Genomic DNA, 103,875 nt, shown 5'->3' with positions numbered 1-103,875 from the left:
CGTCTGAACTGCTCGCTGTTGAATATCAACACGCATGATCGGGTGATGAGGTCTATTCCAACCTCCTCGATGGCTTGGCCGGCAGGCGATTGCGGTGGTTGTGAAGTGGCACGGGGACTGCGAGCGCGCAGCGGAGGAGCCCAAAGCGACGCAGCGGAGTGCGGGAAATAGGTGGATGCGCGCGCGAGGCGAGAGGGGCGCAACAGTTTCGCCACCTCTATAGAGGCGTGTTGCGCTGTTGCGCGGGCCAAAAATGACGCTGTTGCGCGACTGTTGCGCCTTGTTGCATCGGTGTTGCAGCGCTGTTGCGCTTGTTGCGCACCTCGCTGTTGCGCGACTGTTGCAAGGGGATGTTTGCAACAGTCGTTTTTTGCACTGTTGCGGCGCTGTTGCGGCTGTTGCGCGGTGGGTCATATCGGCCATGACCAATCCCCTTCGCAGCCAATCCGGAACGCCGCGACGAGCTCCCGGCGCCATCGCAGGAACAACGTGCGGGCGCTATGGGCCTTCTGCTCGAGATCGACCATTCCGAGCAAGGCAAGTTCGGCCATCCATGCTTCGCGGCCGGCGGAGCGACGGCCACCCGTCGACAAAACCGCTTGGTCGCCGGCAATGACATTGCGGAGCGCGTCGAGGGCCCTGGATGCCTGGGGCGAGATTTTATCGGGGCGCTGGGTTTGGGTGAGTTCATGCTCCCAGCGGTCGTTAACCAGCGCGACCTTGACGTCCTGAAAGTCGAACCGGGTTGCCGGCGTGCGCTCGCGGGCCTTCCTGAACTGCATCGAAAAAGACACGTCGCTGTCGTCGCGTTTAGCCGCGTCGAGGTGGACAACCGTGTCCATCTGCCATTCCCGCGTCTTGTCGCCATAGGAGCGGGTTTCATCGTGGCCGGTGTGATGGACCCAGATTTGCCCGATCTGCCGCTTTGTCAGCGACAAGGCCCATGGAATGGTCTGCTGCCATGGCTCGGAATCCTTCTGATCGCCGGTGGTCAGGCTCATGATGTTGTCGGGGATAACCAGATCCACGCCACCGACCTTTTCGATGAAGGCATTCATCCACGCCTGGCCCTCGATCGTGTTCAGCGGCTTGAAACTCGGGATATCCTCATGACTGAGCGCGAAGAATGCTTCGGGCGTGATGCCTATCCGCTTTTCTTCGTCGAGCACTCTCTCCCTGAGCAGGCGGCGGGACATTTCGCCATCGATGTAGAGCACGCGGGCGGGCCGGTGCGCTCGCCAGTGCAAGAAATCTTCGCCGGCTGCAATCCGCATGCCCAGCGCCAAGCCGAAATTGGTCTTTCCAAGGCCGGTTGCCGCGGTCAACAAAACGCGGCTGGTAGTGGTCAGCCAATGCCCCATGATGAAATCAGGGTCCGGCAAATCGCGATTGCGCCATTCGTCCAACGTGAGCGGCGGCAAGGTTGCTATTTCGATTTTTGGCGGGGTCCCGGCGGTGCCGGCGCCGTTCAACGGCTCGAAAATTGGCTCGCCGTCATTGCTGGGCGGAATCTCGGTGTGCGGCGGAATTTCGTCTTGAAGCGTTTCTTGCGGAATCGGCCTGGTGACGGCCGCAAAGACCGCGCGACCTTCATCACGAGCGAGCATGTTTGGCCTCCCAAAGTTTTTGAAGGGCCACCACGTCGCGCGGATGTTCGGCAAGCCAGCGTTTGAGATAGCCGGGATCGTCAAGGCTGGCGACATACCAAAACGCGTCAATTGTTGCCTGCGGCGTGCGATAGGGTTGCGCCCCGGTGGGTGCCGGTTCAATCGTGCGCGGTCGTTGTTCCCCGGTATAGCGCCAGCAATCGCGGGGGTCAGCGAGCTCCCATTGCTGAACCAAATCACACGCCCGCAGATAGATCAGGCGCTCAATTTCTTCGGCGATTTCCTCGGGGCTGAGAATTTCGCAAATCTCATCGTCATCGTCGAGGACCGCGGAAATATCGGTCATTCGCTGGCCTCGATCAAATCCAGCGCGGCGCCGATCGGACTCGCTGCAATGCCCTGGCCATCGCGTTTCAGCGCGTGCCTGATCGTTTCGAGCGGGCAACCAAATTGCAGGGCGAGGCTGGCAAGTATCGCACCGTCATGCGCCAGCACGTCGAGCAGCGAATTTACGTGTTCGGCGTTTAAGAACACCTCGCCGATGCGGCCATCTGGATAAAGGCCGACCGTCATGTGATATTTTAGATTGTCGCGCTCGAATGCGATGTTCTGCGAGGCTCGCCGGTCCGGAAGGCGGTAGCGCGTAGGCTTGCAAATCGGACTGTTCGGCAGTATGTCCATAGTCGTGATCTCTTTGGTCGGTGATCGCAAATCGGATGCAAAAAGCGCCGCTCGCTCCCTGGCCGGGGAACGGCGGCGTTCTGCTATGCGGCAGTCTCAATCACGCGCGATTCCTGCCAGCGACGGTTCTCGCCGACGGTGACGCCTTTGCGCTTTTCGGAAAGCTGAATAAATCGAGGACCCTTGCCTGCACCAATGATCCGCTGTCCGGTGCTGCGTGAGAACCCGTTAAGCTCGCACCACTCAATAAATGATAACACACGGTCATCGTCGATGCGCCTTCCGTGCAGCGCGGATTGGTCAGTCAAGTCGAGTGGGTAATTCATTTGAAGTCTCCTGCGCTTTCCTTGCGTCAGGAGTATTCGGATCGCACGTCGCAATCACCGTAAAATAACTCGACCTTCTAGCCTTCTAACCAACCTTCCTTGCGGGCACGAACCTTCGCATCTCGGAATAGCTGCCTCACCCGCTCCATTTCATCCCGGCCAATTTTTGGGGGTGCAATCCCGAAATACGTTTCCGCGTACCAACGGTAAAACGCCTCCTTTCCAGCGCCGGAATTATTTTGGAGCCATGATTGTTCGAGAGCGACAAGCTCTGCGCGCGTGAAAAAATCTTCGCGCTTGCGTTCCGGCTTGAGCGCGTTGCCTGGATCGGTGACGAACTTTGACGGCGGGCGCCCCATTAAAACTCACCCACTGCTTGGGTCGCGCTCATAGCTCGACGATCGAGAGAAGATGAACTTCCCACCTTGCCAATGCTTCGGCGATTTCAGGTTCGTAATCATAGTGATCGTAGACGCCGCCGATCCCTGCTTTGTGGCCGGTGTGATTGAGAACCAGTTCCGCGACATGCGGCTTGATCCCAATCTTGCTCAATCCCGTCCGAACCGTCCTACGCAGGTCATGGATGCGCCAAGGCGCCAGCGCGCGACCGCCGTTCGCCGCGGCAACTTGGCAGTTGAACGAGAGTGTGCAGTAGCTCCACGCGCTGAAACCGGCTTTCCCGCCACCGAACACCAGATCACGGCCAGCGCGCCGCGGTGCTGCTTTCAGGATCGATCGAGCACATTCGGGCAATGTCAGCGCCAGCGGACGCCCGGGTTTCGTCCTTTCCTTCGGAAGCAGCAGTTTTCCAGTTTCCAGGTCGAGTTCAGACCAGCGTAAGCCACCGATCTCTTCGCGGCGGCAGGCCGTCAACAGCAACAGACGGATAATTCGGCCGAAGTCGTCGTCCTGGCACTGTTTCCAGATGGCCTTGAGTTCCTCCGGGGCTAAAACACGATCCCGAGGCTGGATGCCCTCGGCAGGATCATTCGTGCCGATCACCGGATTTGTGGCTACAACGCCCTCCCGCATGGCCCAGGCGAACAGGGCGGACAGGTTTCCCCTCGCCCGGGCCGCCGAGGTCCGGCCGTGATCCCGGGTGATGTCGCGAAGCAGTGCGGCGACGGTGGCGCGATCGATGGTATGGACCGCGCGCCGGTGCAGGGGGGCCCAATGCTTATCGAAATACCGTATGGCCGCGTTGTGTGTGCTGGCCCGCTGCTTCCCTTTCCTGGCCGTCAGGTAATCTTCGACGAGTACCTTGAATGTCAGCCCGTCGGCCTTCTGCGACGCCTCAAGCTTGTCGCGTTCGGCTCTCGGATCGATCCCGAGTTCGATCTGTGCAAACCTTATCCTGGCATTCTTGCGGGCCTGTTCCAGGTCGGTTTTGCGGATGTCGCCGAGGCTCTCCCGCCGCTGCTTGCTGCCGATCCGGTACTGCACGACATAGAACGAGCTTCCCGAGCGCAACCTGACGCCGAACCCGGGGAGCTCCGGATCCCACTCGATGTGGTCGGTTTTGCCAGCCGGTAGCGTCAGCTTTTCGACGTTTCCGGCAGTGAAGCGGGCGGTGTCGAGACGGACAATCTGGGGTCTCATGGGAAGCAATCCTCTCTGCCATGGGAAGCGTCTGGGACGCGAAGCAGTGAATTAAGGAGAACATTCGCGACGGAATCCGTCACGTGCCTTTTTCAAAAAGCCCATGAAAACTGTGGATGGTGATGCTTCCTGAATAGTGCTGACGCAAAGCACTACATGCTACCCCGAAATCGACAGCACGTGGCCGAGGCCGGAGATGAACATCGCATCGTTGACCGGCGTCGTGATCGCATCGCGCCGGCCGGTCAGAAGAGCGGTCGCGATGGCGCGCTTGTCGCCGTCCAAGGTCGTCCGAATCCGCGCGTCGATCGCGTCGCGCAGGTCCTGCATGAACGCGGCGTAACGCAGGGATAGGCCGCCTTTGACCGGCGGCTCGACGGTCTTGATCGCGCCCATGACAAAGCCGGAGGCGCCGATGCCCTGAAAGAACATGTCCCGGCCAAAATCGTAGCTGCCCGGCCGCAGCGGGGCGAGTGGCGGCTGCAGCCGCGCCTTCAATTCGACAAAGCTGCCGACCGCGGGCGCCGTACCCTTGCGCACCGACAGCCGGACGCGCTCCAACTCGGTTTTTAGCTCTGTTTTCAGGCGCGGACCATCCATCCGTGTGACGCGCAACACGAACCGGTCGGTGCGTTCGCGAATGTCACGGGTCTCGACAAAGCCCGAAAGCGACACCGAATAGGCCGGCCTCGCCAGCACACCATGCGCGATCCTAGCCGTCTTCCAGGTCGCCGTTGCGAAACCCGCAGCCATGGCCGCGACCATCACCGCGATCGGAAAAATGCTTTGCCGCCGCAGCAAGTACGCCACCGCGCAAAGCCCGGCCGCGGTGACGGCGGCAACTGGCAGGACCGGCTCATGATCGGCCGCGAAATAGAACGCAATGCCGGTACCGAAGGCGATCGGCACCCAGGGCAACAGGCGACCGGCGCCCGCTTCGGCGCTAACCCACTCGCGCAGCCTGTCGAGGAGGCGCGACCACGCGCCAAAGCCGGATGGCGCAAAACCACCGGCCTGCGCCGCGCTCCGCGGCGGCCAGGTTCCCGCAATACCTTGCGTCCGGCCCGGAGCCCTGCCCCGTTCTGCCATCCGGTTCACCCTACGCCTACATACCGGAACACCAAGCTACCCTGACGTGTCACGCGGGCAAAAGCCGAACGGATGCAGAATCCTCGGGAAAACCACCATTCCCGTGCAAACCAAATCAGGTTTGCCACGGGCTGTTTAGCGAAACGCATCGCGCCAACGCACTATTCTGCTAAAAGCCGCATCCCGCGGCGTCGAATCCCTCTTCGTGCCGCAACTTCGACGGCCCCCAAAGACCAGGAACAGCCCCCGTGACAGGCCCGGAACTGAAACAACTTCGCCAGGATCTCGGTGACGCGATCGGCCGGCCTTTGTCGGCCGCCGACATGGCAAAGCTCTGCGGCCTGGCGCCGGGCGATGGCGCCGACACCATCCGCAGATGGGAAGTGACCGGCCCGAGCGGACCGGCGGACAAACTCCTTCACATTCTGGCGATGGCGAGCGACCGCCATCCGATCCTGGAGAATTTCAACATTTTCGACCGGTGGGATGTCGACGAGAAGGAACGACCGGCCCGCAGGGAAGCTTTTCGCGAAAAGATGCGCGACGAAATTCGCGAGCGCCTGGAATGATCCGGAACTCCCGGCGGCGCGAATGGCTCAACCGCCGCGCAGAATGCGGCGCAGCGCACATCGTTGACGCCGCAGCCTTGCATGCCGACGCCTGTTGCGCGACACTCTCCGCCGGTGGATTGAGCGTCGAGGGGCGGCCATGAGTCATTCGGACGCGGGATATAATTTCGATCGCTATCGCCGATTGCTGGCGGAAGCAGACGATGAACCAAAGCGACTGGCATTCATCAACTTGCTGGTCGAAGAGAAGGCCAAGGACAGGCTTGCGGAACAATCGCTACGCGCCCGGCTTTCAGGGCTCGGACTCAAACCCAGTCCCGAGGCTGGCGAGCCAGATCGCTAGCGACATTGCCGGCTGTCTCCGCCGCCGGGCGTCAGGTCTTGCCGACTTCCTTGGCAAAGGTATCGCGCAGGCCGATGGTCCGGTTGAACACCGGCGCATCAGCCGTCGAATCCCTGTCGCGCATAAAATAGCCTTGCCGCTCGAACTGTATGACGTCGCTTGAACCGGCTTCGGCGAGCGCAGGTTCGATCCGGGCGTCCTTGAGAATTTCCAGCGACTGCGGATTGAGATCGGCGACAAAATTGGCGGCGTCCGGATTGGGTTTGGCAAACAGCGGATTGTAAATGCGGACCTCCGCCGGCTTCGACTGTGCCGCCGGCAGCCAATGCATGGTCGCCTTGACCTTGCGGCCGTCAGGCGCGTTACCGCCGCGGGTTGCGGGATCGTAGGTGCAGCGCAGCTCGATCACCTCGCCGGCGGCATTCTTCACCGCCTCGCGGCAGGTAACAAAATAGGCGTATCGCAGCCGCACTTCGGTACCCGGCGAGAGCCGGAAAAACTTCTTCGGCGGATTTTCCATGAAATCATCGCGCTCGATGTAGAGCTCGCGGCCGAACGCGATGCGGCGGGAGCCGGCGCTGGGATCGTCCGGATGGTTGATGGCGTCGAGCTCCTCGACCTGCCCTTCCGGATAATTCTCGATCACCACCTTGAGCGGCCGCAGCACCGCCATGCGGCGCTGTGACGTCCGGTTGAGCTCCTCGCGAATGCAGAATTCCAGCATGCCGACATCGACGACGCTGTTGGCCTTGGCGACGCCGATGCGCTTGACAAACTCCCGGACCGCCGCCGGAGGCACCCCGCGCCGCTTCAATCCGGCGATCGTCGGCATCCGCGGGTCGTCCCAGCCGGCGACATGGCCGTCACGCACCAACTGGGTGAGCACGCGCTTCGAGAGCAGCGTATAGGTGAGATTGAGGCGCGCGAATTCGTACTGATGGGGCTTTGACGGCACCGGCAGCTTGTCGAGGAACCAGTCGTAGAGCGGCCGGTGGTCCTCGAATTCCAGCGTGCAGATCGAATGCGTAATGCCCTCGATCGCATCCGACTGGCCATGGGCGTAATCATAGCTCGGATAGATCGACCATTTGTCGCCGGTGCGCGGATGGGTGGCGTGCAGGATACGGTACAGCACGGGGTCGCGCAGATTGATATTGCCGGACGCCATGTCGATCCTGGCGCGCAGCACCCGCGCGCCGTTCGGAAACTCGCCGGCCTTCATGCGGCGAAACAGATCGAGGTTTTCCTCCACCGGGCGGTCGCGGAACGGGCTGTTGTTCCCGGGCTCGGTCAGCGTGCCACGCGCAAGCCTGATCTCTTCCTGGGTCTGGTCGTCGACATAGGCGAGCCCGGCGCGGATCAGGCCCTCCGCCCAGTCGTAGAGCCGCTCGAAATAATCCGACGCGTAGAACAGATATTTGCCCCAGTCGTAGCCGAGCCAGTGCACGTCGGCCTGGATGGAATCGATATATTCCTGCTCTTCCCTGGTCGGATTGGTGTCGTCGAACCGCAGGTGGCAGCGGCCGCCGAATTCCTGCGCGATGCCGAAATTGAGCGCGATCGACTTGGCGTGCCCGATATGCAGATAGCCGTTCGGCTCCGGCGGAAACCGGGTCACGATCGTGCTGTGCCGCTTGGCGTCCAGGTCGGCCTGGACGATGTCGCGAATGAAATCGCGCCCTGCCTCTGCCGCCACCGTTTCTACTGTCATTATGGGTTCCTGCTCGGGAATCTGCCGACGTTCTGCCAAATCCGCCGGCTCCACGGAAGGCTTTAGTTATTAACGGTTCCTGCTATACACCAGCGCGCTTCCCGCATGCCCCCTTTGTTCGCAACCACTCCTGTAATGACCGATTCCGTCGTCACCCGCTTTGCCCCCTCGCCGACCGGCTTTCTCCATATCGGGGGAGCCCGCACCGCGCTGTTCAACTGGCTCTACGCCAAAAAACGCGGCGGCAAGATGCTGCTGCGTATCGAGGACACCGATCGGGAGCGGTCGACCGAACCGGCCATCGCCGCCATCCTGGACGGACTGCGGTGGCTCGAACTCGATTGGGACGGCGAGGTCATTTACCAGTTCACCCGCGCTGCACGCCACCGCGAGGTTGCGGAAACCTTGCTGGCCAGCGGCAAGGCCTATCGCTGCTACGCCACGCCGGAGGAACTCACGGCGATGCGAGAGAAGGCCCGCGCCGAGGGCCGTACACGCCTCTACGACGGCCTGTGGCGCGACCGCGACCCTTCCGAAGCTCCACCGGGCATGAAGCCCACGATCCGGCTCCGGGCGCTCCAGACCGGCGAGACCGTGATCGAGGACCAGGTTCAGGGTCGCGTGGTCTGGCAGAACGAAAACCTCGACGATCTCGTGCTGCTGCGCGGTGACGGCAATCCGACCTACATGCTTGCGGTGGTGGTCGACGACCACGACATGGGCGTCACGCACGTCATTCGCGGCGACGATCATCTGATCAATGCCGCGCGCCAGAAGCAGATCTACGATGCGCTCGGCTGGGGCATCCCCAGCATGTCCCATATTCCCCTGATCCATGGCCCCGACGGATCGAAACTCAGCAAGCGCCATGGCGCGCTGGGCGTGGATGCCTATCGGGCGATGGGCTATTTGCCGGCGGCGCTGCGCAATTACCTGGTCAGGCTCGGATGGAGCCACGGCGACCAGGAGGTATTTTCCACCGAAGAAATGATCGCCGCGTTCGACCTGTCAGGCATCGGCCGCTCGGCGGCGCGCTTCGATTTCGCCAAGCTGGAAAACCTCAACGGCCACTACATCCGTCACTCCGACGATCAATCCCTTGTGAACATGTTCGAGGGGGTACTTGTCTACGTCCCCAACGGCGCCGATCTCAAGGCCAAGCTCAACGACACCACGCGTTCGCAATTGCTGCAGGCCATGCCGAGCCTGAAGGAGCGCGCCAAAACGCTGATCGAGCTGATCGACAGCGCCTACTTCATTTTTGCCGACAGGCCACTCGAGATCGACCCCAAGGCGGCCGCCTTGCTGACGGCGGAAAACCGCGCGCTGATCGGCCGGCTTCGCGTAGCCCTCGAGGCGGTCATGGTCTGGACCGCGGAGACCACCGAAGCGGCGATGCGTGCATTCGCCGATCAGAACGGCCTCAAGCTTGGCGCGGTCGCCCAGCCGCTTCGTGCCGCCCTGACCGGACGGACCACTTCGCCGGGGATATTTGACGTCCTGGCGGTGCTCGGGCGGCAGGAATGCCTCGCCCGGCTCGGCGATCAGAGCCCTGCGTGAGGCCTCGCCGCCGCCATCTTGCAGCGCACACTGCAATAAGCTACCCATCTAGCCGGTGTCTTTAGAAGAACCCGGCTTCCCTCGCCAACCTGTCGGCATGGCGCACGCGATGGCCGGCTTTCGCAACGATCTCATCGGGGACTTCACGATGGACGCAACATCCCACAGCAAGACCGCAACACTGACGGTAGGCAACAAGACCTACGATTTCCCGATCTTGAGCGGCACCGTTGGGCCAGATGTCATCGACATCGCCAAACTTTACGCGCAGTCCGGGATGTTCACCTATGACCCCGGATTCACCTCCACTGGCAGCTGCCAGTCAAAGATCACCTACATCGATGGCGACGCCGGCATCCTGGAATACCGGGGCTATCCGATCGAACAGCTTGCCGAAAACGGCGACTTCCTGGAAACCTGCTATCTGCTGCTTTACGGCGAACTGCCGACCAAGGCGCAAAAGGCGGATTTCGACCGGCGCGTGATTCTGCACACCATGGTTCACGAGCAGATGGCGCGGTTCTTCCAGGGCTTTCGGCGTGACGCCCATCCGATGGCGGTGATGGTGGCGTCGGTCGGCGCGCTGGCGGCGTTCTACCACGACTCCACCGACATCACCGATCCCCAGCAGCGCATGATCGCGTCGATGCGCATGATCGCGAAGATCCCGACCTTGGCTGCGATGGCGTTCAAATACACCATCGGCCAGCCCTTCATCTATCCGAAGAACTCGCTCTCCTTCGCCGAAAACTTCCTGAACATGTGCTTCGCGGTGCCCTGCGAGGAATACAAGATCAATCCGGTTCTTGCCGATGCACTGGACAAGATCTTCATCCTGCACGCCGACCACGAACAGAATGCATCGACGTCGACGGTGCGCATCGCCGGTTCTTCCGGCGCCAACCCGTTTGCCTGTATCGCTGCCGGCATCGCCTGCCTGTGGGGTCCGGCGCATGGCGGCGCCAACGAGGCCGCGCTGGCGATGCTCGCCGACATCGGCACCGTCGACAAGATCCCCGATTTCATCAAGCGGGTGAAAGACAAGAACAGCGAAGTCCGCCTGATGGGCTTCGGTCACCGCGTGTACAAGAACTACGATCCACGCGCCAAGATCATGCAGAAGATGTGTCACGCGGTGCTGGCGGAGACCGGCCATGGCGACGACCCGATGCTGAAAGTCGCGATGGAACTGGAAAAGATCGCGCTGAGCGATCAATATTTCATCGACCGCAAGCTCTATCCGAACGTCGACTTCTATTCGGGTATCACGCTGAAGGCGATGGGCTTCCCGACCTCGATGTTCACCGTGCTGTTCGCGGTCGCCCGCACCGTCGGCTGGATCAGCCAATGGAGCGAAATGATCGAGGATCCGCAGCAGAAGATCGGCCGTCCGCGGCAGCTCTATACCGGTGTCACGCGTCGCGATTACGTCGCCATCGACAGCCGCAAGTAAGTCGAAGTCTCGAAAGGAGGATGCTATCCGTAGCGTCCTCGCGGTACGAAAGCCCGGGTTGCAGCCGAAAGTCTTGATCTAACGCAATGGACTGGTTCGAACGCGAACTAATCTTTGTGTCGGACGACAGCCTGAGGGCTTATCGGCATGAGCAGCTTTATCAAACGTGACGTGCTCGGCTGGGGCTTCTCGCTGTGGCTTGCGGGCTATCTGCTAGGCTTCGTCTTTTATGCCCTCGTACCCCCGGCTCTCATTGGCTGGTTCGTCATGCCAATCGGTATCGGGCTGACCTGCGTCGTTCTGTGGAAGTGGTGTCGGGTTGATTCGATAGGCAAATCGATACTACTGGGCATCGCATGGAGCGCCATCGCGATCGTATGCGACTATCTTCTCATCGTGAAACTTCTCAGTCCCCCGATGGGTACTACAAATTCGACGTTTACCTGTACTATCTGATTACACTTGTGCTTCCTGTAGCGGCCACTCGACTGCGACGCGGCACGTTTGCGTAGCTGACGTCGGTCCGGCCGCGCACAATGCGGCAGTTCATGGCCTGACTAATTCAGGCTTCGCACTTTTCGCAGCGTCGCCAGAACGATGTCGGCCGCGCGCACGCTCGGCGACACGTTCCCTGTCGACATGATGTCGTCGAGCTTTGCAAAGGCCGCCAGTTGGCGCCGCCGCAGGCTTGAGTCGGTGAGAGTTTCGCTCAGCGCAGGCGCCAGCTTTTCCGGCGTGCAGTTCTGCTGGATGAACTCAGGCACGACATTTTCGCCGATCACGAGATTGGCCAGAATGACCGAGTTCACCTGGAGCAGGCTGCGGACGATCCGCGCTTCGAGGGCGCCGGCCTTGTAGGCCGTCACCATCGGCACGCCCGCGAGCGCAAGCTCGAGCGTCACGGTGCCGGATTTGGCAAGGGCGGCGTGGGCAATCCGGAACGCCGCGCGCTTTTCCTGCTCGCCGATCACGACCCGCGGCACCACTTTCCAGCCCTTCAAGGCTTCGGTCACTGCCTCCTGCAAATGCGGCATGGTGGGCAGGATCGGTTCAAAGGCCACGCCTTCGGCCTGCAGCCGGTCCAAGGTCTCGCCGAACACCGCCATGTGGTGCCTGATCTCGCTGCGGCGACTTCCCGGCAGCACCAGGAGGACCGGCGGCGCTGCATCCCGGCGCTTTTGCTCTTCGGCACCCGGCCGGAGCGTTGAAAGCTGCTCGGTCAAGGGATGGCCGACATAGCTGCAGAGGGGCCCCTGTAGCTTTCGATATTCCTCCGGCTCGAATGGCAGCAAGGCAAGGACGTGATCGACATAGGCGCACATCGCGCGTGCCCTGCCCGGCCGCCAGGCCCAGACCGAGGGCGAGACGTAGTCGATGATCGGGATCGAGGGGTCGCGCGCCCGAACGCGCCTCGCCACCCGATGGGTAAAATCGGGACTGTCGATGATCACGAGAATGTCGGGCTGCGCGCGGATCGCCGCGGCGGCGGTTTCCCGGATGAGGCGCAGCACCTTCGGCAACTGCTTGATGACCGCTGCGAGGCCTATGATCGACAGATCTTCGATCGGAAACAGCGATACCAGTCCCTCGCGGGCCATCGACTGGCCGCCGACGCCCTCGAAACGCACGGCGTCGCCAAGGCGCTGACGCAACACCTTCATCAGATGGGCGCCAAGCCGGTCGCCCGATTCCTCCGTCGCGATCAGGAAGAATTTCCGCGCAACATTGCTCGCCCGCACCGCCATCACGCGGGCAAACCGGTTACGAAAACACCCGCGGCATCCGCAACCTCGATCATGGTCTGTGGCTCGACGACAATGGTATTGCCGGCGACGATCGCAATTCCGGCAAGCGAGGCCGCCGCCGCGCCCTCGACCGTTCGCGGTCCCATCGTCGGCAAGTCGAAACGCAAGTCCTGTCCGCTCTTGGGGGCCTTCACCAAAACGCCGCGCGCGGTCTTGGCGCGAATGCGACCTTCTGCGCGCAAGCGCGCAACGCGCGCCAGCAATCCGTCGGTACCTTCGATGTCCTCTACCCCGACCACGTGGCCGTCGATCACGATGACGGCCTGACCGATGTCGAAGGGGCTGAGCGCGCGCAGCACGTCACGCCCCTTGGCGATGTCAGCCGCAGCGTTTTCGTCCGGCGCCTTCCGGGTGACACACCCCTCCGGCATCAGCAGCTCCGGCGCGACATCCTTGATTCCCACCATCCGGAAGCCGTCCTGTTCGAGAATGCGGCCTATCCCGGACAGCAGATGGTCGTCGCCGCCGCGGAAAGCCGCCCACACACGCCAGAGAGCGCGAAGCGTTCCCCAGTCGAGCCGAATTTCCGACAGCGCGGGCCGCACGAGTGTGCCGATGAAAACCAGATCCCGGCAGTTCTCCGCGCGAAACAGCCTTTCCGCCCTGCCGAGCTGACCGACCGATATCCAGTGATGGCGAAAAGGCTCCGCCGCGAGGGGATCGCAAGCGCCTTTCAGGGCGAATACAACGGAATCGATGCCACGGGCCGTCAGCGAATTGGCGACCGCGAATGGCATGACGCCACCTCCCGCGATCAATCCAACCGGCGACGAAATCCCTGAAGCCGTTGATGTCATGGCTCCGGCGGCCCCGTGATCAATGTTTGTCGCGCTGGCCATCGGGAAGGCACAATGCACGATGCTTGCCGTCGCCGATGAAGGTCAGGATTTCCGCGATCGCAGGATCCGTGCAGGCCAGAGCCTGCACCTCGCTCAGCCTCTCGGCAAACATGCCGGGGCCGTGAAACAGCTTTTGATAGAACGACCGCAGTGTGGCAAGCCGCTCGCGCGTGAATTTGCGGCGTTTCATGCCGACGATATTGAGGCCTTCGAGACGCGCGTACTGACCGTTGACGAGGCCGAACGGAATCACGTCGCCGCGAACGCCGCAGACGCCGCCAACCATCACCTGCGGCCCGATCCGCGTGAACTGGTGCACCGCGGACAACCCGCCTATGAAAACAAAATCGCCGATCTCGCAGTGACCTCCAAGCGTGGCGGAGGTCGCGAAGATCACATCGTTGCCGACCTGGCTATCGTGACCGACATGGCTGCAGTTCATGAAATAGCCGCGGTCGCCGACGCGGGTGATGCCGCCACCGGCCACGGTCCCGGCGTTCATGGTGACCGATTCCCTGATGGTGCAGCCCTCGCCGATCTCAAGCTTGGTAAGTTCGCCGCGGTAACTCAGGGATTGCGGCGGCGTCCCCAGCGAGACGAAGGGGTAGATCGTGCAGCCGGCGCCGATGGTGGTTTGCGCCGTGACATGGACATGCCCGACCAGCTTGCAGTTGGCGCCGACCACGGCGTGGCGGCCGATGATGCAATAGGGACCAATCGACGTGCCCTCGCCGATCACAGCGCCATCCTCAATCCGCGCGGTGGGATCGATCGTACTCATCGAAGGGTCTCGTATCGCTGCTGGGGTCGGGGGTAAATCGTTTGATTTTTCAGTGGTTAGCGCGGGCTGCCGGGACTGTCCAGTGACGTCTGGTTACCTTCCATCCGCGTGCTGCGGTCCCGGACCCAACGCACCGGGCGAGCCTGGTGCGGGAAATGGTTCGGGTCTTGTCACGGCCAAACGGGCCGGTCGGGTTCAAGAAGGCGCTGCCGATGCCCATTGCTTGGGCCTGGCCATGCTCAAACTTCGAGACGCTTGAGCACCAATTGAGCGCGAAAATCGTCGGCAGCGTCCCTACAATCATGCCCAAGAGATTTTATGGGGTAGCGCGATGATGATAGGGCTTACCATCCTTGCCGTGCTCACGTTCATTGCCATCGGCGAAATTCGCAAGACGGTGGGCGCGCCGCTCAAAGGCGAAGACTGAAGGATTGTCCCCGGGCTGCCGATCGCCCCGGCCGGCTGCAAGCCGGTCGACTGGTCTTTTGTCTTGACGCGTTTTCTTTACGCGAACCGGCACCCACCCCCCCGGATCAAGTCCGAGGGCATGCTTCGCTCGAAAACGTTCTAATTCATCGTGCGCTGCACGAACGCAGACCCCTGCGTGACCACGCACATATAGGAATAGGTTTGCGCCTCGCCCAACGCCTCGGTATCCACGTCGATGATGACGGGCCGCGACTGGCCCTTCCAGGACGCCAAAATCGCTGCCGGTACCGGACGGGTTCGCGACTTCTTGACAACGAGCCCGGTGATGCGCGGCAGCGCCTCTGTCGCCGTGGATATGCAGGTCTTGCCGGCTTCCGCGCGGACAGTCAGGGGAACCATGAGCGCCGCCCAAACGGCCACTGTCATCGCGGTACGCATGTGATGCTTCCAAGCCCGATGCGGAAATTAGAACATAGAATTTCCGTCGTGTCGATTGCAGCCGATAGCCGCGCGGCTCCTGGCGCGGGCATCGGGGCGATCGCGCGCAACCGTCACGCTTCGTCAGTCCGTCAGCATCGCACCAACGTCGGCTTCGGCGACGGTCACCCCGTTGACCCTGGCGTCGCCGTGAAACCACCACATCGCCTTGCGGCGGCCGATGCTGCGCATGTGGTATTCGATGGTATCGCCGGGCATCACGGGCTTGCGGAACTTGCACTTGTCGATGGTCAGAAAGTAAACCGCGCGCGGCTTCTGGGTGCCCTCGACCGATTTGATTCCGATGACACCGGCGGTCTGCGCCATGGCTTCGATCATCATCACGCCCGGATAAACCGGACGGTCGGGAAAATGTCCGAGAAACGGCGGCTCGTTGAAGGTGACGTTCTTGATGCCAATGCCGCTGTAATCGCTCCGGATCTTGATCACCCGATCAATCAGCAGCATCGGATAGCGATGCGGAAGCGTCTTGAGGATCTCGTTGATATCCACAAGCTCAAACCTGACCGATGCCTCCTCCATTACTTCCGCCCCTCACCGTTCGGATCGGCTGCGCTATCGCGCACCAGGCGCTCCACCGCAACGATCTCCCGGAACCACTGCTTCGTCGGCTTGGCGAAGTGGCCACCCCAGCGGCCGCCGGCCGGAATATCATCCTTGACGGCACTCATCGCCGTGACCTGGGCTCCGTCGCCGATGTGAAGATGATTGTTGATCCCAACCTTGGCACCCAGCGCCACATAGTCGCCAATCGTCAAACTGCCGGCCAAACCGATCTGGGCCGCCAGCAGACAGTGTCTTCCAATCGTCACATTGTGGCCGATCTGAACCTGGTTGTCGATTTTCGTACCCTCGCCGATCACGGTGTCACGCAGACTGCCGCGGTCGATGGTCGTCCCTGCCCCGATCTCCACGTCGTTCTGGATCAGGACGCGGCCGGTTTGCGGGACCTTCAAATGACCCTCCGGGCCAAAGAAAACGAACCCATAGCCATCCTGCCCGATGCTGCAGCCGGGATGGATGAGAACATTGTTGCCGATCAGGGCACATTGAATGGCGGATCGAGCCCCGACGTTGCAGTCCCTCCCGATCCGGACATTGGCAGCGATCAACGCACCCGCGCCGACGATCGTCCCGGCACCGATGGCCACGTGCGGGCCGATGACGGCGAGTGGATCGACAATCACGCCGTCTTCCAGGTGCGCCGTCGGATCGATGACCGCAGAGGGCGCGATGCGGGTATTGCCGACCCAGGATTGGGGACGCAGCGCCTCGCCGTGGAACTTGCGCGCGACCTTGACGAACTCGCGGAACGGTTGATCCACACGCAAGACCGCGACATCAGGCGGGACCCTGGCTTCGAAGCGTTTACTGACCAGACACGCGCCGGCCTTCGTCGAAGCCAGCTGATCGGCATATTTCAGGTTGTCGAAAAACGTCAGGTGCATCGGGCCGGCTTCGTCGAGCGAGGCCAGCCCCCTGATCTGCAGGCCGCCGCGCGACGCATCGGCCAGATGCGCCTTCGTCAGCGCGGCGATCTCTGCCAGCGTCGACGAAGGAGGTTGTTCAAAAAAAGTCGGCTGCGCCATTCCACCCGTCGCGGTCCGGCCGGTGATCGAATTCAGGGCATGGTTCTGAAGAATCAGGACCAGGCTCTCTCCGTGTCTTGATCCGTTTTCTTCACGCGAACCGGTACCCACTTCGCTCGAAAACGCTTTAGAACGACGTCCCGCCGCCAAACTTGAATTGCTGCACGACGTCGTGAGGACCCTTCGTAATCGGGATCGCATAATCGAAGCGCAGGGGGCCGAACGGCGACTGCCAGATCAAGCCGACACCGACCGAGGTGCGGACGAGATTTTGGGGGTCATACTGCAGTCCCAGACAAGTCCCGGGCGCAGGAGCCAGTTTCGGATTGTTCGTTGGCGGGATACAGCCGGGCACATTGACTTCGCCCGTCGCAGCCCAGGCCGTCGGCCCCTGGTAATCATACAGGCCGCCCGCGTCGGCATAGACGGCGCCCTTCAAACCAATTTCCTTCGGCAGGAACCAGAACGGCATCTGCATTTCCAGAGACGAGCCCCAATATTTGGTGCCGCCGAGCGCATCCTGCGTACCGTAAGGATTGATGTCACGAGGGCCGATGCCGTTCGGAGCAAAGCCGCGGACGAGGTTCGGTCCCATTTGGAACTGATCGAGCATGCGGATACCGTTGCTGCCGACCGGGGTGAGAATGCCACCCTGCAAGTGGATCAGCCCGACGATATCGGCAACCAGCGGCGCGTAGTATTTCGCATCCATCGCGGATTTCAGATAGGTCACGTCGCCGCCAACGCCGGCGAAGTCCTGCCTGAAATCAACAAGCAGACCATCGGTCGGGTTCTTGTTGTTATCCAGCGTGTTGTAATCCAGCGAATAGCCAACCGCCGATGTCAACGTTCTGCCGTTGGCCAGCTCCTTGCGGACCGGCAGCGATGCTTCGCCATCGGCGTAACACCAAAGACCCATGCCGGTGAGGTCGACCGCGCCAAGTGCCGTCGCAGCTGGAGCACCATTTACCGCCACCCAAGCCGGGGACGGATTGAAGGCCAGCAAGCCGTTCGAGGGGTTGTTGTTACAGTTGGCCAGATAGCTCGGCAGCGAGATTTCCTGCTCATAGATCGAATAGCGCAGCTGCAAGCTGAGATCTTCACGCAGCGTCAGTCCGATTCTCGGACTGAAGCCGATGGTCTTGGTGCCATACGAAATGAAACTATTGGGAAGCTGCTCGCGATAGTAGGTGTCAAGGCCCAGCGCTACCCGGTAATCGAGCAGATAGGGTTCGACAAACGACAGCGAGAGGCCGCGGGCGTACTGACCGTAGGTCACCGACGCCTTGCCATAGAGGCCGCGGCCAAGCAAATTACGCTCGGAAATGCTGACCTCGGCGAGCGGGCCGTCCGTGGTCGAATAACCGCCGGATACCGAGAAGTCGCCGGTGGATTTCTCCTCGAGTTCGACATTGAGAACGATACGATCGCTCGCTGATCCCGGTTCGGTGGTGATTTTCACGCTCTTGAAGAAATCGAGATTCTTCAGGCGGCGTTCGGCGCGGTCCACCAGCGCACGGTTGTACGCATCACCCTCGGCAAGATCGAATTCGCGGCGGATCACGTAGTCTCGCGTACGGGTATTGCCGCGCACGTTGATGCGCTCGATGTAGGTCCGCGGACCCTCATCGATAGCGTAGACGATCGAGACGGTATGCGCTTCGAAATTGCGATCACCGCGCGGGCGCACGACCGCAAAGGCGAACCCCCGCCGCGAGGCTTCGATCTGCATTTCCTCGACGGACTTTTCCAGCGCCTCGGCGTTATAGAGCGACCCGACGGAAACACGCGAGAAACGGCTGAGCGCGTTGCCGTCGAGCGCGCCGATGCTGGACTGGAAATTGACCGAGGCGACCCGGTACTGCTGGCCCTCCTCGATCTTGAAGGTCACCAGGAAGCCCTTGCGCTGTGGATCGTACTCCGTCAGCGCGGCTATCACCTGCACATCAGCGAAACCGTGTTTCAAATAATAGCGGCGAATCAGATCGCGATCAGCCTCGATTCGGTCCGGATCATAGACGTCGCTACCGCCCAGGAAGCTCAGTAGATTCGATTCGCGCGTCTTGATGACGTCCTTCAGGCGATACGACGAATAGGTGGTGTTGCCGACGAACTCGATCGAATTGATGCCGGTTTTCACGCCCTCGGTAATCGTGAAGACCAGGTCGACGCGATTGTTCGGCTGCTCGATGATTTCCGGAACCACGGTCACGTCATAACGGCCTGCGTGGCGATAGATTTCGGCGATACGTTGGGCGTCGGACTGAACCACGGGACGCGACAGCGTGCCGCGCGGCTTGGATTGAATTTCCGAGGTCAGCTGTTCGTCCTTGACCTTCTTGTTGCCCTCGAAGGCAACGCGGCCGATCACGGGGTTTTCGACCACCGTCACCACCAGGCGGCCGCCTGCCTGATTGATCCTCACATCCTGGAACAGGCCGGTCTCGATCAGTGCCTTGAGACCGTCATCGATATGACCCTGGTCCAGGCGCCCGCCGGGACCTGCCTTGAAGTAGGAGCGGATGGTCGCGACTTCGACCCGCCGGTTGCCCTCGACCTGAATCGAATCGAGGGTCTGGGCGAGAGCCGACGAGGACGCGAGCCCAGCCGCCAGCATGGCGGCAACCGGCATCGCGAACATAACCAGGGCGGCCAACAGGCCTCCCCGTACCCGCATTCCAACATTCATGCGCCAAGCGCCCTTATCATTCCAATGCTGGCCCGCACCCCCGCGAACCGGCAGAATCCCCACGGTTGACCAGCTTGTAGCCAATTTTGCCAAGCCGGCAAACCTTATGTCGAGGCGCGATTTCATTTTCATTCCAAGACGTTGCCGATCGGCCACGTCATAAAAAAGCCGCGTCACGATGCGGCCAGGTGCAGGATGTCATTGTAGGTGGCAAACACCATCAGCATCAGCACCAACCCCAATCCGATCCGGAACCCCATCTCCTGCGCCCTTTCCGACAAGGGGCGCCCGCGCACGGCTTCGACCGCATAGAACAAAAGATGACCGCCATCGAGCAGTGGTACCGGAAACAGGTTTAGCAATCCTATCGAGATCGAGAGAACCGCGGCCAGCTGCACCAGCGCGGCAAGACCGATGGTGGCGACTTGACCTGAAATCTGGGCGATCCGGAGCGGACCTCCGACCTGATCGGCCGCTTCCCGCCCCGTAAAAACACCGCCGATATACGCCAGCGTCCGGTCAACCACGAACCAGGTTTCCTTGACGCCGAGCCAGAGCGCGGTCGCCGGGTCCACCCGCTCGGTGGTCACGTCACCGGCCGCGGTCTGGCGGGTAATGCCCAGCACGCCAAGCCGATGGGCATTGCCGAACGGGTCTTTCACTTCCTTGCGTTCCGGCGTGCCATGCAACTGCAGAATCGCGTCGCCGCGTTTGATAGTGAACGCAAGTTGCTCACCGGCCCGAACGCTGACGATTCGCTGCATGTCGGAGAAACTTCCGATTGCTTGACCGTCGATGGCCGTGACGATGTCGCCGACCTCAAACCCGGCCGCCGCCGCCGCGCTGCCAGCCTCTACCTTGTCGACTCGCGCTGTCGTGCTCGGCTTGCCGAAAAATGTGAAGAGGAAGGTAAAGATCACGATAGCCAGAAGGAAATTGGCAATCGGACCGGCCGCCACGATCGCTGCGCGCGGCCCAACTTTCTTGTGATGGAAACTGCCCGCGCGTTCTTCCTCGGTCATGTTGTGGAGGGTTTCGGATGACGGCGTCGAAGCCTCGCTGTCGTCGCCGAAGAACTTGACATAACCACCGAGCGGGACTGCCGAAATCTTCCATCGCGTACCGTGCCGGTCGTTGAAACCGACAAGTTCCGGCCCGAAGCCCAGCGAGAAAGTTAACACTTTGACGCCCGCCCAGCGGGCAATCAGGAAGTGGCCAAGCTCGTGGAAGAAGACGACGATGGTAAGCACGAACAAGAAGGGAACGATGTAACCAACCAAGCCATGGCTTAACACATTGAAACTATGTAGAAAAAACTCGGACATCCGATTCCCCTTAACCAGAGCCAACGGCTCTGCCCCCAACCCTCTAGGATGCCTTTAAGGCAATTTGAGGCAATAGGGTGACCGCTTTATTTCGCGCATTATGGTCAACGGCGATGGCATCGTCCGCCGAGGTCAACGGCGCCAGATTGCCGGAACGCATCCAGGCCTCCATCGTGGCTTCGACAAGCCGCGCAATGGCACCAAATCTGATCTTCCCGGCAATAAAGGCCGCCACCGCCACCTCGTTAGCCGCATTATAGACCGTGGTCGTGCCGCGGCCGGCCCGCAGCGCATCATAAGCGAGCCGAAGCGCCGGGAAGCGATCAAAATCCGGCGCCTCGAAGGTCAGCTGCCCGATCTTGGCGAGATCGAGCTTCGCCGCCGGCCCGACGATACGATCGGGCCATCCAAGGCAATGCGCGATCGGCGTGCGCATGTCTGGCGCGCCCAGTTGCGCAACCACAGATCGATCCGAGAACTCGACCATCCCGTGGATGATCGATTGCGGGTGGACCAAAACGTCGATCTCCTCCGGCGCCAGTGCAAACAGGCACGCCGCTTCGATCACTTCGAGTCCCTTGTTCATCATCGATGCGGAGTCGATGGTGATCTTTTGTCCCATGCTCCAGTTCGGGTGTTTCAGGGCCTGCGCCAGCGTCGCCTGCTCGATATCGGCGCTGGCCCAGGTCCGGAACGGTCCGCCCGATGCGGTGATGATGACGCGGACCAGTTCTTCCCGGTTTCCCGAGCCCAGCGCCTGGAACAGCGCGTTATGTTCGGAGTCGGCCGGCAGAATGCATGCCCCGGCCTTGGCGGCGCGCTGCATGAACAAGTCGCCGGCGCAGACAAGGCACTCCTTGTTGGCAAGCGCGACGGTGGCGCCGCGATCAACCGCCGCGAGCGCGGGTTTCAACCCGGCAGCACCGCTGACCGCCGCCATGACCCAATCCGCCGGACGGGCCGCTGCCTCAATGACCGCGCTTTCGCCCGCGCCGCATTCGGTGCGCGTGCCGGCCAGCGCATCCTTCAGCTCGGTGAGACGATCCGGATCTGCCACGGCCGCAAAGCGCGCGCCGAACTCCTTCGCCAGCTTGGCCAGCCCCTGCACATTGGTATTGGCCGTCAATGCTTCGACTTGGTAGCGGTCGCGCGAAGCCCGCAGCAAATCCATCGTGCTGTCGCCGATCGAGCCGGTGGCGCCCAGCACGGTCACGGAGCGGATGGCAGGTGCCGCGGCTTTGTTATTACGCAAGGGAACTGCGCTCATGACCTCACCAAACCATAAGACCGCGGCCGACGCCATCCACGCCGCCCCGCAAAAATCCGAAAATCGCCGCCAGCATGATGGCGGCGACGAAACCGTCGAGACGATCGAGCAACCCGCCATGCCCGGGAATGATGTGGCTGGAGTCCTTGACGCCGAATCGGCGTTTGACGGCCGATTCGAACAGATCGCCGAACTGGGATGCAATCGAGAGAAGGGCTCCCAGCAGCAGAATGGGGCCGGTTTTGCCGAGGCCGAAAGCGGCGAATCCGGCGGCGACCGCGACACTCGCCGCAAAACCGCCGATAGCGCCGGCCCAGGTCTTCTTGGGACTGACCCGGGGCCACAGTTTTGGGCCGCCGATGCCCCGGCCTGCGAAATAGCCGCCGATGTCGGTCACCCAGACAATCAGCAGGACGAACATCAGCGCGGTAAACCCCCATACTGGATCGAAGCGCACCGCGATCGAGGCGACGAGCGCCACGAACGCATAGCAACCGCCAAGCGCAGCCCAGCCGCTGCGATAAGGTGACAGCAACGCAGCACCCACGATGCCGATCGCGACCATGACACAAGTCGCTCCGATCTGCCCGATTTCAAGCGACGCGGCGGCGCCGAAAAGCGTCGCGATGCCGACGGCCATCAGGCGCGGAGTGCGGGCGTCCACGACCGTCAGCCATTCGACATACAGACCGACCGCGGCGAACGTGACGAGGAAACCCCAAAGCCATCCGCCGGCATAGGCGGCGGCGATCGCAAGCGGGGCCAGCACCAGCGCGGCGGCGACGCGCACCAAAAGATTACGCGCACCCTGCTCCGCGGTGGCCGCAGGCGCGGCTTCGCCTTTTGTCACGATCCGGTTTTCGCGGCCAGACCGCCGAAACGGCGTTCCCGCCTGGCGTATTCCGCAATTGCGCCTTCCAGCGCAGCCTTGTCGAAATCCGGCCAGTGGACCGGTACAAATACGAGTTCGCTGTAGGCCGCCTGCCACATCAGGAAATTCGACAGCCGCTGCTCGCCGCTGGTGCGAATGATCAGATCAGGATCGGGAATATCGGGTGCGTCCAGGTATTGACCGAGCGTGTCGGCATCGATCGACGAGGGATCACGTTTTCCATCGGCGACCTCGCGCGCTAGCCGCTGCGCCGCATGCGCGATTTCCTGGCGGGATCCGTAGTTGAAGGCGACCACGAGGTTGAGGCGATTGTTATCCCGCGTCAGGTCTTCGGCCTCTTTCAGAAGCGCGCAGATATCCGGCTCCAATCCCTCGCGTTCGCCGATCACGCGGACCCGGACGCCGTCGCGATGCAGCGTCGCCAGGTCGTTGCGGATGAAACGCCGCAGCAGGCCGAACAGGTCGCCGATTTCGGTCGCCGGGCGCGACCAGTTTTCCGCGCTGAAGGAGAAAATCGTCAGGTAAAGAATGCCGAGTTCGCTTGCGGCGCGAACGACCTTGCGCAGCGCCTCGACGCCGCGGCGATGACCTTCCGCGCGCGGCAAACCGCGGGCGGCCGCCCAGCGTCCGTTCCCGTCCATGATAATCGCCACATGCAACGGATGGTCCGCTCGATCCGGTCCTTCCGTTGCAGGGGCAGCGACGTTCGACATCGATCAATCCTTCAGAGCATGACCCGGAGGGCCGCTTTAGCGCACAGCGCGAACCGGTTTTCCGAACAGATCATGCTCAAACAAAAACATGGCCTAAACGGTGAGGATTTCCTTTTCCTTGGCCGCAAGCAACTGATCGATCTCCGAAATCGACCCGTCGGTCGCCTTCTGCACATCATTGGCCAGGCGCTCCTGATCGTCCTCGGAAATCTCGTGATTCTTCTCAAGCTTCTTGATCGTATCGAGGCCATCGCGCCGGACATGCCTGACCGCGACGCGGGCGGCCTCGGCGTATTTGTGCGCGACTTTGACCAATTCCTTGCGGCGATCCTCATTGAGCTCGGGGATTCTCAAGCGGAGCACCTGCCCTTCGGTGGCAGGGCTCAAGCCGAGGTTGGAATCGACGATCGCCTTCTCCACGGCCTTGACCATCGATTTGTCCCATACCTGCACCGAAATAAGCCGCGGCTCGGGCACGCTGACGGTCGCAAGCTGATTGAGCGGCATATGCGTACCATAGGCATCGACCTGCACCGGCTCCAGCATCGATGCGGCGGCGCGGCCGGTCCGCAAACCGCCCAGTTCGTGCTTGAGAGACTGCGTGGCGCCCTGCATGCGGCGCTTCAATTCGTTGATGTCGAAACTACCCGTGGGCATAACGCTCTCTCCTCTTGAAAACCGCTCGTCGAGGCCGCCAGCCCTCCGCACGCTCGGCGCTTCGCCGGCCCGTCAGCCCGCGACGACGGTGCCGTGGCCGGTGCCGCGCAGAATTGCGCCGATCGAGCCCGGCTCGGCGATCGAAAACACGATGATAGGCAGCGACGTCTCGCGGGCAAGCGCGAATGCGGTGGCATCCATCACCTTGTAGCTGCCTGCGATCGCCTCGGAATGGCTCAGGCGGTCAAATCGCTTGGCGGACGGGTCCTTTTTGGGATCGGCGCTGTAGATGCCGTCGACGTTGGTGGCCTTCAGCACCGCCTGCGCGCCGATTTCGGCTGCCCGCAACACCGCCGTGGTATCGGTGGTGAAGAACGGATTGCCGGTTCCCCCGCCAAGCAGCACGATTCGGCCCTCGGCGAGATATTTGTGCGTCGCACTTCGGGTGAACAGTTCCGAGATTTGAGGCATGACGAACGCCGACAGCGTGCGCGCGGGCGCCCCGCGGCGCTCGATGGCCGCCTCGAGCGCAAGGCAGTTCATCACGGTGGCGAGCATGCCCATGGTGTCGCCGGTCGGGCGGGAGACACCGCGCGAGGATACTTCCACGCCACGAACCAAATTGCCGCCGCCGACGACGACGGCGATTTCGACGCCCAATTGCCTGGCCGCGATCAGGTCGCCGGCGACCCGGTCGATGGTTGGCTGGTCCATGCCGGATGCGTGCGGGCCGGCAAAATATTCGCCGGAAAGCTTGATCACCACGCGACGATAGACCGGCTCAGCCATTGCGCATCGCTTTCCCTAGCCCGCCCGGCAGCTTGCGGCGCAAACAGGCCGCAAGCACTGTTCGGGCGGTTATTTCTGACCGCTAACCGCCGCGACTTCGGCGGCGAAATCGGTTTCCTGCCGCTCGATTCCCTCGCCCAGAGCATAGCGCAAAAATCCGGTCACCTTGATCGGCGCGCCAACCTTACCCTCAGCTTCTTTCAGGGCCTGCGCGACCGACTTGCCACCGTGCTCGGCATGGATCGAGGCCTGCTCGAGCAGGCAAACTTCCTTGTAGTAGGTCTTCAGGCCGGACTCGACGATCTTTTCGATCACGTTCTCGGGCTTGCCCTGCTGACGGTATTTGTCGGCGAGCACGTCCTTCTCGCGCTTGACGGCGGCCGGATCAAGCCCGGCCGGATCCAGCGCCTGCGGGTTGGTGGCCGCGACATGCATCGCAATCTGCTTGCCGAGCGTGGCCAGTTCGTCGGTCTTGCCGGCCGATTCAAGCGCCACGATCACGCCCATCTTGCCGGCGCCTTCGACCACCGCATTGTGCACGTAGCTCGACACCACGCCCTTGCCGACTTCGAGAGAGGCCGCGCGGCGCAGCGTCATATTTTCACCGATGGTAGCGATGGCGTCCGCAATCGCCGTTTCCACGGTCACGTTGCCGATTTTGGCGGCCTTGATCTTTTCGACGTCGGTGCCGACGTCAAGCGCGACCTGCGCGATCATCTTGACCAGTCCCTGGAACTGGCCATTGCGCGCGACGAAGTCGGTTTCGGAATTGACCTCCACGACGACGCCCTTGCCGCCGGCGGTCAGCGCGCCGATCAGGCCCTCCGCCGCGACCCGGCCGGCCTTCTTCGCCGCCTTCGACAGGCCCTTCTTGCGCAGCCAGTCGATCGCCGCCTGCATGTCGCCGTTGGTCTCGGACAGCGCCTGCTTGCAGTCCATCATGCCTACGCCGGTGGTCTCGCGCAGGTCCTTGACCATCGCCGCTGTGATTGTCGCCATCGTTGCACGTCCTCTGCCTGTCAGGGCGGTAGCGGCGCGGCTTTGCCGCCTCGCCGCCGATCCACCATCAGTCATGTCGTAAATTGGAATTTGTTGGCCGGGTTGTTCCGGCCAGCACTTCGCTATTCCGCTTCTGCGGTCATCGCCTTGGCCTGGGCGACCCAGCCATCGGCCCGGCTCGGAAGCCCGACCTCTTCGCCTATCTTGTGCGCGGTGTCGTGGTCGAGTTCGGCCAGCTGCCAATAGTGGAAAATACCGAGATCGTTGAACTTCTTCTCGATCGCACCGGACACGCCGGTGAGCTTCTTGAGATCGTCGGCCGCGCCGCGCGGCCCGGCAAGTCCCTGGAAGCCGGTCGGCTGCGGCGCCGTCGGAATTTCCTCGCGAACGGGATGGGCGGATGCGCCGACATCGATGCCGGAATCACCCTGCGCACGTGAAATGCCATCGATCACCGCGCGGGCGATCAGATCGCAATACAGCGTGATGGCGCGGCCGGCGTCGTCATTGCCGGGCACGACATAGGTAATGCCCTTCGGGTCCGAGTTGGTGTCGACGATCGCGGCGACCGGAATATTGAGCCGCTGGGCTTCCTGGATCGCGATGTCTTCCTTGTTGGTGTCGATCACAAAGATCATGTCGGGCAGACCGCCCATGTCCTTGATGCCGCCGAGCGACCGGTCGAGCTTGTCGCGCTCGCGCTGCAGCGTCAGCCGCTCCTTCTTGGTGTAGGCATTGGCATCGCCGGAATTGAGCACCTCATCGAGATGCCGCAGCCGCTTGATCGATCCGGAAATCGTCTTCCAGTTGGTCAGGGTTCCGCCAAGCCAGCGCGAATTGACGAAATACTGCGCCGAGCGCTTGGCGGCTTCGGCGACGCCGTCCTGCGCCTGCCGCTTGGTGCCGACAAACAGGATACGGCCGCCCTTGGCGACGGTATCGCTGACCGCCTGGAGCGCGCGATGCAACAGCGGCACGGTCTGGGCGAGGTCGATGATGTGGATGTTGTTGCGGGCACCGAAAATGTAATCCGCCATCTTCGGATTCCAGCGGTGCGATTGGTGGCCAAAGTGGACGCCAGCTTCAAGCAGCTGACGCATAGAGAAATCGGGTAGCGCCATAGTTCAGTTCTCCGGTTGGTTCCTCCGGAAACGTGTGAGCAGACGAGCCTTATGGCCCGGCTGCCACCGGACGGCCTTTTGAGCCATGTTTCCGTGTGAGATGGCGCGGTATATAGCTGGATTTTTGCGAGAAGCAAGGAAATTGGGCCGGTTTTGGCGCTTTCGGGCCGGTAGAGCCGAAAACCCGGCCTGAGACCCAAATCCGCGCCTCAGGCGACCATATCGACCCTGCCATCCCCGAGCCGATAGATGCCGCCCGCCACCTTGAGCTTGCCCTGCTCAACCGCCGCGCTCAGAATCGGCGTCGCCGAGTTGAGCCTGGTAACGTTGTCGATCACATTCTGCCGGATGGCGTTGCCGAGCGTGTCACCGCCCTGCTGCGATACCGCATTGACCGCGGGCGCGACGCCGCTGACCAGCGAAGGCATGCGTCCGGGCAAAGTGGTGCCGTCCTTGAGCGATTTGATCGCCGCACTGACCGCGCCGCAACTATCGTGACCCAGGACAACAATCAGAGGCGTCCCCAGCACGGCGACGGCATATTCCATGCTGGCGATCGTTTCAGTGTTGGCGAAGTTGCCTGCCACGCGGCAAACAAAGAGATCGCCGCGGCCGCTATCGAAGGCGTATTCGGGTGCGATGCGCGAATCGGCGCAGCTCAATACGGCGGCATAGGGATTCTGGCCTCCGGCCAGCGCCTCCCGCTCATGTCTGAAATCGTGACGCAGCGACACGCCCTCAACATAGCGCGCATTTCCCTTCAGCAGACGTTCGAGGGACGCCGCCGGCGTCAGTACGTTCTGGGGCTTCGGCGGCGGCTTGATCTCCTTGGCGCCGGCCGCATTCGCCAACAACAGCCCCATCGTCGAGGCCGCGGCAGCAAGCAGGCTGCGCCGCGAAGGCTCGAAGCTTTGAATCGAATTTCGGCGGCACATCTCGCACATCCGAGACTCCTCCCTGCCGTTACAGTGTCTGCACGTCCACCACGCCTGACACCGCCTTGATCGCGCCCGCAATCTGCGGCGAGACCCTGAAGCGGCCCGGCAGCTTCATTTCCACCTCGGTTTCGAGGTCGAGCATCAGGACCAGCGAGACATCGCCGTCGGCTCCCGCCACCGCGGCCGGCTTGGCCTGGGGACCACGGACCGCGGCACTTTGCGGCGCCGGCTCGGGAATCTGCAGCCGTTTGGCGATGGATTCAAGCGGTTTGGTATCGCGGACAAAGATGCGCAGCCCCTTCTGGGTCTTGGCGGCGGCGTCATCGAGCGGCTCGGCGTGCAACACCCTGGCGCGGACATCCTCGCCCTGCAGCTCGGCGCCGAGCTGCAACAGCACGGCTGCACCCGGTTCCAGCACGTCGCGATACTGCGCGAGCCCTTCTGAAAACAGCACGGCCTCGAAATGGCCGGTCGGGTCCGACAGCCCGATGATCCCCATCTTGTTGCCGGTCTTGGTCCGCCGCTCCATGCGCGACACCACGGTGGCGGCAACCTTGCCGGCGGTGGCGCCGGTTTTGACCGCGCGGGAGAATTCCGCCCAGGACTGCACCCTCAGGCGCTTCAGTACGGTCGCATAATCATCGAGCGGATGGCCGGACAGAAAGAAACCGATGGCGTCATATTCTCGCCGCAGCCGATCGGCCGGCAACCAGGGCTCGACCTGCGGCAGCATGATGGTCGGCGCGTCGGCAGCCCCGCCGAACATGTCGTTTTGCCCGACGGTCGCGGCCTCGTGGCCGCGCTGGCAGGCCGCGAGGATCGCCTCCGAGCCCGCAAAGACCCGCGCCCGATTGGAATCGAGCCCGTCGAACGCGCCGGCCGCCGCCAGGCTCTCGATGACGCGTTTGTTGATCGCGCGCGGATTAACGCGGGCAGCGAAATCAGCCAGTGAAGTGAACAGCCCGTCGCGGCGTGCCTCCACGATCAGCTCGACGGCTTGCTGGCCGACGCCCTTCAGCGCGGCCAGCGCGTAGTAGATGGTGCCGTCGGCGACCTCGAACGTGGCGCCGGAACGATTGACCGAGGGCGCCTCGACCTTGATCCCGAGCCGTTGCGCCTCGGCGCGAAACTCGCTGAGCTTGTCGGTATTGTTGAGGTCGAGCGTCATCGACGCCGCCAGGAATTCGACCGGGTAGTGCGCCTTCATATAGGCGGTCTGATACGACACCAGCGCATAGGCCGCGGCGTGGCTCTTGTTGAAACCGTAATCGGCGAATTTTGCCAGCAGCTCGAAAATCGTGTCGGCCTGGCCCTTCGGCACGCCATTCTTGACCGCACCTTCAATGAAGCCCGCGCGCTGCTTCTCCATCTCCGAGCGGATCTTCTTGCCCATCGCGCGCCGCAACAGATCGGCTTCGCCGAGCGAATAACCGGCCATCACCTGCGCGATCTGCATCACCTGTTCCTGGTAGATGATGACGCCGAACGTTTCCTTCAGGATCGGCTCGAGCATCGGATGCAGATATTCCGGCTCCTCATCGCCATGCTTGCGGGCGCAATAGGTCGGAATGTTCGCCATCGGGCCGGGACGATACAGCGCGACCAGCGCAATAATGTCTTCGAAGCGGTCGGGCCGCATGTCGACCAGCGCGCGCCGCATGCCCTGACTTTCAACCTGGAACACGCCGACCACATCGCCGCGCGCGAGCATCTGGTAACTGGCGGCATCGTCGAGCGGCAGAGTCGCGAGATCGACATCGACGCCACGCTGCTTGAGCAGTTTCACGGCGACATCAAGCACCGTCAGCGTCTTGAGGCCGAGGAAGTCGAATTTGACGAGGCCCGCGGGCTCGACCCATTTCATGTTGAACTGGGTGACCGGCATGTCGGACTTCGGATCGCGGTAGAGCGGCACCAGCTCGCTGAGCGGCCGGTCGCCGATCACGATCCCCGCGGCGTGGGTCGAGGCATGGCGGGTCAGGCCCTCCAGGCGCTGCGCGATGTCGAAGGCGCGCGCCACCACCGGGTCCTCGTCGCGAAACGCCTGCAACTTCGGCTCGCTGGCGATCGCGGCCGCCAGCGTCACGGGGGCGGCGGGATTTTGCGGCACGAGCTTGGTCAGCTTGTCGACCTGCCCATAGGGCATCTGCAGCACGCGCCCGACATCGCGCAGCACGCCCCTCGCCTGCAGCGTGCCGAAGGTGATGATCTGCGCGACCTGATCGCGGCCGTAGCGCTGCTGCACGTAGTCGATCACCTCGCCGCGCCGGTCCTGGCAGAAATCGATGTCGAAGTCGGGCATCGACACGCGTTCCGGATTGAGAAAGCGCTCGAACAACAGGCCGAACCGGATCGGATCGAGATCGGTGATGGTCAGCGCGTAGGCGACCAGCGAGCCGGCGCCGGAGCCGCGGCCCGGACCGACCGGAATGCCCTCGGCCTTGGCCCATTTGATGAAGTCCGCCACGATCAGGAAATAGCCCGCATAATTCATGCGGGTGATGACATCGAGCTCGAAGGCGAGCCGGGCGCGATAATCCTCCTCGGAAGTGCCTTGCGAAAGCCCGTGAACGCCGAGCCGGTAGCCAAGGCCCTCCCCGGCCTGGCGGCGCAATTCCGCCGCCTCGTCACTTTCCGCGTCCGCGGCGTTGGTGCCCGCGCCAACCGTGAAGCGCGGCAGGATCGGCTTGCGCGTCACCGGGCGGAACGCGCAGCGCTCGGCAATCTCGACGGTGGAGGCCAGCGCCTCCGGAATATCGGCGAACAGCACGGCCATCTCGGCGCGAGTCTTGAAGCGGTGATCGGGCGTGAGCTGATTGCGATCGGTCTCGGCGATCAGCCGTCCGCCGGCGATACAGAGCAGCGCGTCGTGGGCTTCGTAATCGTCCGATGTCGCGAAGTAGGGCTCATTGGTCGCGACGACGGGAAATCCCTTGGCGTAGGCCAGATCGATCAGCGCGGCCTCGACGCGGCGCTCCTTCTCGATGCCGTGGCGCTGCAACTCGATATAAAGCCGGTCACCGAACAGCTCCGCCAGCCGGTCACACCGCGTTGCCGCCAGCGCCGCCTGATCGGCGCCGATCGCCAGCGAGACCGGCCCGTCGGGGCCGCCGGTCAGCGCGATCAGATCCTCGGCGTCGCCTTGCAGCCACTCGAACTTGATGTGCGGGCTCTGATGGATCGGCGTTTCGAGGAAGGCGCGGGAGTTGAGCCGCATCAGGCTGCGGTAGCCCCGCTCGCGCGCCGCCAGCAGCACAATGCGAGCAGGCGCCGCCGCCAGTGCATTGCGCGCGCTGGGGTCCTGATCGCCAAAATCAACCGCGAGTTCGCAGCCGATGATCGGCTGGATACCGTAGCCGGCCATCTTGTCGGAGAATTCCAGCGCGCCGAACATGTTGTCGGTGTCGGTCAGCGCCAGCGCCGGCTGGCGGTCGGCTTTCGCCAGCTCAGCGAGCTTGGCGATCTTGATCGATCCCTTCAGCAGCGAATAGGCCGAATGGACGTGGAGATGGATAAATCCGGCGTTGGACGGAGGTACCGCGGGCTTTGACAACATCGAGGCGAGCAATCACTGGAGCTTGAGGGAGCGTCAGGCCGCCCTCAAGGGCCGACTCGCGCGCGCCAATGGTGAAGCCTTGGCTGCGATGTGTCCACGCGGAAGGCGCCATCGCCGGCCGCCGTCCCGCTTTTCCCCAAGGCGCTGCCGCCCGATCTGGCTGGCGCCTTCAGAGCTGGGGGATCAATTGCGCCCAGACCGCGATCATCCCGACAAACAGCGCAATCGACGCCAGCGCCGCCGCCTCTTCCACGAAAACCTTCAACATGTCCGCCTCCTGCTATATGAACATAACAGGAACATTGTTCCGTTTTTGTTCTTAGGTCAAGGGCGGGTCGTAGGTCGGTTCTGAAAAACGGCCCCGAAATAAATCGCTTGGTTAACGGGACTCGCTTCCAACGGGAACCGGCAGGTAAGCCTAGGGCGCTTGGAATGGGTCATTGTCCCCCGGTATGCGCTCATAAGCCAGAAGGCTCTTGTTAGACGGGTGGTCCATCAGGACGCCGCATTTTTCACAGTTCACGCAATCCGGGGATACATCGGTCACGGTGACTTTGTATTTTGCTCCGCATTCGCATTTATGCGTTCCGGTGAGCCATTCTACAAATTCTGCCATGTTCGGAATATGCGCCCCGAATCAGTCGGTTTCCAGCCCGGAAGCCGCAATCAAACTGATCCACTACCCAAGGGCGGGGCGTGGGTCGGCTCTGAAAAATGACCCGCGAAAACCTCTTGGCTAATTTCGCGGGATGGGAGGCGCGACTGCGGTCCCTCTTGCGGCTTAATCGATGATCGACCTGGCGAGTGGGTTGGGCTCCCCAGCGGCGGTCCGGGGCCGTCCGTTACTTCTTTTTCCCAAAGACGGGCGGGCTCGCCTTGTCGGTCTTCCAATTGAAGAAATCATAGTCGCCGGACCAGGCGTGGACCTCGACCCCGCAAATCTGGCAGTTGAAGCTGCCGGTATGCTTGTCCGGATGCTCCTCCTTCGTCACGGTGTAGGGCATCCCGCAATTGGGGCAGTCGAAATGTTCGGTCGTCCAAATGCCACTGGCCATCCCTGCAATATGCCCCGCGAGTCGTCCATTTTCCAGCCCGTCCGCCTCCCGCAATCAAACTGACCCACGAGCCGACGCGGGAATTGAGTGAGTTTGGAAAATAATCCGTGAAAAAACCTCTTGGGATCACCTTGGCTGGCTGGCTGATTGGCGGCCACTGGGTTCGGCCCCCACTGGCGGTACGCCTTTGCCGAGAAGCCACGGAGGTCCAAAAAAGCCCCGGCCGAGGCTCGGGGCTTTGACTTCTGCGTGCGCGTTATTTGGAAATCATTCGAACGTCTTTTCGGGCTGAACCGTGAGGCGGATGGCCACCTCGGTTGAGCCGTCGAAAACCTCAAGTACCTGATCGCAGAGCAGGCAGCGGAATTCACCCTTGGTTCCGGGCCTTGAGGCGAGCTCAATCCGGCGGTAGCCGGCGTGGCATTTCGGACAGGTGACGTCGGACTTTTTCATTTTCCGAATATGCGTCAGCGGTCGCCGGTTGGCCAGCCTGGGCGTCGTCACATCCAAATGATCCGCCGCCTCAATTCCACGCCATCGCCGAGATCACCGGCCGGCTGGTTAGCCAGGGCGGTCTGGCTGGTCAGAGGTCGGCCGGATCAACAAGAGCTGGAACAGGGCGCGCTCACCTTTGTACTTGGCGGCCGCGCGGGTCTTTTCCAACCCGCGCAACAGGACGTTGCCGTCATGGTCGTGCAGCTGCCACTCCCACTTGATCGGGCTGTGATTTCTGATCACCACTTCGAACATAGTGGTAAGCTATCGCCACTTCAGAAGAACGCCTTGAGGCGGATCAAAACCGGCCGATTTCGCTGAGCCGGTTCCGGAACCCGGCCCCCCCGCCTGCCTGGTGTGTCGCGCTAATCCAGTTCAACGACCTCGCCGTCCACCAGCGACACCCGCCGGTCCATCCGGCCCGCCAGTTCCATGTTGTGGGTAGCGATCAGCATCGCCACCCGCGTCGCCCTCACCAGTTGCATTAGCGCATTGAACACATGATCGGCGGTATTCGGATCGAGATTGCCGGTCGGCTCATCGGCGAACAACACCCGTGGCGCATTGGCGACCGCGCGCGCGATCGCGACCCGCTGCTGCTCGCCACCCGACAGTTCCGCCGGCCGGTGCTTGATCCGGTCGCCGAGCCCGAGATAGGCCAGGATTTCGGTGGCGCGTTTGACGGTCTCGGACCGCTTGAGGCCACGGATCATCTGCGGCAGCATGACGTTTTCGAGTGCCGTGAACTCCGGCAGCAGCCGGTGTGACTGATAGACGAAGCCGATATCGGTACGGCGGATCTGGGTTCGTTCGACATCAGACAGGCCCGAGGTCGGCGCTCCCCCGACATAGACTTCGCCGTCGTCGGGGCTCTCGAGCAGGCCCGCGATATGCAGCAGCGTCGACTTGCCGGCGCCCGATGGCGCCACCAGCGCCACCGACTGTCCCGCCCACAGCGCCAGCTTGGCGCCGTTGAGGATGGTCAGCGTCGTCTCCCCTTGCGTGTACTGGCGCTTTATCTCGTGGAGATAGACGACCGGTACATCTTCCGCCTCCTGCTCCATCTGCCCCTCACTCGTACCGCAGCGCTTCGACAGGGTCGAGGCGGGCAGCACGCCACGAGGGATAGAGCGTAGCGAGGAAGGACAATGTCAGCGCCATGATCACGACCGCGCTGGTTTCGCCGAAATCGATCTCGGCCGGCAGCTTGGAAAGAAAGTAAAGCTCCGGCGAAAACAGCTCGGTGTTGGTGAGCCATGACAAGAATTGCCGGATCGATTCGATATTCAGGCAGATCAGCATGCCGACCAGAAATCCGGTGAGCGTGCCGACCACGCCGATCGCCGCCCCCGTGATCAGGAACACCCGCATGATCGATCCTTGCGAGGCCCCCATGGTGCGCAGGATCGCGATATCGCTGCCCTTGTCCTTCACCAGCATGATCAGGCCGGAGACGATATTGAGCGCCGCGACCAGCACGATCATGGTGAGGATCAGGAACATCACGTTGCGCTCGACCTGAAGCGCGTTGAAGAAGGTCGAATTGCGCTGCCGCCAGTCGACCAGGAACACCGGCCGGCCCGCCGCCTCAGTCACGCTCTTGCGGAAGGCGTCGATCTTGTCGGGATTGTTGGTGAACACCTCGATCGAGGACACGTCATTGTTGCGGCTGAAAAAACCTTGCGCTTGGGCAAGCGGCATGAACACGAAGCTGGCGTCATATTCCGACATGCCGATCTCGAACACCGCCGACACCTTGTAAGGTTTGATGCGCGGCATGGTGCCCATCGGGGTCGCCGGACCTCGCGGCTGCACCAGCGTGATGTTGTCGCCGGCGTGCAGCGACAGCGTATCGGCGAGCCGGCGGCCGATCGCGACGCCCTCCCCGTCGTCGAAGCCCTCGAGCGTGCCCTGCTTGATGTTCTTGGCGATCGAGGTGAGGTTATTCAGATCGTCGGCACGGATCCCGCGCACCAGGACACCGGAGGCATTGAACGGCGAGGACGCCAGCGCCTGCCCGTCCACCACCGGCGCCGCGAGCCTGATGCCGGCGACTTGGTTGATGCGGTCGGCGACGTCCTTCCAGTCGGTCAGCGGCGATTCCAGCGGCTGCACCAACAGATGGCCGTTGAGGCCGAGAATCTTGTCCAGCAATTCCTTGCGGAAGCCGTTCATGACGGCCATCACGATGATCAGCGTGGCGACGCCGAGCATGATGCCCAGAAACGAGAATCCGGCGATGACGGAAATGAAGCCCTCCTTGCGACGTGCCCGCAAATAGCGTCCCGACAGCAGCCACTCGAAGGGCGCGAAAGGTGGGGTCCGAATTGGCTCGCTCATGGCTTCATCCATAGTCCGATTTTCACACGATTCGGGCTAATTGTAGCCGCGGTGACCGATATCCGGATGCCTGCGGTGGATAATTCGTTCACTCGGTCAGCCGTGCCAGCACGTCCGCCGGGCTCAGATTCTCGCGCGATCCGTCGCTGCGCCGCTTCAGCTCGAGCTTGCCTTCGGCAAGACCCTTGGGGCCGACAAGGATTTGCCAGGGAATGCCGATCAGATCGGCGGCGGCGAATTTGGCGCCGGCGCGCTGGTCGGTGTCGTCGTAAAGCACCTCGACACCCCTGGCCGCGAGATCGCGATAGAGCTGTTCGCACGCCGCGTCGGTGTCTTGCGAGCCCTGTTTCAAGTTCAGGATGACGGCCTTGAACGGGGCGACCGCTTCCGGCCATTTGATGCCGGCGTCGTCATGGCAGGCCTCGATGATGGCGCCGACCAGACGCGAGACGCCGACGCCGTAGGAGCCGCCATGAATGGCAACCTCGGCGCCATCGGCGCCCGCGACCAGGGCCTTCATGGTGTCGGAATATTTGGTGCCGAAATAGAAGATCTGGCCGACTTCAATACCCCGTGTGTGCACCCTCTTCTCGGCCGGCACCTCACGGTCGAAGCGCGCGGCGTCGTGGACGTCCTCGGTGGCGGCATAGACCGAGGTCCACTGCTTGATGATCGGGGTCAGATCGCCCTCGTAGTCGATCTCCTCGCCCGGCACCGGCAGGTTGAGCACGTCGCTGTCGCAATAGACCGCGGACTCGCCGGTCTCCGCCAGCACGATGAACTCGTGGCTGAGATCGCCGCCGATCGGGCCGGTCTCCGCGCGCATCGGGATCGCCTTCAATCCCATCCGCGCGAAGGTGCGCAAATAGGCGACGAACATCCGGTTGTAGGCGCGCCGCGCCGCGGCCTCGTCGATATCGAAGGAATAGGCATCCTTCATCAGGAATTCGCGCCCGCGCATCACGCCGAAACGCGGCCGCTGCTCATCGCGGAACTTCCACTGGATGTGGTAGAGATTGAGCGGCAGGCTCTTGTAGGATTTGACATAGGCGCGGAAAATTTCGGTGATCATTTCCTCATTGGTCGGCCCGTAAAGCAGTTCGCGCTTGTGGCGGTCGGTGATGCGCAGCATCTCGGGGCCGTAGGCGTCGTAACGGCCGCTCTCGCGCCAGAGATCGGCGAGCTGCAGCGTCGGCATCAGAAGCTCCAGGGCGCCGGCGCGGTTTTGCTCCTCGCGGACGATCTGCTCGATCTTCTTCAACACCCGCAAGCCCAGCGGCAGCCAGGCATAGATGCCCGCCGCCTCCTGCCGCATCATGCCCGCGCGCAGCATCAGCCGATGCGAGACGATTTCGGCCTCTTTCGGATTCTCTTTGAGGATGGGCAGAAAGAACCGCGACAATCGCATGGGCACACCAGAAGAATCGGTCAGGCACGGGAAGCCAGCAGTGAAACCGGATCGGGTACGAAAACACAAGGGCGGGGATCGGCAAAAGGCCGCTAGCCAAGCGGATTTCCTGGCCGTTTTGTCGATCGGTTTGACCGCGCGAATAAGGCGCAAAAGCGGTCGCCGCCGGAGCCCGGAGTGACGTTACCGACCTAATGGGCGCGCCGGGGCGTCAAAAGCGTCTTCCAGCGGCATCGGAAGCCCTTCAGGGCATCGGCGCTCATAGGTCAGCGGCGGGCTTTCGAAATCCTCGGCGCTGCAACCTTCGAGTCTCACATCTTCATGCCGGAGTGATCGGGCATCTTCTTCATCTCCATTTTTCCGCCGGAGCCATCCGCAGCTGCGGGTCCTTGCGCGCCGACGCCTTGCACGTCGAGGGAGAGTGTCACCTTGCCGGCCTTTTCGAACTCAAGCGTGACCGGCAGCTTGTCGCCCTGCTTCAGCGGGTTCCTGAGGTCGAACAGCATCAGATGATAGCCGCCGGGCGCAAGCTTGACCGTCTTGCCGGGCTCGATCACGAGACCCTTGTCGAGCGGGCGCATGGTCATCACGCCGTTGTTCATCGCCATTTCGTGGACCTGAATCTTGTCGGCGACGTCCGCCGAGCCGCCGAGCAGCCGATCCGGCGCCGAGCCCTTGTTCTCGATGGTCAGATAGCCGCCGCCGACCTTGGCGCCACCCGGCGTCGCGCGGCTCCAGGCCTGGCTGATCACGAGATCGCCGGCCTTGACCTCCTCGGCGCGCGCCGGGGTGGCGAACAGGACGGCGAGAAGACCTAAGCCAACAAGTCCGCGAATGATTTGTTTCATGGATGATCTTCCTGTCCCGCCGTTCTCGCTCGTAAATCCCATCGAGACCTTCATTCTTGCCGACGTGATGATACGCCGCTCACTGCGTTTAGTTCTCTGGCAGGAAATTGTCGAGCCGGCGCTGCGACCGCGCGGGCCGACCCTCGGTGACCCGACAATGGCGCGCCGCGATCAGGGTTGCCACCCGCACCCGACCAACTATACTGGCAAGCGGGTTAGATGCCGTCAAAAGGCGAAACCCTCGATCTCTACCGATCTATCGACCAAGCGAGTTGCCGGGTCTCTTGTTGCCGCATGGCATGCCGGGAACTTGAATTGAATCTTGATTTGGATGTCAACATAAGCTCGTGAACATGAGAACCGGGCAAAGTCACGCTGGCTTGGGACTGCGGCGATTCTGGCGAAGGCTGGTCGGCGCGGCGGTGATCTATGCGCTGGTGATGCAACCCTTGTTGCTGGCGGTGGTGGGTACACAGCCCGCCAATGCCTCCACCCTTGACGAGCTTTCCTTATCGCAACTCTGCCTGCATGCGACCGACGGCAGCCCGATCGCGCCGGCCGACCAGTCCAAACACCCGGCCGAAGATCATTGTTCACTCTGTTTTGCCGGAGCATTTCACCTTCTGGATGCTCCGCGCCCGGTAGCCGTCGCGCATGTTCACCCGGAAGTCAGCAAGGTTCGGCAATCAGCCAGCCCGCTGCGTCTATCTTCGTTCGCGCGATACTCGGTCGCACGCCCCAGGGGTCCACCGCTCAGCGCGTGATGCAACGCAGCCTGAAAGGGCTGCCCGCAATTTCTCACGCTTTCTGACCGGAGCAATCCTGATGTCGCGACACACGCTGCTTTCCTTTGCGCTGGCGAGTTTCATCGCATTGGCGTTCACTTCTGACGCGCTCGCGCACTGCTTCGTTGGCGCCCGTTTTTTTCCAGCGACGCTAGCCACCGACGATCCCTGCGTCGCCGACGAAATGTCACTGCCAACCGTTTCGTGGTCCAGGACCGGGGACATGCCGCCGGCCACCGAGTGGGATATTTCGGGCGAGATTTCAAAGCGGATCACCGAAAACTTCGGCGTTTCGGTTGGTCAAAACTGGACACAAATTCGCCAGGCCGACGGCACGCTGACGACGGGATTTCAAAATCTCGAAACCGCGTTCCAGTACCAGGTGTTGAAGGACCGGTCGCACGAGTTGGCGTTGCTGGCCGGGCTCATCGTCGATTGGGGCCACACCGGCTCAACCGGCTCCGGGTTGGCCACCACCTATAGCCAGGTTACCCCGACGCTCTATTTCGGCAAAGGTTTCGGCGATTTGCCTGACAGCGTTTCCTGGATACGTCCATTCGCCGTAACCGGACAGGTCGGCTATCAAATTCCGACCAACTCGTTCGACTTCACCCAGAGTGTTTTTATTCCGCAGCAATTGGTCTACGGGGCGTCGTTGCAATACAGCCTGCCCTACCTGAGAACCGAAGTCATTGATCTTCAACTTCCGGATTTCTTCAATCACCTGATTCCGATCGTCGAAGCGAGTTTCACGACGCCGGTCGCGAATAATTTCGGCAATCCCTACACCACGACTGGAACGATCAGCCCCGGCGTGATCTTTATCGGAAGCTATTTCCAGGTCGGCCTGGAGGCGATGATACCGATCAACCGCGCCAGCGGCACCGGGGTCGGCGTTCTCGGCCAATTGCATCTGTATCTCGACGACATGTTCCCGACCACCCTTGGACAGCCCCTGTTCGGCGCCACCTCGACCGCTTCCCGCAAATTGACCTTTTGAGGCAGCAACCATGCGAACCCTGACCTTTGCGATATCGGCCCTGCTCACCATCATGGCGGGCACCGCCGCCAGGGCTCATGCCTTTCTCGAGCATGCTGAACCGCGCGTCGGAGCCACCGTGGCCACCGCGCCGCGGGAGCTCGTGCTTTCCTATAACCAGAATCTGGAGCCGGCATTCAGCTCCGTCGAAGTAAGCGATGCCAGCGGCGCGCGCGTGGATCTGGGCAAGCCGAGGATCAGCGCCAGCGTTATGCGTGTCGGGCTGAAGCAACTGCCGCCGGGGACGTACCGGGTTCACTGGCAGGTTCTGTCGGTCGATACCCACACGAGCGAGGGCAACTTCAGCTTTCATGTCGGACCGTGAAGCCGATGCGGCCGAAGAGGCGCGATGAGGTGCGATGGCCGACCCGCTGCGTTCGGGTTCGGTCATGCCGCAGCATCGAATGTTGCCCGACGTGGAGGACGTTTTGATCAATCCGCTGGCCGCCGTGCGGGATATTCACTTCATTTCGTCGTTGATGGTCGCTGGCATCGTCTTCTTCGATCTGTTGATCGCCTCGCCGGTCTTGCGGATGGGGGATTTGCGGCTGCCGGCGACCAGGTCTTGCTTCAGCGACCGCACCGTCAAACTCTTGTGGATCGGCCTGGCCTTGTCGATCGTATCGGCCCTGGCGTGGTTGTGTTTGTTGTCCGCCCGGATCACCGGCAAACCGTTCGACGAGGTCGTTGCCGATGGCACGATCTGGGTCGTGCTGTCGCGAACCCAGTTTGGCTTCGCCTGGCAGTTGCGACTGTTACTCGGCTTCGCGCTGGCGGTGTGCCTGCTGACGCGACCGGCAGCGGACAACGCCCTACCCATGTGGCAAGGAGCTCTGGCTACTTTGCTGGCAAGCGCCTATCTCGGCTCCCTGGCCTTTGCGGGACACGGCCAGGAAGGTCTGGGGTTCGAAAGAAGCATCCATCTTGCCGCGGACTTCCTGCATTTGATCGCGGCCGGTCTCTGGCTTGGGGGCCTCATTCCGCTTGCGTTGCTGCTCGCCTATCTGCGCCGGTTCCGCGAGGAGAGCTGGGTTACAGCGGCGTGTATCGTTACCGGTCGCTTTTCCAATCTCGGCATCCTGGCTGTCGGCATCTTGCTCGTGAGTGGAACACTCAATGCATCGTTATTGGTTGGCGGGCCAGAAAACCTGATCGACACACGCTACGGCCGATGGCTGCTGCTCAAGATGACGCTGTTCGCAGCGATGGTCGGTCTGGCCGCGATCAACCGCCAATATCTGCTGCCGCGACTTTGCGGCGAGGTTGGAATTGACCGCGGCGCTCGGAACGTTCAGCGGCTCGTTCGCGGCGCGCTGGTCGAAATTGCCCTCGGGCTCGGAGTCATTGTCATCGTCGGGATGATCGGCATCATGACCCCGGCAACCGACATGGCTGCGCATGTTCATTGACTTAAGCCGCGTCACGGCCCTCCAAATTGATGCGTTCCCCGCGTCGGAAGGGAGCCCCCCGGGGTAAAGCCGCTCCCACCCTTTCTCCTGCCCTTCAGACCCTACTCCCATACCCGACGGCGGGAGCCCGTTCGGCTGGTGACCGGTCATGCGGAAATTCCATTCATTTCAGAAGTTGCTCGAATTTTGAACAATCGTTGCTGAAATTGATGACAAGACGAAAATTTTGGTCTACGAATTCGATCTCAGGCTGATCGCAAGGTCGAAGTCTGGTGGTCCAAGTCTCGGGAGGAGCCCTGACGCGCACAAGCAGCGTCGCCCCGTCAATCAAGATCAAATCCAAATTTACGGGAAAATAGGGTCGACACAATTTTTAGAGCAGGGCCAGAAGCCCTGCTCTTTTTTTGCTGCGTCTTGTTCGGGATGTACGGGCGTTTCGGAAGATGCAGGCTTGCGGGTTTCGATCTCCCCTGCGGACGGACGTCATTCCCGCTCGAGGAAATTCGACCCGATGTCGGCTTTCTTCTTGATCGGGTCGAAATCGCAATAGACGCCGTCGGCGAGCAGCGTATAGCTCGAAACGATCCTGTACTTGTCGAGCTTGACGGCGTTCAAGCCGATCACCGCGGTTTTCGTCCCGCCGTTCCATTTGAACGGCGTCGTGCTCGGCGCCATTTCGCAAGCCGCGACCGCTTCCGCAAAGACATAGCCTTCGATGAATGCCTTCATCGTCTGCAGCTGGGCGTTGGTTTTCCAAAGCGCGTAAAAAGACACCGCAAGGCCCGCGATGGTCAGAACCAGCAGCCCGACAATGGTCCGTTGAAACGTCATTTCCCTCTCCCCAACCTCCAAGGCATGCTCTTGCAGGACACGCACCGGTCAAGTCATCAGAACGGCATTCCCATCAGCTTCGACAGCCGCTCGATATTGAGGAAACCCGCGTGATAGGCGATCAAGCCTGCGGCAAAAATGATCGCCGATAGCACGGTCGTCCAGATCAGCTTGCGGCCCATCTTGGTCGCGATCGGCGCGCCGGGATCGGTGCCAGGCGCACCCTCGCCGTCCTCGTGCTGGCTGCGCACGCCGAACGGAAGCGTCACGAACAGCACGACCCACCACAGCACGAAGTAGATCGCAAACCCGGTTGAGATGGTGTACGCCATCGCGGTTCAGGCCTGCTCGATTTCGACCAGCGCACCGGAAAAGTCCTTGGGGTGCAGAAACAGCACCGGCTTTCCGTGGGCGCCGATCCTGGGAACGCCGTCGCCGAGCACCCGCGCGCCCTCCTTGATCAAGGTATCACGCGCCGCGATGATGTCGGGCACATCGTAACAGATGTGATGGATGCCGCCATCGGCATTGCGCTCGAGGAATTTGGCGATCGGCGAGGTTTCGCCGAGCGGCTGGATGAATTCGATCTTGGTGTTGGGCAAGGTCACGAACACGGTCGTGACGCCGTGCTCGGGCAACGGCACCGCTGCGGAGATATCGGCGCCAAACGCCGCGCCATAGATCCTGGCGGCCTTCTCGGCGTCCCTGACCGCGATCGCCACGTGATTGAGCCGCCCCATCATGCCCGTCCTCCGCCTTACCTTTATAGCTTGCGCGTGATCCGATCGCAAAAGCCGGCGTCTGGATCAAGACACCCGCTAGACCGTCAGCACGTGAACGTAGCACAGCGGCTTCTTGCCCCAGTGCTCGCTGATCGTGGCGCGTACCGCCCGGCGCACCGATTCCGCCATGGCGTCCGGATCGCGGCGCCGTGCCCTCGGCAGCCCCTCCACGGTCGACACCACGACATCGAACACGATTTCGTCGATGATCTCGCCTGCGGTATTCTTCTCGGGGATTCCGACCAGATCGACTTCGGGATCGTCGGCCAGTTCGCCTTTGTCGGTCACTGCGACCGCGACGAAGGCGCAGCCGGCGAAGGCCAATTTACGCCGCTCGACCACGGCGCGCGATTTGGAATCCTCCAGAATGGAGCCATCCTTGTAGAGCCGCCCCGACGGTAGTTGCTCGACAATTCCGGGATCGCCCGGTCCCAACCTGACCAGGTCGCCGTTGCGGCAGATCAGAACCTTCGGCACGCCGGCGGCCCGCGCCAGCTTGGCGTGCTCGAACAGATGCAGCGCTTCGCCATGGACGGGGATCAACAGTTGCGGACGCACCCAGGCGATCATGTCGCGCAATTCGTCGCGGCGCGGATGGCCGGAGACATGGACCAGATCGGTGCGGTCGGTAATGACCTCGACGCCCTGTGTGATCAGACCGTTGATGATGGCGCCTACCGCCTTCTCGTTGCCGGGAATGGTGCGCGAGGAGAAGATCACGCAGTCGCCCTTGTTGAGCGTCACCTGCGGGTGATCGTCATTGGCGATCCGCGACAGCGCCGCGCGCGGCTCGCCCTGGCTTCCCGTGCACAGCGCCAGCACCTTGTCCGGGGGGAAATGACCGTAGAGATCAGCGCCGCGGAATTTCTGCACGCCATCGAGATGGCCGGTTTCCCGCGCCACCTGCACCACGCGTTCCATGGCGCGGCCGACCACCACCACCTCGCGCCCGCAGGCGCGCGCAGCATCCGCGACCGCGCGCAGCCGCGCGACGTTGGAAGCAAATGTGGTCACAGCGACCCGGCCTTTCGCCGCCTTCACCAGTTCGGTGATGGTCCTTGCGACTTCGGTTTCCGAGGGCGAGCGCCCTTCCCGCACGGCGTTGGTGGAATCGCCGATCAGCGCCAGCACCCCGGCGTCGCCGAGCTCGCGCAACCGCCGCTCGTCGGTCGGGGGGCCGATGATCGGGGTTGGATCGATCTTCCAGTCGCCGGTATGCAGAACGGTGCCCGCCGATGTATGGATCGCCAGCGCATGCGATTCAGGAATCGAATGCGCCACCGGAATGAACTCGACATTGAACGGCCCGAGATCGATCCGGCCGCCCGACGGCACCACGGTGACCGGGATCTTCGGCGGATTGCGCTCGGAAGCGCATTTAGCCTCGAACAGCGCGGCGCTGAACTTGGTCGCATAAATCGGGCATTTCAGCTTGGGCCAGAGGTCGATGATGGCGCCGAAATGGTCTTCATGCGCGTGCGTCAACACCAGACCAATCAGGTTCTTCCGTTCTTTTTCGAGAAAGCGGATGTCCGGCATGATGGTATCGATGCCGGGCAGATGCTCCTCGTTGCCAAAGGACACGCCGAGATCGACCGCGAGCCAGGAACGCTGATGGCGGTTGCCGACGCCGTAGATCGACAGGTTCATGCCGATCTCGCCGACACCGCCGAGCGGCGCAAAGGTCAGTTCGTCCGGTCGCGCCATCAGGCCGCTCCCACGGAGGCGGTCGAGCCGAAATAGACATCGCCCGCCGAGATCGGAACCCGCTCGCCGCTGAACGTCCTGACCATCATGCAACCGGTGTCATCGATGGTGTCGAAAGTGCCCTCCACCGTCGCACCGCCGGCCTGGACGGCGACCCGCTGTCCCAGCCCGGCCGCGCGCTCCAGCCAGCGCCGCCGGATCTCGCCAAAGCCGTGTCCCTGGTCCCAGATGGCGCGAAATTCCGTCCAGCTATCCGACAAGGTTGCGAACAACTCTTCCGCGCCGATATGGACACCGAGTGCTGCCAGCGAGGTCGCGGGCGTCGGCGTGCCCTCCGGAGCGGCGACGACGTTGGTGCCGATGCCGACCACGACGGCCAGGCCCGCGCCCGGCACGGATTCCGCTTCCAGCAGGATGCCGGCGAGCTTGCGTTGCCCCGCCAGCACGTCGTTGGGCCATTTCAGCGAAAACTTCATATCGTCCGATCCCGCCGATCTTTGCGACGCTTCGATGCTGATTTTTTGCAGCGCGGCTTCCAGTGCAAGCCCCGCGGCGAAGCCGAGCGTCGCCGCGACCGCGGGCGACGCGTCGACCGTTTCGAGGATGCTGCTGGCAAGGTTACCGCGCGGCGCGATCCATGGGCGATGCCTTCGTCCGCGCCCGGCGGTTTGCTCGGAGGTCACAAACCACATCGGCCCGCGCTCGCCATCGCGGGCGCGCGATAAGGCCTCCGCGTTGGTCGACCCGACATGGTCGAAGGCAGCGAGCCTGTAGCCCGCGGATATGGCTCGATGACCGAGCGTGAATGCCATCTAGAGTGCGATCCGTAAGGTTCGGGAAGTTCGATATGCAGTCGTGAAATGGCTCGTGCTTAGCGTCATTACGCGGAGCGTAGCGACGAAGCAATCCAGTTAGTTCTGCGTAAGGCTGATGGATTACCCCGATGCGCTCGCAGCGATGGTCTAAAACAGCGACTTTGCCGCCGCTGTCGCCACGCTGACCAGCGGCCCCGGATAGACGAAGAAGAAGATGTTGAAGAGGCCTGCGACCGCCAGCACCGTACGCAACTCCAGGCGCATCGGATCCAGCTTGGCCAGCGGCTCGTCGAAATACATCACCTTGATGATGGTGAGATAGTAATAGGCGCCGACTACGCTGGCGAGCACGCCGACGACGGCCAGCGTGAACAAGCCGGCCTTGATCGCCGCGACGAACACGTACCATTTGGCGAAGAAGCCCGCCAGCGGCGGAACCCCCGCCAGCGAAAACAGCAGCATCGCGAAGAAGAATGCCAACAGTGGATTGGTGCGCGAAAGCCCCGCGAAATCGCTGATATTCTCGAAATGCTGGCCGTTGCGCTTCATGGTGATGATCACCGCAAAGCTGCCGAGCGTCATCGCCACATAGATCGAGATATAGATCAGCACGCCCTGGGCGCCCTCGGCGGTCCCGGCGGCGAGCCCAACCAGCGCGAAACCCATGTGGCCGATCGACGAATAGGCCATCAGCCGCTTGATGTTCTTTTGCCCGATCGCCGCGAACGCTCCCAGCGCCATCGAGGCGATCGAAACGAACACCACGATCTGCTGCCATTGCGGGACGATGCCGGGGAATGCGGTCAATGCCACGCGGGTGAACACCGCCAGAGCTGCGACCTTGGGCGCCGAGGCAAAGAACGCGGTGACCGGCGTCGGTGCGCCCTCATAGACATCGGGCGTCCACATATGGAACGGCACCGCCGAAATCTTGAAGCAAAGCCCGGCCAGCAGGAACACCAGACCGAATACGATGCCGATGCTGCCGGTTTTCACCGCCGCGGCGATACCCGCGAAGCCGACGGTGCCGGTGAAGCCGTAGATCAGCGAAGCGCCGTAGAGCAACATGCCCGAGGACAACGCACCAAGCACAAAATATTTCAGGCCGGCCTCGGTCGATTTCGCGTTGTCGCGATTGCTTGCCGCGACCACGTAGAGCGCAAGGCTCATCAGTTCCAGCCCGAGATAGAGCATGATCAGGTCGCCGGCCGAGATCAGCACCATCATGCCGAGCGTCGAAAGCAGCACCAGAATCGCGTATTCGAAGATGCGCCGGGATGGATCAGCGAGAAATTCCACCGAAAGTATCAGCGTCGCGGCCGAGCCGACCAGGGCCAGGATTTTCAGAAACCGGGCAAAGTCGTCGACGATGAAACTGCCGCCGAAGGTGGTGAGTTTGCCGGCCGGCAGCAACAATTCCAGCACACCGGTCGCGACCAGCAGGCAGATCGCAAGGCCCGTGACGAGGCCGGTCGTCTGGGTCCCGCGATAGGCGCCCAGCATCAGCAGCACCATGGCGCCCCCGGCCAGCACCAGCTCCGGCAGCACGGGCAGCAACTGATATCCTGCACTCTCAAAGCTCATGGCGTGTTGTCCTGACCTGCTGCGTTCACTGCAGCAGCGCGGCTGCCTTCATGGCAGTCACCGCTTGGCTGTAATTGGTAACGAGTTGCTGCACCGACGCCGCCGACATGTCGAGGACCGGCTTCGGGTAAAATCCGAACAGGATGGTGAGAGCCACCAGCGGCATCAGCGTCAGGCTCTCGCGGAAAGTGAGATCCTTGATGCTTGCCAGCGACGGCTTGACCAGGTCGCCGAATATCACCTTGCGATAGAGCCAGAGGGCGTAGCATGCCGACAGGATGACCCCCAGCGTGGCGACTGTCGCGGTCGGGATCGACACCTTGAAGGTGCCGATCAGCGTCATGAATTCGCCGACGAAGCCGGAGGTGCCGGGCAGACCGACATTGGCCATGGTGAAGACCATGAACACCAGCGCGTAGAGCGGCATGCGGTTGACCAGGCCGCCATAGGCGGCGATCTCGCGGGTATGCAGGCGGTCGTAGACAATGCCGACGCAGAGGAACAGCGCGCCCGCCACGATGCCGTGCGAGATCATCTGGAACACGCCGCCGGCGACGCCTTGCGTGGTTCCGGCGAAAATCCCCATGGTGACGAAGCCCATGTGGGCCACCGACGAATAGGCGATCAGCTTCTTGATGTCTTCCTGCATCAGCGCCACCAGCGAGGTGTAGACGATGGCAATGGTCGAGAGCGAGAAGATCAGCGGCGCGAAATCGTGCGACGCCAGCGGAAACATCGGCAGCGAGAAGCGCAGAAAGCCGTAGCCGCCCATCTTCAGCAGGATCGAGGCCAAGATCACCGAGCCGGCAGTGGGCGCCTCGACATGCGCATCCGGCAGCCAGGTGTGCACCGGCCACATCGGCATCTTCACCGCAAAGGAGGCGAAGAACGCCAGCCAGGCCCAGGTCTGCAAGGACCGCGGCACGGCCGTGTGCATCAGGGCCGGGATGTCGGTGGTGCCGGCGTTCCAGTACAGCGCCATGATGGCGAGCAGCATCAAGACCGAGCCGAGCAGCGTGTAGAGGAAGAACTTGAAGGATGCATAGACCCGGCGCGGTCCGCCCCAGACGCCGATGATCAGGAACATCGGGATCAGGCCGCCCTCGAAGAACAGGTAGAACAGCACGAGGTCGAGCGCGCAGAACGTGCCGACCATCAGCGTTTCCAGCAGCAGGAACGCCATCATGTATTCGCGCACCCGCATTGTCACCGATTTCCAGCTCGCGACGATGCAGAACGGCATCAAGGCGGTGGTCAGGATCACGAACGGCAGCGAAATGCCGTCGACACCCATGTGATAGGTGATGCCGCTGGCGAGCCACGACGCCTTCTCGACGAACTGGAAGTCCGGTTGCCCCGCATCGAAGCGCCAGACCAGGATCAGCGACACGCCGAAGGTGATCAGCGTGGTCCACAGCGCGATCCAGCGCGCATTGCGCCGCGCGGCTTCATCGTCGCCCCGGCTGATATAGATCAGGAACGTGCCGACCACCGGGAGGAAGGTAACGACGGAAAGAATGGGCCAGGTAGTCATCACTGGCCTCCCAAGCCGAACATGAACCAGGTAATCAATCCGGCAACCCCGATCAGCATCGCGAACGCGTAGTGGTAGAGATAGCCGGTCTGCAGCTTCACGACGTTGCGGGTGACGTCGAGCACCCGCGCCGACACGCCGTCCGGGCCGAAGCCGTCGATGATGTAACCGTCGCCGACCTTCCAGAGGAAACGTCCGAGCCATTTGGCCGGGCGAACGAAGATCAGATCGTAGAGCTCGTCGAAATACCACTTGTTGAGCAGGAACTTGTAGAGCAGCGGCTGCTGTCTGGCGAGTTCGACCGGCAGATATGGCCGGCGGATATAGAACAGCCACGACACCACAAAGCCGAGCGCCATCATCACGGTCGGCAGGAACGCGATGGTTTCGGGAATGTGGTGCATGTCCTCGATGATGTGCGGGTTCATTTTCACGGACTCGCGGAAGAACTCTTCCACGGCGTGGCCCGCGAACAACTCCTTGAACGGGAAACCCGCGAAAATCGATCCGACGGCAAGGATACCGATCGGAATCAGCATCGACAGCGGCGCTTCGTGCGCGGCCTCATAGTGCTCCTGATCGTGCGGCTCGCCATGGAAGGTCTTGAAGATCAGGCGCCATGAGTAGAACGAGGTCAGGCCGGCAGCGACCACCGTCATCAGGAAGCCATAGAGCGCGAACGGATTGTGCGAGGCGAACGCGGATTCGATGATGGCGTCCTTGGAGAAGTAGCCCGCGGTGAGCGGAAATCCGGTCAGCGCCAGCGTGCCGATCACCATCACGATATAGGTGAAGGGGATCCGGTCCTTCAAGCCGCCCATGTTGCGGATATCCTGCTCGTGATGCATCGCGTAGATCACCGAGCCCGAGCCCAGGAACAATAGCGCCTTGAAAAAGGCATGCGTGAACAGATGGAACATGCCGACGGAGTAAGCCCCCGCCCCCATCGCCACGAACATGTAGCCGAGCTGCGAGCAGGTCGAATAGGCGACGATGCGCTTGATGTCGTTCTGGACGAGACCCACGGTCGCCGCAAAGAACGCCGTGGTCGCGCCGAAGAACATCACGACGGCTTGCGCATTGGGCGCGAGCTCGAACAGCGGCGACAGCCGTGCCACCATGAACACGCCGGCCGTGACCATGGTCGCGGCGTGGATCAGCGCCGAGACCGGCGTCGGGCCTTCCATGGCGTCGGGCAGCCAGGTGTGCAGCAGGAACTGAGCCGATTTACCCATCGCGCCCATGAACAGCAACAGGCATGTCAGCGTCAGCGCATCGGCGTGCCAGCCGAAGAAATCGATGGTCTTGCCGGTCAGGCCCGGCGCGCCGGCGAAGATCGTCTCGAAGTCGGTAGACCCGATCAGCATGAAGATCGCAAAAATGCCCAGCGCGAAACCAAAATCGCCGACGCGATTGACGACAAAGGCTTTGATCGCCGCGGCGTTCGCCGACGGCTTCTGGTACCAGAATCCGATCAGCAGGTAGCTTGCGAGACCAACGCCCTCCCAGCCGAAGAACAGCTGCACCAGATTGTCGGCCGTCACCAGCATCAGCATCGCGAAGGTGAACAGCGACAGATAGCTGAAGAAGCGCGGCCGGTTCGGGTCCTCATCCATGTAACCGATCGAATAGAGGTGGACGAGCGACGAAACGGTATTGACCACGACCAGCATCACGGCGGTCAGCGTGTCCACCCGCAGCGCCCACGCGACCTGCAGGTCGCCCGAATTGATCCACGGGAACAGCGCGATCCTGACGTCGTGATGCATGAAGCCGACATCGACCAGGGCGAACCAGGACAATCCCGCCGCGACCAGCAACGGCAACGTCGTAATCCATTCGGCCGCGCGCGAACCCGCCGCCGCCGGCTCGACCGCGTGATGGTCGTCGTGACCGTGATCGTCGGCGTGGTCATCCGAGATATGGGCATCCGAGGCATGGGCAGCCGCGCCATCCGCATCGTCATGGTGCTCGACCGTGTCGCCGCTTGGATTGCGTGCGTGTGCGCCGAAGATCGAAATCAGCCCCGCGAGGACCGCGCCGATCAGCGGCAGAAAGACGATTGCCTGAATCATTTGGCGCGTTAACCCTTCATCAGATTGACGTCTTCAACCGCGATCGAGCCGCGGTTGCGGTAGTACACCACCAGCACCGCCAGACCGATCGCCGCCTCGGCGGCCGCAACCGTGAGAACGAGCAGCGCGAAGACCTGGCCGACGATGTCGCCGAGGAATGTCGAAAACGCCACCAGGTTGATATTGACGGCGAGCAGGATCAGCTCGATCGACATCAGGATGACGATGATGTTCTTGCGGTTGAGGAAGATGCCGAGAATCCCCAGCGTGAACAGGATGGCGCCGACCGAGAGATAGTGCCCGAGACCGATCGTCATTGCACCCACTCCGCCGCGTCCGCATCCAGCAGGCCCTGCCCGGACGCCACCTTGCGCACGCTCATGGCCAGTTCCGGCGTCCGCGCGTTCTGCACATTAATATCCTGCCGCTTGACGCTGGCCTTGCGGCGCAGCGTCAGCACGATGGCGCCGATCATCGCGACCAGCAGCACCATCCCGGCGATCTGGAAATAGTGGATGTACTTGGTATAGAGCACGAGGCCGAGCGCCTCGGTGTTGCTGACATTGGCCGGGATCGCGGACGTGATCGATTTGGCGACATTGGGATTGATGATCCAGCCGCCCCCGACCAGCAACAATTCGGCAAGGAATATCGCGCCGATCACCAGGCCAACCGGCAAATATTCCAGAAAGCCCTCGCGCAGTTCGGTGAAATCGACATCGAGCATCATGATCACGAACAGAAACAGCACCGCGACCGCGCCGACATAGACCACGACCAGGATCATCGCCAGGAATTCGGCCCCCATCAGCACGAACAGGCCCGAGGCATTGACGAACGCCAGGATCAGGAACAGCACCGAGTGCACGGGATTGCGCGACACAATCACCATCACCGCCGAGGCAACGCAGATGCCGGCGAACAAATAGAAGAACAGCGCTGGAAGGATCATGCCCTCACCTCACCGGTACGGCGCGTCGAGTTCAATTGACTTCGCAATCTCGCGCTCCCAGCGGTCACCATTGGCGAGAAGTTTCGCCTTGTCATAATAGAGTTCCTCGCGCGTCTCGGTCGCGAACTCGAAGTTCGGGCCCTCGACGATGGCATCGACCGGGCATGCCTCCTGGCACAGGCCGCAATAGATGCATTTCACCATGTCGATGTCGTAGCGCACGGTGCGCCGGGTGCCGTCGTTGCGGCGCGGTCCGGCCTCGATGGTGATCGCCTGGGCCGGGCAAATCGCCTCGCACAGCTTGCAGGCGATGCAGCGTTCCTCGCCATTGGGATAACGGCGTAGCGCGTGCTCGCCGCGAAAGCGCGGCGAGATTGGTCCCTTCTCGAACGGATAGTTCAGCGTCGGCTTCGGCTTGAAGAAATAGCGCATGGCGAGAAAGAATGCCGATACGAATTCGGACAGCAGGAGCGAGCGGGCGGTGGCGTTGATATTCACACTCATAGCGACCTCATTTCGGCGCGATCCCCGCGAACTGCAGCACGCCGGCGACGACGACCACCATCGCCAGCGATAACGGCAGGAATACCTTCCAGCCAAGCCGCATCAATTGATCGTAGCGGTAGCGCGGCACGATTACCTTCGCCATCGCAAACAGGAAGAACATGAAAAACAGCTTGAGCGAGAACCAGATCACGCCGGGCACCCAGGTGAACGGCGGCAGCGCGACCGGCGGCAGCCAGCCGCCCAGAAACAGGATCGTCGCCATAGCACACATCGTGCAGATCGCGACATACTCGCCGAGCATGAACAACAGATACGGGGTCGATCCGTATTCTACCATGAAGCCTGCGACCAGTTCGGATTCGGCCTCGACCAGATCGAACGGCGGACGATTGGTTTCCGCCAGCGCTGAGACATAAAAGATCACGAACATCGGGAACAGCGGCAGGAAATACCAGTTCAACACCGTCAGCCAGGGCAAGCCGATCAGGTTCGCGAGCCCTCGGCTGCCTTGCGCCTCGACCACCGCCGACAAGTTGAGCGATCCCGCGCACAGCAAGACGGTGATAATGACAAAACCGATCGAGACTTCGTAACTCACCATTTGCGCCGCCGAGCGAAGCGCGGCGAGGAAGGGATATTTCGAATTCGACGACCAGCCGGCCATGATGATGCCGTAGATCGACAGCGACGAGATCGCCAGGATGTAGAGGATGCCGACATTGATATCGGCGATCACCCAGCCCAGATTGGTCGGGATCACGGCCCAGGCTGCCAGCGGCAGCACGCAACTCACCAGCGGCGCCAGCAGGAACACGCCCTTGTTGGCGCCGGAGGGAATGATCGGCTCCTTCAGCAGGAATTTCAAAAAGTCCGCGAAGGATTGGAACAGGCCCCAGGGACCAACGACGTTGGGTCCGCGCCGGATATGCACCGCGGCCCAGATCTTGCGGTCGGCAAGCAGGATGTAGGCGATCGCGATCAGCAGCACCACGAGCAATAACAGACTCTCGGCGATCATGATGATCAGCGGCCACAATGTACTGGTCCAGAATTCGGCCATCAGTTCACTCCGCTGCCGTCAGCATCTTGCCGGAGGCCAGGCGGGAGCATTCCGCCATGACCGCAGACGCCCGCGCGATCGGGTTGGTCAGGTAAAAATCGTCAACGGAAGCCTTGAACGGCGCCTTCTCCACCTTGCCACCCTTGCCGCCGAGCGCCTTGATGTCGGCAGCGTTGCCAGCCTCGATCTGGTCGAGCCGCATCAAATGCGGCGTGGCCTTGAAGATCGCCTGCCGCAGCGCGGGAAGCGAATCGTAGGGCAGCTTCTTGCCGAGAACATCCGACAGCGCCCGGATAATCGCCCAGTCCTCACGCGCCTCGCCCGGAGGAAATCCGGCGCGGTTGGCCATCTGCACCCGACCCTCGGTGTTGACGAAAATACCGGATTTCTCGGTATAGGCCGCACCCGGCAGGATGACATCGGCGCGGTGCGCGCCACGATCGCCGTGGGTGCCGATATAGACCACGAAGGTGCCGTCCGGCACCTTGACCTCATCGGCGCCGAGCAGAAACAAAACGTCGAGCGTGCCGAACGTTGTCATCTCCACGGTGCTCAGGCCACCTGCGCCTGCGCTAAAGCCGATATCGAGCCCGCCGACACGCGAGGCCGTATCCTGCAGAACCGCAAAGCCGTTCCAGCCGTCCTTCACCGCACCGACATCCAGCGCCAGCTTGGCCGCCAGCGCCAAAACCGCACGCCCGTCGTGCCGCGCGGCCGCACCGGCGCCGACCAGCACGATCGGGTTCTTCGCGTTCTTCAGCACATCGGCGAAGGAATGCTTGCCGGCGGCGAGATCGCCGAGCGAATCCGTGCCGGCGCCGAGATAGTCGTAAGTATAGGTGAGATCGGCCTTGGCGCCGATCACGCCGATCTTGAGCTGGCCTGAGCGCCAGCGCTTGCGGATGCGCGCGTTGAGAACTGCTGCTTCCTTGCGCGGGTTCGAACCCACGATCAGAAGCGCGTCGGCCTGGTCGATCCCGGCAATGGCCGGATTGAAAATGTAGGAGGCGCGCCCGGCTTTGGGATCAAAGGCGTCGCCGCCCTGTACCGCGAGATTGACGGAGCCGCATTTCGCCAGCAGTTCCTTCAGTGCAAACATCTCCTCCACGGCGGCAAGATCGCCCGCGATCGCTCCGATCCGCTTGCCGTCGATGCGACCCGTCTTGGCCGCGATCGCCGCGAAAGCTTCCGACCAAGACGCCGCGCGGAGCTGGCCGTTCTCCCTGATGTAGGGACGGTCGAGCCGCTGCGTGCGCAGGCCATCGACGATGTGGCGGGTCTTGTCGGAAATCCATTCCTCGTTCACCGCCTCGTTGACGCGCGGCAGAATGCGCATCACCTCGCGGCCGCGGGTGTCGACGCGGATCGCCGAGCCGACGCCGTCCATCACGTCGATCGACTGGGTCTTGCCAAGCTCCCAGGGCCGCGCCGCGAAAGCGTAGGGTTTCGAGGTCAGCGCGCCCACCGGGCAAATGTCGACGAGGTTGCCCTGCAATTCCGAGGTCAGCGCAGTTTCGAGATAGGTGGTGATTTCCATGTCCTCGCCGCGCCCGGTGGCGCCCATCTCGGGGACACCGCAGACTTCAGCGGCGAAGCGGACGCAACGCGTGCACTGGATGCAGCGGTTCATAGAGGTCTTGACCAGTGCGCCCAGATATTTGTCCTCGACCGCGCGCTTGTTCTCGGCGAAGCGCGAGGTGTCGACGCCATAGCCCATCGCCTGATCCTGCAGGTCGCACTCCCCGCCCTGGTCGCAGATCGGGCAATCCAGGGGATGGTTGATCAGCAGGAATTCCATCACGCCTTCGCGGGCCTTCTTCACCATCGGCGAACGGGTCGAGATTTCCGGCGGCTCGCCCTTGGGACCGGGACGGCAATCGCGAACGCCCCAGGCGCAGCTCGCCACCGGCTTCGGGCCGCCCTTGACCTCAACGAGGCACATCCGGCAATTGCCGGCGATCGACAGGCGCTCGTGGTAGCAGAAGCGCGGAATTTCCGCGCCCGCGGCCTCACAGGCCTGCAGCAGCGTGAAATCAGCGGGAACATCGATCTCTTTGCCATCGACGATGAGTTTGGTCATAGCGGTCTCAAGTCTTTCCGAGCTTGCAGTCAGGCGGCGTCACGCTGGCGGTCTTCATGGACGTCTTCACCCATTCCTGGGTCACGCTGCTGTAGGTCGCGAGATAGGCGGGCTCAGCCTTGTTCTTCTCGCACAGAAACGGCAGATGCGGCTTCAGGTCGTAATCGCACGATGCCAGCCACTCGCGCCGGTCGGCAAATGCAGCGGTCGCTTCCTCGCAGGCATAGAGGAAGTAGGAAACAAAGCTTTCGTATTGCGCCAGCGCGTCGCCGCCGCCGGCCTTGATCGTGTCATAATCCGGAACCGAGAATTTCGGATTCTTGAACGCCAGATCGGTGTAGCCCAAAAACGCCTGTCGCGCGCTGGCGGCGCGATTGCTGCTGCGGATTTCGTTGATCTGGAACAGGATCGCAACAAAACCGAGCAGCGCCACGGTCGCCTGCGCCATCTGCGCCAGCGTGCCGTATCTCTGCCACCAGAAAACGCTCGGTTGCGACATCAACATCACTCCGCCGCGACCATGTGCGCGGGATCGAGGATGCCGGCATCGTCGATATCGGCCTTGCGCGAATATTCGTCGATGCGTTCTTCGATCTCGTGGCGGAAATGCGCGATCAGGCCCTGGATCGGCCAGGCGGCGGCGTCACCCAGCGCGCAGATGGTGTGGCCCTCGACCTGCTTGGTCACCTCCAGCAGCATGTCGATTTCGCGCTTGTGGGCGCGGCCTTCGGCCATCCGGGTCAGCACCCGCCACATCCACCCTGTGCCCTCGCGGCAGGGCGTGCACTGGCCGCAGCTCTCGTGCTTGTAGAAATACGAGATGCGCGCGATCGCCCGGATCAGGTCGGTCGACTTGTCCATGACGATGACGGCGGCAGTGCCAAGACCCGAGCGCAATTTGCCGAGGCTGTCGAAATCCATCGGCGTATCGATGATCTGGTCCGCCGGCACCATCCGCACCGAGGAGCCGCCGGGGATCACCGCCTTGAGATTATCCCAGCCGCCGCGGATGCCGCCGCAATGGCGTTCGATCAACTCCCGGAATGGAATCCCCATCGCCTCTTCGACATTGCAGGGACGCTCGACATGGCCGGAGATGCAAAACAGTTTGGTGCCGACATTGTTGGGCCGGCCGATACCGGCGAACCACGCCGCTCCCCGCCGCAAGATATCCGGCGCGACCGCGATCGACTCGACGTTGTTGACGGTCGTCGGGCAGCCATAGAGACCGACGTTGGCCGGGAACGGCGGCTTCAGCCGCGGCATGCCCTTCTTGCCTTCGAGGCTTTCCAGCAGCGCCGTCTCTTCGCCGCAAATATAGGCGCCGGCGCCATGCGTGACATAGAGGTCAAACGGCCAGCCGTTGCTGTTGTCCTTGCCGATCAGCTTCGCGGCATAGGCCTGATCGACCGCGGCCTGCAGGTGCTCGCGCTCGCGGATGAATTCGCCGCGCACGTAGATGTAGCAGGCATGCGCGCCCATCGCGAAGCTCGCGATCAGACAACCCTCGACCAGAAGATGCGGATCGTGCCGCATGATCTCGCGGTCCTTGCAGGTGCCAGGCTCGGACTCGTCGGCATTGACCACGAGATAGCTCGGCCTGCCGTCGGTCGATTCCTTCGGCATGAACGACCATTTCAGGCCGGTCGGAAAACCGGCCCCGCCGCGGCCGCGCAGGCCCGACGCCTTCATCTCGTTGATGATCCAGTCGCGGCCCTTGTCGATGATCGCCTTGGTGCCGTCCCAGGCGCCGCGGCGGCGCGCACCTTCGAGGCCCCAGTCCTGGAAGCCGTAAAGGTTCTTGAAGATGCGGTCCTTATCGTCGAGCATGACTTGAAGCTTCCTAAGAGGTCAGCGATTGGACTGCATGTAGGCGAGGCCGGCTGCGCATCCGCCAAAAGTCAGCGCCCACAACAGGCTTGATTCAAGCGTCGCACTCAGTGCGTAGCGCTGCAGCAGGAAAATAAACGCGGCCGCGGCCGCGGCGTGCAAAGCCATATAGCGCCAGTTTTTCATCGCTCGGACACTCCCTGGCCCGGCCGCCTGCAAGCCATGGTCGCGCTTCATGTGGTTTCCTTCAACGTGGTCGGACCGCCCACCGGAGCAGAGAACTGACGGTTGACCTGCGGCCCCGGCTTCGGCGGCTTGCCGGACGCAAAGCCGTCGAGCACCTTGCCGAAGCTTTCCTTGGTCAGATCCTCATAGGTATCCTTCCAGATCAGCACCATCGGAGCATTCACGCAGGCGCCGAGACACTCGACTTCTTCCCAGCTGAAATCGCCATCCTTGGACAACTGAAAGGGATCATGGTGGATGCGGCTCTGGCACACCTCGATCAGGTCCGCCGCGCCGCGCAGGCGGCACGGCGTCGTGCCGCAGACCTGGACGTGCGCCTTCTTGCCGACCGGCTGCAGCTGGAACATGGTGTAGAACGTCGCGATCTCCAGCGCGCGAATGTAGGGCATGCCGAGCAAATCCGCGACCGCCCGGATCGCCGCTTCCGAAACCCACCCATCATGCTGTTCCTGGACGCGCCACAGGATCGGGATGACTGCGGAGGCCTGGCGGCCTTCAGGATATTTAGCGATCTGCTCCTTCGCCCAAGCGAGATTTTCCGGCGAAAACGTGAAGGTCGCGGGCTGAAGTTCCTTGGGCGCGAGGCGGCGGACGGACATTATGTTCAGTCTCTCATTGCATGCGGCGCGCGGCGTTGGCGTTCAGGGCATTAATTCGATTTTGCCAGAATGCACTTGCGGTGCCGAACACGTTATAGCCGACGTGGGATGAAACCTTGATGCGGTCGAGGATCGAAAGTTCGGTCACCGTTTCCAGCCGATTGGAGCGGGGATCGTAGACAATAAGATTGAGCGGCGTCTGATCAAGGATATAGCGCGATACCGTGTGATCGGGATCGTTGCCGTGCTCTTCGCACATGATCACGCTGTCGGCCTGCAACAGCCGCGTGCCACCCTTGATGGCTTCGATTTCGACGCCCTCGACGTCGAGCTTGATCAGGTATTTTCCGTCAGCAGAAACCTTGCCGTCGTCGATGAGGTTATCGAGCGCAATGACCGGCACCTCCTCGCTGCCGCCACCCGCGTTGCCGGCAATGCTGAATGCCTCGTGCTTGGTTCCCGACAGCCGCGCAGTACCCCGTGCAGCGCCGATCGCGCATTTCATCAGTTCGAAGCGGTTTCCGTTGACCCTGGCGTTGTTGGCAAGCTTGGGAAAATTCTGTGACGACGGCTCGATCGCGATCGCCCTGTGCGAGCCGAATGGCCGGCTCGTCACCAGCACCGACCAGTAGCCATAATTGGCGCCGCAATCGAGCAACGTGTAGTCAATGTCGGCGGAATGGCGAAACAACAATTCCAGCTCGTCTTCGTAACTGTACGAACGGTCGAGCAGTTTGCTCCAGTAGCCATCGCCATAGGGAAATTCAAAGATCGCATCCGCGTTGAGCTTGATCGCAATGTTGCGCTCGGGCAGCGTCTTGCGCAGCAGATTGGCGCAACCGATGTAGCCGCGATGCGAAAAATGCGACGATATTTTCGAGCCTGTCGCCAGTGCCAGCGCGGCCGTCCGTTCCCAAAGGTTGGCTCCCTCCAGAGACCCCGAAGCCCGGTCAAAATGGATGGGCGACTGCACGATCACCGATCGACCTCTCCAAACACGATGTCGAGCGAACCCAAAATCGCCGAGACGTCGGCCAGCAGATGGCCCCTGCAGATGAAATCCATCGCCTGCAAATGCGCGAACCCGGGCGCGCGGATCTTGCACTTGTAGGGCTTGTTGCTGCCGTCGGCGACCAGATAGACGCCGAACTCACCCTTCGGCGCCTCGACCGCGACGTAGACTTCGCCGTCCGGCACGTGAAAGCCCTCGGTATAAAGCTTGAAGTGGTGGATCAGCGCTTCCATCGAGCGCTTCATCTCGCCACGGCGCGGCGGAACAATCTTGTGGTCCTCCACCACGACGGGTCCCTGCCCGTCGGCCGCGCGCAGCTTGGTGATGCACTGCCTCATGATACGGACGGACTGGCGCATTTCTTCCATGCGGATGCAGTAGCGGTCGTAGCAATCGCCGTTCTTGCCGATCGGAATGTCGAAATCCATCTCGGCGTAGCATTCATAAGGCTGCGCCTTGCGCAGGTCCCAGGCGGCTCCGGAGCCACGCACCATCACGCCCGAAAAGCCCCATTCCCAGGCCTGCTGCAGCGAGACCACGCCGATATCGACGTTGCGCTGCTTGAAGATGCGGTTGCCGGTGAGCAGCGTTTCGAGATCATCGACCACGCCGAGGAACGGATCGCACCATGCCTCGATATCGTCGATCAGCTTCGGCGGCAGATCCTGGTGCACGCCGCCAATCCGAAAATAGGCCGCATGCATGCGCGAGCCGGAGGCGCGCTCGTAAAACACCATCAGCTTTTCGCGCTCTTCAAAGCCCCACAGCGGCGGGGTCAGCGCGCCGACGTCCAACGCCTGCGTGGTGACGTTGAGAAGATGCGACAGGATACGGCCGATCTCGCAGTACAAGACCCGGATCAGCTGGCCGCGGCGCGGCACTTCAATTCCAAGCAACTTTTCCGCCGCCAGGCAGAACGCATGCTCCTGATTCATCGGCGCGACATAGTCGAGCCGGTCGAAATACGGGATCGCCTGCAAATAGGTCTTCTGCTCGATCAGCTTTTCGGTGCCGCGATGAAGCAGGCCGATATGCGGATCGACGCGGGCAACGACTTCGCCGTCGAGCTCCAGCACCAGACGCAGCACGCCATGCGCGGCCGGATGCTGCGGGCCGAAATTGATGGTGAAGTTACGCAGTGCTGCTGCTTCGGTCATGATCAGCCTTTCGGCGCCGCCTTCTCATCCCCGGGCAGGACCGGATAATCCGCGCCTTCCCATGGCGAGAGAAAATCGAACTTGCGGAATTCCTGATTGAGGCGGACGGGCTCGTAAAGCACCCTCTTCTCCTGGTCGTCGTAGCGCACCTCGACGAAACCGGTGAGCGGAAAATCCTTGCGCAGCGGATGGCCATCGAAGCCGTAATCGGTCAACAGCCGCCGCATGTCCGGGTGGCCGGTGAAGATCACGCCGTAAAGGTCGTAGCATTCCCGCTCGAACCAGTCGGCTCCGGGAAACACCTCGATGATCGAGGGCACCTGGGTGGTCTCATCGGCTTCGGCGCGCAACCGGATGCGCGCATTCAGCGTTGGAGACAGCAGGTGATAGACCACGTCGAAGCGCTTCTCGCGGCCGGGATAGTCGACCGCGGTAACATCGGTGAAGTTGACGAAGCGGCAGCCGGGATCGTCACGCAGGAATTTTACGACATCAACGATCTTGTCGACCTGTACGGTGACCGTGAGCTGCCCGAACGCGATCGAATGACCGGTCGCCGCACCCGGAAGCGCGCTAACAATCGTCTGTCCCAGGGCGTCGAGCCTGCCGTCGTCCATTCCAAAAACCCTAGCGTTCGATGGTACCGGTGCGCCGGATCTTCTTTTGCAGAAGCATGACGCCGTAAAGCAGCGCTTCCGCCGTCGGCGGGCAGCCTGGCACGTAGATGTCGACGGGCACGATGCGGTCGCAGCCGCGCACCACCGAATAGGAATAGTGATAGTAGCCGCCGCCATTGGCGCATGATCCCATCGAGATCACGTAACGCGGTTCCGGCATCTGGTCGTAGACCTTGCGCAGCGCCGGCGCCATCTTGTTGGTCAGCGTGCCCGCGACGATCATGACGTCGGATTGCCGCGGCGAGCCGCGCGGGGCAAAGCCAAACCGCTCGCAATCATAGCGCGGCATCGACATCTGCATCATCTCGACCGCGCAACATGCCAGGCCGAATGTCATCCACATCAGCGATCCCGTACGCGCCCACACGATCAGGTCGTCGGCGGCGGCGACGAAGAAGCCCTTGTCGGACAGCTCGTGGTTGACCTCGAGAAAATACGGGTCGTTGGCCCCGACCGGCCTGCCGGTGGAAGGATCAATGATTCCGGTTGCGGCGGGAGCGACCGCCGGTCCGAAGCCTGGCGTTGCGAGAGCGGGGCTCAATCCCATTCGAGCGCGCCTTTCTTCCATTCATAGGCAAAGCCGACGGTGAGGACGGCAAGGAAAACGATCATGGACCAGAAGCCGGTCGCCCCTAGCTTGCCGAACGCTACCGCCCAGGGAAACAGGAATGCCACTTCCAGATCGAAGATGATAAAAAGGATCGCCACCAGATAGAACCGGACGTCGAACTTCATGCGGGCGTCGTCAAATGCGTTGAATCCGCACTCGTACGCCGACAGCTTTTCCGGGTCGGGCTGCTGGAAGGCCACGAGGAAGGGTGCAATCAGCAGCGCCAGGCCGATCAGGCTGGCGACCCCGATAAACACCACGAGTGGAAGATAGTTTTGCAAGATGCCGGTCATCGGCGGGGCCTTTTCCTGCGGTCGGTGGACGACGGCAGATTCGTCAACTGAAGTTGTTGCGTGGCTTAGCGCAGCGCAACAGGGGGCGCAAGACAAGCTATCTTGACGGTTTGGCCCGATCCCAAGCGAGACGGGACAACCCGGCGAGGCGGGCAACGAGGCGCCCAGACGCTGGGCAAATGTGAGCCTCTTATGCCCGGAGAGGTGCGGACCGCATTGCCGCGCCGGCCCTCTTCCGGAACAGGCTGCCCGCAGCCTTGCAAGTTGCTTTGCCCGAATTTCATGGCGAGTGACGCCGATGCCCGCCAACCGCGGGATAATCCTCCGGGGGCGGCGACGAAACCATTTTGGGGAACCCGCGAAACCGGCCGGAAACAAATGGGGGGTAAACCACTCACCAATGACGCGGCGGCAAAGACGCCAGGAGGCCTCCATGAACCATTCAATTCACTCGGCGGACCGTGCAACCCACCTGAAGATCGTGGTGGTCGCCCTTGTGGCCGGCATCACGGTAGCTGGCCTAGCCATCTCGGCCCGAACCGGCTCGGATTACGCCCAGACCGCCCACGTGATCAAGGCGGGCAAACCGATGACGGTGACCAGCTCTAATACCTCGATGGTTCGCTAGGTCCCAACACGTTGACGATGCGGAATAAGGCCGCCTGCCGGGGCGGCCTTTGTCATTTTGGGCTGTTAAGCCATTGAAATGATGGCGCGAGAGACGGGACTCGAACCCGCGGCCTCCGCCGTGACAGGGCGGCGCTCTAACCAACTGAGCTACTCCCGCGGATGTCGAAATCAGGGACTGATCCGCACAGGAGTGAGGACTTAAAGGGGCGACCTATCCAAGTCAAGGTTGTTGCGAATCCCGCTGTAAGTCAGGCCTTTTCGCGATGTCGATGCAAAAAATAGGCTATTTACGGGCAAAACAGCGTAGGCATGTTGCTACCGAATCGTTTAAGGCCTGATACGTCTTAGGTTCCTAAGCCATCAACAACGAGGAGGGCCAAATATGGCGAAGAAGGCAGCGACCCCGACCACCGTCACGCTCAAGCATCTCGCGGCGGCAATCGCCGAGGACCAGGAATTGTCCAAGAAGAAGGCAGAAGAGATTCTGAACGACCTGGTCGGCCGCATCACCAAGCACCTGAAGAAGGGCGAGCGCATCCGCATCGTCGGCCTCGGCATCCTGCAGGTGCGCAAGCGCGCCGCCCGCATGGGCCGCAACCCGGCCACCGGTGAAGCGATCCACATCAAGGCCAGCAAGAAGGTCGCCTTCCGCGCGGCCAAGGAGCTGAAGGAAGCCGTCTGACAAGGCACGTTTTCCGCTCACGACCTCCAGACCTCTAATCAAGACTTCACCACAGGATCTGGCGTCATTCCGGCGCGGCATACGCGGCCCCCCGGAATGACGCTTCCACCGTCGTTTTTCCCTGACCCATTCGTGGTTTCACTGTGAGTTCACCCTTTAGGTTCACGCATACCGTGACCGAGCGCTTTTTGCGCTACGTGGCGATCGATACCCAGTCGGACCCGGCCTCGCCGACCTGCCCCTCCACCGAAAAGCAAAAGGATCTGGGCCGCCTGCTCGCGCGCGAGCTGCAGGCGATCGGGCTGTCCGACGCCGATCTCGACCAACATGGCTATGTCTACGCGACGATCCCGGCCAATACCGCCAAACGGGTTCCGGTGATTTGCTTCTGCTCGCATATGGACACCTCGCCCGACTGCACCGGCAGCAACGTCAAGCCGCAGATCGTGAGGAATTACCGCGGCGGCGACATCGTGCTGCCGGCCGACCCCTCGCAGATCATCCGTGCCGCGGACCATCCCGCGCTCGCCGATCAGATCGGCAACGACATCATCACCGCGGACGGCACCACGCTGCTCGGCGCCGACAACAAGGCGGGCATGGCCGAAATCATGGACGCGGCCCAGTTCCTGGTTGCGAACCCGCAGATCAAACACGGCGTGATCAAGATCCTGTTCACCCCCGACGAGGAGATCGGCCGCGGCGTCGACAGAGCGGACCTGAAGAAGCTCGGCGCCGATTTCGCCTACACGATCGACGGCGAAACCGCGGGGAATATCGAGGACGAAACCTTCTCCGCCGATGGCGTCACCATCACCATCGAAGGCGTCAGCACCCATCCCGGCTTTGCCAAGGGCAAGATGGAGCACGCCATCAAGATCGCCGCCGCCATCGTCGACCGCCTGCCCAAAACCACCTGCTCGCCCGAGACCACCGAAGGCCGGCAGGGCTTTCTGCATCCGATCGCTATTTCGGGGGCGCTGGAAAAGACCACGCTCGGCTTCATCGTGCGCGATTTCACCGATGCGGGATTGCGGGAGAAAGAGGCGCTGCTGGAGACCATCGTCCAGGAGGTGATGCGGGACTTTCCGCGATCGAGCTATCGGCTTCAGATCAAGCCGCAATACCGCAACATGAAGCAGGTGATCGATCGTCATCCCGAAATCATCGACAACGCGATGGAGGCGATCCGCCGCGCCGGCCTCAACCCGGTGAAGACCGCGATCCGCGGCGGCACTGATGGTTCGCGGCTGTCGTTCATGGGACTGCCCTGCCCCAACATTTTCGCCGGCGAGCACGCCTTCCATTCGCGGCTGGAATGGGTGAGCGTGCAGGACATGGAGAAAGCCGTACAGACCATCGTCCACCTCGCCGCGATCTGGGAAGAGCGGGCCTGAGGCGTTTGCCGGCAGCGGCGCCGGGTGCAGGTTTCCGATTCGATTTTCAAATGGCGCGCACGCAAAGCGTTTCTCGTCGTCATTGCGAGCGTCAGACCAAGCCGTCATACCCCGCGCATGCGGGGTATCCAGTACGCCGCGGCCTATCGAATCCATCACTGATGCCTCTGGAATACTGGATCGTCCGCTTTCGCGGACGATGACGGCCGGTGGGTATTGACGCAAGCCCGTCATTGCGAGCGAAGCGAAGCAATCCATCTGACCGCATAAAGTCAGACAATGGATTGCTTCGTCGCTTCGCTCCTCGCAATGACGAACGCGGCAATGACGAACGTGCCACCACGATCTCGCGGTGCGACGCACCCGAGCTTTGCGAGAACCATCCGCCCAAAAACAGAGGGCGCAGGGAAAGCCGGGTGCCGATTGCACCCATGGGTCCCGTGCAAAAAAAGCACGGGGGTAGGACCACAGGTTCAACCGGAGTCACTCCGGCTTTCCCCGCGCGGTGGTTTACGGCTTACTTCGCGCTCTCCCTGGTGACCGGGCTGTTTTGCCACCATCATCCCCAAGAAGCTTGCTTCTCGAGAACTTGACGCCAGCGTCGGGGCGTCAGGACCACACGACTTCACCGTCCGCAGCCAACGTCATTCGTCTGTCGACGTTGCCGCGTCCACCGCCTCCCGCCCGACGTTCGTGACGACGCGTACGCCCCTCTGGTGGGCGGGATGGCGCGGATTCTAAAAGTGATTTGGGTCGGACCAAAACAGATTTATTTTCGCGAACAGGACTGGACTGGTGGAATCAAATTGAATTCGCTCAACAATTCGCTTTTTTCGCGCGAGCGCCTTATGAGGCTGACGCGGTCACGATCCAGATCGCGGCGTCCAACGGCACCGACTGGCCCCTGACCAGAGGCGTCAGCGCCTCGCGGATCGACCGGGTGGCGGCGGCGACCACCTCCGGCGGCTGCTCGGCCAGCGCGCGGGCGGCCGGTCCGATCGACAGCGCGCTTTCGATCGCCGCATCGAGGCCCTGCCCGATCGCGACATCGAGCGCGAGATCGCACGGCTCCATCGCGATCGCCTTGAATCCGGCCTCGCCGAGGATGCGATGGACGCGCGCTTCGGATGCGAACGAGAACGGGCCGGGATCTTCCGGCCCCTGCGGCGGCAGTTTTGGCACGTGTTGGTACACCGCCTGCAGCGCCACCATGAAGAACGGATTTTGGCGCGGCTCGCGCCAGCAGGCGAAAGCCAGCCGGCCCGACGGCTTCAACGCCCTGTGCAGATTGCCGAAGGAAAGTGCTGGATCGGCAAAGAACATCACGCCGAAGCGCGAGACCAGAAGATCAAGACTCGCAGGCTCGAACGGATAGACGGTGGCATCCGCCAGCACGAAATCGACCGGCAGTCCCGCCGACGCGGTTTGACGGGCGCGGGCCAGCATCGGCCCGGAAATGTCGATCCCCATCACATGTCCACCCGGGCCGACCTGTTTCGCCAGCGCGATGGCGACGGCACCGCTGCCGCAACCGACGTCGATGATGCGCTCGCCGGCTCTGGCTTGCGCGCGCTCGATCAGGAGGTCCGCGACCGGCTGGAGCAGGACGTCCTGCGACTGCTGCCGATCCGCCCAGCGCTGGCCGCCCGGTCCGTTCCAGTACGCGATCTGGTCGGCGTTTTGATCGTGGCCTGTGGGTGCGTCCATGGGTGGAAACTTTCTGTCGGCCCGCCTTCGCATAGGCTGGCTTGCCGAGCCGCAGCCCCAAGAGGGGCGAAGGCTGGCAGGCGGCGAAAGCGTCAAACTATACCGATAACGCCCTGAAAACATAAAGTGTCATTTGCGTGATGGTGGGAGGGACAGATCGAGCGGCAAGCTGTGCCGAAAGCGCGCGGATGGGCGTCCAAATTTCCATTTGAAGGCGGAGGCCCGGCGCGCGAAACTGCTCGATGCGGCCGACGTCGCCGGTGCACCCTCGGAACCGAAAACAATGGGAGGCTATCAATGTTTCGCCTGGCAACCGTTCTCTTTCTTTCGATGATATCCACGGCGCTCGCCCAGACCAACCGAATCGAGTTGAAGCGGGGCGATCTGACCGGCACCAACATGGAGATCATCATCGCCGTTCTTGAAGTGCCGCCGGGCAGCAGCATCGAGCAACATACCCACCCCGGCGAGGAAGCGGTTTACGTATTGGATGGCGCGAGCTTGCAATTTCCTGACGGCAAAGAGCTCGCGCGTCCGTCCGGACAAGCCGGGATCAACGTCCGCGACGTGCCCCATGCCGGTTACAAGGTGGTCGGAGACAAGCCGCTGAAGCTGCTGACCGTGCACATCGTCGACAAGGGCAAGCCGATGACGGTTCCTGCGAAATAGCTGCCGCTCCCCCAGCGATTGTTGCAGACGGGGCGGCGGAAGCGGATGATGCGACGCCGGCACTTCCATTGCGGGGGATCGATGATGATCAGGTTGTCCATTATTTTGATCGTAACGTTGGCCTCAGCGACAATCGCCCAGGCGGCACCTTGCGTATTGGGCAATTCCCTGGGCTATCGCGAGTTCAGCCTTCCGAGAAACAGCGTTTGCGTGATCAAGAGGTACGGTGTTTTAGGCATGAGTCTGGTTTCCATGAAGATCACGGTTCGACCGAAACTCGGCAAGTTTGGCTCGGCCTCTATCTCGGAATTGGCCTACCGCGCGGAAAATGTCGCAGGTGACGATTACTTTGAATACATCAGCACGCAATCGCTTAGCGGCGGCGCTCCGCACGATTATCGCACCCGCAACGTCGTCCACGTCACGCCCTAATGCACGTTGCTGTGTGAAACTTCTGGAGCACCACGACCGACCAGGCCGCGACATCGGCCTGTTCCGCGCGATCAACCACAACGTCGGACGCCGGACTAGCTCTTCGGGGTAAACAGCTGGCACCAGCCGCTCGGGCTGACGTCGCCTTGAACGAATTTGCACGCGTTCGGCGGTTGGAAGTTGAGGCAGCCGTCGCAGTGCTGATCGCCCTTCGGCGTACCCTGATATTTGGCGTCCGCCTGGCTGATCTTCTGCTGCGCTGCCGCTTGCGAGACCGCCGTAGCGATTGCCGCCGTGCCGAGTGCAAGCGCGGCGCCGGAGAGCGCCACACGGCGTGAGATGCGTTGGCAATCATTGCCGCCATTATTCATGACCTTCTCCCATCAGGCTTTCACTTCGTCCAGGTCGATGCCTGTGGTGGTGGAGGCAGCGGGCGGACGATGACAATCCTGTTCGTTGTTCACCGGTGCGCGTACTCCGTGAAAACGTAATCTCTTTTCTGCGCTATCGTGTGGCAGGCCACCCCGCACTTGGCATCGTTCGCCTGTGGCGGCTTGTCATCCAAAGTGCCGGGCCTGAACGTATCGGATGCCGCGTCGTACTCGAACTCGGCATATCCCCATCCGCCGCCGTCGGCGAACCTCTTGCTGTCCTTCACCATGAAATCGACGTCATGCTGGGCCCCCGGCACCATTGGCTGACCGGGGTAGGACTCTTGCTTTTTCGGGATCCAGTGGATTTTCGCCATCCTGGCGCCGTCCGGGAAAGGCTTGCCGTTGTCGGCACGCCCTCCTTAAAGGCGTCGATCATTGCGGGATTCCCCATGATCACAGCGATCTTGCCGCCGTTCTCACTGATGGCAATGACTTGCCAGCCTTCGTATCCTCTGAAGTCAGCGAAGGCGAGCCCGCCCGGGACTTGCACAGTGTATTTATCCTGCGCGGAAATGGCCCTGCCGCCCAGGAAGACGGCGACCACCGCTGCAATGATCAAAATCGCTGAGAATGTAGTCCGCTTCATGACTCTCTCCCGCGCTTAGTGTTTATCGGTCGGGTCCGTTCAACCGGTGCCGGTTCGGTGCGTGTGCATACAGTTTGAAGTTGGCTCGTACTCAAAGGCCGGACATCACCGCCAGCCGTGACGCGAGTTTATTATTTCACGCGAAATTCTCAAAATCCATGGGCTCGCATAAAATTGAGCGAGATCCCGTTCGCCCATGTTCGGCGCTTCGAACGCGCGTTTCCAGCCGCGATCCATCGTAGACGACAAAAAGACCGCCGCGAGGCGGTCTCTTGTCTGGGTTCAAAGAAGTTTTGCGGGCGTCATCTGCCGACCGTTTGGGGAGATCAGCTACCGGTTAGCGCCTTGGCACCGGCCTCATAAACGCCATCGATGGCTTTTTTGGCATCGGCGTCGGGCGCGCCTTTCGCATCATAAGTGCCGGTCCATTTCAAGGCTGAACCCTTGGCGTCTCCCGTCACGGTGATGGTCGAGTGATAGTTTGCGACCGGCAACGGGCCAGACAGGATTGTGTACTTATAGCTGTGATTGGCATTGTCCCAGTTTTCCAACGCCTCAACGATCGTACCGCCGCCCTTTAACGAGAGCGTGCGCTGCTTGCCATCCGCACTGAGGACACATTTTTCAATCGCCGGATGCCATGAAGCGATCCCGCAAAAGTCGCCTACTTTTTTCCATAGCGCGTCCGTTGACATGGACGAGGTCATGGTAACGCTTGAGTCCAACGCGAGAGCGGCAGTCGTTGAAATGCCGAACACCGCCATCGCCGCAAGAGCCGTATAACGCATCACATATTCCTCCCTGTGCCGCTTATTGCAGATGTTTTGCAATTTAGTCAGGCGGCCTTGCCTAACACATCCCGGCCTGGTCCGCTATCGGCGGAACGGCGGAAAACTTATGCTCGCATTAAGTTCTTCTCAGTTTGACTCGTCTCGGACATGCGGCCTCGCCGTCGCGCGCTTCCGTGCCAGTGCATCGAGCGACTGGCAGCCAACCGAATCTCGGCGTCGGCGGCATGCCACCGGCGCATCATCGTCAATTCCCGCTCGGCACCAGCGTTGCGCACCGGAGCCGGAAAATCTGTGAATACGGCCGGTATCGGCGGCAGGTTACCGACGTTGGGGCGGAACAAGGCATAGCGGCCTGGTCGGCGGTGACCGAATAGAGATTACACATCAGCGCACCGACAAGAGAACGATGCCGAGCACGACGAGCCAACCCACAATGACGACGGCGGCGACTGCTCCGGCGGTTATTCTCGCCCTCTCTTTTTTGGTGTAACCGCCCATTGAGCATCCCGGTTTGTTCGACAGAAGCGACAGGACGACGCATTATAGCTTCAAACGGACGGGGATTTCCATGCCGCTGACGCGTGGCCAAATTGTCGGACACGACAACGAGCGGTTGGCGTTCGCCTTTTCGATGGTGAACGACGGTGAAACGATCCAATGCCAGATCAGCGATGCCGCGATGGATGAACTGGCACAAACAAAGGGTACGCCAAGCATCGCCCGGCAAGCGCAGTTTGTGACCCATCGCGGCACGATCGAACGAATAGCCTCCGACTTGTACGATGAAGCCCCGCGCATCAAAGGCTACGTCGTCCGCATATTCACCAAGCATATTCAGGGCGCGCGCGGCGTCTCGTGAAAGCCAAACAGCAGGGATCGGCGCGCGTGAATCTCCATAGTTCCGGTGCCTCCGCTGTTCCGTCGCATTGGTTTCACGTAATGGCCACATCAGAATCAGACCCTGACCAAATTTCGCGGATAGGATTTTTTTGGTTTTTCAACCTGGAAAGGAGTGACCATGCGCATCTTTACGGCATCCGTCATTATTGCGGCGCTCTCCCTCGGGACGCCAGCTTTCGTGCAGGCACAGGGCACAGCACCCTCGCAACCGGAGGCACAGACGCCGCCTGACCAGTCCAGTGCCGTCATACGCAGCATCCAGATCGTCGACGTCAAGGACCTCAAACCGGCGGTGCGCTCGAAGGTCAATGACATCGTCTCACAGACAAGCGACGAAGACATGCAGTCCCTGCGCAAGTCCATTGACGCGAACCCGCAGGTGGCGGCCGCCCTCAAGGCCAAGGGCCTGAATTCGTCGCACGTCGTTGCCATCAACGTCGCCGACGGCGTCCTGACGATGTTCACCAAGACAGCTTGAAGTCAGGATTACCAGAACCAACGTGGAGAGCCGCATGCGGGATAGTCAGGATTGGGAAGGCAGCTTTCGAAGGTTCGTCGCTATCGCTGTAGCGTTCGTTCTGGCGATGGCTGTCGTCACATGGGGACCATGGAACACGACCCATCTTGCGCCTAATCCCGGACCGAGCGGAACACCGGGGTCGACGGTGCGAGACGGAACCCCACCGCCAGCCGAGGGTCCCTCAGGGACGACCACAGGAACGGGGACAACCACAGGAATGGCGCGCTGATGGGGCGGGCCATCATGATCGGTCCTGGACACGGCCACGCCTGTGGATTTGGGGGTGAGGCGGGTGCCGTGCCGGGCCACCGGAATCAGGGCGGTTAGTCGATCAAAACGGCGGCGCCTTGCGTTGTCGCTGCATCTTTGCCGCTTCTACCCACCACATCAGATCGTCGGCAAAGCGCGGAAACGCCCGTTCGAGAGCTTCGCCGCTTGCACCCGTCGGCGCACCATCAGCCGAGAGGGTCTGACCAATCGGACCAACGGCAATCGTGCTTGACGTCACGACCATCCCCATCTCGGAGAGAGTGCCGTGCCAGGCGGTTGCGGCCCGTGCGCCGGAGAAACGTCCTGCCGAATAGCTCGCGATCGCAACGGGACGCCAGAACCATTCCTCCAGAAAATGATCCGTCAGGTTCTTCAGTCCGGGCTGGACACCCCAATTATATTCGCCGGTGACGAATACGAAGCCATCCGCATCTCGAATCTTGCCGGCCAACCGCTGCAGCGGCTCGGGGGCTTCTCCGCTCGGATATTCCTTGTACATCCGGTCGAGCATCGGAAGGTTGACCGCCTTGGCGTCGATCAGTTCGACGGCATTGCCCCGGCGCCGTAACCGCTCAACCACGAATTCGGCGAGGCGGATGCCCATCCGGTCGGAACGATAGGAGCCGTAAAAGACGAGGATTCGATGGCTCATCGCAGCCCCTCGGCGGCCAAATCCGTCGGGCCAAGGCTGGTAGGCGGCGAGAGATTCGAACTCCCGACCCTCTCGGTGTAAACGAGATGCTCTAACCAGCTGAGCTAGCCGCCCTCGCTTGCGTGTTTAGCCTCAGGCACCCCTCCGGTGCAAGATGGCAGTCCCTCAATCGCCGGGCCGGCCCGCTCCCTCCCGTGGCTACCCGAACCCGATACCCACAAAAAAACGGCGCCCGAAGGCGCCGTTCTATTCATTTTGTCATGGGCTCGTTCAGTGCGCCGTCAGGCCACCGGGAGCTTCGTCGCCGGCTTCCGGCTTGACCACCACCTTGGTGTCCTCTTCCCAGACGATCGGCACCGGCGGGCGCACCAGCGCCTTGGAGACGACGTCGTCGAGCCGGGCCACCGGGATGATGTTCATCCCGCCCTTGATCGCATCGGAAATCTCCGTGAGATCCTTGGCGTTGTCCTCGGGGATCAGCACCGTCTTGATGCCGCCGCGCGCGGCCGCCAGCAGCTTCTCCTTCAAGCCACCGATCGGAAGCACCCTGCCCCGCAAGGTGATTTCGCCGGTCATGGCGACGTCGTGGCGGACCGGAATGCCGGTCATGACCGAGACGATCGCAGTGGCCATCGCGACCCCCGCCGAAGGTCCGTCCTTTGGGGTCGCCCCCTCGGGCACGTGGACGTGGATATCGCGCTTGTCGAACAAAGGCGGCTCGATGCCGAAGCCGACGGCGCGCGAGCGAACGTAGGACGCCGCCGCCGAAATCGACTCCTTCATCACGTCGCGCAGATTGCCCGTGACGGTCATCTTGCCCTTGCCGGGCATCATGACGCCTTCGATCGTGAGCAGCTCGCCGCCGACATCGGTCCAGGCAAGGCCCGTAACAATGCCGATCTGCGGTTCGCTCTCGATCTCGCCGTAACGATACTTCGGCACGCCGAGGAATTCCTCGATCGACTTCTCGGTGACCTTGACCGACTTCTTCTTCGAGATCATCAGCTCCTTCACCGCCTTGCGGGCCAGTGTCGAAAGCTCACGCTCGAGATTGCGCACGCCCGCTTCGCGGGTGTAGCGCCGAATCATCAGCAGCAGCGCGTCGTCGTCGATCGACCATTCCTTGGAATCCAGGCCGTGCTTAGAGATCGCGTTCGGGATCAGATGCTTGCGCGCGATCTCGACCTTCTCGTTCTCGGTGTAGCCGGCGATCCGGATGATCTCCATGCGGTCCATCAGCGGCCCCGGAATATTCAGCGTATTCGCGGTGGTGATGAACATCACGTTGGACAGATCGTAGTCGACCTCGAGATAGTGGTCGTTGAAGCTCGAGTTCTGCTCGGGGTCGAGGACCTCCAGCAATGCCGATGACGGATCGCCGCGGAAGTCGGCGCCCATCTTGTCGATCTCGTCCAGCAGGAACAGCGGATTGGAGGTCTTCGCCTTGCGCATCGACTGGATGATCTTGCCGGGCATCGAGCCGATATAGGTGCGGCGATGACCACGGATCTCGGCTTCGTCGCGCACGCCGCCGAGCGACACGCGAACGAATTCGCGTCCCGTCGCCCTCGCGATCGACTTGCCGAGCGAGGTCTTGCCGACGCCAGGAGGCCCGACCAGACACAGGATCGGTCCGGTCAGCTTGTTGGCGCGCGACTGCACGGCGAGATACTCGACGATGCGGTCCTTGACCTTCTCAAGCCCATAGTGGTCGTTGTCGAGCACCGCTTGGGCTGCGACCAGATCCTTCTTGACCTTGGACTTCTTGTTCCACGGGATCGAGAGCAGCCAGTCGAGATAATTGCGCACGACGGTGGCTTCCGCGGACATCGGCGACATCTGGCGCAGCTTCTTCAGCTCGTGCTGTGCCTTCTCGCGCGCTTCCTTGGAGAGCTTGGTCTTGGCAATCTTCTCTTCCAGATCGGCCAGCTCGTCGCGGCCTTCGTCGTCGCCGAGCTCCTTCTGGATCGCCTTCATCTGCTCGTTGAGATAATATTCGCGCTGGGTCTTCTCCATCTGGCGCTTGACGCGCGAGCGGATGCGCTTTTCGACCTGCAGCACCGAGATCTCGCTCTCCATCAGCCCGAGCACCTTCTCAAGGCGCGCGGTCACCGACAGCGTCTCCAGGATCGCCTGGCGGTCGGCGATCTTGACGGCCAGATGCGAAGCCACGGTGTCGCCGAGCTTGGCGAAATCAGTGATCGCCTGCACCACGCCGACGACTTCGGCCGAGATCTTCTTGTTGAGCTTCACATAGCTTTCGAAATCCGACACCACCGAGCGCGACAGCGCTTCGGCCTCGACGGAGGTAGCGTCGGTGTCGGCCAGCGCAATCGCGGTGGCTTCGTAATATTCGGTCCGGGGCGTGTATTTTTGCACGCGGGCGCGCTCAAGCCCCTCCACCAGCACCTTGACGGTGCCGTCGGGCAATTTGAGCAGCTGCAGGACGCTGGCGAGCGTGCCGGTTTCGTAGATCGAATCCGGGGTCGGATCGTCGTCCGACGCATTCTTCTGCGTCGCCAGCATGATCAGGGCGTCATTCTTCATCACTTCTTCGAGCGCGCGGATCGATTTCTCGCGGCCGACGAACAGCGGCACGATCATGTGCGGGAAAACGACGATGTCGCGCAGCGGCAGCACCGGATAAGAATGGCTTTCGCCGTGAACGATAGATGGCCGGGGTTTGGGGGTCGTCATGGCCTTTTCCTTTTGTTGTGCCCCCTTGCACGCAGTCCGCTTTGTGCGCAACCGCCACAAGGTGCCTAATGCTCCGGGATCGTATGGCGTCTGCCGTACTTTCGCGGATCGTGTTGCAGCGAATCTCAGCGTGGGATTTTCGCTGCCGACAGCATTAGGTGGCTATCGACCATGTGGGTGTCAAGTCGTTGAGAAAGGGCCGCCAGTCGGGGCTAAACGCTAACGGACAAGCTACGCCAGCATGGCCGCCGGAAGGCCCGGCAGCCGGAACAAATGCGCGCAAAGTTCGCCGGCGACCGCGACGATCAGGCGCTGGCGCTACTTTCGACGGCGCGGTCGGAACGGTCGGCGTAGATGTAGAGCGGGCGAGCCGTGCCCTCCACCACTTCGCGCGAGATCACGACCTCTTCGACGCCTTCCAGGCCCGGAAGATCGAACATGGTCTCCAGCAGGATGCTTTCGAGAATCGAACGCAAGCCGCGCGCGCCGGTCTTGCGCTCGATCGCCTTGCGGGCGACCGCGCCAAGCGCCTCGTCGGCGAAGGTCAGCTCGATATTCTCCATCTCGAACAGCCGCTGATATTGCTTGACCAGCGCGTTCTTCGGATCGGTCAAGATCTTCTTCAGCGAAACCTCGTCCAGATCTTCCAGCGTCGCGACCACCGGCAGGCGGCCGACGAATTCCGGGATCAGGCCGTATTTCAGCAAATCCTCAGGCTCGACATGGCGGAAGATTTCGCCGGTGCGGCGATCTTCCGGCGCCAGCACCTGGGCGGCAAAGCCGATCGAGGTCGAACGGCCGCGCGCCGAAATGATCTTCTCGAGCCCTGAGAACGCGCCGCCGCAGATGAACAGGATGTTGGTGGTGTCGACCTGCAGGAACTCCTGCTGCGGATGCTTGCGGCCGCCCTGCGGAGGAACCGAAGCCACGGTGCCTTCCATGATCTTCAACAAGGCCTGCTGCACGCCCTCGCCCGAGACGTCGCGGGTGATCGACGGGTTGTCGGATTTGCGGCTGATCTTGTCGATCTCGTCGATATAGACGATGCCGCGCTGCGCGCGCTCGACATTGTAGTCGGCCGACTGCAACAGCTTCAGGATGATGTTCTCGACGTCCTCGCCGACATAGCCGGCCTCGGTCAGCGTGGTGGCATCCGCCATCGTGAACGGCACGTCGAGAATCCGCGCCAGCGTTTGCGCCAGCAGCGTCTTGCCCGATCCGGTCGGTCCGATCAGCAGGATGTTGGACTTCGCCAGTTCGACGTCGTTGTGCTTGGTCTGATGATTGAGCCGCTTGTAGTGATTGTGCACGGCGACCGAGAGCACCTTCTTGGCGTGGCTCTGGCCGATCACGTAGTCGTCGAGGACCTTGCAGATTTCCTTCGGGGTCGGAATGCCGTCGCGCGACTTCACCAGCGAGGATTTGTTCTCCTCGCGAATGATATCCATGCACAGTTCGACGCATTCGTCGCAGATGAATACCGTGGGGCCCGCGATCAGTTTGCGGACTTCGTGCTGGCTCTTGCCGCAGAACGAGCAATACAGCGTGTTCTTGGAGTCGCTGGTGCCGACCTTACTCATTCTTATCTCCGTCCGCCGTTCGATCCCGTACGCTCGATCGCCCCATTCCGGGAATTACCGGCACAGAGTTCTAGATAGAGCAAAATCCGTACCAAAGAAGACCCTATGCTCTCGATACCGCGCGAATCGCGGCCAATTCGAATCCCCCGCGATCATAACCTATTCGACCTAGCCAACCATGGTCGCACCCGACTATCAAGAATTCGCTAACCGGCCGGCCATCCGATATCCGTGACAATACCGTGATTTGCGGCTTCCGCACCGGGCAAAAGTGTCGAAATCGGCCCGGCGTTGCGCGATTGCCACGCCGCCGGACCAGCACGAAAGCGGAACTTTTACCCCCGCCGGGGGTGTAAAGGCGCTTTCCAGCCCAAATGACGGGGGATGGCGACGCAACCAGCGGTTCCCGGCAGCGCGCCCCGCTACGGGGTCTTGGCCGTGGGGTCTTCCGACCGCTTGTCGATCACCTTGTCGACAATACCGAAGTCGCGGGCCATCTCGGCGGTCAGGAACTTGTCGCGCTCCAGCGCGTCCTCGATCGCCTTGAAGGTCTGTCCGGTGTGCTTGACGTAGATCTCGTTGAGCCGCTTCTTCAGGTTCAGGATTTCCTGGGCGTGCAGCATGATGTCGGTGGCCTGGCCCTGGAAGCCGCCGGAGGGCTGGTGGACCATGATGCGCGAATTCGGCAGCGAGAAGCGCATGTCCTTGTGGCCCGCGGCCAGCAGCAGCGAACCCATCGAGGCCGCCTGCCCCGTGCAAAGCGTCGATACCGGCGGACGGATGAACTGCATGGTGTCGTAGATCGCAAGGCCCGAAGTCACCACCCCGCCCGGCGAATTGATGTACATCGAGATTTCCTTCTTCGGATTCTCGGCTTCGAGAAACAGAAGCTGCGCGACGACCAGCGTCGACATGCCGTCCTCGACCGGTCCGGTCACGAAGATGATGCGCTCCTTGAGCAGGCGCGAGAAGATGTCGTAGGCCCGCTCGCCACGGTTGGTCTGCTCGACCACCATCGGCACGAGCTGCATGTAGGTTTCCACCGGATCGCGCATTAGTCACCCAAGGGTTAGTAGACAGTTCGTAGACAGGTTGGCGGAGACGAACATCCGTCGGCAAGACCGAACTGACTGGAATTGCCCACCGCGGAGGAACGTCCCGTGATGCAGGACTTCAGAGACAGAGCCCACAGATATGGGCCAATTCCCCGGCGACAAGGCCGGTCAAATGCCCGGGGAATTGGTCCCAGTTGAAGCTGATTCTGGCAACCGGGCATAGCGGCGGATGCCGCCGCCATGCCGCTTTCGCTTCTCAACCTTAACGCCGTGCTGACGCGGCTTTAGGCTGCGCTCTTCTCCGCCTCATCGTCTTTGTAAAGATCCTCACGCGACACCTTCTTTTCGGTCACGGTGGCGAGTTCGAGGATGAAATCGACGACCTTGTCTTCATAGATCGGTGCGCGAAGCTGGGCCAGCGCATTGGCATTGCTGCGATAGTAGTCCCAGACTTCCTTCTCGCGCCCGGGCATCTGGCGGGCGCGCTCGATCACCGCGCGGCTGACCTCGTCATCGGTCACCGTGATCTTGTTCTTCTCGCCGATTTCAGACAGCACAAGGCCGAGCCGGACGCGGCGATCGGCGATCTTGCGGTATTCCGCCTTGGACGCCTCTTCCGTGGTGTTCTCGTCGGCAAACGTCTTGCCGTTGGATTCCATCTCGGCCTTGATCGAGTTCCACATCAGATTGAACTCTTCGTCGACCAGCGACGGCGGCGCTTCGAAGCGATGGGTTTCGTCGAGGCGGTCCAGCAGCAGGCGTTTGACCCGTTGGCGGGTGGCGCCGGCGAATTCGGCCGCCAGCCGCTCGCGCGCCGCTTCCTTCAGCTTGTCGAGCGATTCCAGGCCAAGCGTCTTAGCAAACTCGTCATTGATGACGGCTTCCTGCGGCGCCTCGATCAGCGACGCTGATGTCTCGAACTCGGCTGGCTGTCCGGCCAGCTTCTCGTTGCCGTAACTCTTGGGGAACGAGACTTTCAGGGTGCGGGTTTCGCCCGCGGCGATGCCGATCAGCTGTTCCTCGAAGCCGGGAATGAAGGTGTTGGAACCGATCGTCACATGAATGTTTTCGCCGGTGCCGCCATCGAACGGCGTGCCGTTGATGCTGCCCTTGAAGGAAACCGTGACGCGGTCGCCGGTTTCGGCCTTGGCGCCTTCGGCCTTCGCCGCGAAAGTGCGATTCTGCTCGGCGATCCGCTTGATGGCATCGTCGACCTCGGCGTCGGTCACCTCGGCCACCGGCTTCTCGACCGTAAAGCTCTTGAAATCGGCGAGCTGGATCACCGGCACGATCTCGATCGAAACCGTGTAAGTGAGATCGGATTTTCCGGTGAGGACGTCCTCGACGTCCTTTTGCTCGGTCGGCATCGTGACCTTGGGTTCGGTCGCCAGGCGGAAGCCGCGCTCGGTGAAGAGCTGCGAGTTGGTGTCGCGGATGGTCTGATCGATGGTCTCTGCCATCACCGAACGGCCATAGACCTTCTTGAGATGGCTGACCGGCACCTTGCCGGGACGAAAGCCGTTGATGCGGACCTTGTCCTTGAGATCGACCAGACGCGCGTCCGCCTTGGCGTCGAGATCCGCTGCCGGAACGCTGATCTGGAATTCGTGCTTCAGTCCGTCGGCGACGGTTTCCTTCACCTGCATGGCGTCAATCTTCTTCCCGCTTGGTCCGGCCAAAATGCCGGACGTTGTAGATCTGGTGGCGCAGCCCAGAAGCCGGCGCCGGTGGTTCGGCGGATCCGATCCTTCAAGGAAAAACCCCTTCGGAAAACAGATCCGTCAGTCATTGTCATTGCGCAAACGCTTATCGGCGCTTGGTGCGGGCGGAGGGACTCGAACCCCCACAACTTTCGTCACTGGAACCTAAATCCAGCGCGTCTACCAGTTCCGCCACGCCCGCTAGAATAGCATCATCTCCGGCTGGGATGCCCGGGCACGATGCCGAAAAGGTTGAAGCGGTTTTCGGGCGGCCATCATGCTCCAAGTTAATGGAATCGATCACGTTTATGATTTGGACGCCCTATCCAAATTATAAATGGGATCGTTGCGGCGGGCTTATAACATGAGCGCATCGGTTCGCAGCAAAAAAATGGCCCCTGCAGAGGCTTCCCGGCCAAGGCGCGGCAACTGGACATATCCAGCGGAAAATGGTCCGCATCAACCGGATGGCAGATCACATTTTTCGACCGGACCGACGCGCGCTACTGGCCGGACTGGGCGCTGCGGCCCTCAATCCGGCGGCGGCAGCGCCTGCGGCCGCTCAGGGTCGCCCTGCCCTGATGCTTCAGGCCAAAGCCGATGTTCTGGCCTTGCGTCCGGGAGAGCCGGATACCCCGATCTGGTCGCTCGGCGGCCCGGACCTCCGGTTCAGGCGCGGCGACAGCCCCGAGATCGCGTTCGGAAACGATCTGCCCGCCCCGATGGTCGTAAATTGGCGCGGGCTCGACGGCGTCCTGGTGGCTGAACCGTTGCTGGCACGGGCTTCCCTGGCACCGGGCGCCCGGGACACTTTCCCGCTGCCATTGCGCCATGCCGGGACGTTTCTTTGCGACCTCGCTTTGCTTGGAGACGGTGCGGCGCGGCCAACCCGAGCGCTGCCCCTGATCGTGGCCGAGAGCGAAGCCATCGCCGTCGACCGCGACGAGGTGTTGTTGATCGAGGATTGGCGGCTTCGCCCGGATGGAACCGCGATTGCGCCCGGCATCGATCCAAAGGACACAATAGCGGTCTATACGGTCAATGGACGGACCACGCAGGACTTCCAGATCCGTCCCCGCGAACGGCTAAGGCTTCGCTTCGTAAATGGTTTTCAACGCCATGTAATCGCTATTAAAATGGAAGGTATTGAAGTCCGGGTTATGGCGCTCGATGGGCAGCCGGCCGAACCGTTCCTGGCGCGCGGCGGCGCGCTCATCCTTGCGCCGGGAACCCGGGTCGACGCCTTCATCGACGCCCCGGCGCGCGAGCCGGGCGCGGCTTCATTGGTGCTGCTGCATGATGGCAAGGAGGCCCGCCCGATCGCCCGGCTGATCGCCTCAAACGCCCCCCCAATTCGGGATGCGGTGCTGCCGGCCGCGCCCCCGCTGCCGTCCAATGGCCTGCCGGCGCGGCTCGACCTCAAGAATGCGCTGCGCTTCGATCTGACCCTTGGCGGACCGCAGCCCGATTGGGTCGTCCCCACCCAATTCGCCGCGACCGCGCGACCCGCCTTCCGCGCCAAAGCCGGCCGGACCGTCGTGCTGGCACTTGCCAACCGCGCCGACAGCGCCAGCATTTTCCACCTTCACGGCCATCATTTCAGGTTGCTGGACCGGCTCGATGACGGCTGGAAGCCGTTCTGGCTGGACACGCTTGCGATCGACCCCGGCCAGACCCAACGCATCGCGTTCGCCGTTGAACATGCCGGGCGCTGGCTGGTCGAATCCGTTGCGACCGACTGGGCGGCGCCACGGCTGGTGCGGTGGTACGACGTAGAGTGAGGAGTCGAAGCGCCTCAGTAGTCGATGCCGAACTCGTCATAAAGGCGCCGGAACACCGCGGGCAGCACCTCCGGCAGATCCTCCGCGATCAGGCCGGGTCCCGCCTCGCGCGCCGCTTCGCCATGCATCCAGACCCCGATGCTGGCAGCCTCGAAGGCCGGCACGCCCTGCGCCAACAGGCCCGATATCATTCCCGACAGCACGTCGCCGGCGCCGGCGGTAGCGAGCCAGGGCGGCGCGTTGGCGGCGATGGTCGCGCGGCCCTCCGGTGAGGATACGACCGTATCCGGCCCCTTCAGCAGGACGATGGCGCCACTGCGCTCAGCGGCAGCCCGGACCCTGCCGAGTTTGGAGCGAAGCGGCTGCTTGTTGCTGATGTCGCTGAACAGCCGCGGAAATTCTCCCTCATGCGGCGTCAGAACAACTTGCGGATCGTCGCAAGCCTTGATCGCGTCGAACAGCCGATCAGGGGCATCGGCAAAGCTCGTCAGTGCATCCGCATCCAGCACCAGGCTTCGCTTGGCGGCAATCGCCGTCAGCACCAGATCGCGCGTTCGCCCGCCAATGCCCGCACCCGGCCCGATCACGCAGCTGTTGAAGCGCTTGTCACCCAGCATCTCGGCAAATTCGACCACAGTGTCGACGGCACGAACCATGACCGCCGACAGCGCGGAAGCATTGATGGCAAGCGCGTCCCGGGGCGTGGCCAGCGTGACAAGGCCGGCACCAGCCCGCAACGAGCCGCGCGCCGACAGCCGCGCCGCGCCGGTCGCCGCCACGCCGCCGGATACGACGATGGTGTGGCCGCGGTCGTATTTGTGGCCGTCCATCCGCGGCACCGGAAACGATCGGCGCCAAAACGAGGGAAGGTTCTCAAACGTCTGCGGCTGAATTTCCTCAAGCACATTGGCGTCGATACCGATATCGGCGACACGGACGCGACCGCAATGGATACGGCCCGGCAGCAGCAAATGCGCGGGCTTGCGCCGGAAGAATGTCACGGTTTCGGTGGCGCGAACGGCGACGCCCATGACGGCTGCGGTGGTGCCGTTAATGCCGCTCGGCAGGTCGACGGCGAGAACAGGCGCGCCATTGGCGTTGATCGCCTCGATCATCTCAAGCGGCTCCCCCTTTACCGCCCGGTCCAGACCGGCGCCGAACAGCGCATCGATGATCAGCGCCGGCTTGCCGATGGCATGCGGATTGAACGGCAGCACCGGATATTTCCATCCCCGTGCCGCCGAGGCCGCATCGCCCTGAAGGCTGTCGCGCTCGCACAGCAGAATGACCGAGACCTCGCGGCCGCGCGCCGCCAGCTCCGCCGCGGCCACGAAACCGTCACCGCCATTGTTGCCGGGTCCGGCGACCACCACGATCGGGCCCTCCTCCACCAGGTCCATCGCAGCCTGGGCGACGGCCTGACCAGCGCTCATCATCAGCGCGAAGCCCGGGGTGCCCGCGGCGATGGCGAGCCGATCGGCGCGTTCCATCTCAGCGGTGGTTAGAACTTCCATGCCAAATCCCCTGTCGGAATCGCCTTTTTCTGAGGCATTTCCTGTTCCGTACGCATTTCGATCGAGACATTTGCATGCCGATTGATCTATTTGCCTATTTTGCGAGCTGCGGTATTGTGCCCGCTTCGGTCTACCCCCCTATGGATGCGTGTTAAAAGCCTGATAACATTTCGAAATCAGGCATCTTAACAACTTGGCATAGACCCTGCTTTTGGGGAAGTCGGCTCAGGATCGTTGTGCTGAACCGGTAAATGATGGATGCGCGCCCGGGCGCTGGGCCAAACAATCGAGCGCCTGCGCGACCTCGCGCAACATGGAAACAAACCTGAAGTCTGAAATATGAAAGTGCCCGGGAGGCGATCTGTGAAGAAAATCGAAGCCATCATCAAGCCATTCAAGCTCGACGAGGTCAAAGAAGCACTTCAGGAAGTTGGACTGCAAGGCATCACCGTCACCGAAGCCAAGGGGTTTGGGCGGCAAAAGGGCCATGCCGAGCTCTACCGCGGCGCAGAGTACATTGTCGACTTTCTGCCCAAGGTGAAGATCGAAATAGTGATTTCCGACGAACTGGTCGAGCGGGCCATCGACGCCATCCGGCGTGCGGCCCAGACCGGGCGTATCGGCGACGGGAAGATCTTCGTGTCCAACATCGAAGAGGCCATTCGCATCAGAACCGGGGAATCCGGGCTCGATGCCATCTGAGCGGAACCTGCCAATACTCTGATATTGTGTTGAGCATCCCCCAATTGTATTGACCATTGGCCGGCCGCGACCCGTGGCCAGATCAATAGAACCACAATCATCCAAAGGGGGATACATGAAGACCGCCAAAGACGTCCTCAAATCGATCAAGGACAACGACGTCAAATATGTCGACCTGCGGTTTACCGATCCGCGCGGCAAATGGCAGCATGTGACCTTTGACATCACCATGATCGACGAAGACATCTTCGCCGAGGGAACGATGTTCGACGGCTCGTCGATCGCCGGCTGGAAGGCGATCAACGAATCCGACATGTGCCTGATGCCCGATCCGGTCACGGCGACGATCGATCCGTTCTTCGCAGAAACCACCATGGTGATCACCTGCGACGTGCTGGAGCCGACCACGGGCGAGCCCTATAACCGCGACCCCCGCGGCATGGCCAAAAAGGCGGAGGCCATGGTCAAGTCGATGGGCGTCGGCGACACCGTGTTTTTCGGACCGGAAGCGGAGTTCTTCGTATTCGACGACGTCCGCTTCCAGACCACCCCCTACAACACCGGTTTCAAGCTGGATTCCTCGGAGCTGCCGATCAATTCCGATACCGAGTATGAGGGCGGCAACCTCGGCCATCGCATTCGCACCAAGGCCGGCTATTTTCCGGTTCCGCCGCAGGACTCGGTGCAGGACATGCGCTCCGAAATGCTCGGCGCCATGGCCAAGATGGGCGTCAAGGTCGAAAAGCATCACCACGAAGTGGCGTCGGCCCAGCACGAGCTCGGCATGAAATTCGACACGTTGACGCTGATGGCCGACCAGATGCAGATCTATAAATACTGCATCCAGCAGGTCGCCCACATCTACGGCAAGACCGCCACCTTCATGCCGAAGCCGGTCTATGGCGACAACGGCTCGGGCATGCACTGCCACCAATCGATCTGGAAGGACGGCAAGCCGGTATTCGCTGGCAACAAATACGCCGACCTCTCGGAGACCTGCCTCTCCTACATCGCCGGCATCATCAAGCATGCCAAGTCGATCAATGCCTTCACCAACCCCTCGACCAACTCCTACAAGCGCCTGGTGCCGGGCTACGAAGCCCCCGTGCTGCTCGCCTACTCCGCACGCAACCGCTCGGCCTCCTGCCGCATTCCCTATACCTCCAATCCGAAGGCCAAGCGCGTCGAGGTGCGTTTCCCCGATCCGATGGCCAATCCGTATCTCGGTTTTGCCGCGATGCTGATGGCGGGCCTCGACGGCATCAAGAACAAGCTCGATCCGGGACCGGCAATGGACAAGGATCTCTACGATTTGCCGAAGGAGGAACTGAAGGCGATCCCGACGGTATGTGGCTCGCTGCGCGAGGCGCTGGAGAACCTCGACAAGGACCGCGCCTTCCTCAAGGCCGGCGGGGTGTTCGACGACGACTTCATCGACAGCTATATCGAGCTGAAGATGACCGAGGTCGCGCGCTACGAAATGACGCCGCATCCGGTCGAATTCGAAATGTACTACTCGCTCTGACCGGGCAGCGGGGTTTCTCCGCCCAGGTCGCTACATCAACGCCAGAGGCGCTCCGAAAGGGGCGCCTCTCGTCTTATGGCGATACCGCAGGCACGCCCCGGCGGTCACACCTTGAAAAGCTTGGCGTAGCGCGCCTTGATCTCCTCGCTTTGCGCCTGCACCGCGACCGGATCGGACTTCAACATCTTCAGCTCCGACATCGGCTTTTGTCCGGCTCTCGGCTTGACCTCGGCGTGGAAGGAGCGATGAGCAAACTCATCGACCAGCATCTGCTGGGCTTCCGCACTGAAGAAGAAATTCTGGAACAGGCGTGCCGCGTTCGGGTTGGGTGCATTCTGAAAAACCCCGCTCGGAACGATGATCAGCGGTGAACCTTCGATCGGGTAGACGACTTCGACCGGCTTTCCCTGATCCTTGAACAGCACGAGATTGTAGTCGTTGCCATCGGCCATGACCGCGCGTTCGCCGAGCATGATCTTTTTCGGCGGATCACCCGCCGATTGCACCTGCATCACCTTCTGCTGAGCCAGCTTCTCCAGATACGACCAGCCGAACTCGCGTGAAAGCACGAACGTCGTGGTCAGGATCGCGCCACTGTAGCCGGGATGACCCTTGACGATCTTGCCTTGCCATTTCGGATCGAGCAGGTCGGCGTAGCCTTTCGGCGCATCCTCCGCCTTGACCAGATTGGTGTTGTAACCGATCGTCTCGAGCCAGGCGCATGAGGTGGCGTACATTCCATCCGGGTCGCACTGATCGGCAGGAAAATGCTTGGCGACATCCTCTGGCAGGTATGGCGACAGCCAGCCGTTCTTCTTCCATTCGAGATAGTGCGCGACATCGGTGCTGTTGGCGATATCGACGGCGTGGATGCCGCTGCCCTGCTCCTGCGCGATGCGCTGAAAAATCCGTTCGGCTCCTGAACGCTCGACCCGCACGGCAATGCCGGGATATTTGGCCTCGAACATTTTGCCCAGGCGCTCAGCCACGTTCAGCTCGATGGCGGCGTAGTAGGAAACCTTGCCCTCCTTGCGCGCGGCCTCGATCAATGCCGGCGTGACGGCGCCGGGCGGCGGCGCGGCGGCTCTCAGCGGTTCGGCGAAAAGCATGCCTGCAACCGAGCCCGCCGTCACTCCAAGCAGCTCACGCCTCGCCCATTTCCGCTGCCGCATGCGTCCCTCCGAGACAGTCGCCCGCTTGCCTTGCCACCGGCCGCGAGCTTGTTTGGCAGTGTATAGCCGACAACGTCCGCCTTTCCCAATGATGCAGTGCATGATTGCGAGGATCGAGATCGGTATTACAATAGGCTCAAAGGGCCGCGCGATCGAATGACGCTGCCTTTACGGCACCGGGAGGTTGCAGATGACAAAATGGATTCGCTTCGAGCAAGGCGGCAAGACCGGCATTGGTACCGTGGAGGGAGATACCATCGCGGTTCACAGCGGCGATATGTTCGCCGGTGCCAAGCCGACCGGCGAGACCCGCAAGCTCTCCGACGTCCAGGTTCTGACGCCCTGCGATCCATCGAAAATGATCTGCCTGTGGAACAATTTCCACCAGCTCGCGGCCAAGAACGATTTCAAGGAGCCGAAAGAGCCGCTCTGGTTCCTGAAGGCGCCGAATTCCTATTGGCCCGCCAACCGGCCGATCGAGCGCCCGGCGACCTATACCGGAAAGATCATCTACGAGGGCGAGCTTGGCGTCGTCATCGGCAAGAAATGCTTCAACATCTCGGAGGCCGAGGCCGGCGACTATATCTTCGGCTACACCTGCGTGAACGACGTCACCGCCGTTGACCTGCTGCGCAAGGACAAGTCGTTCGAACAATGGGCGCGTTCAAAAAGCTTCGACACCTTCGGTGTGTTTGGTCCGGTGATCGCGACCGGTGTCGACCCGATGAAACTGTCGATCAAGACCATCCTGAACGGCAAGGAACGGCAGAACTATCCGGTGGCCGACATGTTCTTCCCGCCGCACAAGCTGGTCGCTGCGATTTCCAAGGACGTCACGCTGATGCCGGGCGACATCATCGCCTGCGGCACCTCGCTTGGCGCCGGCACGATGGGCGACGCTCATAACGTAGTCGACATCGTGATCGACGGCGTCGGCAGTCTCGGCAATGTTTTCGACCAAGTGCTGCCCAGCCCCTATTTGTTGGGCGCGCCGCCCAAACAGAAGAAGATTTGCGTGGTCGGCGCGGGCGCCATCGGCGGCCTGCTGGCGGCCAAGTTCGCGCTCGCGGGCGAGGATGTCACTGTCATCGACCAGGGCGCGCATCTCGCCGCGATCCAGAAGAACGGCCTCAAGCTGGAGTGGCATGACGGCAAGGTCCAGACCGCCAAAATGAAAGCCGTCAACAAGGCGACCGAGGCCGGCAAGCAGGATATCGTCGTGCTGGCGGTGAAGGCGCATTTCCTCGATCAGGTCGTGCGCGACATCGATTCACTGCTCGGTCCCGACACCGTCGTGCTGACCGTGCAGAACGGGCTGCCGTGGTGGTATTTCCAGAAGCTCGGCGGCAAGTACGACAATCACCGGCTGCAAAGCCTCGATCCGTCGGGCGTCCTCACCAAACACATCGATCCGAACCGCATCATCGGCTGCGTGGTCTATCCCGCCGCGGCGGCGATCGCGCCGGGCGTCATTCACCACGTCGAGGGCGATCGCTTCCCGATCGGCGAACTCGACGGCAAGGAGACCCCCCGCGTCAGGGAATTGCATGACGTCTTCATCAAGGCCGGGCTGAAATCCATGGTGCTGCCGGACATCCGCTCGGAAATCTGGCTGAAGGCATGGGGCAATCTCTCGTTCAACCCGATTTCGGCACTCACCCACGCCACGCTGGTGGACATTTGCCAGTTCGCCGAGACCCGCGAACTGGCGGCGACCATGATGAAGGAAGCCCAGGACATCGCGCAGAAACTCGGCGTCACCTTCCGCGTCACCATCGACAAACGCATCGCCGGCGCCGAAGCCGTCGGCGCCCACAAAACCTCGATGTTGCAGGACGTCGAAGCCGGCCGCTCGCTCGAAACCGAGGCGCTGATCGGCTCGATCCTGGAAATGGCCAAGCTGACCAATACGGCTGCACCCGCAATCGAATCGGTCTACGCGCTGGTGAAGCTCCTCAACCGGGTCATGCTGCTGGAAGGCGGCGGCGTGAAGGTGGAGAAAATCGGCAAGGCGGCATAGCCGGATCGAGTCCCTTTGGGTCGGCGCCGGGCTATGCCCGGCGTTGATGCTCCAGAACGGCCTCGCCGAACGCCTGAAATAACGCGCGGTTGATGGGATTGCGCTGTGGATCGTACTCGGCGTGCCACTGCACGCCGAGCGCGAAGCCCGGGGCGTCGGCGATCCGGATCGCCTCGATGGTGCCGTCCTCCGCCACGCCTTCGACGACGACCCGTTCGCCCGGTTCGAGGACGCCCTGGCCGTGCAAGGAATTGACGCGGATCGTCTCGCAACCGAGCAGTTTGGCAAAGGCACCGTCGGGTGTCAGGCGGACCTCGTGGCGGTCGGCAAAGATCACGGTCGGATCGGGATGGATTTCGCCGCTTTCCAGCCGCGGCATCCGATGATTCATGCGCCCCGGCAATTCGCGGATTTCGGGATGCAGCGAGCCGCCAAAGGCGACGTTCATCTCCTGCAAGCCGCGGCAAATCCCGAACAGCGGGACGCCGCGCGCGACACAGACCTCCGACAACGAAAGCGCCAGCTCGTCGCGGCGCAGGTCGTAGGGTTCGTGCCGGGGGTCGGGCTCGGTGAGGAAATGCTTCGGGTGCACATTGGCGCGGGCTCCGGTCAGCAACACGCCATCGACGACGTCCAGCAAGGCACCGATATCCGTGATATCCGGTGACGCCGCGAACATCAGAGGCAATGCGCCGATTACTTCGGCCACCGCGCGGAGGTTTCGCTCACCGACCATCTGCGTCGCAAATCTGTTTTCGATGCGATAGGCGTTGCCGATCACACCGACTACCGGCCTCCTCATTATCTCGTTTCCAATCTCACCCCGCAATATTCCGGTCCGATCATGCATCGCGCTCGGCGGCGGATCAATATCTTACAGCCAGCTCTTCCACGACGCAGGTCTGCAATAACCTCAGCCGTCGTGGCTTCTTTGCTTGATCCCGGGCGCGTTTGGCGAAAGAGTGCGGTCCGAATTAACCAGCAAGGAGTGAGAGTGACTGTGGCAGGCTCGGCCGATAATCGCCTTCAGGCCCGCATCGATCTGGCATGGGCGATATCCGTCGGCGGCATCGGGATTGTGGCTTTCGCAAGCCTGTTGCTGTTCACCTGGTATTTCGCCGCGACACTTTTTCTGATCTTCGCCGGAGTGCTGCTCGGTGTGGCGCTCAACGCCATGACCAACAGGCTCGGCCGCATCGTCAGGCTGCCGCATTCGCTGCGGCTGACGATTGTGTGCCTGGTGCTTGCCGGACTGTTGTCCGGGATTGTCTTCCTCGGCGGCGCCACCATCGCGCAGCAGGCGGCGGTGCTGAGCGATACGATCAAATCGCAGCTGGTCGGCGTCAAGGCTTTCCTTGAGCGAAACGGGATCGATACCAGCTATTTCGAGTTCGGCAATCCGCCGGCGGCTTCGGCCATACCAGGAACGCCCGGCGCTGCGGCGACGCCAAGCGCTGCCGTGACACATAGTCTTCCCGGTGCGGGCGCGCTGGCCTCCAGCGGCGGCGCGATCGTCAGCCAGACCCTGAAGGTCCTCCTGGGTACGGTGAGTGCGGTGGGAAATTTCTTCATCGTGCTGTTTCTCGGGCTGACCTTTGCGGCGCAGCCGAGCGTTTACCGGAAGGGACTGTTGTATCTGGCCCCGGCACGGCACCGCGCCGGCATCACTGCGATCGTCGATCGGATCGGCGAGACGCTGGAGCGCTGGCTGATCGCGCAGATCATCACCATGGCCGCGGTGTTCGCCGTGACCTGGATTGGTCTTTCGATCATCGGGATCCAGAGTTCCTTTATTCTGGGCATCCAGGCCGGGCTGCTGGCTTTCATTCCGACCGTCGGCGCGCTGCTCGCCGGGGTGATCGTGGTGCTTGCGAGTCTCGCCTCCGGGTGGGTCGCCGCGGCCAGCGCGTTTGCGCTCTTCCTCGGCGTTCACGCGATGGAAAGCTACATTCTCACGCCGATCATCCAGCGTCAGGCGCTGGACATCCCGCCTGCCACGCTGTTCGGCTTCCAGATCCTGCTCGGCGTCGTGTTCGGCATCTGGGGGCTGGCGCTGGCGCTGCCGCTGATGGCGATCGTGAAAGTCCTGATCGATCACTTCAAGGCCGACAACACCGAAGCCGGCGCGGCGCCGGCCTGACCTCGCGCGCCGCCCGGCCCGCGTTCAGTCCGAGGCCAGTACCGTCTCGGTGTGCTCGACCTCGGGAGGCGCTGCAAAATACTGTCCGACCAGCCCACGCCAGGCCGTGAAGTCTTCGGAACCCCTGAAATCGACGGTGTGGTTTTCCAGCGTGTCCCACTTGGCCATCAGCCGGTAACGCGACGGCTTCTCGATCGATTTGTGCAGTTCGATCCCTCGGCCGCCCTTGGCGCGCAGGAACAGCGGGCGCGCCTTGGCGACCGCGGCCTCAAAATCCTTTTCGGTGCCGGGCTTGACGTCGATCTGGGCGATTTCGGTGATCATGGGGTTTGCGCCTCTGGTTGAGAACGCACGTCTCTAACCCAGACGGCGAAAAAGAAAAAGGCGCCTTGCGGCGCCCGCATCGCTATTCGTACCCGGCCAACTTCAGTTCAAAAGCAGCACCGTGCCGGCGACCATCATCGCACAGCCGACGAACAGGATGGCAGGCCAACGGTTGCGCGGTTGACCGTATCGGCCCTGCGCGCGCCGTTGCGTGATCAGCGCGGTCTCATATTCGTCCGACGTCGAGAACATGCAGGCAAAACCTCCCCGCGCCGACATCGCCGCGGCTTCGAGCGACATCAGGTCAGCTTGGGGATTGCGCCTACGGATCGAATCCATAGCGGAGAGGATATGGAGGGAATGGTAAACGGCGGGTTACCGATGCCGCCGCTCCGGCCCTAGGCGAGGCGTGCAACCCCAGGCTGGGGCTGCGATGGACGCGCGGTACCTGCGCTCTTGCGCCGCCAGTTTTCCAGTGACAGCGGCAGTTCTTCGGCGGCCTCGACCCGATTGCGGCCGCTGCGCTTGGCCTGGTAGAGCGCGGTGTCGGCCGCCGCCAGCAGTACCTCGAGTTCGGTGCCGGCCGGCCCGCCGGCCACGCCGATGCTGACGGTGGTGTCGACCGGCCCGGTCTCGTCGACGATTCCAGAAGCCTCGAACGCCTCGCGCACCCGCTCGGCGACGATCACCCCCTCCTCCAGCGGACACGGCAGCAGGGCCGCGAACTCCTCGCCGCCGATGCGTCCCGAGAGATCGCTGATGCGCACATTGTTGACCACGACGGCGGAGAACAGTTTGAGAATCTCGTCGCCCGCGGGGTGACCGAAGCGGTCGTTGATCGATTTGAAGTGGTCGATGTCGAAGATCATCACCGTTACCGGACGGCCGGCACTGGCTTCGCGCTCGATGACACGCCCGCAGGCCTCGGCAAAGCCGCGGCGATTTAACATGCCGGTCAAAGGATCGACCGAGGCCGCGGTCTTGTGCACGGTCACCGCGCGTTCCGACACCAGCATGAAGATGACGAATACGGTGCCGACCGCGTAGAGAACCAGCTCGATCGCAAACACCTTCACCCAGATGCTGCCGTCGAACGCATTTTCATGCGGGTGCAGGAGGTCGCCGAGCAGGATCGGCAGCATCAGCACGAAACCGTGCAGCACCGGGACGGCGCTCGCCGGCCAGCGCCTCTGCAACGTCCTGCGGCGTTCGGTCCACAATTCGGTGGCCGTCAGCGCCGCATAGACGGCAACGATGCCGGCACCGATCGTCAGGCGCATGGCGGAGGCGTCGGGCGCCAGCGTCATGACGGCGGCTATCCAGGCCAGCGCACCAAGAACCAGCCCTGGCAGATTGGGCTTGCGGCCATGGAACACGCGCGATGCGTTCCAGACCATGCCGCAGGCGACGAAGCCCACGGCGTTGAGCGCCAGCGAAAGCATTTGGCCGAGCATCGGGCCTGCCAGCGTCCAGAGCGCCACCGACGCGGCACCCAGCAGATAGGCGGTTCCCCACCATTTCAGCGCCGGGATATTCTCCTGACTACCGAAGAACAGCAGCATGGATCCCAGCAAGCCTGCGACCATGGTGGCAACGAGATAAAGTGTGGAGGTATCGAGCGACATGGGGTCACCGCGTGATTGTGATGCCGAATTCATGACGCGGCGAAAATCGAAACGGGCGCCGTCGCCACCTGAAACGCTATGACCGCCGCGTTGGCAATCCGTTTGCGCTCGGCTGCAAGTTTTCACGAAAAACTGCGTCAACTCATCGGCAAATACGCAACGAAAAGGCGCCCGCAAGCGGGCGCCTTCGCGTTTCCGGGATATGCCGCGTTCGCGGCAAATTTGAACGAAGCAGTTAGCGCTTCGAGAACTGGAACGACTTGCGCGCCTTGGCGCGGCCGTACTTCTTGCGTTCGACCACACGCGAGTCGCGCGTGAGAAAGCCGCCCTTCTTCAGAACGCCGCGCAGGTCCGGCTCGAAATAAGTCAGCGCCTTCGAAATGCCGTGACGCACGGCACCCGCCTGGCCCGACAGACCGCCACCGGCCACGGTGCAGATCACGTCGTACTGGCCGGCGCGCGCCGCGGCGATCAGCGGCTGCTGAATCATCATCCGCAACACCGGACGGGCGAAATAGACTTCGACTTCACGGGTATTGACGGTGACCTTGCCGGCGCCCGGCTTGATCCAGACGCGGGCAACCGCATCCTTGCGCTTGCCGGTGGCATAGGCACGGCCGTGCTTGTCGACCTTCTTGACGTATTTCGGCGCTTCCGGCGTGGCCGGCTTGAGCTGCGACAACTGATCGAGCGACTGCATGGTGTCGGACATCTTATGCGGCCCTCATGTTCTTGCGATTCATCGAAGCAATGTCCACGGTTTCGGGTTGCTGGGCTTCGTGCGGATGCTCCGGTCCGGGGTAAACGCGCAAGTTACCGAGCTGGACGCGGCCCAGCGGTCCGCGCGGAATCATGCGCTCGATGGCCTTCTCGACCACGCGCTCGGGAAAGCGGCCCTCGAGGATCGACTTGGCCGTGCGTTCCTTGATGCCACCGATGAAACCGGTGTGATGGTAATACACCTTGTTCTCGCGCTTGCGCCCGGTCAGCACGGCGTGGGCCGCGTTGATGATGATGACGTGATCGCCGCAATCGACATGCGGCGTGTAGGTCGGGAGGTGTTTGCCGCGAAGGCGCATCGCGACCAGGGAAGCGAGCCGGCCGACTACCAGACCTTTGGCGTCGATCAACACCCACTTCTTCGTCACCTCGGCTGGCTTGGCCGAAAACGTTTTCATGAGAGGAAATCCGTGAGAGAGGGACCGGCGCGCGTCGGCGCCGAACTGCGAGGATTTCTAGATAGGTCCCGCGCGCGCGTCAATGCCGCAGCGATGCAAATATTCACGTAAAAACAATGAGTTATAAATATGGTGTTATATTACCATATAAAACATCAAGTATTTGGAATGGAATAGGTCGAGGTTACATGGGCGATCGGATCGGGCGACGTTCCCGTCAGCAGATTGACTTCGCCAACCGCAAGCCGCTTGCCCAGCTTCAAAAGTCTCGCCGCCGCAAGCACATCCTGCCCGGGCGCGCCCTTGCGCAGGAAGTTGATGTTGAGATTGGTCGTGACCGCGAGGCCGATCGGACCGATCGCCGACAACAGCACCACATACATGGCGAAATCGGCCAGCGCCATCAGCGTCGGTCCCGAGATCGTTCCGCCCGGACGCAGCATCTGTTCGCCGTAACGCTGCCGCAGCAGGCAGCTCGTCCCATCCGCGCTTTCGATCGAAATATCGCCGCCGCTGAAGGCCTGCGGGAATTCGGCATGGAGAAACCGCTCCAACTCCGCCACGCTCATTTTTGCAATTGCCATGTTGTTCGCCTGCCCTCGTCTCGCCTCGCGCCGCTTGTTACATTAGGCTGTTGTTCCCGCCCAAGGGTATATGGAGCGAATCTAAAGTGGATATCAGGTGGATGTTTCGATGACGAGCCAAACCGCACGCGCCGCCACGCCGCGTCAGCCGATCCTGCTGCGCGAGATGCTTGGTAGCGTCGCGGTGCTCACGCTCAACCGGCCAGAAGCTCGAAACAGCCTGTCCGAGGGACTGATCGCCGAACTCGATGCGGCGCTCAGGGAAATTCATGACGATGCGGGCGTGCGCGCGCTGGTGATCGCGGCCAACGGTACGGCCTTCTCGGCCGGCCATGATATGAAGGAGCTGACCGCCCGGCGCGCCGACGCCGATCGCGGCCGCGGCTATTTTGCCGAGATCATGACCGCCTGCAGCGCGATGATGCAGGCGATCGTACACTTGCCGAAGCCGGTGGTCGCCGCCGTCCAGGGTGTCGCCACCGCCGCAGGCTGCCAGCTCGTGGCAAGCTGCGATCTTGCGGTTGCGTCGGAAGCCGCATCGTTCGCCACGCCCGGCGTCGATATCGGATTGTTTTGCTCGACACCGATGGTGGCGCTTTCGCGCAACGTTCCGCGCAAGCAGGCGATGGAGATGCTTCTGACCGGCGAGCCGATTTCGGCGGCCACCGCGCGCAATATCGGCCTCATCAACCGCGTCGTGGCTGCCGGCACCGAGCGGGATGCGGCGATCGCGCTGGCGCAAAAGGTCGCGCTCAAATCCGCCTATACCATCAAACTCGGCAAGGCCGCGTTCTACCGTCAGGCCGAAATGAGCCTGGCCGGCGCCTACCGCTATGCGGCGGAGGTGATGACCGAAAACATGATGGCCCGCGACGCCGAGGAAGGCATCGGCGCTTTCATCGAGAAGCGCGAACCGAAATGGCAGGACAAGTAGTTGCCTTCATTGCGAGCGCAGCGAAGCAATCCATCGTGCCGCACAAAGAAAGAATGGATTGCTTCGTCGCGGAGCCTGTCATCGGGCCGGCCGAAGGCCGGACCCGTTGGCTCCTCGCAATGACGTATTGAATGGCCTGCAAATGAACCACGACGCCTATGACGACAATTACATCCGCGCGATCCTCAATGGCGTGAAATCCATTGCGATGGTCGGCGCGTCGCCGGTCAATGTGCGGCCGAGTTACTTCGCCTTCAAATATCTCGCCCAGCGCGGCTACGACATGATTCCGGTCAATCCCGGCCATGTCGGCAAGAGCCTGCTCGGAAAGCCCTTTGTCGCATCGCTGCTCGACATCGGCCGCCCCGTCGACATGATCGACATCTTCAGGAACTCGAGCCACATCGGGCCGGTGGTCGATGAAGCGCTGAAGATGACGCCGCCGCCGAAAGTGATCTGGATGCAGCTTGGCGCGCGCGACGATGCCGCGGCCGCAAAGGCGGAAGCCGCCGGCCTCACGGTGGTCATGAACCGTTGCCCGAAAATCGAATATGGCCGGCTGTCCTCGGAAATCTCGTGGATGGGCGTGAATTCACGAACGCTGAGTTCGAAACGCGCGCCGATGCCGACCCAGGGCATGCGGCTTTCCCTGAACCGCATGAGCGTCGGCGGCGGCGAAACCACGGCATCCGATCGCGCGGCGAAAAACAAGAACGACCCCGCCTGACGCAAACGCGAAACGTTTCTTTCACAAGCGCAGCAAGACGAAGTACGAGCGTTCCGAACAAGCGGCAGAGCGCAAAGCCGCCTTGACGGCGGACGCCGCGGACATCAGCATGGCGGCGACGCGATTGCGAAATAAGGCAGAACAGGAAGCAAGTATGACCGATCGTCCCCCCGGCTTTTCCACCCTCGCTGTGCACGCCGGCGCGCAACCCGATCCCACCACAGGTGCGCGGGTGACGCCGATCTACCAAACCACATCCTTCGTATTCAACGATGCCGACCATGCCGCATCGCTGTTCGGATTGCAGGCGTTCGGAAATATCTACACCCGGATCGGAAATCCGACCCAGGCGGTGCTGGAAGAGCGTGTCGCCGCCCTCGAAGGCGGCACCGCTGCACTGGCCACGGCTTCCGGACATGCGGCGCAGGTGGTGGTCTTTCAGATGCTGCTCAGGCCCGGCGACGAGTTCATCGCGGCGCGCAAGCTTTATGGCGGCTCGATCAATCAATTCACCCACGCGTTCCAGAGCTTCGGCTGGAATGTAGCGTGGGCCGACCCCGATGATATCAGCAGCTTCGAGCGCGCGGTCACCCCGCGCACCAAGGCGATCTTCATCGAGTCGATTGCGAACCCCGGCGGCAGCGTTACCGATATCGAGGCGGTCGCCGCCGTCGCCCGCAAGGCCGGTGTGCCCCTGATTGTCGACAATACCCTGGCGACACCGTACCTGATCCGTCCGATCGACCATGGCGCCGACATCGTCGTCCATTCGCTGACCAAGTTCCTGGGTGGCCACGGCAACTCGATCGGCGGCATCATCGTCGACGCCGGCACCTTCGACTGGTCGAAGGACAACAAATATCCAATGCTGAGCGAGCCGCGGCCGGAGTATCACGGCATCAAGATCCAGGAGACCTTCGGCAATTTCGCGTTTGCGATCGCCTGCCGCGTGCTCGGCCTGCGCGATCTCGGTCCCGCGATCTCGCCGTTCAACGCGTTTCTCATCCTTACCGGGATCGAGACGCTGCCGCTGCGAATGCAAAAGCATTGCGAGAACGCCAAGGCGATCGCCGAGTGGCTGTCGACGCATCCGGCGGTGGCCGCGGTCAACTACGCCGGGCTGTTGGGCGACAAATACAACAACCTCGCGCGCAAATATGCCCCGAAGGGCGCCGGTGCGGTGTTCACCTTCAGCCTCAAAGGGGGCTATGACGCCGGCGTCAACCTGGTGTCGAACCTGAAACTGTTCTCGCATCTCGCCAATGTCGGCGACACCCGCTCGCTGGTGATTCACCCCGCCTCGACCACCCACAGCCAGCTCGACGACGCCGCGAAGATCAAGTCGGGCGCTGCCCCCGATATGGTGCGGCTGTCGATCGGCATCGAAGACAAGGAAGATTTGATCGCGGATCTGGAGCAGGCGCTCAGCGCGTAAGTCGCGCGGTCCCGCACTATTGAGGGCGGCGTTAACCGTCGCGCCTGCATTAAGTGGTATGGAATCAACTTCTGTTGATTCGGAGCGGAACCATGCTGCGCTGGATGATGCCGTTGATGGCCGTGATGTTTGCGGTCGGGTCCGCCGCTGCCGCCGACCTGCCGGGATCGGGAGCCGCCGGTTACCGCAAAGCGCCGTCCGCTCATGGTCGCGCAGCCCGGGTCGAAGAATCGGACGTTCTCTTCACGCCGACGGAAGAAGGCTTTCCCGGCGTCTTATTGGCGCCCCGGACGCCGATGCTTCCGGGATCAGCGACGCTTCCCGGCTATTACGGATCGAACCATTCCTATGACGATCAGGGCCCTTATTACGGCGGCCCCTATACCAGCTACTGGAATCGCCTGCCCTACGCCTGCGGCGTCTACGGTTACTGCTAGAGATTCCCGGGATCACGGCTTGGCGTGCATCGCGGCCTTGTCCTCACGCGCGAGCCTTGCATTGCGCTGGATCACCGAATAGGTCGCCAGCGCAAACACGATCACCAGCAGCTGCGCGGACAGGGCTTCCACCGTCGGATTCAATCCAATGGCGCCAAGCCATGCGACGCTCTTCAGTTCGGTGAACGGCAAGAGCGCCTGTTCCTGAAATTCCTGCACCGCTTCGCCGATGAACTTGATCGCCATCGCGAACAGAAAGGCCGAGGTAATGATGAACAGCGGCCGCAGCGGGATCTTTTGCGCGATCAGGTTGATGAAATAGAACAACACCACGAGACCGACGGTCGCCGCGCCCAATCCCGCGAACAGGCCGGCGCTCCAGCCGCCCTCGGTGGTGGCGAGCGCGTTGATGAACAGCACGGTTTCGGCGCCTTCGCGAAACACCGCGAGGAAGGCGAGCGCGCCCACCGCCCAGACGGTATCCTGCGCCAGTGCATTGTCCGCCTTGTTCGCCAGGTATTGCTGCCAGCCACGCGGGTCCTGTTTCACCATCAACCAGCCGCTGACGTAAAGCATCAGGCCCGCGGCGACGAGGATAATGGCGCCCTCAAGCAGGTCGCTGTGTTCGCCCGAATTCAAGACTGCGAACAGCCAGGCGGCGACGATGCTCGCCGCGACCGCAGCCAGCGATCCGCCATAGAGCGCCTGGATGCGATGGCCGGCGCCGACCTTGGTCAGATATCCGGCCAGCGCGGCGATCACCAGCATGGCTTCAAGCCCCTCGCGGAGCAGGATGACGGCGGCCTGTATGAATGCAGACGACATGGGTGAACCTGTGTTTGGTTCGTTTTATCCCCCAAAAGCTTGAAGTAAAGCGGCAGCGCGTCACACAACTTTGTCAATCGGCGCGAAGCCGGAGAAAGTCCCGCAAAATTGGCCTTTATGCATGCGCGCTGAAAATTAGAATAGTTCAATTCAGCCGGTTTGAGTGACGGGCCGAGCCACTTTTTGCGCCGCCTGCTCGCCTTGCCGCCCCGCCAGTCGTTCGGCCTGAAAGACCGCAAGCGTCAGGACCGCAATCGCAACCGCCTGGTGGGCGAGCGCGAGATCCATCGGAACCTGATTAAGCAGCGTGACAATGCCCAGCGTCGCCTGCAGGATGACGACAGCCGCGAGCCACAAGGCGCCGTTGACCGTTGATCTTTCGGCCCGCGAGCGAGCCGCATCGAGCGCATGAAGAACCGCCGTCGCCACCAGCGCATAGCCGACCATGCGATGTTCGAATTGAACCGTCAGCGTGTTGTCGAACAGATTGCGCCACCACGGCGTCTCAAAAAAAAGCCGCGCCGCGGAGGGGATCAAGCCGCCGTCGATGTCCGGCCAGGTGTTGTAGATCTTGCCCGCGCGCAGGCCGGCGACCAGCGCGCCAAGATAGAGCTGCAGGAACGTCAGCAGCAGCAGCGCCACGGACGTGACCCTAAGCCGCGAAGCTGCCGCCGACCGCGCTCTGCCCGACAGCCGGCGCACGGTCCAGACGATGCCCGCAAAGATCAGAAGCGCCAGCACAAGATGGGTGGCAAGGCGATACTGCGATACCTCGACCCGCTGCGAAAGTCCCGACGCCACCATCCACCAGCCGACCGCGCCCTGCAGCGCGCCGAGGCCGAAGATCAGCCACAACCGCCGCCTCAGTCCCGCGCCCGGAACCCCGCGCCACAGGAACCAGAGAAACGGCAGCAGGTAGGCCATGCCGATCACGCGTCCGAGCAGCCGGTGGCTCCATTCCCACCAGAAGATCGTCTTGAACTCATCGAGACTCATGCCGGCGTTGAGCTGGCGATATTGCGGGATGGTCTTGTAGGCGTCGAAGGCTTGCGTCCATTGCTCCTGACTGAGCGGTGGCAGCGCGCCGGTGACCGGCTTCCACTCGACGATCGAAAGCCCCGACTCGGTCAGGCGCGTGGCGCCGCCAACCAGCACCATGACCGCGATCAGCGCGGCGATCGAGATCAGCCAGCCGCGAACCAGGCGATCGTATGGGGCTTGATATGCGGGAATGCCGGTCATCAACGCTGCGCTTGAATGAATTCGCGCGCACCTTATAGTCCGCCCCTTCCCGCGCGCAAGGCGCGCACTGGCAGCGAGTCGCATATTTCCCTCATGAGGATACGCACCCGCAAATTCTTCGGAACCATCGCGTTATTATTGCTGGTCGTGGTGTGGTCGCTCGCGGGAATGACGGTAGCGCAGCTGCCCTGGCTCGCGAACTCGGGGCTGTTGCAGGCCATCTTCTATGTCGTGGCCGGCATCGGATGGGTGCTGCCGGCGATGCCGATCGTCAGCTGGATGTCGCGGCCGGATGCCTAGATCGACCCGCTTCGGGTTGGCCTCACCTGGGGAAACGCGGCGCCAGACAAAATCACCCGCATGACGCGCAGCGAACGCTGCCGGCCATCCCAACTGATGCGCGGAAGCGCATGCAGATTGCTCCGCCCCTCCGCCTCGACGACGCCCGGTATGGCGGATGCGGCGCCGGCGAAACCGGCCTGTTCGGCCATCACGGCATGTTGTCTGCGCCAGGATCCGCGGTCGCCAAACGGATAGGCGAAATGCCTGACGTCGCGGTGGAACGCGGCCTGCGCGACCGCCCTCCCCATCGTCATTTCGCGCAGCGCGGCCGCATCCTGCAAGTTCGACAGAGCGGGATAGTTCACCGTGGCAGTTCCGAGCGTCACCAGCGGATCGGCCGCCAGCTTCGCCAGATCGATCCAGTCCATCGATGCCTCCCGCGACAATGCCGCTAGGTCGACCGAATAACGTGTACAGAGATCATTGATCGCGGACGAAAGATCCGACGGCGCAAGCGAGCGCATCCATCCCCAGAGAAAATTATAGAGCTGATATTTTTCGGCCGTGCCTGCGATATCGAAGTGCTTCTCCTCGCGGCCCATCACAAGGCTCAGGCGATTCTCGCGCGCGATCACTTGCTCGAGTGCAAGCCACCAGGCCTCGCCGATACCGTCGGGGAACGCCGTTGGCACATACACGGTGAAGGAAACACCATGTCGCGATAACACCGGATAGGCTGACGCCATCACGTCCTTATAGCCGCCGTCGAATGTCAGGCACGCAAACCGCCGCGGCGAAGCCAGCGTGACCGCCCTCTGGCAGACCTCATCCATTGAAATGATATCGTACTTCCAGCGCTTCAACGCCCGGATCGTTCGATCGAGAAATCTCGGCGTGATTTCGTGGGATTTGAGCGGTTGAAAACGCGCCGCACGCCGTGGCCGGACGCGCTCAAACCGCAGAACGACGCCGGCACCGCCGACCCCGCGTCGCTTCAGCCATGCGCGACCGCTGAAATAAGCGAGTTCCAGCCTCAGGCTCGTCAAGAATCCGATGTTGGATGGCAACATCTCGCCTTTCAGCGCGTATTCCGCAAAAGCGGACGCAGGTTTTTGCCAATGCTCGACTTACTTGTCGGGAGCATCTTCACACCGCCAACCGGTTTCCACTCAGCCGTCATAATGCTCGGGCGCAGCGATCTCCACCTCGCCGCGGCCGCATTGTCATTACTCTTTATTGACATTTCTTTGCAAAGGTCGGCCAAAGCTGAAAAATGTAAATAATTCCCTGAAGACAGGTTTTGCAATGACGATGGCTGCCGTGATCGAAAGCCGGACGGCAGATGCGCCAGCATGGTCGAAAACAAGCCGCATCGCCAGTGTCGATTTTCTCGATGACCTTGGCCAGGCCGAGACGATCTGGCGCGGCCTCGAAAGCCAGCAACATTTCTCCACGCCGTATCAGCGGTTCGATTTCCTTGGTCCCTGGCAACGGCGGGTTGGAGAACGCGAGGGCTTTCGTCCTTTCATCGTCGTTGCCCGTGACAGCGAAGCTCGGCCGCTGTTGTTGCTTCCGCTCGCGCTCAGCCAAGCGCACGGCATTCGCATCGCGCGCTTCATGGGCGGTAAGCATGCGACCTTCAACATGTCGCTGTGGGACCGGAATTTTGCCGCGGAAGCGACCCGCGCCGATCTCGACGCGCTGATTTCGGCCATACGCGGGCGGGGCGCGGCGGATGTACTGGCGTTTATCCAGCAGCCCCTGAGGTGGCAGGATCTGCCGAATCCGATGGCGCTGTTGCCGCGCCAGGCCTCGGTCAACGACTGTCCCCTGATGACGATGGTGGCGGGCGCGTCGCCCACCACGCGGGTCAGCCATTCCCTGCGCCGCCGCCTCAAGGGCAAGGAACGCAAGTTGAAGCTGCTGCCGGGCTATCGCTACCGCCTCGCCACCACCGACGCCGAGATCAAGCGGCTGCTCGATGCGTTCTTCCGGATCAAGCCGCTGCGGATGGCGGAACAGAAGCTGCCCAACGTATTCGCGGAAGCCGGCATCGAGGATTTTATCCGCGACGCCTGTGTGGTGCCGCTGGCCAGCGGCGGTCACGTGATCGACATTCACGCGCTCGAATGCGACAATGAGGTCATCGCGATCTTCGCCGGCGTCGCCGACGGCCATCGTTTTTCGATGATGTTCAACACCTATACGATATCGGGCAATGCACGCCACAGCCCGGGCCTGATCCTGATCCGCGACATCGTCGACCATTACGCCGAGCGCGGGTACCGCTCACTCGATCTCGGGGTCGGATCCGACGATTACAAGCGGCTGTTCTGCAAGGGCGATGAGCCGCTGTTCGATTGCTTCATCCCGCTCAGCCCGCGCGGCACGGTCGCGGCGGCCGCCATGTCGGGCATCAACCGCGCCAAGCACCTGGTGAAGAAGACCCCGGCGCTTTTTCACATGGCGCAGAGGCTGCGAAGCGCGTGGCGCTAACGAATATTCGGCAAAGGCATATGCCCGGACTTGAATCCGGGTTTGCAGGTTCTATGCCGCCACCACCCGCGGGCCAGGGTCAACGGCATCGGAAGGCAGCACGGGCTTGCTGAGCATTGTCACCTCGCTGAAGCCGACCGCCCTGAGCTGATCGCACATCAGCGTGCGGGCGTCCGCGGCCATCGAGGCGTCCGGCACAACCACGGCCTGTGCCTGCGCCGTCAGCAGCTCCGCAGGCAGGTCGGAGGCGGTACCGGCGTCCAGCACCACATGATCATAGACCCGCAGCAACGCATCGATCGCAAGACCGAGCCGCGGCGATTGCAGCAATCCGCGGTCCGATCCCGGACGCCCAGCGTTCACGAGGTTAACCCGCGAAAGCCGATCCTTGGTGATGACTTGCGAAAAGGAGGCTTCGCCCAGCATCAATTCCGCCAACCCCGGCGCATTCGGATCGACCGATACCGCCGAGATTGTCGGCGAAGCCGCCGCCAAATCGACGACCACGACCTTTGCGTGACGCGCGATCAGGCGCGCGATCGTCAAGGCCGTCAGCGTGATGCTCTCGTTCGAGGCGGAGCCGAGCACAGTAATCTTGCGCGCCGCCGCGCGCGCCTGGCGCAAATTGTCGGCAAGGCGCTCGAGCTCGGTGAGCCCGGTCACGATGTCCGGCGCGGTCGCGCTGGAGACCGGCGCGGGATCGTCGGCGACGGGTGCAGGTGCGGCTGCGGCAGCCGCCGGCATTCGAACTGCTGCCGGTGCCGACGTCAAGGCCGCCACCGCGCGGGGCGCGGTCATGCGCAACAATTCGCCGGTTACGATCGCGCCGGTGGAGAGCATCAGGGTTGCCAGCGTCGCGATCAGCACGATCGGCAGTTTCTTCGGATAGGCCGGACTGTTGGAAACGCTGGCGCGGGAAATGATCCGGCCGTCGGCCGGCGCGGCATCGATGTTCTCGCGGGTGTTGGCCTCGCGGTATTTCGCGAGGTAGGATTCCAGAAGGTCGCGCTGCGCCTTGGCTTCGCGCTCCAGCGCGCGAAGCTGGACATCCTGACCGTTGGTCGAGCTCGCCTGCTTCTTCAACTGTTCAAGGCTTGCGCTCAGGCCCTCGACCCTGCCGCTGGCGATACGCGAATCATTGTCCAGCGAACGCGAGATCTTGCTGGCTTCCTCGCGAAGCTGCCGGTCGAGATCGGCAAGCTGCGCCTTCAGTTCCTTGATACGCGGATGACCGTCAAGCAACGTCGACGACTGCTCGGCCAACTGCCCGCGAAGCGTGACGCGCTGTTCCGACAATCGGCGGATCAATTCGGAATTGAGCACTTCCGAAGCCTCGATCGGTTTGCCGCTCTGGAGCATTTCGCGAATCAGCCGCGCCTTCGATTCCGCGTCGGACTTCAGCGCCCGCGCATTGTTCAATTGCGTGTTGAGCTCGCCCATCTGCTGGTTGGAGAGCGTGGTATTGTTGGTGCCGACAAAAAGGCTGGATTTCGAACGAAAATCCTCGACGCGGGATTCCGCGTCGGCAACCTTCTTGCGCAGATTGTCGATTTCGCCGGACAGCCATTGGCTGGCTGATTTAGCCTGATCCTGCCGCGCGCCCTGCTGCAGCACCAGGTAGCCGTCGGCAATCGAATTGGCGACCCGCGCCGCCAGCTCTGGATCACGCGACTGGAATTCGATGACAATGACCCGCGATTTATCGACCGCGTAGGCGGTGAAGCGGTCGTAATAGGCGTCCAGCACCCGCTCTTCAGGGGTCAGCGAAAACGGATCGCGGCCAATCCCGAGCAATGCGAGCAGCGACTTCAGGGGTGAAAGCCCCTGCAGGACCGGATCGAATTCCGGCCGTTCCGCAAGCTTGTTCTTCTTGATGATTTCGCGCGCGAGATCGCGCGATAACAGCAGCTGGACCTGACTGGTCACCGCCTCGGGATCGAGCGCGTTACGCTCCTCGTTGCGCTCGCCATTGGGCCGCAGGAAGACATTTTCCCGCCCATCGATCAGGATGCGCGCTTCGGATTTGTATCGCGGCGTGACCAGATTGACGGCGGCGATCGAGAGCACGGCGGCGAGCACCGTCGGAACGATAATCCAGCCCCGCTTGCGCACCAGTGTCTGACCAATCGCCCGCAAATCGAGGTCACCGGATTCCGATGCGGTGGCCGCTTGGTAGGCGACTGGCGCAGGCTTGGAGGCGGCCCTCTGGACCACTTCCCTGCCCTTGTCTGCACGCCAGAACGCTAAACGCATCGCACACTCCCGCGGACGCCACGACTCTACTGAACACCGGGCGATTACACTCCATTAAGGTTGCCGCTGGGTTAATTCGGAAGATTCACTGCTGGCCGCGACCGAGCAACCGCCTCCGTCATGCTTTGTTAACCATGAATGTCCTTAATCGGAATCAACTATTGTCCGTGGGTTTTCCGATGCGAGGCGTACGCGCCCTACTAGTCTGTCTACTCGCCGGGCTCACCCTGTCGGGCTGCATGCGTGCGACCGGCCCGGTTGCGATGGGGCCGTCGCAAAGCGATCTCGACTACATGGCTTACGGCCAGCCTTACAGTTCAACGCCGGCAACCGCCGTGGCGGATTCCGGTGGTGCCATCAGCGCGCTTCGCGCCAGCTTCGCCGCGGCCCCGCGAAGCACCTACGCTCCGGCCTCGGCCGCC

105 protein-coding genes, 3 tRNA genes and 3 pseudogenes are annotated in these 103,875 nt (G+C 62.0%); 31 read left to right on the top strand and 80 right to left on the bottom strand.

Translation table 11 applies throughout. The features are described 5' to 3' along the window. Positions 1-410 precede the first annotated feature (410 nt). The 7 genes and pseudogenes from E8A46_RS11200 to E8A46_RS11170 all read right to left on the bottom strand — a co-directional run. Positions 411-1,607, bottom strand: coding sequence for an AAA family ATPase (locus E8A46_RS11200; protein WP_291560444.1), 1,197 nt, complete (start codon positions 1,605-1,607; stop codon positions 411-413). Beyond that, positions 1,594-1,953, bottom strand: a complete 360-nt coding sequence (locus E8A46_RS11195; protein ID WP_291560443.1) for a hypothetical protein — start codon at positions 1,951-1,953, stop codon at positions 1,594-1,596. The genes E8A46_RS11200 and E8A46_RS11195 overlap by 14 nt, the downstream gene beginning before the upstream one ends. After that, positions 1,950-2,288 carry a hypothetical protein gene (locus E8A46_RS11190; protein WP_291560442.1) on the bottom strand — a complete coding sequence of 113 codons (339 nt, stop codon included), beginning with the start codon at positions 2,286-2,288 and terminating at the stop codon, positions 1,950-1,952. The genes E8A46_RS11195 and E8A46_RS11190 overlap by 4 nt, the downstream gene beginning before the upstream one ends. An 83-nt stretch (positions 2,289-2,371) precedes the next feature. Further along, positions 2,372-2,614, bottom strand: a complete 243-nt coding sequence (locus E8A46_RS11185) for a transcriptional regulator (RefSeq protein WP_291560441.1) — start codon at positions 2,612-2,614, stop codon at positions 2,372-2,374. A 77-nt stretch (positions 2,615-2,691) separates the two neighbouring features. Then, on the bottom strand, positions 2,692-2,973 hold the full coding sequence (locus E8A46_RS11180; protein WP_291560439.1) for a hypothetical protein: 282 nt from the start codon (positions 2,971-2,973) through the stop codon (positions 2,692-2,694). Positions 2,974-3,001: 28 nt separating this feature from the next. After that, a complete protein-coding gene (locus tag E8A46_RS11175; RefSeq protein ID WP_291560438.1) occupies positions 3,002-4,213 on the bottom strand; it encodes a site-specific integrase in 1,212 nt (403 codons plus the stop codon). Positions 4,214-4,375: 162 nt separating this feature from the next. Next, positions 4,376-5,302, bottom strand: a pseudogene (locus E8A46_RS11170) (ComEC/Rec2 family competence protein); the annotation flags it as partial. Positions 5,303-5,550: 248 nt separating this feature from the next. On the opposite strand from E8A46_RS11170, the gene E8A46_RS11165 reads away from it, so the two are divergent. Then, entirely contained in the window at positions 5,551-5,871 is a 321-nt protein-coding gene (locus E8A46_RS11165) for a hypothetical protein (RefSeq protein ID WP_291560437.1), read from the top strand. 139 nt (positions 5,872-6,010) lie between these two features. Then, on the top strand, positions 6,011-6,214 hold the full coding sequence (locus tag E8A46_RS11160; RefSeq protein ID WP_291560436.1) for a hypothetical protein: 204 nt from the start codon (positions 6,011-6,013) through the stop codon (positions 6,212-6,214). A gap of 31 nt (positions 6,215-6,245) precedes the next feature. Here the strand turns inward: E8A46_RS11160 and E8A46_RS11155 are convergent, their stop codons facing one another. Then, entirely contained in the window at positions 6,246-7,925 is a 1,680-nt protein-coding gene (locus tag E8A46_RS11155; RefSeq protein WP_291560435.1) for a glutamine--tRNA ligase/YqeY domain fusion protein, read from the bottom strand. Between the two features lie 135 nt (positions 7,926-8,060). On the opposite strand from E8A46_RS11155, the gene gltX reads away from it, so the two are divergent. The 3 genes from gltX (at position 8,061) to E8A46_RS11140 (ending at position 11,394) form a co-directional block, all read left to right on the top strand. Then, the gene (gltX, locus tag E8A46_RS11150; RefSeq protein WP_291560434.1) at positions 8,061-9,485 is read left to right on the top strand and encodes a glutamate--tRNA ligase; all 1,425 of its coding nucleotides are present in this window, start codon (positions 8,061-8,063) and stop codon (positions 9,483-9,485) included. A gap of 148 nt (positions 9,486-9,633) precedes the next feature. Beyond that, the gene (gltA, locus tag E8A46_RS11145; RefSeq protein WP_291560433.1) at positions 9,634-10,938 is read left to right on the top strand and encodes a citrate synthase; all 1,305 of its coding nucleotides are present in this window, start codon (positions 9,634-9,636) and stop codon (positions 10,936-10,938) included. A gap of 147 nt (positions 10,939-11,085) precedes the next feature. Continuing rightward, a complete protein-coding gene (locus tag E8A46_RS11140) occupies positions 11,086-11,394 on the top strand; it encodes a hypothetical protein (protein ID WP_291560432.1) in 309 nt (102 codons plus the stop codon). 101 nt (positions 11,395-11,495) lie between these two features. Here the strand turns inward: E8A46_RS11140 and lpxB are convergent, their stop codons facing one another. The 24 genes from lpxB to E8A46_RS11020 form a co-directional block, all read right to left on the bottom strand. Next, positions 11,496-12,683, bottom strand: coding sequence for a lipid-A-disaccharide synthase (lpxB, locus tag E8A46_RS11135; protein ID WP_291560431.1), 1,188 nt, complete (start codon positions 12,681-12,683; stop codon positions 11,496-11,498). Next, positions 12,683-13,540: a UDP-2,3-diacylglucosamine diphosphatase LpxI gene (gene lpxI, locus E8A46_RS11130; RefSeq protein ID WP_291560430.1), complete on the bottom strand. Its 858-nt coding sequence runs from the start codon at positions 13,538-13,540 to the stop codon at positions 12,683-12,685. Before lpxI ends, lpxB begins: the two co-directional genes overlap by 1 nt. Before the next feature lie 19 nt (positions 13,541-13,559). Further along, on the bottom strand, positions 13,560-14,363 hold the full coding sequence (gene lpxA / locus E8A46_RS11125; RefSeq protein ID WP_291560429.1) for an acyl-ACP--UDP-N-acetylglucosamine O-acyltransferase: 804 nt from the start codon (positions 14,361-14,363) through the stop codon (positions 13,560-13,562). A gap of 567 nt (positions 14,364-14,930) precedes the next feature. Then, positions 14,931-15,191 (bottom strand): hypothetical protein, encoded by a 261-nt coding sequence (locus E8A46_RS11120; RefSeq protein ID WP_291560428.1) that lies wholly within the window; start codon positions 15,189-15,191, stop codon positions 14,931-14,933. 162 nt (positions 15,192-15,353) lie between these two features. Further along, entirely contained in the window at positions 15,354-15,812 is a 459-nt protein-coding gene (gene fabZ / locus E8A46_RS11115) for a 3-hydroxyacyl-ACP dehydratase FabZ (protein ID WP_291560427.1), read from the bottom strand. Then, positions 15,812-16,879 (bottom strand): UDP-3-O-(3-hydroxymyristoyl)glucosamine N-acyltransferase, encoded by a 1,068-nt coding sequence (gene lpxD / locus E8A46_RS11110; protein ID WP_291560452.1) that lies wholly within the window; start codon positions 16,877-16,879, stop codon positions 15,812-15,814. Before lpxD ends, fabZ begins: the two co-directional genes overlap by 1 nt. A 127-nt stretch (positions 16,880-17,006) precedes the next feature. After that, positions 17,007-19,568 carry an outer membrane protein assembly factor BamA gene (gene bamA, locus E8A46_RS11105; RefSeq protein ID WP_291560426.1) on the bottom strand — a complete coding sequence of 854 codons (2,562 nt, stop codon included), beginning with the start codon at positions 19,566-19,568 and terminating at the stop codon, positions 17,007-17,009. 173 nt (positions 19,569-19,741) lie between these two features. Continuing rightward, positions 19,742-20,893: an RIP metalloprotease RseP gene (gene rseP, locus E8A46_RS11100; protein ID WP_291560425.1), complete on the bottom strand. Its 1,152-nt coding sequence runs from the start codon at positions 20,891-20,893 to the stop codon at positions 19,742-19,744. Positions 20,894-20,936: 43 nt separating this feature from the next. Continuing rightward, positions 20,937-22,160, bottom strand: coding sequence for a 1-deoxy-D-xylulose-5-phosphate reductoisomerase (gene dxr, locus E8A46_RS11095; RefSeq protein WP_291560422.1), 1,224 nt, complete (start codon positions 22,158-22,160; stop codon positions 20,937-20,939). Positions 22,161-22,164: 4 nt separating this feature from the next. After that, positions 22,165-23,010 carry a phosphatidate cytidylyltransferase gene (locus E8A46_RS11090; RefSeq protein WP_291560421.1) on the bottom strand — a complete coding sequence of 282 codons (846 nt, stop codon included), beginning with the start codon at positions 23,008-23,010 and terminating at the stop codon, positions 22,165-22,167. Beyond that, on the bottom strand, positions 23,007-23,765 hold the full coding sequence (locus tag E8A46_RS11085) for an isoprenyl transferase (RefSeq protein ID WP_291560420.1): 759 nt from the start codon (positions 23,763-23,765) through the stop codon (positions 23,007-23,009). The genes E8A46_RS11090 and E8A46_RS11085 overlap by 4 nt, the downstream gene beginning before the upstream one ends. A gap of 93 nt (positions 23,766-23,858) precedes the next feature. Continuing rightward, positions 23,859-24,422: a ribosome recycling factor gene (frr, locus tag E8A46_RS11080; RefSeq protein WP_291560419.1), complete on the bottom strand. Its 564-nt coding sequence runs from the start codon at positions 24,420-24,422 to the stop codon at positions 23,859-23,861. A gap of 72 nt (positions 24,423-24,494) precedes the next feature. Further along, complete coding sequence (gene pyrH, locus E8A46_RS11075; protein ID WP_291560418.1) at positions 24,495-25,211, bottom strand: UMP kinase; 717 nt, start codon at positions 25,209-25,211, stop codon at positions 24,495-24,497. Positions 25,212-25,280: 69 nt separating this feature from the next. Next, positions 25,281-26,210, bottom strand: coding sequence for a translation elongation factor Ts (tsf, locus tag E8A46_RS11070; protein WP_291560417.1), 930 nt, complete (start codon positions 26,208-26,210; stop codon positions 25,281-25,283). A 122-nt stretch (positions 26,211-26,332) separates the two neighbouring features. After that, positions 26,333-27,331: a 30S ribosomal protein S2 gene (locus tag E8A46_RS11065; protein ID WP_291560416.1), complete on the bottom strand. Its 999-nt coding sequence runs from the start codon at positions 27,329-27,331 to the stop codon at positions 26,333-26,335. A gap of 209 nt (positions 27,332-27,540) precedes the next feature. Continuing rightward, entirely contained in the window at positions 27,541-28,275 is a 735-nt protein-coding gene (locus tag E8A46_RS11060) for a carbonic anhydrase (RefSeq protein WP_291560415.1), read from the bottom strand. Positions 28,276-28,294: 19 nt separating this feature from the next. Continuing rightward, positions 28,295-31,825 carry a DNA polymerase III subunit alpha gene (gene dnaE, locus E8A46_RS11055; protein ID WP_291560414.1) on the bottom strand — a complete coding sequence of 1,177 codons (3,531 nt, stop codon included), beginning with the start codon at positions 31,823-31,825 and terminating at the stop codon, positions 28,295-28,297. Positions 31,826-32,667: 842 nt separating this feature from the next. Next, positions 32,668-32,880, bottom strand: a complete 213-nt coding sequence (locus E8A46_RS11050; RefSeq protein ID WP_291560413.1) for a hypothetical protein — start codon at positions 32,878-32,880, stop codon at positions 32,668-32,670. Between the two features lie 267 nt (positions 32,881-33,147). After that, the gene (locus E8A46_RS11045) at positions 33,148-33,333 is read right to left on the bottom strand and encodes a hypothetical protein (RefSeq protein ID WP_291560412.1); all 186 of its coding nucleotides are present in this window, start codon (positions 33,331-33,333) and stop codon (positions 33,148-33,150) included. Between the two features lie 108 nt (positions 33,334-33,441). Next, positions 33,442-33,630 (bottom strand): hypothetical protein, encoded by a 189-nt coding sequence (locus tag E8A46_RS11040; protein ID WP_291560411.1) that lies wholly within the window; start codon positions 33,628-33,630, stop codon positions 33,442-33,444. Positions 33,631-33,740: 110 nt separating this feature from the next. Next, positions 33,741-34,439 carry an ABC transporter ATP-binding protein gene (locus E8A46_RS11035; RefSeq protein WP_291560410.1) on the bottom strand — a complete coding sequence of 233 codons (699 nt, stop codon included), beginning with the start codon at positions 34,437-34,439 and terminating at the stop codon, positions 33,741-33,743. A gap of 7 nt (positions 34,440-34,446) precedes the next feature. Then, positions 34,447-35,727 (bottom strand): lipoprotein-releasing ABC transporter permease subunit, encoded by a 1,281-nt coding sequence (locus tag E8A46_RS11030; RefSeq protein WP_291560409.1) that lies wholly within the window; start codon positions 35,725-35,727, stop codon positions 34,447-34,449. Positions 35,728-35,803: 76 nt separating this feature from the next. Further along, on the bottom strand, positions 35,804-37,123 hold the full coding sequence (gene proS, locus E8A46_RS11025) for a proline--tRNA ligase (protein ID WP_291560408.1): 1,320 nt from the start codon (positions 37,121-37,123) through the stop codon (positions 35,804-35,806). A gap of 311 nt (positions 37,124-37,434) precedes the next feature. Continuing rightward, positions 37,435-37,971 (bottom strand): copper chaperone PCu(A)C, encoded by a 537-nt coding sequence (locus tag E8A46_RS11020; RefSeq protein WP_291560407.1) that lies wholly within the window; start codon positions 37,969-37,971, stop codon positions 37,435-37,437. Here E8A46_RS11020 and E8A46_RS11015 point away from each other — a divergent pair. The 5 genes from E8A46_RS11015 to copD all read left to right on the top strand — a co-directional run bounded on the left by E8A46_RS11015 (position 37,970) and on the right by copD (position 41,204). Then, positions 37,970-38,290, top strand: a complete 321-nt coding sequence (locus E8A46_RS11015) for a hypothetical protein (RefSeq protein WP_291560406.1) — start codon at positions 37,970-37,972, stop codon at positions 38,288-38,290. The two genes, E8A46_RS11020 and E8A46_RS11015, sit on opposite strands and share 2 nt — an antisense overlap. Positions 38,291-38,351: 61 nt before the next feature. Then, the gene (locus E8A46_RS11010) at positions 38,352-38,735 is read left to right on the top strand and encodes a hypothetical protein (protein WP_291560405.1); all 384 of its coding nucleotides are present in this window, start codon (positions 38,352-38,354) and stop codon (positions 38,733-38,735) included. Between the two features lie 61 nt (positions 38,736-38,796). Then, on the top strand, positions 38,797-39,756 hold the full coding sequence (locus E8A46_RS11005; protein ID WP_291560403.1) for a hypothetical protein: 960 nt from the start codon (positions 38,797-38,799) through the stop codon (positions 39,754-39,756). 10 nt (positions 39,757-39,766) lie between these two features. Beyond that, a complete protein-coding gene (locus tag E8A46_RS11000) occupies positions 39,767-40,120 on the top strand; it encodes a copper resistance CopC family protein (RefSeq protein WP_291560402.1) in 354 nt (117 codons plus the stop codon). Between the two features lie 34 nt (positions 40,121-40,154). Then, positions 40,155-41,204, top strand: coding sequence for a copper homeostasis membrane protein CopD (copD, locus tag E8A46_RS10995; protein WP_291560401.1), 1,050 nt, complete (start codon positions 40,155-40,157; stop codon positions 41,202-41,204). 483 nt (positions 41,205-41,687) lie between these two features. Here copD and E8A46_RS10990 read toward each other — a convergent pair whose 3' ends face one another. The 22 genes from E8A46_RS10990 to E8A46_RS10885 form a co-directional block, all read right to left on the bottom strand. Continuing rightward, entirely contained in the window at positions 41,688-42,035 is a 348-nt protein-coding gene (locus tag E8A46_RS10990; protein ID WP_291560400.1) for a hypothetical protein, read from the bottom strand. Positions 42,036-42,091: 56 nt separating this feature from the next. Further along, positions 42,092-42,367 carry a DUF1467 family protein gene (locus E8A46_RS10985; RefSeq protein WP_291560399.1) on the bottom strand — a complete coding sequence of 92 codons (276 nt, stop codon included), beginning with the start codon at positions 42,365-42,367 and terminating at the stop codon, positions 42,092-42,094. A 6-nt stretch (positions 42,368-42,373) separates the two neighbouring features. Then, positions 42,374-42,778, bottom strand: coding sequence for a methylmalonyl-CoA epimerase (gene mce, locus E8A46_RS10980; RefSeq protein ID WP_291560397.1), 405 nt, complete (start codon positions 42,776-42,778; stop codon positions 42,374-42,376). A 75-nt stretch (positions 42,779-42,853) separates the two neighbouring features. Continuing rightward, positions 42,854-44,524, bottom strand: a complete 1,671-nt coding sequence (locus tag E8A46_RS10975) for a ribonuclease J (protein WP_291560396.1) — start codon at positions 44,522-44,524, stop codon at positions 42,854-42,856. Continuing rightward, on the bottom strand, positions 44,524-45,336 hold the full coding sequence (locus tag E8A46_RS10970; RefSeq protein WP_291560395.1) for a biotin--[acetyl-CoA-carboxylase] ligase: 813 nt from the start codon (positions 45,334-45,336) through the stop codon (positions 44,524-44,526). The genes E8A46_RS10975 and E8A46_RS10970 overlap by 1 nt, the downstream gene beginning before the upstream one ends. A gap of 150 nt (positions 45,337-45,486) precedes the next feature. Next, positions 45,487-46,923, bottom strand: coding sequence for an NADH-quinone oxidoreductase subunit NuoN (nuoN, locus tag E8A46_RS10965; protein WP_291560393.1), 1,437 nt, complete (start codon positions 46,921-46,923; stop codon positions 45,487-45,489). 25 nt (positions 46,924-46,948) lie between these two features. Further along, complete coding sequence (locus tag E8A46_RS10960) at positions 46,949-48,457, bottom strand: NADH-quinone oxidoreductase subunit M (protein ID WP_291560391.1); 1,509 nt, start codon at positions 48,455-48,457, stop codon at positions 46,949-46,951. Further along, a complete protein-coding gene (nuoL, locus tag E8A46_RS10955) occupies positions 48,457-50,532 on the bottom strand; it encodes an NADH-quinone oxidoreductase subunit L (RefSeq protein WP_291560389.1) in 2,076 nt (691 codons plus the stop codon). The genes E8A46_RS10960 and nuoL overlap by 1 nt, the downstream gene beginning before the upstream one ends. An 8-nt stretch (positions 50,533-50,540) precedes the next feature. Further along, positions 50,541-50,849, bottom strand: a complete 309-nt coding sequence (gene nuoK / locus E8A46_RS10950) for an NADH-quinone oxidoreductase subunit NuoK (RefSeq protein WP_074276494.1) — start codon at positions 50,847-50,849, stop codon at positions 50,541-50,543. Beyond that, a complete protein-coding gene (locus E8A46_RS10945; RefSeq protein WP_291560383.1) occupies positions 50,846-51,484 on the bottom strand; it encodes an NADH-quinone oxidoreductase subunit J in 639 nt (212 codons plus the stop codon). Before E8A46_RS10945 ends, nuoK begins: the two co-directional genes overlap by 4 nt. A 9-nt stretch (positions 51,485-51,493) precedes the next feature. After that, a complete protein-coding gene (nuoI, locus tag E8A46_RS10940; RefSeq protein ID WP_291560451.1) occupies positions 51,494-51,982 on the bottom strand; it encodes an NADH-quinone oxidoreductase subunit NuoI in 489 nt (162 codons plus the stop codon). Between the two features lie 13 nt (positions 51,983-51,995). After that, positions 51,996-53,051 (bottom strand): NADH-quinone oxidoreductase subunit NuoH, encoded by a 1,056-nt coding sequence (gene nuoH / locus E8A46_RS10935; protein WP_291560380.1) that lies wholly within the window; start codon positions 53,049-53,051, stop codon positions 51,996-51,998. A gap of 4 nt (positions 53,052-53,055) precedes the next feature. After that, entirely contained in the window at positions 53,056-55,131 is a 2,076-nt protein-coding gene (gene nuoG, locus E8A46_RS10930; RefSeq protein WP_291560378.1) for an NADH-quinone oxidoreductase subunit NuoG, read from the bottom strand. Positions 55,132-55,138: 7 nt separating this feature from the next. After that, positions 55,139-55,630, bottom strand: a complete 492-nt coding sequence (locus E8A46_RS10925; RefSeq protein WP_291560377.1) for a hypothetical protein — start codon at positions 55,628-55,630, stop codon at positions 55,139-55,141. Positions 55,631-55,635: 5 nt separating this feature from the next. Continuing rightward, positions 55,636-56,961 carry an NADH-quinone oxidoreductase subunit NuoF gene (gene nuoF, locus E8A46_RS10920; protein WP_291560375.1) on the bottom strand — a complete coding sequence of 442 codons (1,326 nt, stop codon included), beginning with the start codon at positions 56,959-56,961 and terminating at the stop codon, positions 55,636-55,638. 21 nt (positions 56,962-56,982) lie between these two features. Beyond that, on the bottom strand, positions 56,983-57,198 hold the full coding sequence (locus E8A46_RS10915; RefSeq protein WP_291560373.1) for a hypothetical protein: 216 nt from the start codon (positions 57,196-57,198) through the stop codon (positions 56,983-56,985). After that, positions 57,195-57,806 carry an NADH-quinone oxidoreductase subunit NuoE gene (gene nuoE / locus E8A46_RS10910; RefSeq protein ID WP_291560371.1) on the bottom strand — a complete coding sequence of 204 codons (612 nt, stop codon included), beginning with the start codon at positions 57,804-57,806 and terminating at the stop codon, positions 57,195-57,197. Before nuoE ends, E8A46_RS10915 begins: the two co-directional genes overlap by 4 nt. Positions 57,807-57,819: 13 nt before the next feature. After that, positions 57,820-58,782: an FkbM family methyltransferase gene (locus E8A46_RS10905; RefSeq protein ID WP_291560450.1), complete on the bottom strand. Its 963-nt coding sequence runs from the start codon at positions 58,780-58,782 to the stop codon at positions 57,820-57,822. Continuing rightward, on the bottom strand, positions 58,782-59,975 hold the full coding sequence (locus E8A46_RS10900; RefSeq protein WP_291560369.1) for an NADH-quinone oxidoreductase subunit D: 1,194 nt from the start codon (positions 59,973-59,975) through the stop codon (positions 58,782-58,784). The genes E8A46_RS10905 and E8A46_RS10900 overlap by 1 nt, the downstream gene beginning before the upstream one ends. A 2-nt stretch (positions 59,976-59,977) precedes the next feature. Then, positions 59,978-60,592, bottom strand: a complete 615-nt coding sequence (locus E8A46_RS10895; RefSeq protein ID WP_291560367.1) for an NADH-quinone oxidoreductase subunit C — start codon at positions 60,590-60,592, stop codon at positions 59,978-59,980. A gap of 10 nt (positions 60,593-60,602) precedes the next feature. Then, complete coding sequence (locus E8A46_RS10890; protein ID WP_291560449.1) at positions 60,603-61,193, bottom strand: NADH-quinone oxidoreductase subunit B; 591 nt, start codon at positions 61,191-61,193, stop codon at positions 60,603-60,605. After that, the gene (locus E8A46_RS10885) at positions 61,190-61,555 is read right to left on the bottom strand and encodes an NADH-quinone oxidoreductase subunit A (protein WP_291560365.1); all 366 of its coding nucleotides are present in this window, start codon (positions 61,553-61,555) and stop codon (positions 61,190-61,192) included. Before E8A46_RS10885 ends, E8A46_RS10890 begins: the two co-directional genes overlap by 4 nt. 433 nt (positions 61,556-61,988) lie before the next feature. On the opposite strand from E8A46_RS10885, the gene E8A46_RS10880 reads away from it, so the two are divergent. Beyond that, positions 61,989-62,183, top strand: a complete 195-nt coding sequence (locus E8A46_RS10880; protein WP_291560362.1) for a hypothetical protein — start codon at positions 61,989-61,991, stop codon at positions 62,181-62,183. A gap of 82 nt (positions 62,184-62,265) precedes the next feature. Here the strand turns inward: E8A46_RS10880 and E8A46_RS10875 are convergent. Further along, positions 62,266-62,342, bottom strand: a tRNA-Asp gene (locus E8A46_RS10875). Positions 62,343-62,567: 225 nt separating this feature from the next. On the opposite strand from E8A46_RS10875, the gene E8A46_RS10870 reads away from it, so the two are divergent. Further along, positions 62,568-62,867, top strand: coding sequence for an HU family DNA-binding protein (locus E8A46_RS10870; protein ID WP_291560361.1), 300 nt, complete (start codon positions 62,568-62,570; stop codon positions 62,865-62,867). A 143-nt stretch (positions 62,868-63,010) separates the two neighbouring features. Then, a complete protein-coding gene (gene pepT / locus E8A46_RS10865; RefSeq protein ID WP_291560360.1) occupies positions 63,011-64,264 on the top strand; it encodes a peptidase T in 1,254 nt (417 codons plus the stop codon). An 846-nt stretch (positions 64,265-65,110) separates the two neighbouring features. Here the strand turns inward: pepT and E8A46_RS10860 are convergent. Further along, positions 65,111-65,971: a class I SAM-dependent methyltransferase gene (locus E8A46_RS10860; protein ID WP_291560358.1), complete on the bottom strand. Its 861-nt coding sequence runs from the start codon at positions 65,969-65,971 to the stop codon at positions 65,111-65,113. Positions 65,972-66,268: 297 nt separating this feature from the next. Between E8A46_RS10860 and E8A46_RS10855 the strand changes: the two genes are divergently transcribed. Both E8A46_RS10855 and E8A46_RS10850 read left to right on the top strand, forming a co-directional pair. Then, on the top strand, positions 66,269-66,640 hold the full coding sequence (locus tag E8A46_RS10855) for a cupin domain-containing protein (protein ID WP_291560356.1): 372 nt from the start codon (positions 66,269-66,271) through the stop codon (positions 66,638-66,640). A gap of 81 nt (positions 66,641-66,721) precedes the next feature. Next, positions 66,722-67,072, top strand: a complete 351-nt coding sequence (locus tag E8A46_RS10850; RefSeq protein ID WP_291560355.1) for a hypothetical protein — start codon at positions 66,722-66,724, stop codon at positions 67,070-67,072. A gap of 95 nt (positions 67,073-67,167) precedes the next feature. Here the strand turns inward: E8A46_RS10850 and E8A46_RS10845 are convergent, their stop codons facing one another. The 4 genes from E8A46_RS10845 to E8A46_RS10830 form a co-directional block, all read right to left on the bottom strand. Continuing rightward, entirely contained in the window at positions 67,168-67,443 is a 276-nt protein-coding gene (locus E8A46_RS10845; protein ID WP_291560353.1) for a high potential iron sulfur protein, read from the bottom strand. Between the two features lie 89 nt (positions 67,444-67,532). Further along, positions 67,533-67,820, bottom strand: coding sequence for a cytochrome P460 family protein (locus E8A46_RS10840; RefSeq protein ID WP_291560351.1), 288 nt, complete (start codon positions 67,818-67,820; stop codon positions 67,533-67,535). Further along, a complete protein-coding gene (locus tag E8A46_RS10835) occupies positions 67,727-68,092 on the bottom strand; it encodes a hypothetical protein (RefSeq protein ID WP_291560455.1) in 366 nt (121 codons plus the stop codon). Before E8A46_RS10835 ends, E8A46_RS10840 begins: the two co-directional genes overlap by 94 nt. Positions 68,093-68,418: 326 nt before the next feature. Then, entirely contained in the window at positions 68,419-68,880 is a 462-nt protein-coding gene (locus tag E8A46_RS10830; RefSeq protein WP_291560349.1) for an SRPBCC family protein, read from the bottom strand. A gap of 571 nt (positions 68,881-69,451) precedes the next feature. Here E8A46_RS10830 and E8A46_RS10825 point away from each other — a divergent pair. Further along, entirely contained in the window at positions 69,452-69,742 is a 291-nt protein-coding gene (locus E8A46_RS10825) for a DUF1488 family protein (protein WP_291560346.1), read from the top strand. Positions 69,743-69,901: 159 nt separating this feature from the next. After that, positions 69,902-70,261 (top strand): hypothetical protein, encoded by a 360-nt coding sequence (locus tag E8A46_RS10820; RefSeq protein WP_291560344.1) that lies wholly within the window; start codon positions 69,902-69,904, stop codon positions 70,259-70,261. A gap of 373 nt (positions 70,262-70,634) precedes the next feature. Here the strand turns inward: E8A46_RS10820 and E8A46_RS10815 are convergent, their stop codons facing one another. From E8A46_RS10815 to E8A46_RS10785, 7 genes are all read right to left on the bottom strand, one after another. After that, complete coding sequence (locus E8A46_RS10815; protein ID WP_291560343.1) at positions 70,635-71,225, bottom strand: NADPH-dependent FMN reductase; 591 nt, start codon at positions 71,223-71,225, stop codon at positions 70,635-70,637. A 37-nt stretch (positions 71,226-71,262) separates the two neighbouring features. Then, positions 71,263-71,339 (bottom strand) — tRNA-Val (locus E8A46_RS10810). 156 nt (positions 71,340-71,495) lie between these two features. Next, on the bottom strand, positions 71,496-73,922 hold the full coding sequence (lon, locus tag E8A46_RS10805; RefSeq protein WP_291560341.1) for an endopeptidase La: 2,427 nt from the start codon (positions 73,920-73,922) through the stop codon (positions 71,496-71,498). A gap of 305 nt (positions 73,923-74,227) precedes the next feature. Further along, a complete protein-coding gene (clpX, locus tag E8A46_RS10800) occupies positions 74,228-75,502 on the bottom strand; it encodes an ATP-dependent Clp protease ATP-binding subunit ClpX (RefSeq protein ID WP_291560338.1) in 1,275 nt (424 codons plus the stop codon). A gap of 422 nt (positions 75,503-75,924) precedes the next feature. Further along, the gene (locus tag E8A46_RS10795; protein ID WP_291560336.1) at positions 75,925-76,557 is read right to left on the bottom strand and encodes an ATP-dependent Clp protease proteolytic subunit; all 633 of its coding nucleotides are present in this window, start codon (positions 76,555-76,557) and stop codon (positions 75,925-75,927) included. Between the two features lie 284 nt (positions 76,558-76,841). Further along, complete coding sequence (gene tig / locus E8A46_RS10790; protein ID WP_291560334.1) at positions 76,842-78,203, bottom strand: trigger factor; 1,362 nt, start codon at positions 78,201-78,203, stop codon at positions 76,842-76,844. A gap of 171 nt (positions 78,204-78,374) precedes the next feature. Further along, a tRNA-Leu gene (locus E8A46_RS10785) sits at positions 78,375-78,459 on the bottom strand. A 379-nt stretch (positions 78,460-78,838) separates the two neighbouring features. Between E8A46_RS10785 and E8A46_RS10780 the strand changes: the two genes are divergently transcribed. Continuing rightward, a complete protein-coding gene (locus tag E8A46_RS10780; protein WP_363251512.1) occupies positions 78,839-80,038 on the top strand; it encodes a multicopper oxidase domain-containing protein in 1,200 nt (399 codons plus the stop codon). Positions 80,039-80,052: 14 nt separating this feature from the next. Here the strand turns inward: E8A46_RS10780 and E8A46_RS10775 are convergent, their stop codons facing one another. Continuing rightward, the gene (locus tag E8A46_RS10775) at positions 80,053-81,552 is read right to left on the bottom strand and encodes an NAD(P)H-hydrate dehydratase (RefSeq protein ID WP_291560330.1); all 1,500 of its coding nucleotides are present in this window, start codon (positions 81,550-81,552) and stop codon (positions 80,053-80,055) included. A 363-nt stretch (positions 81,553-81,915) separates the two neighbouring features. Here E8A46_RS10775 and E8A46_RS10770 point away from each other — a divergent pair, with 363 nt between their 5' ends. Further along, positions 81,916-82,254: a P-II family nitrogen regulator gene (locus E8A46_RS10770; protein ID WP_072824146.1), complete on the top strand. Its 339-nt coding sequence runs from the start codon at positions 81,916-81,918 to the stop codon at positions 82,252-82,254. Between the two features lie 115 nt (positions 82,255-82,369). Beyond that, positions 82,370-83,779, top strand: a complete 1,410-nt coding sequence (gene glnA, locus E8A46_RS10765) for a type I glutamate--ammonia ligase (RefSeq protein WP_291560326.1) — start codon at positions 82,370-82,372, stop codon at positions 83,777-83,779. Positions 83,780-83,883: 104 nt separating this feature from the next. On the opposite strand, the gene E8A46_RS10760 is transcribed toward glnA, so the two are convergent. Beyond that, positions 83,884-84,951 (bottom strand): extracellular solute-binding protein, encoded by a 1,068-nt coding sequence (locus E8A46_RS10760; RefSeq protein WP_291560325.1) that lies wholly within the window; start codon positions 84,949-84,951, stop codon positions 83,884-83,886. 190 nt (positions 84,952-85,141) lie between these two features. Here E8A46_RS10760 and E8A46_RS10755 point away from each other — a divergent pair. Together E8A46_RS10755 and E8A46_RS10750 are read left to right on the top strand one after the other, a co-directional pair. Next, a pseudogene (locus E8A46_RS10755) lies at positions 85,142-85,888 on the top strand (fumarylacetoacetate hydrolase family protein); the annotation flags it as partial. Between the two features lie 45 nt (positions 85,889-85,933). Further along, positions 85,934-86,971 (top strand): 2-dehydropantoate 2-reductase, encoded by a 1,038-nt coding sequence (locus E8A46_RS10750; RefSeq protein ID WP_291560448.1) that lies wholly within the window; start codon positions 85,934-85,936, stop codon positions 86,969-86,971. A gap of 31 nt (positions 86,972-87,002) precedes the next feature. Here the strand turns inward: E8A46_RS10750 and E8A46_RS10745 are convergent, their stop codons facing one another. Then, complete coding sequence (locus E8A46_RS10745; RefSeq protein WP_291560323.1) at positions 87,003-87,773, bottom strand: gamma-glutamyl-gamma-aminobutyrate hydrolase family protein; 771 nt, start codon at positions 87,771-87,773, stop codon at positions 87,003-87,005. A gap of 198 nt (positions 87,774-87,971) precedes the next feature. Here E8A46_RS10745 and E8A46_RS10740 point away from each other — a divergent pair, with 198 nt between their 5' ends. Further along, entirely contained in the window at positions 87,972-89,111 is a 1,140-nt protein-coding gene (locus E8A46_RS10740; RefSeq protein WP_291560447.1) for an AI-2E family transporter, read from the top strand. Between the two features lie 24 nt (positions 89,112-89,135). Here E8A46_RS10740 and E8A46_RS10735 read toward each other — a convergent pair whose 3' ends face one another. From E8A46_RS10735 to E8A46_RS10710, 6 genes are all read right to left on the bottom strand, one after another. Beyond that, on the bottom strand, positions 89,136-89,435 hold the full coding sequence (locus tag E8A46_RS10735; protein WP_291560321.1) for an antibiotic biosynthesis monooxygenase family protein: 300 nt from the start codon (positions 89,433-89,435) through the stop codon (positions 89,136-89,138). A gap of 102 nt (positions 89,436-89,537) precedes the next feature. Further along, positions 89,538-89,774: a hypothetical protein gene (locus E8A46_RS10730; RefSeq protein WP_291560319.1), complete on the bottom strand. Its 237-nt coding sequence runs from the start codon at positions 89,772-89,774 to the stop codon at positions 89,538-89,540. Between the two features lie 59 nt (positions 89,775-89,833). Next, the gene (locus E8A46_RS10725) at positions 89,834-91,060 is read right to left on the bottom strand and encodes a GGDEF domain-containing protein (protein ID WP_291560316.1); all 1,227 of its coding nucleotides are present in this window, start codon (positions 91,058-91,060) and stop codon (positions 89,834-89,836) included. 235 nt (positions 91,061-91,295) lie between these two features. After that, positions 91,296-91,772, bottom strand: a complete 477-nt coding sequence (rpsI, locus tag E8A46_RS10720) for a 30S ribosomal protein S9 (RefSeq protein ID WP_291560314.1) — start codon at positions 91,770-91,772, stop codon at positions 91,296-91,298. Position 91,773: 1 nt separating this feature from the next. After that, a complete protein-coding gene (gene rplM, locus E8A46_RS10715) occupies positions 91,774-92,238 on the bottom strand; it encodes a 50S ribosomal protein L13 (RefSeq protein ID WP_291560312.1) in 465 nt (154 codons plus the stop codon). Between the two features lie 155 nt (positions 92,239-92,393). Beyond that, on the bottom strand, positions 92,394-92,822 hold the full coding sequence (locus E8A46_RS10710; RefSeq protein ID WP_291560310.1) for a PaaI family thioesterase: 429 nt from the start codon (positions 92,820-92,822) through the stop codon (positions 92,394-92,396). 109 nt (positions 92,823-92,931) lie between these two features. Here E8A46_RS10710 and E8A46_RS10705 point away from each other — a divergent pair, with 109 nt between their 5' ends. The 4 genes from E8A46_RS10705 to E8A46_RS10690 all read left to right on the top strand — a co-directional run bounded on the left by E8A46_RS10705 (position 92,932) and on the right by E8A46_RS10690 (position 96,355). Continuing rightward, on the top strand, positions 92,932-93,756 hold the full coding sequence (locus E8A46_RS10705; protein ID WP_291560307.1) for an enoyl-CoA hydratase: 825 nt from the start codon (positions 92,932-92,934) through the stop codon (positions 93,754-93,756). A gap of 142 nt (positions 93,757-93,898) precedes the next feature. Next, entirely contained in the window at positions 93,899-94,483 is a 585-nt protein-coding gene (locus E8A46_RS10700; protein WP_291560304.1) for a CoA-binding protein, read from the top strand. A gap of 154 nt (positions 94,484-94,637) precedes the next feature. Next, entirely contained in the window at positions 94,638-95,918 is a 1,281-nt protein-coding gene (locus tag E8A46_RS10695; protein ID WP_291560302.1) for an O-acetylhomoserine aminocarboxypropyltransferase, read from the top strand. A gap of 92 nt (positions 95,919-96,010) precedes the next feature. Further along, the gene (locus tag E8A46_RS10690) at positions 96,011-96,355 is read left to right on the top strand and encodes a hypothetical protein (RefSeq protein ID WP_291560300.1); all 345 of its coding nucleotides are present in this window, start codon (positions 96,011-96,013) and stop codon (positions 96,353-96,355) included. A 12-nt stretch (positions 96,356-96,367) separates the two neighbouring features. On the opposite strand, the gene E8A46_RS10685 is transcribed toward E8A46_RS10690, so the two are convergent. After that, a complete protein-coding gene (locus E8A46_RS10685) occupies positions 96,368-97,180 on the bottom strand; it encodes an FTR1 family protein (RefSeq protein WP_291560298.1) in 813 nt (270 codons plus the stop codon). 150 nt (positions 97,181-97,330) lie between these two features. Then, positions 97,331-98,422 (bottom strand): COX15/CtaA family protein, encoded by a 1,092-nt coding sequence (locus E8A46_RS10680; RefSeq protein ID WP_291560296.1) that lies wholly within the window; start codon positions 98,420-98,422, stop codon positions 97,331-97,333. A 93-nt stretch (positions 98,423-98,515) separates the two neighbouring features. Between E8A46_RS10680 and E8A46_RS10675 the strand changes: the two genes are divergently transcribed. After that, positions 98,516-98,722, top strand: a complete 207-nt coding sequence (locus E8A46_RS10675) for a DUF2842 domain-containing protein (RefSeq protein WP_291560293.1) — start codon at positions 98,516-98,518, stop codon at positions 98,720-98,722. Here E8A46_RS10675 and E8A46_RS10670 read toward each other — a convergent pair. Beyond that, entirely contained in the window at positions 98,719-99,735 is a 1,017-nt protein-coding gene (locus E8A46_RS10670; RefSeq protein WP_291560445.1) for a polysaccharide deacetylase family protein, read from the bottom strand. The genes E8A46_RS10675 and E8A46_RS10670 overlap by 4 nt on opposite strands. On the opposite strand from E8A46_RS10670, the gene E8A46_RS10665 reads away from it, so the two are divergent. Continuing rightward, positions 99,622-99,987 carry a hypothetical protein gene (locus E8A46_RS10665; protein ID WP_291560453.1) on the top strand — a complete coding sequence of 122 codons (366 nt, stop codon included), beginning with the start codon at positions 99,622-99,624 and terminating at the stop codon, positions 99,985-99,987. The two genes, E8A46_RS10670 and E8A46_RS10665, sit on opposite strands and share 114 nt — an antisense overlap. Positions 99,988-100,009: 22 nt before the next feature. Continuing rightward, positions 100,010-101,200 (top strand): GNAT family N-acetyltransferase, encoded by a 1,191-nt coding sequence (locus E8A46_RS10660; RefSeq protein ID WP_291560291.1) that lies wholly within the window; start codon positions 100,010-100,012, stop codon positions 101,198-101,200. Positions 101,201-101,251: 51 nt separating this feature from the next. On the opposite strand, the gene E8A46_RS10655 is transcribed toward E8A46_RS10660, so the two are convergent. After that, complete coding sequence (locus E8A46_RS10655; RefSeq protein ID WP_291560289.1) at positions 101,252-103,453, bottom strand: exopolysaccharide transport family protein; 2,202 nt, start codon at positions 103,451-103,453, stop codon at positions 101,252-101,254. A 239-nt stretch (positions 103,454-103,692) separates the two neighbouring features. On the opposite strand from E8A46_RS10655, the pseudogene E8A46_RS10650 reads away from it, so the two are divergent. Beyond that, positions 103,693-103,875 (top strand): annotated as a pseudogene (locus E8A46_RS10650) (polysaccharide export protein); the annotation flags it as partial.

This window comes from Bradyrhizobium sp. (genome assembly GCF_004799445.1).
GTDB lineage: Bacteria > Pseudomonadota > Alphaproteobacteria > Rhizobiales > Xanthobacteraceae > Bradyrhizobium.
The sequence above is the reverse complement of the archived record's forward strand: the minus strand, read 5'-3'. Positions and strand labels throughout refer to the sequence as shown.

What these genes read in the sequence shown, in the direction of transcription:
- E8A46_RS10850 (WP_291560355.1), top strand. Translation starts at nt 66,722, where the DNA reads ATGATGATCAGGTTGTCCATTATTTTGATCGTAACGTTGGCCTCAGCG.
- E8A46_RS11005 (WP_291560403.1), top strand. Translation starts at nt 38,797, where the DNA reads ATGTCGCGACACACGCTGCTTTCCTTTGCGCTGGCGAGTTTCATCGCA.
- E8A46_RS11050 (WP_291560413.1), bottom strand. Translation starts at nt 32,880, where the DNA reads ATGGCCAGTGGCATTTGGACGACCGAACATTTCGACTGCCCCAATTGC.
- E8A46_RS10660 (WP_291560291.1), top strand. Translation starts at nt 100,010, where the DNA reads ATGACGATGGCTGCCGTGATCGAAAGCCGGACGGCAGATGCGCCAGCA.
- fabZ (WP_291560427.1), bottom strand. Translation starts at nt 15,812, where the DNA reads ATGGAGGAGGCATCGGTCAGGTTTGAGCTTGTGGATATCAACGAGATC.
- E8A46_RS10970 (WP_291560395.1), bottom strand. Translation starts at nt 45,336, where the DNA reads ATGGCATTCACGCTCGGTCATCGAGCCATATCCGCGGGCTACAGGCTC.
- E8A46_RS11045 (WP_291560412.1), bottom strand. Translation starts at nt 33,333, where the DNA reads ATGAAAAAGTCCGACGTCACCTGTCCGAAATGCCACGCCGGCTACCGC.
- E8A46_RS11020 (WP_291560407.1), bottom strand. Translation starts at nt 37,971, where the DNA reads ATGAAACAAATCATTCGCGGACTTGTTGGCTTAGGTCTTCTCGCCGTC.
- E8A46_RS10735 (WP_291560321.1), bottom strand. Translation starts at nt 89,435, where the DNA reads ATGATCACCGAAATCGCCCAGATCGACGTCAAGCCCGGCACCGAAAAG.
- E8A46_RS10820 (WP_291560344.1), top strand. Translation starts at nt 69,902, where the DNA reads ATGCGCATCTTTACGGCATCCGTCATTATTGCGGCGCTCTCCCTCGGG.
- E8A46_RS10840 (WP_291560351.1), bottom strand. Translation starts at nt 67,820, where the DNA reads ATGGCGAAAATCCACTGGATCCCGAAAAAGCAAGAGTCCTACCCCGGT.
- E8A46_RS11040 (WP_291560411.1), bottom strand. Translation starts at nt 33,630, where the DNA reads ATGTTCGAAGTGGTGATCAGAAATCACAGCCCGATCAAGTGGGAGTGG.
- clpX (WP_291560338.1), bottom strand. Translation starts at nt 75,502, where the DNA reads ATGAGTAAGGTCGGCACCAGCGACTCCAAGAACACGCTGTATTGCTCG.
- mce (WP_291560397.1), bottom strand. Translation starts at nt 42,778, where the DNA reads ATGATGGGGCGGCTCAATCACGTGGCGATCGCGGTCAGGGACGCCGAG.
- dxr (WP_291560422.1), bottom strand. Translation starts at nt 22,160, where the DNA reads ATGAGCGCAGTTCCCTTGCGTAATAACAAAGCCGCGGCACCTGCCATC.
- E8A46_RS11035 (WP_291560410.1), bottom strand. Translation starts at nt 34,439, where the DNA reads ATGGAGCAGGAGGCGGAAGATGTACCGGTCGTCTATCTCCACGAGATA.
- E8A46_RS10655 (WP_291560289.1), bottom strand. Translation starts at nt 103,453, where the DNA reads ATGCGTTTAGCGTTCTGGCGTGCAGACAAGGGCAGGGAAGTGGTCCAG.
- E8A46_RS10780 (WP_363251512.1), top strand. Translation starts at nt 78,839, where the DNA reads ATGCTTCAGGCCAAAGCCGATGTTCTGGCCTTGCGTCCGGGAGAGCCG.
- gltA (WP_291560433.1), top strand. Translation starts at nt 9,634, where the DNA reads ATGGACGCAACATCCCACAGCAAGACCGCAACACTGACGGTAGGCAAC.
- E8A46_RS10690 (WP_291560300.1), top strand. Translation starts at nt 96,011, where the DNA reads ATGCTGCGCTGGATGATGCCGTTGATGGCCGTGATGTTTGCGGTCGGG.
- E8A46_RS10685 (WP_291560298.1), bottom strand. Translation starts at nt 97,180, where the DNA reads ATGTCGTCTGCATTCATACAGGCCGCCGTCATCCTGCTCCGCGAGGGG.
- E8A46_RS10960 (WP_291560391.1), bottom strand. Translation starts at nt 48,457, where the DNA reads ATGACTACCTGGCCCATTCTTTCCGTCGTTACCTTCCTCCCGGTGGTC.
- lpxA (WP_291560429.1), bottom strand. Translation starts at nt 14,363, where the DNA reads ATGAGTACGATCGATCCCACCGCGCGGATTGAGGATGGCGCTGTGATC.
- E8A46_RS11060 (WP_291560415.1), bottom strand. Translation starts at nt 28,275, where the DNA reads ATGTGCGAGATGTGCCGCCGAAATTCGATTCAAAGCTTCGAGCCTTCG.
- E8A46_RS10760 (WP_291560325.1), bottom strand. Translation starts at nt 84,951, where the DNA reads ATGCGGCAGCGGAAATGGGCGAGGCGTGAGCTGCTTGGAGTGACGGCG.
- E8A46_RS10885 (WP_291560365.1), bottom strand. Translation starts at nt 61,555, where the DNA reads ATGACCGGCATCTTGCAAAACTATCTTCCACTCGTGGTGTTTATCGGG.
- lpxD (WP_291560452.1), bottom strand. Translation starts at nt 16,879, where the DNA reads ATGGCGCAGCCGACTTTTTTTGAACAACCTCCTTCGTCGACGCTGGCA.
- E8A46_RS10825 (WP_291560346.1), top strand. Translation starts at nt 69,452, where the DNA reads ATGCCGCTGACGCGTGGCCAAATTGTCGGACACGACAACGAGCGGTTG.
- E8A46_RS11120 (WP_291560428.1), bottom strand. Translation starts at nt 15,191, where the DNA reads ATGGTTCCCCTGACTGTCCGCGCGGAAGCCGGCAAGACCTGCATATCC.
- E8A46_RS10900 (WP_291560369.1), bottom strand. Translation starts at nt 59,975, where the DNA reads ATGACCGAAGCAGCAGCACTGCGTAACTTCACCATCAATTTCGGCCCG.
- nuoK (WP_074276494.1), bottom strand. Translation starts at nt 50,849, where the DNA reads ATGACGATCGGTCTCGGGCACTATCTCTCGGTCGGCGCCATCCTGTTC.
- E8A46_RS10725 (WP_291560316.1), bottom strand. Translation starts at nt 91,060, where the DNA reads ATGTCGCTCGATACCTCCACACTTTATCTCGTTGCCACCATGGTCGCA.
- E8A46_RS10945 (WP_291560383.1), bottom strand. Translation starts at nt 51,484, where the DNA reads ATGATCCTTCCAGCGCTGTTCTTCTATTTGTTCGCCGGCATCTGCGTT.
- bamA (WP_291560426.1), bottom strand. Translation starts at nt 19,568, where the DNA reads ATGAATGTTGGAATGCGGGTACGGGGAGGCCTGTTGGCCGCCCTGGTT.
- E8A46_RS11200 (WP_291560444.1), bottom strand. Translation starts at nt 1,607, where the DNA reads ATGCTCGCTCGTGATGAAGGTCGCGCGGTCTTTGCGGCCGTCACCAGG.
- E8A46_RS10675 (WP_291560293.1), top strand. Translation starts at nt 98,516, where the DNA reads ATGAGGATACGCACCCGCAAATTCTTCGGAACCATCGCGTTATTATTG.
- E8A46_RS11015 (WP_291560406.1), top strand. Translation starts at nt 37,970, where the DNA reads ATGGATGATCTTCCTGTCCCGCCGTTCTCGCTCGTAAATCCCATCGAG.
- nuoN (WP_291560393.1), bottom strand. Translation starts at nt 46,923, where the DNA reads ATGAGCTTTGAGAGTGCAGGATATCAGTTGCTGCCCGTGCTGCCGGAG.
- E8A46_RS10975 (WP_291560396.1), bottom strand. Translation starts at nt 44,524, where the DNA reads ATGGCGCGACCGGACGAACTGACCTTTGCGCCGCTCGGCGGTGTCGGC.
- rseP (WP_291560425.1), bottom strand. Translation starts at nt 20,893, where the DNA reads ATGTCCGAGTTTTTTCTACATAGTTTCAATGTGTTAAGCCATGGCTTG.
- tsf (WP_291560417.1), bottom strand. Translation starts at nt 26,210, where the DNA reads ATGGCGACAATCACAGCGGCGATGGTCAAGGACCTGCGCGAGACCACC.
- E8A46_RS10880 (WP_291560362.1), top strand. Translation starts at nt 61,989, where the DNA reads ATGAACCATTCAATTCACTCGGCGGACCGTGCAACCCACCTGAAGATC.
- pyrH (WP_291560418.1), bottom strand. Translation starts at nt 25,211, where the DNA reads ATGGCTGAGCCGGTCTATCGTCGCGTGGTGATCAAGCTTTCCGGCGAA.
- E8A46_RS11155 (WP_291560435.1), bottom strand. Translation starts at nt 7,925, where the DNA reads ATGACAGTAGAAACGGTGGCGGCAGAGGCAGGGCGCGATTTCATTCGC.
- E8A46_RS10815 (WP_291560343.1), bottom strand. Translation starts at nt 71,225, where the DNA reads ATGAGCCATCGAATCCTCGTCTTTTACGGCTCCTATCGTTCCGACCGG.
- nuoF (WP_291560375.1), bottom strand. Translation starts at nt 56,961, where the DNA reads ATGCTCGACGATAAGGACCGCATCTTCAAGAACCTTTACGGCTTCCAG.
- lpxB (WP_291560431.1), bottom strand. Translation starts at nt 12,683, where the DNA reads ATGGCGGTGCGGGCGAGCAATGTTGCGCGGAAATTCTTCCTGATCGCG.
- E8A46_RS10830 (WP_291560349.1), bottom strand. Translation starts at nt 68,880, where the DNA reads ATGCGTTATACGGCTCTTGCGGCGATGGCGGTGTTCGGCATTTCAACG.
- tig (WP_291560334.1), bottom strand. Translation starts at nt 78,203, where the DNA reads ATGCAGGTGAAGGAAACCGTCGCCGACGGACTGAAGCACGAATTCCAG.
- E8A46_RS10700 (WP_291560304.1), top strand. Translation starts at nt 93,899, where the DNA reads ATGAACCACGACGCCTATGACGACAATTACATCCGCGCGATCCTCAAT.
- E8A46_RS10710 (WP_291560310.1), bottom strand. Translation starts at nt 92,822, where the DNA reads ATGGCAATTGCAAAAATGAGCGTGGCGGAGTTGGAGCGGTTTCTCCAT.
- E8A46_RS10915 (WP_291560373.1), bottom strand. Translation starts at nt 57,198, where the DNA reads ATGAAGCGCGACCATGGCTTGCAGGCGGCCGGGCCAGGGAGTGTCCGA.
- E8A46_RS10855 (WP_291560356.1), top strand. Translation starts at nt 66,269, where the DNA reads ATGTTTCGCCTGGCAACCGTTCTCTTTCTTTCGATGATATCCACGGCG.
- proS (WP_291560408.1), bottom strand. Translation starts at nt 37,123, where the DNA reads ATGCGATTGTCGCGGTTCTTTCTGCCCATCCTCAAAGAGAATCCGAAA.
- nuoE (WP_291560371.1), bottom strand. Translation starts at nt 57,806, where the DNA reads ATGTCCGTCCGCCGCCTCGCGCCCAAGGAACTTCAGCCCGCGACCTTC.
- E8A46_RS11160 (WP_291560436.1), top strand. Translation starts at nt 6,011, where the DNA reads ATGAGTCATTCGGACGCGGGATATAATTTCGATCGCTATCGCCGATTG.
- E8A46_RS10925 (WP_291560377.1), bottom strand. Translation starts at nt 55,630, where the DNA reads ATGTCGCAACCGAGCGTTTTCTGGTGGCAGAGATACGGCACGCTGGCG.
- E8A46_RS10730 (WP_291560319.1), bottom strand. Translation starts at nt 89,774, where the DNA reads ATGGATTCGATCCGTAGGCGCAATCCCCAAGCTGACCTGATGTCGCTC.
- nuoG (WP_291560378.1), bottom strand. Translation starts at nt 55,131, where the DNA reads ATGACCAAACTCATCGTCGATGGCAAAGAGATCGATGTTCCCGCTGAT.
- E8A46_RS10795 (WP_291560336.1), bottom strand. Translation starts at nt 76,557, where the DNA reads ATGCGCGATCCGGTGGAAACCTACATGCAGCTCGTGCCGATGGTGGTC.
- E8A46_RS11195 (WP_291560443.1), bottom strand. Translation starts at nt 1,953, where the DNA reads ATGACCGATATTTCCGCGGTCCTCGACGATGACGATGAGATTTGCGAA.
- dnaE (WP_291560414.1), bottom strand. Translation starts at nt 31,825, where the DNA reads ATGTTGTCAAAGCCCGCGGTACCTCCGTCCAACGCCGGATTTATCCAT.
- copD (WP_291560401.1), top strand. Translation starts at nt 40,155, where the DNA reads ATGGCCGACCCGCTGCGTTCGGGTTCGGTCATGCCGCAGCATCGAATG.
- E8A46_RS11065 (WP_291560416.1), bottom strand. Translation starts at nt 27,331, where the DNA reads ATGGCGCTACCCGATTTCTCTATGCGTCAGCTGCTTGAAGCTGGCGTC.
- E8A46_RS11085 (WP_291560420.1), bottom strand. Translation starts at nt 23,765, where the DNA reads ATGTCGAACGTCGCTGCCCCTGCAACGGAAGGACCGGATCGAGCGGAC.
- E8A46_RS10745 (WP_291560323.1), bottom strand. Translation starts at nt 87,773, where the DNA reads ATGAGGAGGCCGGTAGTCGGTGTGATCGGCAACGCCTATCGCATCGAA.
- E8A46_RS11190 (WP_291560442.1), bottom strand. Translation starts at nt 2,288, where the DNA reads ATGGACATACTGCCGAACAGTCCGATTTGCAAGCCTACGCGCTACCGC.
- E8A46_RS10985 (WP_291560399.1), bottom strand. Translation starts at nt 42,367, where the DNA reads ATGGCGTACACCATCTCAACCGGGTTTGCGATCTACTTCGTGCTGTGG.
- frr (WP_291560419.1), bottom strand. Translation starts at nt 24,422, where the DNA reads ATGCCCACGGGTAGTTTCGACATCAACGAATTGAAGCGCCGCATGCAG.
- nuoH (WP_291560380.1), bottom strand. Translation starts at nt 53,051, where the DNA reads ATGGCCGAATTCTGGACCAGTACATTGTGGCCGCTGATCATCATGATC.
- E8A46_RS11185 (WP_291560441.1), bottom strand. Translation starts at nt 2,614, where the DNA reads ATGAATTACCCACTCGACTTGACTGACCAATCCGCGCTGCACGGAAGG.
- lon (WP_291560341.1), bottom strand. Translation starts at nt 73,922, where the DNA reads ATGACGACCCCCAAACCCCGGCCATCTATCGTTCACGGCGAAAGCCAT.
- glnA (WP_291560326.1), top strand. Translation starts at nt 82,370, where the DNA reads ATGAAGACCGCCAAAGACGTCCTCAAATCGATCAAGGACAACGACGTC.
- E8A46_RS11175 (WP_291560438.1), bottom strand. Translation starts at nt 4,213, where the DNA reads ATGAGACCCCAGATTGTCCGTCTCGACACCGCCCGCTTCACTGCCGGA.
- rpsI (WP_291560314.1), bottom strand. Translation starts at nt 91,772, where the DNA reads ATGTCCGACACCATGCAGTCGCTCGATCAGTTGTCGCAGCTCAAGCCG.
- E8A46_RS10835 (WP_291560455.1), bottom strand. Translation starts at nt 68,092, where the DNA reads ATGAAGCGGACTACATTCTCAGCGATTTTGATCATTGCAGCGGTGGTC.
- E8A46_RS11000 (WP_291560402.1), top strand. Translation starts at nt 39,767, where the DNA reads ATGCGAACCCTGACCTTTGCGATATCGGCCCTGCTCACCATCATGGCG.
- E8A46_RS11030 (WP_291560409.1), bottom strand. Translation starts at nt 35,727, where the DNA reads ATGGATGAAGCCATGAGCGAGCCAATTCGGACCCCACCTTTCGCGCCC.
- rplM (WP_291560312.1), bottom strand. Translation starts at nt 92,238, where the DNA reads ATGAAAACGTTTTCGGCCAAGCCAGCCGAGGTGACGAAGAAGTGGGTG.
- E8A46_RS10680 (WP_291560296.1), bottom strand. Translation starts at nt 98,422, where the DNA reads ATGACCGGCATTCCCGCATATCAAGCCCCATACGATCGCCTGGTTCGC.
- nuoL (WP_291560389.1), bottom strand. Translation starts at nt 50,532, where the DNA reads ATGATTCAGGCAATCGTCTTTCTGCCGCTGATCGGCGCGGTCCTCGCG.
- E8A46_RS10705 (WP_291560307.1), top strand. Translation starts at nt 92,932, where the DNA reads ATGACGAGCCAAACCGCACGCGCCGCCACGCCGCGTCAGCCGATCCTG.
- E8A46_RS10775 (WP_291560330.1), bottom strand. Translation starts at nt 81,552, where the DNA reads ATGGAAGTTCTAACCACCGCTGAGATGGAACGCGCCGATCGGCTCGCC.
- lpxI (WP_291560430.1), bottom strand. Translation starts at nt 13,540, where the DNA reads ATGACATCAACGGCTTCAGGGATTTCGTCGCCGGTTGGATTGATCGCG.
- E8A46_RS10990 (WP_291560400.1), bottom strand. Translation starts at nt 42,035, where the DNA reads ATGACGTTTCAACGGACCATTGTCGGGCTGCTGGTTCTGACCATCGCG.
- E8A46_RS10870 (WP_291560361.1), top strand. Translation starts at nt 62,568, where the DNA reads ATGGCGAAGAAGGCAGCGACCCCGACCACCGTCACGCTCAAGCATCTC.
- E8A46_RS11140 (WP_291560432.1), top strand. Translation starts at nt 11,086, where the DNA reads ATGAGCAGCTTTATCAAACGTGACGTGCTCGGCTGGGGCTTCTCGCTG.
- E8A46_RS10845 (WP_291560353.1), bottom strand. Translation starts at nt 67,443, where the DNA reads ATGAATAATGGCGGCAATGATTGCCAACGCATCTCACGCCGTGTGGCG.
- E8A46_RS10860 (WP_291560358.1), bottom strand. Translation starts at nt 65,971, where the DNA reads ATGGACGCACCCACAGGCCACGATCAAAACGCCGACCAGATCGCGTAC.
- E8A46_RS10895 (WP_291560367.1), bottom strand. Translation starts at nt 60,592, where the DNA reads ATGGACGACGGCAGGCTCGACGCCCTGGGACAGACGATTGTTAGCGCG.
- E8A46_RS11180 (WP_291560439.1), bottom strand. Translation starts at nt 2,973, where the DNA reads ATGGGGCGCCCGCCGTCAAAGTTCGTCACCGATCCAGGCAACGCGCTC.
- E8A46_RS10695 (WP_291560302.1), top strand. Translation starts at nt 94,638, where the DNA reads ATGACCGATCGTCCCCCCGGCTTTTCCACCCTCGCTGTGCACGCCGGC.
- gltX (WP_291560434.1), top strand. Translation starts at nt 8,061, where the DNA reads ATGACCGATTCCGTCGTCACCCGCTTTGCCCCCTCGCCGACCGGCTTT.